Origin of the sequence: Tenacibaculum sp. Mcav3-52, from assembly GCF_022347665.1 — a bacterium.
Classification (GTDB): domain Bacteria; phylum Bacteroidota; class Bacteroidia; order Flavobacteriales; family Flavobacteriaceae; genus Polaribacter; species Polaribacter mesophilus.
Window position 1 is genome coordinate 1 of sequence record NZ_JAKRGE010000001.1, and the last position, 115,343, is coordinate 115,343.

The following is a 115,343-nucleotide window of genomic DNA, read 5'->3' on the forward strand; positions in this document are numbered from 1 at the left end:
ATACCACAGCTCCTACCCTTTCTATTGTTATTGATGACATCACTCCAGACAATATCATTGATGCAGTAGAAGCTGGAACTAACATCCCTGTGACTGGAACTGTAACTGGTGACTTTAATACGGGTGATACTGTAACCTTAATAATCAATGGGAATACCTATACAGGAACGGTAGACGCCAGTGGAAACTACAGTATAAATGTACCAGGATCAGACTTAGCAGCTGATACAGATACGACTGTAGAAGCAAGTGTTACTACTACTGATACTGCTGGAAATACTGCTTCTGCTACTGATACTCACCTGTATAATGTAGATACCACAGCTCCTACCCTTTCTATTGTTATTGATGACATCACTCCAGACAATATCATTGATGCAGTAGAAGCTGGAACTAACATCCCTGTGACTGGAACTGTAACTGGTGACTTTAATACGGGTGACACTGTAACCTTGATAATCAATGGAAATACCTATACAGGAACGGTAGACGCTAGTGGAAACTACAGCATAAATGTTTCAGGCTCAGACTTAGCAGCTGACTCAGACATGACTGTAGAAGCAAGCGTTACTACTACTGATACTGCTGGAAATACTGCTTCTGCTACTGATACTCATTCATACAGTTTACTAGACTCTGATAATGATGGAATTCCTGATATTACCGACATTGATGATGACAATGATGGAATTTTAGATACCGATGAAGGAGATGGCAACATAGATACTGATGAAGACAGTATACCTGATAGTCTTGATACTGATAGTGATAATGATGGAGTTCCAGATGTTATTGAAGGAAATGACGATAATAGTGATGGGATACCTGATAGCCTTCCTTCTGGAAATGACTCAGATGGAGATGGTTTGGATGATACTTATGACACAGATAACGGAGGTACCCCTGTAGACATTCCTGATAATGATGGAGATGGTATTCCAGATTTTCAAGATATTGATGATGACAACGATGGTATTAATACTTCAGATGAAAATCCTGGTGACTCTGACCCAACAACCAACGATGCTCTTGATACCGATGACAATGGTATTCCTGACTATCTGGACCCTAACACAAAACCATGTGGTACTCCCTATAACATCATGACTCCTGGTAGTGATGGTGATAATGATATTTTCTTCATCTCTTGTATAGACAGACCTGAATATAGTAATAATACTGTTGAGATTTTCAACAGATGGGGTAACACTGTATACAAAGCCTCTGGCTATAACAATAAAGACGTTGTTTTTAACGGAACTTCTAATGGAAGAACAACAATTAATGTTGATGAAAAATTACCTTCAGGCACCTATTTCTATGTTATCGATTTAGGTGATGGATCAAAACCAAAAGTAGGCTGGTTATACATTAATAGATAAAAAAAATAATATGAAATTAAAACACCTATACACATTAATATTCTTAATACAAATATTAATAAATGTAAATGCTCAACAAGACCCGCAATATACTCAATATATGTATAACACTATGAGTGTGAACCCTGCATATGCTGGATCAAGCGGACACACTATAGTAAATGCTCTTGCAAGAACTCAATGGGTTGGTATTGAAGGTGCTCCTGACACTCAAACGCTAAGTTTCGATACTCCTCTAGGCTTTAGCGGCGTTGGGTTAGGTATTAACCTTACTAACGATAGAATAGGCCCCGCCAATGAGATTTTTCTGGATATCAATGCTTCTTATACAGTTCGTACCAGTGATGAGGGAAATTTAGCTTTTGGGTTGAAACTTGGAGCAAGACATTTAAACGTTGATTGGAACAAAGGTATTGTTAAGGATCGAGACGATAAAAGTCTAACTGGAAACATTAATAGATTTTTACCAACTATTGGAGCTGGTATTTATTACTATACTTCTAACTGGTATTTGGGAGCAGCTATTCCTAATTTTATTAACACAGATCATTATGATGACTCTAATAATGGAGGTGATGTCGCAAAAGAACGAATACACTTGTTTTTAATTGGTGGATATGTATTTGATTTAAACGAAAGTATTAAGTTTAAGCCCGCATTTTTAACAAAAGTTGTAAATGGTGCACCTTTATCCCTAGATGTATCAGCTAATTTCCTTTTCAATGAAAAATTTACAGCAGGTATAGCTTGGAGGTGGGATGATTCTATTAGTGCTTTGATAGGACTTCAAGCTTCTAGAAATTTACACATAGGGTTAGCCTACGATCTCACTACCTCTAATTACAGCAACTACAATTCTGGAACCTATGAATTAATGATTAAATGGGAAATATTCAAAGAGCTAGCAATGAAGTCTCCTAGATTCTTTTAAATTATAAATAAAATGAAAAAAGCAATACATTTTTTACTTATAATAGTATTTATACCAATAACCATTAATAGCCAACGAAAGTATGCTGCTAATAGATATTTTGAAGAGTTTTCTTATAAAAAATCTGCTGAATTATATCAATCCATATACAACAAAGGAGATAATTCTTATACTGTATTAAGTAGATTAGGAGATTCTTACTACTTTAATTTTAAATATGTTATGGCAGAAAAAAACTATCAAGAGTTAATGAAACTATACGAAAATTCTGCTAAACCTAAACATATATTTAGATATGCCCAAGTTTTAAAAACTAATGGTAAAATAAAAGAATCTGACAAGTGGCTATTAAAATTAAACAAAAACGATAGTCGTGTGAAGGCTTTAGAAGAAAACACTAATTATTTTGTTGAATACTCTAATCGAGAAAAGACATATATAAACATCCACAACCTATCTAGCAACACTTCTTATTCAGACTTTGGTGGATACATTTATGATAATCATTTATATTTTTCTTCTACCCAACCCAAAACAGAAAAAGGTAAAAAACTCTATCGATGGAATAAGCAACCATATTTAAACATTTATAAAGCAAAACAAAATAACGATTCTATTAAAGTTTTGGATGTGGGTAAACCTATCATTCTTGAAGAATTAAGCTCTAAATATCACGAATCAAATATTGTTGTTTCTAAAGATGGAAAAACAGCTTACTTCACCAGAGATAACTTTGATGGCAAGCGATTAATAGGAGATAAAAATAATATTTCTCACCTTAAAATTTATAAAGCTACTAAAAAAGGAAACTTTTGGGGAGATATAAAAGAACTACCTTTTAATAGTAATAGTTTTTCTTGCGGACATCCTGCCCTTAGTCCTGACGAAAAAATACTTTATTTTGTTTCTGATATGCCAAATGGCTACGGAGATACCGATATTTATAAAATAGCAATTTTAGAAAACGATATCTATGGAAAACCTGAAAATCTGGGCAAAACTATTAATACAGAAAGCAAAGAAATGTTTCCTTTTATAGGGAATGATAATGTTTTATATTTTTCTTCTGATGGACATATTGGCTTAGGAGGTTTAGATGTTTTTGAGGCAAAAATCACTAGTAACTCTTATACAAAACCAGTAAATTTAGGAAGTCCTGTTAATGGTCCTTTTGATGATTTTGCTTTCATTATTAACGACAAGCATACTCAAGGCTACTTTTCTTCCAACAGAAAAGAAGGTAAGGGAAATGATGATATTTATAGTTTTAAAATATACGATTGTAAAGAAAATATTAAAGGAGTTATTTCAGACTCAAAAACAGGAAACCCTATTCCCAATGCTACCGTTCAGCTTATAAACAAACAAGGAGAACCCATTTTTACTAAAACAACTAATAAAGATGGTAGTTATTTATTTGAAAAAATAGATTGTGAAAAGAATTTTGTAGTCGTTGCTTCAAAAAAAGATTATAGAAACTCTCAAAAAAACACAAAAACACTAGACATTAACAAAAGATTAATTACTGAGAACATCCAACTTGAATCTTTAATAAAAGATGATCAAATCATTATAAACCCTATTTACTTTGATTTTGATTTATATAATATTCGTGAAGATGCCGAATACGAGTTAGAACATATCGTTTCTGTCTTAAAAGACAACCCTGATATAAGTTTAAGAATTGAGTCTCATACCGATAGTAGAGGATCGCGAACATATAACAAATTATTATCAGACAAAAGAGCCAAATCTACAAGAGACTATATATTATCAAGAGATATTTCTCCAAAAAGGATTAAAAGTGCTGTTGGTTACGGAGAAGAACAGTTATTAAACAATTGTAATGATATAAATCAAAATAAGTGCACCGAACAAGAACATCAACAAAACAGAAGGTCTTATTTTTATATAGAAAAAAAATAATCTATTATTCTAATAAAAAGCAAAGGCTTTCAATTAAATTGAAAGCCTTTGCTTAGTAGCGGGAACAGGACTCGAACCTGTGACCTTCGGGTTATGAGCCCGACGAGCTACCTACTGCTCTATCCCGCGATTTGGGATTGCAAATATACATTTTATTCTCTGTTTTATCCAAATAAAAGTTAATAATTCTTGATTTTAATCTTTTTAACGCCGTAAAGAGTCATTTATGACTAGATTACTTATAAACCAAAGATGAAAATATTAATATAATAATTACAAAAACGTTTTATAAACTCGTTTATAAAACGTTTTTGTATGTATTCAAATAATCTAAAAAGTTAACTCTATCCTTATTAAATCAACCTTCATTTTTTTTAGCTTTATATCCTTAATTCATAATACTAACTATTGAATTTAGAATCTTATTAAAACTTGAACTTAAATACAAATTCATGTGAACCATTACTGTAGGTTGATATATCGTTAATAGCATGTTCATAAGCATATCCTAGTTTAAATTCTTTAATAAACTTAAATAGTAATAGTCCGCTAAACGATTCTTTTAATCTATGTGACACACCAAACTCTACTTTATCAAAAAGGCCAATCATTGCAGTAGCATCAAACGACAAAGGTACACCTGATACGTAACGCATCATAAATGATGGAGTAATAGTTAGTTTAGAGTCATTTTCTAAACTGAATGTATAACCTCCTGCTAAGTATATGTGTGGCTTATCGGAAGCACTAGTTACAACATTCCCCTCTTTCTCATAACGCTTACTTTGTAATAATACAGGCACCGATAAACTTGCGTAATAGTTCTTACCCTTTAAATAAGCTCCAGCACCAAAATTCGGATTAAATCTACTTATATTTTCATTAAAAAGAGGGTCATTAATATTCAACGATTGTAAATCTACATTAATAAATGTTCCACCTCCTTTTAAGCCCAAGAATAAATCCATCGATTCTGATATTTGTAACTTGTACGAAAAATCGATATACACATCTGTCTCTTTGGCTACTGAAAACTTATCATTTACCAAAGACAATCCTGAACCTAAATTCTTACCTAAAGGTGAGGAAATAGATAAAGTTTGGGTTGAGGGTGCATCTTTAATACCAACCCATTGACCACGTATTAACATAGTTGCGTCTAACACATTTTGTGAACCCGCGAAAGCAGGGTTTATAATATTCATATTTAATTGATACATCGTAAAAGATGGATCTTGCTGTGCCTTAGCATTTAGTGATAGAACAAAAATAAGGCTAGTAATTATATATTTTATATGAGTGAATTTCATTTCTTTAATTTTCAAATTAATATTTTCTTTTTCAATTATTAATAATTAATATATAGCCATCCTTGTACTGGTGGGTAGTCCGAATCATTCAAATTAATGATATAATAGTAAGCACCTACAGGTAGTTTTGTACTACTCCCTCCTCTTTGATTTGAAGTAGCACTCCAGTTGTTTTGATAGCCCTTTGATTCATATACACGTTCTCCCCAACGGTTAAAAACTTGTATATTACTATTAGGAAACTTCTCAATGTTTTCAATTACCCAAGTATCGTTTTGTCCATCTCCGTTTGGTGAGAAGCCTTTTGGTGAGACCACCTGCCTTGTATCACAAGCGTCTGATATACCGTCATTATCTTCGTCTGGCGCTGTAAAAGTTACTCTAGCTGTTCCCGTAGCTGTGTTTCCGCTGTTGTCAATTACAGTTAAGGTAACTGTTGTTGGAGTTGATAAATCTGGGCATTGAAATGTTGTGGTGTCTAACGACATATTTGCAACTCCACTACATGCATCACTACTACCATTATCTACTTGTTGAGCTGTAATAGTCGCCTCCCCGTTGGCGTCTAATGCTACTGTAATATCTCGTGTTACTACTGTTGGCGCATCCGTTTCTACAACCGTTACCGTAGCCGTACCTGTTGATGTATTACCCTGGTCATCAGTTACTGTTAAGGTTACTGTGTTCGTTCCTAAATTTGAACAATCAAAAGTTGTCTTGTCTAAACCTATAGAGGCTATTGAACAGTTATCGGTACTGTTATCATTAACATCTGATATTGTAATTGAACCTTGACCGTTACTTAAAGTTACCGTTACATCTTTAGTATTTACTGTTGGCACCATGATATCTTCTACAGTTACTATTGCCATTGCTGTTTCACTAGCACCACCATCGGTTGCTGTTAAGGTCACCGTGTTGGTTCCGATGTTTGAACAATCAAAAGTTGTCTTATCTAAACTTAAGGTCGGATTAGAATTACACCCACTTCCTGAACCGTTATCTACATCACTTGGTTGAATCGTTACACTTCCGCTAGCGTCTAATTGTACAGTAATGTTTTGTGTTACTACCGCTAATGGGGCACTTGGATTTGCTGTAACCGTTACTTGAGCTGTTGCAGTTGCACTATTACCTGATGCATCTGTTACCGTTAATGTAACAGTATTATTACCTACTTCTGAACAACTAAATGTTGTTACGTCTAAACTGTAAGTCAAATCAGTAGCACTAGTACAGTTATCTGAAGAACCATTGTTAATCTGTGTTGGGGCAATACTTACTTGATTATTTGCACCCAACTGAACTGATATGTCTTGTGTTACTACTGTGGGTACAATAGTATCCTCTACTGTTACTGTTGCAGCTGCTGTACTTGTATTGTTGTTTACATCTACCACTGTTAATAGAACTTGGTTTACTCCTATGTTTGAACAATCGAATGTTGTTTTGTCTAAACTCATTGATGCGATTGAACAATTATCAGTACTGCCGTTGTCAATTTGCTGTGGGGTAATCGTTCCATTACCTCTAGCGTCTAATTGTACTGTTAAATTTTGAGTTGTTACTGTTGGTAAAATATTATCTTCTACAGTTACTACAGCACTTACTGTTGCGGTGTTTATTCCATCTGTTGCTGTTAATACTACATTGTTTGTTCCTACGTTTGAACAATTAAAACTTGTAATATCTAAACTTAATGTGGGGTTTGAATTACATCCACTTCCTGAACCATTATCTACATCTTGTGGCGTAATTGTTGCACTTCCGTCTGTTGCTAAATATACAGTAATATTTTTTGCAACTGCTTGTAATGTAGCATTTGGATTTGCGTTTACTGTTACAACGGCTGATTCATTAGTTGTATTTCCAATAGCATCTCTTACTTGCACATTAATTGTATTTGTTCCTAAATTACTACAATCAAACGTTGTTTTACTTAAAACTGTTGTTAAGTTTGTTGATGATGTACAGTTATCAATTGCTGTATCTAAAACATCTGATGCTGTTATTGTTGCTTGATTATTCGCATCTAAATTAATGGTAACATTTTTAGTTGCTACTACTGGTGCGATGTTATCTTGAACTATTACAGTTGCTGTTGCAGTATTGGTATTCCCTGCAGTATCCTCTACTGTTAAGGTCACCGTATTTGGTGTTGCCGTATCATTACAATCAAACGTTGTTTTATCTAAACTCATTGATGCTATTGAACAGTTATCGGTACTTCCGTTATCAATTTGCTGTGGAGTAATACTTGCATTTCCGTTAGCATCTAACTGAACCGTTAAGTTTTGTGTTTTTACCGTTGGCTTTACGTTTTCTTTTACAGTAATTGTTTTTAATGCTGATGCCGTATTTCCTACACTAGAATTATTAACATCAAAAGCTACATTTTCAGGAACTTTTAATGTAATTGGTGTTCCTACGCATGTATTTGTTGGTGTTACTTTAAATGTGTATTCATTTGCATTTACTGTCGTAAAATTACTTAATGTTGCTCCTGTTGCCTGAATATCATTTAAAGTAAAGCCTGTAACTCCTCTTTGTGAGTTAAATTCTACTGTTGCAGAAAAATCTCCAGCAGTTGTGTTTCCTTGTGGAAGTCCTGTAATATAAGGTGTTGGACGTGGAATTACACTAAAATTAGCCGTTACATTAGTGTCTGCATTTAACACCACTGTAGCCGTTGTTCCGTTTGGAGCTGTAGCAGGACTTGGTGATATTACCCAATTATCAAACTGATAACCCGAATTTGGTGTAGCTGTTAAAGTTACACTTGTTCCGTCTAAATACATGCCGTTTGCTGAAGGTTGAGGATTTGCTGTTACTGTACCATTAGTAGAAGTAATTGTTAAATCTCTATACACTGGTGCCGTTGCCCCGTATTCATAACATCCCATATCCACAATTGTATTATGAATTCTTGAATTTCCAAGTAAATCAATTGTAACTCCTGTTGGAATTTTAGAGTTATCTCCTGTGTTAAGAGCTGGTGAAAATTGAGATGATATTGTAAAATCATTTATCATACTTGTAAAATAAGGGTCACTATTTTGAACATTTGTTGTTGCTGTAATACTACTATCAGAAAAATCTCCAATAGAATTAAAAACATTAAGTGAGGTTACAGGGTTTTGGTAAAAGTCTGTAACCGCTCTTGTAGTATTTCCTCCTGATGTTTCGTTAGCCCAAAAAATACAATTTGACACCTTGGCTCTCATAATTCCTGTTGCTCCAGTGTTTTGTGAAATTCCTACAACACCGTGTGTAGTCGCATTAAGGTTTTGACCTGTTCCTAAATCTTCATTATTCGCAAAAGTATTGTTTACAATATCTAAATTACAATCTGTAGTATTTCCAACCATTCTAAACCAAGCAGCACTACCGCTTAATCCTTGAAGAGAAGAGGCTAAATCTCCTGTTATATTGTTGACAAATAAATTATTAACAAATACAATATCTACATTAGTATTATCTCTTATCATACTATATGCTCCTGCTCCCCAACGAGCCATATTGTTTTTAAATTGGCAATTTTCAACAGTTAATCTTCCTCGAGACGAAGCGTTTCTGTTGTTTAAATTCATCTCTGCAAAAAGACCCGCCGCTTCTTTTCTTGAAACATTATCTTCTATAATACAATTTTTTAAGGTAAATTTTGCTACGGTTTTTTCTTTTATAATTGCTCCACCGGGTTCTGTAGCATTTCTATTAGTATGTGCATCACTAATGGTTAATCCGTCTAAAACTACATCGTTAGCCGTTGCTTCAATTTTTACGATATGATAACTGTTGTCATTTTTTCTTGTTGAGTTATTGTAATTATCAATATAAGTTGCTTGGTTAGTATCATTCCCTTGTAAATCTCCTGATAAAACAGTTGTGTTTTGCCCTAAAACACGTTGACCTATAAGGTTTTCTGTTCCTGCAAAACCTCCGTAAATTTTAGTTCCTGTTTTTGTAATTCTAAAAGTAGCATCTCTGTTAGAAGCGTGGGGTTTATATATTCCACCTGCTACCCAAATCTGCTCGTTGTCGTTGGTATATCTTATAGCATCTTGCAAATCGGTATAGGCATTTACCCAAGATGAACCGCTGTTATCTCCTGTTGCATTGTCTTTTACATAAATTCTCCCTCGTGTTCTAAATCGTTTTCTAAGTGACCAACCTGAAATACTTGAAGCACTACAATTTTTTCTGATATAAACATCATAATTTTGCGAAGGGTCTAAACCTGAAAGTGTATGTGCTGTGGTAACTCCTTGTACAATTGTTGCTGATGAAAAAGAGTCAGACGATTTGTGATACGCAATATCGCAAAGACCATTACCGATTGTATTGGTAATTTCTGCGGAAGTATTGCTTATTGAACTTGTATTTATGGTAAAATCATTAAGGGTAGGTGAAAAACAAAAACCTTGTAATAAACCTTGTATTTCAGCTACGGTTAACCATCTGTTATAAATATAGATATCATCAATAATATCATTATATTTATAGATGTTTGCTACCGAATTATTTCTATTATTCCCAATAGCAAATTGTCCGCCTGTATTTAATCCTGTAACTGAACCTGTTGTAGAAAGATTTCTATCATCGTTATCAACCATAACACCATCAATCCATAATCTTGCTTCTGAAAATTTATTCGATTGCCCTTGCTTTCTTCCTGTTCTAAACATAGCCACAACGTGATGCCAATTACCATCTGCAATAAAGCCACTTACAGCTGTTCTATACTCGGTTGTTCCTCCTATAACTCTTGATTGTGCTACTATTTTACCTCTTTGCAACATAATGGTAACTCCTGTTTCATAAGCGTTAGCGTAGTTATGAGGTGTTGCTGTTGTGTTTTTACTATCATCTATAATAACTTTAAAATTAGTATCATTGGTAGTTGTTTTTACCCAAAACGCAAAAGTAGGATATCCAGTATTGATATCTGCCCCTACTAAATGACTTGTGTTTAATTGAATGGCATCATTTGCCCCTGAACTATTAAACCTATCGGCAATTACTACTGAAGTTGTTCCTACTGGGGTTAGGTTGTTTGTTCCACCTATATCGGTTGTATTACCGTCGGTAAAATTGTAGCCTACCAATAAACCATTAGTCGGTACCGTTTGTGAAAAAGCTACTGTTACTACTAGCAATAAGAGCCAAAGTAATTTTTGTTTCATAATTCATATATTTTAATTTATAAAACAAAAAAAATGTTTAATCTTCAGATGCTACAAATGATTTTATGAATATCAAATCGGTTTTGTAGATGGAGTTATCAGTTAAATTTTAACTAGTGATGTAACCTAATTAAATCTCGGTTAAACTAGTAAAATCTAAAATATCTGATACCATTTATATTTTATCTTGTAATTTTTATCGAAAATAGAAGGAGTATCTGTAATAGTTCTGAATTATCTTCGTAAGATTTAAATTTGTAATAGCCTACGTGGGGACTTCTTTTTCGTTATTTTAAAGAACCACTCGCAGTCTTTTATTTTAATAGATATATTTATTCTTGCTTTGATTAATAATTACTTTTTACTTAAATTTTTTGCATTATGGAATAAATAATATACAAAAAAAGGTTTTCAATTAAATTGAAAACCTTTGCTTAGTAGCGGGAACAGGACTCGAACCTGTGACCTTCGGGTTATGAGCCCGACGAGCTACCTACTGCTCTATCCCGCGATTTGCGGTTGCAAATATACATCCTTTTTCTTGTTATCACCAAATAAAAAAGCATTTATTTTCCATATAAATATATTTCTCTAAATAACAAGCATCTAAAAAAATAAATACTTCTTACACAAAACAACCTATCTTTGCATCATGACACATAAAGCAGGATTTGTAAATATTATTGGAAACCCAAATGTTGGGAAATCTACCTTGATGAACACACTAGTTGGTGAAAAACTATCTATCATCACTTCAAAAGCGCAAACTACTAGACATCGTATTTTGGGGATTGTTAATGGAGACGATTATCAAATTGTTTTTTCGGATACACCAGGAATCATAAAACCAGCATATGAGTTGCAAGAATCTATGATGGATTTTGTAAAATCTGCCTTTGAAGATGCCGATGTTCTTATTTACATGGTAGAAGTCGGTGAAACAGCTCTTAAGAACGAAGCTTTTTTCAACAAAATAATCAACAGCAAAATTCCAGTAATTTTGCTGTTAAACAAAGTTGATAAATCAACTCAAGAAGAGGTTGAAGCTAAAATTGAATACTGGAAAAAGAAGGTTCCAAATTCTTTTGTGTATGTAATTTCTGCTCTTGAAAACTTTAATGTAGATACCGTTTTTTATAAAATTATTGAGCTTTTACCAGATTCTCCTCCTTTTTACCCAAAAGATCAGTTAACCGATAGACCTGAACGCTTTTTTGTGAATGAAAAAATTCGTGAAAAAATTCTTCAACATTATAAAAAGGAAATCCCTTATTCTGTAGAAGTTGAAACTGAAAGCTTTGTTGAAGAAGATAATATTATAAAGATCCGTTCTGTTATTATGGTAGAACGTGAAACACAAAAAGGAATTATCATCGGACACAAAGGAAGTGCAATCAAACGTGTTGGAACTGAAGCCCGCAAAGACCTTCAGCAATTTTTTGATAAAAAGGTTTTTTTAGATTTACATGTAAAAATCAATAAAAACTGGCGCTCTAACGAACGTCAATTAAAACGATTTGGATACAAAGACTAGCCTCTTTTTATTGTTCGTAATAACTGTTTCGTATACTCTTTCAATTCATCCATTTGTTTTTTTCCTGTTGATTTCCCTAGGCTTCCTAACAAGTATAAAGCAACCCATACAATAGGCAAAACAACCAGCATTACTATAGGCAGCATCGTTATTTTTTTTAATGACCAATTGCTGTAAGCTATAATGGCAAAAATCACAAAAGCTGTTCCCACCAAAAAGTGTAAAAACATGAAAAAAGTCCACACTTGAGGTTTGGGACCAAACAAACCTTTTATATTTGATGAAGTTTCTGAAACCTCTTCTATTTCAATATGCAATTGCGGTGACCATAAATGCGATTCCTTCTCAGGTACATCAATAACCACATGATTATCTACAACCTTCATTTTGTACTTAGAAACATCGTTTAAATGCTTCTTTATTTCTTCTAACAAAACCTGAGAATTTATTTCATACTCTAATTGAAAACGAGGTTTTAAAAAAATCTGGTTGTATAATTTATCATCCATTAAATAAAATATTAGGTGCCAACAATATAGCAAAAACTATATACTATCTAAAAAACATTACAAATCATATACTAAATTGTATCTTTGCACAAATTTTTTGCAAAATGAGTATTATTGCGATTGTAGGAAGACCAAATGTAGGTAAATCCACTTTATTTAACCGATTAGTAAAACGTCGTGAAGCTATTGTTGATTCTGTTAGTGGAGTTACAAGAGATCGTCACTACGGAAAATCTGAATGGAACGGAAAAGAATTTTCTGTAATTGATACTGGTGGTTATATTGTTGGATCTGATGATATTTTTGAAGGAGAAATACGTAAACAAGTTCAGTTAGCTATTGATGAAGCTGATATTATTGTTTTTGTAGTTGATGTTGAACAAGGTATTACCCCTATGGATGCTGAGGTTGCCAAAATTTTACGTCAGGTTGAAAAACCATTATTTATGGCTGTAAACAAAGTTGACAATGCAATGCGTGATGCTGATGCTGTTGAGTTTTACAACCTTGGATTAGGAGACTATTACACTATTTCTTCCATTAACGGAAGCGGAACAGGAGAGTTATTGGACGCTATTGCAGAAGAAATTCCTGAACCTGAAGAAGATGAAGAAAAACAAGACGAATTGCCTCGTTTTGCTGTAGTTGGACGTCCAAACGCAGGAAAATCATCGTTTATTAATGCTTTAATTGGAGAAGACAGAAATATTGTAACCAATATTGCAGGAACCACACGAGATTCTATTGATACAAAATACAATCGTTTTGGATTTGAATTCAACTTAGTCGATACCGCTGGAATTAGAAAAAAATCGAAAGTAAAAGAAGACTTAGAATTCTATTCAGTAATGCGTGCTGTACGTGCTGTTGAGCATTGTGATGTTGCGGTATTGGTTATTGATGCAACTCGTGGATTTGAAGGACAAGATGAAAAGATTTTTTGGTTAGCAGAGAAAAACAGAAAAGGTATTGTTATTTTAGTAAATAAATGGGATTTAGTTGAAAAAGAAACCAATACTATGCGTGATTTTGAAGCTAAAGTTCGTCAGGCAATTGCTCCTTTTACAGATGTTCCTATTGTCTTTATTTCTGCATTAACCAAGCAACGTATTTTTAAAGCTATTGAAACTGCTGTTGAAGTTTTTGAAAATAGAAAACGTCGCATTCAAACAAGTAAGTTAAACGAAACGATGTTAGAGATTATGGAGCATAATCCTCCTCCAGCAACGAAAGGTAAATTCATAAAAATAAAGTACTGTATGCAGTTGCCAACACACACTCCTCAGTTTGCTTTCTTTGCTAATTTACCTCAATATATTAGAGATCCTTACAAGCGTTATATTGAAAATCAGTTACGCGAACATTATAACTTTAATGGAGTACCTATTAGTATTTATTTCAGACAGAAATAAGTTTAACAATATTTAACTCTTAGAAAGTAGTTTTTTCTTTTTATTTGTAGCTCTTTGAAAATCATTTTGCTATAAACAATGAAAAAACTACTTTTTATTTTTACCTTATTACTTACCAGTTCAATTTTTGCTCAATCTTATCCGTTTAAAATTACTGGTACTATTAACTCTGAAAAAGATAAAACTGCTATTGAGGCAGCAACAATTCATCTTGAGAGAGCTAAAGACAGCTCAATTATTACTTACACCATTTCTAATGAAAAAGGAAAATTCTCTTTAGAAGGAAAATCTTTTAGTAAGGGTGTAAAACTCTTTATTTCTTACGTTGGTATGGATAGTTACTCTAAATTTATAGAGCTAGACAAAACCTCTAATCTCAATTTAGATACAATTTTTTTAAAAGAAGAAAGTAATGTTCTTAGTGAAGTAGTTATACAATCACGAGCTCCAATTACTGTTAAAAAAGACACTTTAGAATTTAATGTTAAATCTTTTAAAACTAAAAAAGATGCCAATGTTGAAGATCTTTTAAAGAAACTTCCTGGTGTTGAAGTAGATGAAAATGGAAAAATTACTGTAAACGGGAAAGAAGTCAATAAAATTTTGGTTAATGGTAAACCTTTCTTTGGAAATGATCCTAGTATTACCACTAAAAATTTAACAAAAGATATTATTGAAAAAGTTCAAATAACAGATACCAAATCTAAATCTGAAGCTTTTACTGGTGAAAAAGGAAATGCAAATAACAAAACTATAAACCTTACCATAAAAAAAGAAAATAATAAAGGTTGGTTTGGTAGAGTATCTGGTGGCGCTGGAACCGACAAACGCTTTGAAGGAGCTGCGATGGTAAACCGTTTTGATAACAATCAACGATTTAGCATATTAGCCAGCACAAACAATATCAATTCTCCAGGTTTTAGCTTTGGAGAAATTCAAAAAATGTTTGGAGGAGGTGGTAATATTTGGATAGGTGGAAATGGTAGTTTTAATGTTAATGGAAGAAGTTTTGGAGGCGGTAGCGGTATTATAAAATCAAAAACTGCTGGTGCAACCTATGCTGATGAATTTGGTAAAGGTTTAGATGTAAACGCAAACTATTTTTACTCAGGAAGTAATTCAAACAACGAATCGAAAAGTAATAGAGAGTACACACTTCCTGATAGGAAGTATTTTTCCAACTCTACTACTACTTCTGACGATGAAAATCACAATCATAGTTTTGATACAGAGTTTGACATTGAAATAGATTCTACTCTTTTAATTAATATTAGACCTAACTTCGTTTTTAATAAGCGTGAAGGTAGTAGCCGTAGACAAGAACAATCTTTAGACGAAGGTAATACACTTACGAATAGCTACGTGAGTTCAGCCTATTCTAAAGCAACAGCAAACAATTTTCAAAACAGATTAGATATTACTAAAAAAATTGGAGCTAAAGGTTCCTTTATTAAAGCCTCTATAACTAACAGTATTGATAAAACAGATACCGAAGAATTTAACAAGTCTATAATTGAAACTTTCGGAAATAATGCTAGCACAGAAAATAGAGACCAAAAAAGCATTATTGAAAATAACTTAACAGGACTTTCCTCACGTCTAACCTATCGTTTTCCTCTAATTGCTAAGAAATTATTTTTAGATACTAAGTATAGTTATCAACGTGATGAACGAAAAAACCAAGAAAACACTTTTGATTTTAACTCAACAACACAACAGTACAGTGACTTTAATACTGAATTGAGTTCTGACTTTACATATAATGATATTACTAAAACCCCTTCAGTAGATTTAGTGTATAGATCTAAAAAGTGGCGTTTAAATTTTGGTACTGGTTTTGTTAACAGAACCTTAGAAAACAATGATAAATTGCGCCCTGAATTAAGCTTAAAAAAAGAATACAATAATTTAGATTTAGATGCTGGTTTCAGATATAGATTTGACTCCAAAGCCTCTATTTACTTTGATTATCGTTTAAACAATAATGCTCCCAGCATTAATCAAGTTCAACCTTTTTCTGATGTGACCAACCCTTCCAATATTGTTACCGGTAATCCAAATTTAAAACCAGCTCAAAATCACAGAGCATATATTAATTTTAACAAGTTTAACTGGCAAGCTCGTACTGGTTTTTGGTTTTATATAAGTGGTACTCTTTATGAAAATCAAGTAATAACAAACACCTCTATTGACGATAATTTGGTCAGAAAAACCTCTTATGAAAACAATGATGGGGGTTATGATTTATGGGGTGGTGGTAGCTATACAAAAAAAATAAAACTAGACTCCATTTCTAGTATTAAATTTAAAGCTGGTGGAAACATTGGTTCCAATAAAAACTTTAATATCTTAAATAACATAAAAGAAGGAGCTAAAACAACTTCGTTAACCCCTAATTTTGGAATCACATTAGAGTGGGACAAACTGGCTTCTATAGAAACACAGTATCGTATTTCTTTTTCAAATACTAAATACGACGTTAACACTGATCAAAATCAAGACTTCACTAGACATTCTGTTAATATAAGAACAAAAACAAACATCCCAAAAAAGTTAGAATGGTTAAATGACATTCGTTACACATACAACCCTAACGTAATTGGATTTAATAAAGCTGCTTGGTTTTGGAATGCTACATTAGCTTATTCTATTTTAAAAGATCAAGGTACTATTAGCTTAAAAGCATATGATTTATTAAATCAAAACACCAACGCTCAACGTAGAGCAACCTCAAACTACATAGAAGATTCCGAAAGCACCGTATTGCAACAATATTTTATGCTTGGGTTTAGTTGGAAATTTAATAGTTTAGGTAAAAAAGGTAAAATACAAAACTACGATTTCCGTTTTTAAATCTCCATTCAAAAGAACTATAAATCCCTTATCAAAAACTGGTCAGGGATTTTTTATTTTTTACTCCCATACCTAAGCATTATATTTAACATATAATTTAACTTTTCACGCCATTTATATCGTTTCCTTTTTTTGTTAATTTATCCCAATATTTACTTAAATAAAATTAAAAATTAGCTATACAATGCCCAAATACAATTTATATAAATTAATAGTTATAATCCTACTCTTTACATCTTGCTCTAAATCAGAAGAAAACCAACTACCTGCTTCTACTCTACTAACTGTAAAAATTAGTTCAACTAATCCGTTAAACAGCAAAATAGAATGGACTAATACTGATAATTCACAAAACAAAACCACCTATTACGACCTTTACTTAGGCGATGAACTAATAGCTGAATATATTGACGGTAACACTTTCGAATTTGAAGAGCTTAAAGGCTTAACTGAATACCAAGGTAAAGTAATCGTCAAGGACATAAATAACAAAACTATTACTTCTACTGAATACAAATTTTTTACTGATAAAAAACAATTTGAAGGTAATATAGAGTTAAAAAGTCAAGAAGATATTGATAACTTTACCTCTAAAGGGTACAATGCTATCAAAGGAAATCTAATTATAAATGGTAAAACTTCCTCTGTAAAAAATCTTTCTAATTTTAATGACCTTAGTCAAATACATGGAGACTTGTTTATTATAAATACCTCTCTTAAAAACTTAAGTGGTTTTGAAGGTGTAACATTAACTTCTAATGAAGCTAGACTCGTTATTATTAACAACAATGAGCTTACCAATGTTGAAGCTTTATCAACAATTACGGCTTTGGGTTCTCTTCGTATTCTAAACAATAAGTCGTTACAAAACTTAAGCGGATTTCATAAACTAAAAACTATTCGACAAGAGTTATCAATCAGTTTGAATCCTTCTATAAATAATCTAACTGCTTTACAGAATCTTAGTAAGCTTCATAAAGTTAATATTATTGGAAATGATTCTTTAGAAAACTTAAACGGTTTAGAACAAATAACAGAAGTCAACGCTGTTGTAATTAAAAATAATACTTCTTTAAAAACTATGGAAGGTTTACAGAACTTAACATCTTGTGAACTTTACTTTACTATTGAAAACAATACTAAACTTACTAAGTTAAATGGTCTTTCTAGTTTAAAGAGTGTTGGCGCTATTAAAATTATTAACAATGCTTCTTTAGCAAGTATTTCTAACTTATCATCTTTAACGTCTGTTAGTTATTTAATAGAAGTAAAAGATAATTCTAATTTAACTTCTCTTAATGGAATACAAAATATAGTTTACGATAACAGCCTCACAAATAAGGAACTTTTTATTCAAAACAATCCTAAAATTACAACCTTAGATGCTCTTTCAAACTATACTTTCGAAAGAGGTGTTATAGACATTTCAAATAATAAAAAACTTGTTAATTTTTGTGGATTAAAAAAGCTACTAACCGAAATTAAGCATAAAGATTTTGATGAAAACAACTTTATTTATAACAATGCGTATAACCCCAGTATAAATGATATTTTAGGTAAAAAATGTAATTTATCATTATAATTTTACAAAATGCACCTCATAAAAAAACACGCTGTATTTTCTTATACAGCGTGTTTTTTATTGCTTTGTTTAAAAATTATTTTACTTTTTTCATCCAAAAAATAAGTATACCTATTGTTGTTACTCCCCATAAAACAATAAAACAAACTATGGGAGCGGGTGTTTTAGGTAAACTACCGTTAACTCCATAGCGAGTTATTTCTTCAACTCCTCCCCAAAAAGACAACCCTAAAATTATCACAGTAATACTGTATGCTATAATTATTGATATTCTATATTTTTTCACCCCTGACTTCAGCTTTTGCCGCTTTGCTTGTAAGTATGCTCCTGTTAAACACAGCACAGACAATGAAAGTCCGAAAATAAAATACAACCATTTAGACCACAATCCTGCAAAATTGCCAAAATGTAAGACATCTACAGTTTCCCACCATCTATGATACATGGTTAACTCCTCAGGTTTTTGAATCTTAATTACATCTCCTGTTAAAGTATTCAGAGTAATATGTGCTGTTCTTTTTCTTACAAGTAATGCTCCATTATCACCTTCAAATGATAAAAGTCCTTTATTGTAATTGTAAAAAAACAAACGCTGAATTTCCAATTCAGGAAACTCTTTTTCTGCTTTTTCTACCAGTTCATTGATACTTAAATACTTTTCCTTATTTTTTTGTGTAATTTGTGAAGTATCAATATGTGGCGGCTCTGGAAGCCACCATTCCAACAAATACCAAGTTCCCGTAAGTCCTATTAATAAACCAAACCATAATGACCATAATCCGATTAACTTATGAGTATCTGACCAAAGCCTTCTAGCTCCTTTTTTAATATTTAACTTAAAAAAACCTGATCTCCATTTTTTGTAAAATGAAAAACCTGTGAGAGTTGAAAGAACTAAAACAAACCCTAAACATCCCACTATGAAGTACCCAAAATTTACTCCAAAAATACGTGATACATCTGGATCAAAAAGAGACATATGGAAACTTCTAAAAAAGCGTTGTACATTAAAATATGTTGTTTCTTCTTGTATATTATAAGATGAAGGGTTCATATAAAAACGAAAAAGTTCACCACTTTGCTTCCTTCCCCACCCATGCAATGTATAACCACTTTTTTCTGCTTCAGCTAACTCTCCTAATTCAGATTTTGGATATTTTATATGAAAAGAATTATATGCTTTTTGCCAATTAACTTCTTTTTTATCGTTTTTTATGTAATCACTTTGAAGTTTAGAATTTAGTAACCAGTCTATTTCATGAGAAAAAACGGCAATACTGCCAGACCAACATATAACAAATAGTAAAAGTCCGGCAGTAATACCTATCCAAGAATGAATAGTAAAAAAAGTTTTTTGCTTAATTTTTAAAGCCATTTTTTAGTTAATGTAATTTGAAAAAGACGCCTATCTCCTACTCCAATTTGATCGGATCCTCTTAAAATATTGTCTTGTGCCGAGGTATAATAAGTTGTATCAAAAACATTAAACACATTATAACGTATTTGTAAATTGTTTTTAAATGTGTAACCTAAAGCAAAATCCATACGAGTATACCCTGGTAGTTGATATTGATTTCCACTGTTAGCTTCACGTTTTCCTTGATGTACTACACCCAAACCAATATCTAACCCTAATAAACCTATACTTTTTCCATTATAATTAGAAAACCCACTAAATTGAAACTCTGGAATGTTTGCAAACTTGTTTCCTATAATATCTTGATCACTTTCTGTTATTTCAGAGTTTTGGAAACTCATACCTCCCATAAAAGATAAATCTCTAGTTAACTTTCCTGTTAATTCAAACTCTATTCCTTTTATTTCTGCGCTTCCTAACGGTAACATAAAACGTTCTTCAGGCGTATTGCTTGGATCTGAAATAGCTATGTTTTTTCTTTCTAAAAAGTAAGCAGATGCTGTTGCTAAAGCTTTTCCGTTAAACAGTTGCCATTTTAAACCTCCTTCAAAAGAGTTTGCTCTAATAGGTTTAATTCCATTTCCTTTACGAGTTACTCCATTTTGTGGTTGTGCTGATGATGAATAACCTACAAAACCTGTTAATGTTGATGTTACGTCATATGATGATCCTAACCTAAATGAAAATAAATCATCATTATAATTACGGTTAATTAAGTTAATTGGATTAGGTGCAGATTGTGCTTCTAATTTTGCTAATACTTCTGGGCTAATACCATTTAAGTTTTGTTCTGTTATCTTTTTTACATCATCATATCTCATACCTACAACTGTTCTAAACTTAGGTGTCCATTTACCCAGCCATTGCCCAAAAACTGCATTAATTTTATCTCCAACTCTAAAATTTGGGCGTATACTTTCTCCTACAACATTAGGCTCTTGATTATTATCTGGATTAAAAACATCTAAAGTATTTTCAAAACTTCTATACACAAAGTCTCTATCAGCATCAGTATAAGTAGCATCACTAATTGCAGTGCTTCCTCCAAAATTAAAAGCATGTCCAACACCTTCTTCATTTGTAAAGTCTCCGTTAAAATTTACCTGTACCGTTTCTGTACCAATGTCAGCTCCAACTTCAGCAAAAAATATTGGTACTACTGAATTTCCTGAAAAAGTGACTCCATCTTCTTTAAAAAGAGGCCCCCAACCACCTTCTGCATCAGCATTTCTAAATGAATGTTCTTCTGATTTTTGAGAAAAATTATGATATTGTACCGTTGCTGAAATTTTATCGTTGAATTTATGATTTAACGTTATATCAAACCTATTAGAGCCTATTTTATAATCGTCCTTTTCTCCATGAAAAGTAAAATTTCTAGGTAAAAAATTATTTTTCAATCCAGCTCCTTCAATATAAATAGTTCCTCTATCTAAAGGATCATTAGCCCAATTATATTCATATTCTACAATAAGGTTTGTTTTATCTGTTATTTTCCAATCAAACGATGGGGCAATAGTTACATACGGCCTATCATCCTGTCCATTTCTCCAAAATTGCCTTTTTTGATAACCTGCAATTAAACGACCATTTAATTTTCCTTCAACTAAAGGGCCTGTAACATCTCCAACTACACGCATAAAATTATGATCTCCTCCTCCTAAAATTACTTCAGCAGCAAAAGTGTCTTTTGGTTTTTTTGTGATAATATTCATAAAACCTCCTGAAGAAGTTAATGACGCCTCAACACCAGAGGGTCCTTTTAATATTTGAACTCTTTCTATCGTTTCTATAGCTCTAACTCCTTCTGGAGCTCTTTGTTGTCGAATACCATTTATATAAGATTCTGATTGTGGAAAACCTCTAATTATCACATTTTCTACTTGTCCTCCACCATTATCGGCATTACTAACACCTGGCACAAATGTTATAATTGTGCTTAAATTTCTAGCTCCAATATCCTCTAAAAAATTGTCACTTAAAACAGCTATTGAAGCTGGAGCTTTTAGTGTTTTTATTGGTGTTTTTAATGCATTAGTTAACGGAACAATATACCCTTGATTTCTTGTTCCTGTTATCACAATTTCATTTAAACTTTCAGCAGTTTCAGTTAAATAAAAATCTAATATATTCTTTTGATTTGCTAAAATTGTTACTGTTTTTTGTTCATTACCAAATCCTACTGAAGACGCTATAGCAATGTAATTTCCTTCTGGTGCATAAAAACTATACCTCCCATCTTTATCAGAAGATGCCCCAAAACTAGTTCCTTTTAATACTATTGATGCATAAGGTAAAGGAAGTCCTTTATCATCTAAAACAGTTCCTGTTATTACACCTTTTTCTGCTTGATTTTGTATTAAAATAGTGTTTCCTCTTACCTTATAATAAATATGATATTTAACTAATACTTCATTAAGTATTTCTCGTAATGTTACTTTTTTATACTCTTTGGTAATAACGTTTTTCTTCTTTTCATCGATGGACTCAAAAGCGAATTTACAACTTGCTTTTTCTTCTATTTTTCTTAAAGCAGTTGGTATCGTATTATTTATAAAGTTTATTGAAATTTTTTTATCTAATATAGATTCTTGTGCAAATGAACTTTGAACTGTAATGCAAAAAACTATTATTAGTATACTTTTTACAGTTCTATGAATAGCTGTATAATTTATTTTATTCATATATTTATAGTTTGTGATTTAATCGTGTTTTTGGTTGAATTACTTTTAACCAGTATGAAGTTTTGCCGACAGAATACTGGTTTTTTATTTTGTTTTCTATGTCATTTGTATTTATTTTTTTTAAAAAATTATTATTCTATCCCCTGTCTTTTTGAAATTAAAATTCAACACAAAACCAATATCTTTCATTACTGTGTCTATTGATTCTTTTGTATGAATTCCGTTATATTTTCTCCTTTTTAACTCTTCTTTTTTTATCTCTATGCTACAATTATAAAATCGTTCTAACACTTTTATTACACTACTTAAGGTTTCATCTTTAAAAATTAATTTTTGTTGCATCCATGCCGTATGGTCATTTTCTTTAAAAACCTTCTTTACCAACCTTTCTTTAACAAGTATTGCTTTCTCTTTTGGATTTAGTGTCACTCCTTTTTCTTTTCCTTCTTTTTTTGAGAAAAAAAACACTTTTCCTTCATCTAAAAATATAACGTTATTCTCTCCTGTATAAGCAGATAAATTAAATTTAGTTCCTAAAACTTTTGTTACTGTTTTTTCTGTTTTAATTACAAATGGAAGTTGAGCGTTCTTTTCTACTTTGAAGTAACCTTCTCCTTTCAATATTACATTTCTATGTGTTTTTCCATACTCTCTTGATACTTCAAGAGATGATAATGCATTTAAGGTAATTCTCGTACTGTCTTTAAGTACTATTGTTCTTACTTCACCTGCCTGTGTTGTATATATTATTGGTTTGTTAACAACAAAAAAGGCTGACACTAATAAAAAAACAGTAAATGTTGCTGCTACACTCCATCTAAAAAAGAAGTTTCTTTTTGTTGACTTTATTGTATCTTTTGCAATGGCATTCCAAAGTTTCTCTTCAATATGTGATGATGTCTCAATATTGGTTTCAGGAAATTTGATCTCGTTTTCGGTGGTATTCACCCATTCCTCTATTCTTTTTCTTTCAGTTTCTGTACACTTTCCTTCTGCATATCGTGTTAAAAGTTCAGGTGTTATTTCCATATAAACTACTTTGGTTTATATATAGGAACGGATATAGTTTGACAGAGTCCTAAGCGATAATCAAATTTTAAATAATTTTTAAGTTTTCATGAATAAAAGCCAAAGCTTTAGTAAGGTGATTCTTTACCGTTTTTGGTGATATCTCTAACTGAATAGCTATTTCTGCTGTAGAAAGTTGTTGCTCTCTACTTAATCGATATACTTCTTGGCATCTATTTGGTAATCGATTAACAACTAATTGTAAATCATTCTCTAAAAAATTGGTCACTGCCAGATTATGCTCTATTGACTTTGTTTCTTTTAAAACACGATCTGATGTTATTTCCTCCAATTTTTTTTTATTCTTATAAGAATTTTTAGAGCGATAGTAGTCTACAATTTTATTGCGAGCAGATTTTAATAAGTAATTTTGAGTTTGACTAGTAAATTCTATTTTATCAACCCTTTTCCATAAAGAAATAAATACATCTTGAACAATCTCTTCTGCTGCCTCTTTACTATTGGTTTTAGAATAACATAAGAGGTATAAGCTCTTCCAATGAGTTCTATAAAGTTTTTCAAAACTTTTCTCTTTTGTAAGCCTATATGTTTTTATTCTTTTAATGGGAAAACTTCAGTTAAATTAACTCAGCAAATATAACAATCATTACTTATTTAGATTTATTAAAAATAAATTTTATTTGAATTTATAATCCTATTTGTAAAAACATTACTTCTACTCTAAAACATAATTGTATGAAAAATAATTTTAAAGCTTTTAAAGTTATTGTTTTTGAAAGGGAGTAGTAATAAAAACGACTGATTACTTACAATTTTGTAAATTTGTATTGATTATTTTTTTATTACTCTATGAACATAAGACGAACAAAAGACATTCAAAATCTAGAACTTCCTTTTAAACTAAAAATAAGTTTTGAAAAGGTAGTCGCTTTATTTCAAAAATATGCTTCTAAAGAGTATGAAAAACATCCTTATCATCAATCATCAATAAACATAGTTCGAGAGGCAAAAAAAGCTCCTGAATTGATTAATGGGTTTTCTGATGAATCAATATTAGAAAAACATAAAGAAGCTATTGATTTATTGCTTGAACCTTTGTTTCCTGAATTATTATTAGAAAATGAAATTAAAGCAGTAAGCATTCCATTTACATTTACTTCTTTCAAGTTTACAACTCGATTTGAAAAAATTTTACAAAATGCTGGAAATGATTATGAATTAAAAGTTCGAAACTTTGAAAGTGATTTAATGTACATTTATGCATGTAGTTTAATTTTAGCTAGTGTTTACGATTATCCTATTGATTTAAAACGACCTTTTTTCTTTGATATCCCTGATAAAACAATTAATACTATAAAAAAATATCGCGCAGCTTTTAATGCTGATTTTATGGAAATTTTTCCCGCAGAGGGCACTCCTAAAATCACTGAAGAGGATATAAAAATATTACTTGATAATTTTGAAGATATAAATATTTGGAAAGAAAAATTCCCTCCTAAATCTTATATTTTTAAAGGTTTTGGGATTATGAACTTGTTTGACGTTACAACAGATGAAATTATTTCAGAAATAAGAACTAGCCTTATAAAAAAAGACGATAATTTAGTTCATACCTTAGAAGGCATCTTTCAAAGGTTTTTTGGAATTCCAGACCTCTCTTTAGGGTTTTCTATTTTTGAAACAGATTCTAATAACTTTTCCTCTTCACACATAAATAAAGAAGAAAGTTTAGTATTAAATTACGATAAAGATGTTTCTTGTGATTGCATTTTTTGTAATTACACTTTAGAAAAACTTTTCATAAACAATGAAACTCTTGCTATTTCTGATGTAGAAAAGTATGGAAATCAAGCTGAAAATAAAAACCTTTATCAACGTTTAAAAGACAAAAATATTGGCAGTATAATTTTGGTTCCTATACAAGCATCAACAAAAAACAGTATAGCTATTATTGAGTTTGCTTCTCCTAGACCTTTTGAACTAAACTCTATTAATCAAAATAAATTACAAGACTTAATTCCACTGTTTAAAATTGCGGTTGATCGTTTCTCTGAAGAACATAAAAATATCTTAGAGGCTACAATTCAAGAAAATTATACATCTATTCATCCTACTGTAAAATGGCGTTTTTATGAAGCCGCTGAAAGGTTTCATAGAGAATCATATGAAGCAAAGGAAAAAGTTAAAATTGAGGATATTATTTTTCCTGACGTACACCCTTTATATGGACAGTCTGATATTAAAGGTTCATCGGTAGCTAGAAACGCTGCTATTAAAGAAGACTTAATAACCCAACTTTCTCTGGCTATTTCAGTATTATTAGAAGCCTGTAAAGTTGAGAGCCTCCCTATTTACAAAGAGTTACAATTTAGAGTTCAAGAATATTTATCAGATGTAAAAGAAGGTTTAAAAGCTGGTGATGAAATTGCTATTTTAGATTTTTTAAAACGTGAAATTTATCCTGTTTTTAACCACATAAAGGAAGTAAACAATGATTTAAGCATATTAGTAAAATCTTATATCAATCGTTTAGATCCTGATTTGCAGGTTGTATATGAGAAAAGAAAATCTTATGAAGATAGTGTTACTTTATTAAACGATAAACTAGCTTCTTTTATAGATATTAGGCAAGAAGAAGCGCAAAAGATGTTTCCTCATTATTTTGAACGTTATAAAACAGATGGTGTTGAGTATAATATGTACATAGGACAATCTTTAACAAAAGAAAAAAAATATGACGACTTATATTTATACAACCTTAGGTTATGGCAACTACAGGTGATGTGTGAAATGGAAAATATAGCTTTAAAAGCTGCTGAAAAAATGGAACATAAACTTAGAGTAGCTTCTTTAATTTTAGTTCACAGCAATCCTTTAGCTATAAAATTTAGAATGGATGAAAAACAGTTTGACGTTGATGGTGCTTATAATATTCGTTACGAAATTATTAAGAAACGTATTGATAAGGCTCACATTAAAGGAACTGAAGAACGATTAACAGTCCCTGGTAAGATAGCAATTGTGTACTCTCAAGACAAAGATGCAGATGAGTATTACAAATATATCAAGTACTTACAATCTAAAAAATTACTAGGTAATATAGAAAAATTAGATATTGAAGATTTGCAAGGTGTTTCTGGATTAAAAGCCTTACGTGTAGAGGTTATTTACAACAAAGACTTTGATACTCAAAAAACAATGACTATTGACGAACTTATTCAGGAGTTTAAATAGCACACATTACAGAAACAGTTTCTCCTAACTTTGTTGCTTGTTCTTGTTGATAAAAAGCAAATACAAAAGCAACAACACTTACCAAAATACCAATCATAAAAACTGTGTATGTAATACGCAACAACTTATACTTTCTATTTAACACTAATCCTAAGAAGTATAAGTCTTTAGTAAGTGATCCATATAAATAATCACGATCCTTCATCATTTCGCTCATTGCCCAATCAAAATCAGGCAATTGCATTTGATGAAAATTCCCAAAAAACAAAAGATTTACTTTTTTATTAGCTACATCTTCTTTTGTGAATTTCCCTTCAGTAACATTGGGTCTTGTTGCTAAAACCGATAACACAATAGATATTACCGTAAAAATTGAAAAAATTAACGTAGGTATTATTAGGTAGTAATTAGATGGATTATCTAATTTAGGGATTAACGTTGACAATGTCATCGAAATAATAATTGCATTTACGGATAGTAAAATATTTGCCTTTGTATCTGCAATATCACTTAACGTAATATGATTACGGAGTGCTACACGAAACATAGTTTCAATACCCCTCTCTGGTAATTCAATCTTATTTTTTTTATATGCTAACTCTTCTTTTTTCTGTTTAAGTTTAGCGGCTTCTTGCAACTCTTTTTGTTTTCTCTTTAAAAGTTGAGCTATATTTTTACTTTTTTGTTTTTCCCAAAGCTTAGAAGCTTTGCTTGTATAAAAACGATGTTTTGTTAAAAACTCAAGATTAGCGTCATCCCATTCAACAGTTTTAATTTTTCTCTTACATACTAGTTCTCTTTCCTTTCGTAATAATTCATTAAAGTCTGTATAATTTTTACTTCCAACATGAGAACAATCTGCATCTCTTAAAACCTTCTCTAATTGTTTTTTAGGTTTTGCTCCCATTTTAGTTGAAGCTATTAATTTAGATACTTCATCTATAACACTTCCTAATACTTTTTTACTCTTTAAAAACTCTGTTGCTATTTTTATACCTTCCTCTTCATGATTTTCAGGATTAACTGTATATCCAACATCATGAAACCATGCTGCTAATGTTAAAATTTGTTGCTGCTCTTCTGAGAAATTTTCTCCTTCAATTAATTCGAGTGACTTCTCAACCACTCGTTGAGTATGGGCAATATTGTGATATACAAAGTTTTTATCTAAATTTTCATTTAATAAATCAATTACAAATTGCTCTGTTTCTTGTATCAAACTGTTCATGAAAAAGGTTTTTGCTAAAATAATAAATTATTAACCAGTATTAATTTTTAATAAAGTGATAAAAAAGCGTACTTTTAAAAGAGTATTTTTACACGAAATGACACACGAATTTAAAGAAATAATACAACAAGCCTCTATAAATCAACAACAAGGCATACAAAATATTTTAGCAACGGTTGTAGATTTAGATGGCTCTTCTTACAGAAAACCAGGAGTTAGAATGTTACTATCTTCTAATGGAAAAATAATCGGTGCTATTAGCGGTGGTTGTGTTGAAAAAGAAATACAACGTAGAGCACAATCTGTTTTTGAAAACAACAAACCAAAAATAGTGACCTATGATGGTCGTTACCGTTTAGGTTGTGAGGGAATATTGTATGTTCTTTTAGAACCCTTTTATCTTTCAACTGAATTTATTGATGCTTTTTCTAAAAATAGCAAAGAAAGAAGACCATATGATATTATATCTTTTTTTCAAAAAGAAGATGAAGCACACGGAGATTTCGGTTCCATAATTCAGTTTAACAATCAACAAATATTTACTTTCAACAAAGAGTTTAATACTGAAAAAACAGGTCAGTTAGCTAATTTTAAACAAACATTACAACCACTATTTCGTTTGCTTATTATTGGCGGAGAGCACGATGCTGTAAAACTATGTACACTAGCCACTCAGTTAGGCTGGGAAGTTGATGTAATTACCTCTATAAAAGATCCAAAAGAATTAATCGATTTTCCCGGAGCTAAATCGGTAGTTGCACAAACTCCAGAATTAATTCAACTTTCTCAAGTAAATAACAATACTGCTATTGTTATTATGAATCATAATTTCACTTACGATTTACGTTGGCTTATTAAATTACAAGAACAAAATCCTATTTATATAGGTATTTTAGGTGCTGCTAAACGACGAGAAAAACTATTTAACGAACTGTTTGAATTTTCACCCGGTATTACTGATGAATTTTTAGATAAAATTCATACTCCCGCTGGATTAAATATTGGAGCAGAAACTCCAGAAGAAATTGCTTTATCAATCTTAGCAGAAATACTATCCGTAATTCGTAACAAAGAAGTTTTTTCTCTAAAAAAGATTACTGGACGAATCCATGAATAAATAGATGCAAAAAACAGCAATTCTCATATTAGCTGCTGGAAGTGCTTCTCGAATGGGAAAAATAAAGCAACTGCTTCCTTATAAAAACACTACGTTACTGGAATGGACTATTGAACAAGCTCAAAAATCAGTAATAAAAAATGTGTTTTGCGTATTGGGGGCTAATAAAGACGCCATTGAAAAGAAACTTACAACAAATGCTATTATAACAATATATAATCCAAAACACCAAGATGGTTTAAGTACTAGCATTATAAAGGGTATTGAGTTTTTACAAGAACATAACTTTGATAATGCTCTAATAATGCTAGCCGATCAGCCTCATGTTACTTCAGAGTATTTAAACTCCTTAATTAAAGTTTCAAAAAGAAATCCTTCTAAAATAATTACTTCCAATTATCAAGGAAGTGTTGGAGTTCCTGCCGTATTTCCAAAAGAATATTTTAATAAGTTACTAAACTTAAAAGGTGATAAAGGAGCTAAAAATTTTCTATTACAACATGACGATAATATTTTCAAAGTGAACTCCTCTTTAAACTTACTAGATATTGATACTCCTGAAGATTATCAGTATTTATTAAAACAGTAATTTTACTCTAAAAAGCCTTATTTTTACATAACTAAAAAATAAGACATGAACTTTACCAAGTTTTGCATGTATCTAACTATAATTGTTGTAGTTAGTGCTTGTGCATCCTATAAAGCTAAGTACGCAGATAAGACTTCACCAAAAACAATTCAAATAAATAAAGAATTGTTACACTCCTTTTATTTAATTGGAGACGCTGGTAATGCCGAAATGGGACAAACAACTCCTACCTTAACTTATTTTCAAAAAGAATTAACCAAAGCTCCTAAAAAATCAACTACGTTATTTTTAGGAGATAACATTTACCCTTACGGAATACCAAGTAAAGAACACAAAGATAGAGCCTTGGCAGAGCATCGTTTACAAACACAAATTGACGCTCTGAAAGACTTTAAAGGAAATACAATTTTTATTCCTGGAAATCACGACTGGTATAATGGTGTTGATGGCTTAAAAGAGCAGGAGCGATTGGTTGAAAAAGCTTTAGGTAAAAACTCCTTTTTACCTGAAGGTGGTTGTGGACTAGACAAAGTAAAAATTAACGATGACCTTACTTTAATTCTTATTGATAGTCGTTGGTTTATTATGAACTGGGACAAAGAGCCAAAAATGAACGATAACTGCGACATTAAAACTCGTGAACACTTTATTCAAGAGCTTTCTAGTTTATTTAAAAAAAATAGATATAAAAATGTTGTAGTAGCTGTACACCATCCTTTATATAGTAATGGTCCACATGGAGGAAGTTTTTCTGTAAAAGATCACATGAGTCCACTACCTGTTCTAGGTACTTTAAAAAATGCGTTACGTTCACACGTAGGTATACAAACCGATATTTTTAATAAAAGTTATAGTGACTTTGTTACTCAAATACAAACAGTATCTAATGATTTCACAGACAATGTTGTATTTGTTTCTGGTCACGATCACAACTTACAATATATAGAACAAGACGGGTTTAAACAAGTAATTAGTGGCTCGGGTTCAAAGCAATCAGCTGCTTTGGTTGGTTATGGAGCTCAATTTACCTATGGTAATCATGGATATGCTAAATTAAATTACTACAAAGATGGTTCAGCTGTTATTGAATACTATGCTGCCAATACCACAGATGGTCACAAACTTTTATTCAGTAAAGAAATTGTAAAACCAAAACAAACAAAAAAATATACTAGCTTTCCTGAATACGAAGAGCATAAGAAATTTGTAGAAACCTCAATTTATCCTCCAGAATCCACAGAGGTTAGTGGTTTTCATAAATTTATGTGGGGAGATTTAAACAGAGATAAGTACGGAAAAACAGTAAGAGTTCCTGTTTTGGAGTTAGAGAATGTCTATGGAGGCTTAACTCCTATCAGAAGAGGTGGTGGTAACCAAACCAATTCGTTACGATTAGAAAACCCTGATGGTAAACAATACGTGTTACGCTCAATGGTTAAAGATGGAAGTCGTATTATGGGTGGTATTCTAAAAGGAACATTTTTAGTTGATGTAGTTCAAGATATTTTTACCATGTCGCACCCATATGCTGCTTTTGTTCTTCCTGGTATGGCAGAATCCGTAAATATTTACCATACCAACCCCAAATTATACTACATGCCTAAGCAACCCGCTTTAGGTAAGCATAACGACATCTTTGGCGGACAGTTATACTTGTTAGAAGAACGACCTGCTGATGACCGTAGTGAATTAGACAACTTTGGAAATTCAGACGATATTATTAGCACATTTGATGTGTTAGAAAAAATTAGAAAAAACGGTAAGCACTCTATCGACCAAGAATGGGTAATTCGCTCTCGCTTATTTGATATGGTTATTGGTGACTGGGATAGACATGAAGATCAATGGCGATGGGCTTCTTTTAAAACCAAAGATGGTAAAAAGTATTATCGCCCAATTCCAAGAGATAGAGACCAACCTTTTTCTAAGTTTGATGGAGTTATGATTCCGCTTTTTCAACAGTTTGCACCCTTAGTAAGAAATATGCAAACTTTTGACAACGATATCAAAAACATGAAATGGTACAACAATTATGCTCGCTTTTTTGATACTGCTTTTTTAAATGAATTAACACTCGATGAATGGAATAAACAAGCTGAGTACATTCAACAACATTTAACTGATGAAGTAATTGAAAAATCAATCCAACAATTACCAAAGGTTATTTATGATATTGATGGAAAAGAAACCATTGCTAAAATTAAAGCTCGAAGAGATAAATTAAAAGAAATTGCTAAACGTTATTATACCAAACTAAACAAAGTTGTACATGTAGTTGGTACAGATAAAGACGATAAATTCATTATTAAACGTTTAAATGATGAAGAAACTAGCGTTGTTGTTTTTAGAAAAGATAATGAAATTTATAACCGTGTTTTCAAAACAAAAGAAACCGAAGAAATACAACTTTATGGTTTAAATGGAGATGATGAGTTTTTAATTTCTGGTGATGTACATGATGGTATTTTACTACGAATTATAGGGGGACAGAATCACGATGTATACACTGATAAATCATCTGTTTCAGGTTGGGGAAAGAAGACTAAAATCTACGATTTTAAATCAAAGAAAAATACAATAAACCCTAGTTCTGAAACTGCGGATTTACGTTCAAATAGTTACTTCAAAAACACCTATGATGCGCATGACATTAACAACAACACTACTGTTGTTTATCCGAGCTTAGGTAGCAATCCAGATGACGGTTTCTTTTTTGGTGCTTCGGTTACACATACACAACAAGGCTTTAAAAAACAACCCTTCGCTAGCCAACACACATTAGCGGCAAACTACTATTCTTCAACTAGTGGCTACGATTTAGAATACAATGGTGAATTTACAGAGTTAATTGGCAATTGGAGCTTACACTTACGTGCCAAAGCTACTAGCGATAACTATTCCTTTAATTTCTTTGGATGGGGAAATGAAAGTATTTACGACCAAAGTTTCAATTTGGATCATTATCGTGTTAAAAAAGAAGAAATTAGTTTTTCTCCTTCTTTATTAAAGCGCTTACGAGGTGGAAGTATCTTTAAAATTTCAGGTCTTTTTGAGGCTATTGAGATTGAAGATACACCTGGTAGATTTATTAATAATTTTGACAATCAACCTACAGCTATTTTTGATACTAATTATTTTTGGGGAGGTGAATTAAACTTTAATCACAACCGAGTAGACAATAGTAGTTTTCCTACCAAAGGTATGAACTTCGATTTAGCTGTTGGAGCTAAAGCCAACTTAGAAGATTTCGACAGACGCTTTGGTTACATTAAAAGTTCTTTGGCTATGTATCAAAACCTAGTATTCAACCGCTCATTAGTTTTTGCTTCTGAAGTTGGAACTCAAATTAATGTAGGGAATCGTTTTGAAATTTACCAAGCGGCTACTTTAGGCGGTGACCGTAATTTACGTGGTTTTAACAGAGAACGTTTTTCTGGAACCGAAAATTTTTATCATAGTAACGATTTACGTTTACGTTTTGGACGTATTCATACAGGAGTTATTCCTATAAAAGTTGGTATTACTGGTGGTTTTGATTACGGTCGAGTATGGTCTCCATATTCACCTAATTCAACGAAATGGCATACTAGTTATGGTGGTTCTTTTTGGCTAAGCGGAATCGACTTATTCACAGCTAATATTTCATACTTTAGAGGAACTTCTCAAGAAGACAGGGTAGCTTTTAGTATTGGTTTTTCTTTTTAATTGTTAAAAAACATGACACAACAAATTGTATTAATTACAGGAGCTTTATTTGGTATGCTTGCTGTAATATTTGGAGCTTTTGGAGCACATGCTTTAAAGAAAATTTTAAATGAAGAGCAATTAAAATCATTTGAAACAGGTGTAAAATATCAAATGTATCATGCACTCGTTTTATTATTCGTTGGAAGTTATTTTGACGCACCTAGCTCAGCAGTATATTACGCTTTTCTAATTGGAATTATACTGTTTTCCTTTAGCATTTATGGTTTAGTATTATCTGACGCTAAAGGTAAAAAAATGACCTTTTTAGGTCCTATTACTCCTTTAGGAGGTCTACTACTTATTGTTGGATGGGTTCTTTTAATATATAACATAAGCCAAACCATACACAGTTAAATATATATAGTTTGGCTAGCATGGTAAACAAAAATTATGTTATTAATCAACGCCTTGTGCGTCACTGATAATTCTATCAATAAATTCAGTTTTTATATATAGTTGCTTTGCTAAGTTATATAGCACCTCAACTTCTGAAGCATCTATGCTTCCATCAGCATAAGAAATAATAGATAAATCTCTTAGAATATTTAATTTTTGCATCACAGAAATTACGATATCTAATTCTTTAGCCAAAGCTATAATTTCATCAATAATATCTTGCTCTGTTAATCCTTTAATAGTTAACATACACTGAGCAAAAACCGATGGAGACACCACACTACTCAACGCCTGTATTTCAGAATCATCCACAACGCCATCTGCCTTTGAAATCATATAACCACCTAAGAACATAAAACGTTGAATTTTTTCTGAATGTTCAGTTTCATTTCCTAAGTCTTCTGGCTCCATTAACGACATAATTCGTTGTATTTCTAGCTCCATCGCTTCCTCTGTTATTTCTCCATTAATTTCAGGATTAAATAACTCGTACGTTTTACTCTTATTAAACAGCTCTAAAGCTTTAATACGAAGTGGGCTAAACGGGTGACTGCTATACCAATCTGACGGATCGTGTGTGTCATCATTTAAAACTTCTTCTAAATCTGAAAACTGATTGATATACTCGTTTAGTTTAAAATCTAAAGAATCAGAAGTTACTCCAGACGATAGCTTAAAGAATGTTCTTGCAGCTGCTTCAAAGCTCTTACAACATAATAAACCAGCTCTATCGGCACTAATTTCAGCATTACGATTCCACGCATATAACTTCATCGCGTGAATTGGCGCTAAGTCGTTTGCACCTTCATCTAAAATATGTTTTACTGGATAATTAAAGTGTTCAAACAATACATGCCCTATTTCATGACCAATAACAAAAGCTAGTTCGTCTTTTGTAAAACGTTCTAAAATTCCTGAAGTTAAAATAATATACAGTTTATCTTCATCTGGCGGATAACATGACGCATTGAATTTATCGTTCTGATACACAAAAAACTCAATATCAGCTTTCAATTTTAAAACCTCTTTACAATGTTCTCCAATTTCGTGAAGCACTGGAGCTAACATTTTTGTTAATCGTAAACTTGATTTCAACAAATGTCTTCTCGATTTAAAAACTGGATTGTTTTCTTTTATTCTTTCTAAGGTTTTTTGAATTAACTCATCTTCTTGAAACTCTAAAACATAATCTCGATCACCGTCATATACCAATGCGTTTAAGTCAATATCTGCTCTAGAATTATCATACACCTCTTGAATGTTTTCTGTTACATTTTTAAGGTTTAACTCATTAATTTCTTCAATACGTTTAGTGTATTGTTCTGCTAATTCTTTAGCTACGTTTTGAAAATGAACACTTGCTTGGTGAATTAAATCGTTATCACCGTTCTGTTGTGCAAGATTCAAATCTTCCATCATCTTATTTTGCGCCTGAGTTAATGCGTCTTGATGCTCTTTTTCTAATTCTGATAGTGTGGTAGATTGATACATACTTTTTCTTTTTTTAAGCTCCTACAGGAACTGTTGAGTTAGACAACTTTAATAATCTTCCTTTTAGGTCAAAAATTCCTAAAATTTGATCTTCTCCTTTTTTAGCAACGATATTATTTCCTGATACCTCAACTTCATATCCTTTTTGAACTAAATAGCAAAACAATGCATGCTTATGTTCAAAATCCATACGAGTAGTTGTTTTTGAGAAGTGTGAACAAATTAAAGCAGGAATGTTTATCTCTTTTTCATCAACTATATCCGTATATAATAATACATACACAGTAAGCCCTTTAAAAGGTAATGGTGCATAACAACTTGCCTGATTTACTCCTGTTGCTACGAATGAGAAATAATGTCCTGGATCGTGTTCTGTTTCTATTTTTGAGGAAAGTAAGTCTTCTATTCCATGGCGTTCTCCTAGAGCTTTCATTTGTAATGAAGCTTCTAAAAATTGTTCTGGAATACCGCTTTGTTTATTTGCCCAAGCCCATAACCATGATTTTTCATTGTGAGAGTAGGTTCCTAATACCTGCATTTTAAAAGTTAAATCACCGTAGGTTACCGTTCCCTGAAGCATATCACAAGTCCAAGGTAAATCCTCAACAATATCTGCTAAATTATCTTGCTTTTCAAAAGCTAAAGCTACATATTGATTGTGCAACTGAGGTAAGCTCAACTTTATAGTGTTATCTACCTTCCCTCCTACAATATTATTTGGGTTTTCTGTACTTTCAACACTAGCTTCACTTCCTGCAAATTCTTCTAAATGAGTTTCTAAAAGGTGTACAATTCTTTCTGTTTTTTCTTCCACCTTATCTGCATTCATAATTGGGCTGTGATTAATGGTTAACACCCCATCTACAAAAGTGATTGCTCTTTCTAAATTGTGCTCGTTATTTTCATTAACAATTTTTACTTCTTTTAATCCATTTTTTAGCAATTCTCCCCCAATTTCATCAATGTTTACAGCTTTGATTGCTTCAATTAACGGTTGAAAATATATTTTTGGAAACGTATCATTGTAAAGGTGAGAAAACTTATCTTCTACCAACGTATCCCATGCTATGTTTAATGATACATTAAATCCTGCTTTATTGTTTATTTCCGCTTCTAATGCTGGAAATGATTCGTTTTTAAATGTTTGAACTGCTCTTTTTTCTTTAAGACCCATTTTTTAATAATTTTAGTATTCTACAATATTTCTTCTATCTTTTCAACAAAAAGATGCTCTAACTCTTTTGGTAGAGCTTTGGTAATTTCAATACCAATTTTTAATACATTTCCTTCTTTACTTACCTGCAATTTTTCTGTATTAGTAATAGCTACAGTTTTTATTTCTTTCCATGCAGCTAATCCCATTTCATCCTCTATTATTAATTGTTTTGCTTTTAACAAACTTGCAATAACATCTTTACTATTTAATCGAGCGTTTGCTTCTTGCAATACTGATTTTTCTAACGATAAGTTGATTGTTGCATCTAGCAACGATTCTTGCTCTACAATCCATCTTTTTAATTGTAAAGTACTTATGGGCTCCTCTCCTAACGGGCGACTGATACTTCCTTTAGATAAAGAAACAGCTATTTTTTTAGGGTGTTTAATTCGTAAAACGGATACTTCTTGGAGGTCGAAAAACAATACTTCTTGTTCTTCGGTTTTCATACACACAAATGTTTGGTATTCTTCCTTAGCAACATCAACCACAAAACCTTCTATATAAACTCCATTTTTTAATGACAAAGCAACTTTTAGTTGTTTCTTTTCATTAAACATATCTTGAATTATAGCCGCTGGCGATTGCGCTTTAAATTGATTGATATAATCTGTTTCCATAGCAATTTTTATTTTTTGTTATATCTTATTAGACTATAAGTTGTTTTCTAATAAATCAACAAGTGCATCTGTTCTGTCTTGAACTTTATCTGCGTTTAAAATTGGGCTATGGTTTACTTGTAAAACTCCTTCTTCAAAAGTATAAGCATGCGTTGGGTTGTGGTGATCGTCTTTGTTGGTAATAACCACTTTCTTTAACGATTCTGCTAATGCTTCTTTTCCCATATCATCAGTTGCTATGGCTGAAAAAGCATCAATAAGTGGTTGGAAGTAAATTTTAGGGTAACTATCATCATATAAGTGTAAAAACTTATCTTCAAACATAGTGTCCCACTCTACATCTATTGTTACATCAAAACCTGCTGCATTGTTTATTTGTTCTTTTAATGCAGGATATTTTTCTTCTTGAAAAGCTTTTGTAAATCTTTTTTCTTTAAGTCCCATATGATTGTTTTTTTAAGGTTACTTTCTATTATTTACCTCAAAATTACAGGGAACTTTAGTACTCTTTTAATGAGTTTTATATGTGTTACTTTCTATTTTGTATTCGTATTAAAGTTCTCTAAAAACTGCTTTAAATACGTCTTCTTTCTTGATGATAAAGGAACGTTTTCACCACTTGATAATTTAACTGTATTGGCACTTACCGAAGCTAAATATTTTATATTGATTAAGTGAGATTGGTGTACCCTAGCAAAGGCGTGCGTGCTTAAAATATTTTCATAATACTTTAAGTTTCTAGCACTCATTATTTTTTTATCTGTAGTATAAAAAACGGTATAACTTCCATCAGATTGGCAACGTACAATATCATCTACATGCAAAAAATGTTGCTCTTCAGTAGTTTTAATAAGCAATGTTTTTTGAGCTTCTTTTTTATCTAATTCACTTATTTTATGTAGTGCTTGTGTATATTTTTTATCTTTTTCAAATTCAGTTCTAAAACGACCTATACAAGCATTTAACTCATCAGAATCTATAGGCTTTAATAAATAATCTACCGTATCAAACTTAATTGCTTTTATCGCAAACTCATCGTAAGCTGTGGTAAAAATCATTTTAAAGTTTATGGTTTCTAAAGCTTCTAATATTTGAAAAGCATTTCCACCAATCAACTCAATATCTATAAAAACCAAGTCTAGATTGTTGTTACTTAAAAAATCTATAGCTTCATCTACATTATCAATTTTAGCGACAATTTCTATATCTTTTTGCGTGTATTGCAACAGCTTTGTTAAAGTGTTTAGCGCATTAAACTCATCTTCTATTATAGCAGCCTTTATCATTTTATAACTTTAATTTAAATACAACTTTTGTTCCTGATGGGTTTCCATCATTATCGTGTAAATCTTCTATTGTAAAAGATTTTTCTTCCCCTTTATTTCTTATCTGTAGTCTTTCAATAAAAATATCGGTAGCGTGTAAATCTTTTGCTATTTTTTCTTGACTCTTTTTTTGTTCTCTTCCTACTCCGTTATCTTCTATTTCAAAAAACAGCTCTTGTGCTGTTTTTCGAATATTGAGACTCAATATTCCTCCTGATTTCTTTTCTTTCAAACCATATTCAATAGCATTTTCTACAAAAGGTTGTAATAGCATTGGAGGTACTTTTACTTGTTTTGTATCACAGTTTTCAGAAATATGTATGTGATAACTAAAACTATTGTTAAAGCGTAATTGCTGTGTATCTATATAGTTAGAAATCATAGCTAGTTCTTCTTCTAAACTAATTTCTTCTTTTCGAACATAATCAAAATTTTGTCGAATGAGTTTTGAAAACTTAGCTATATAGTTTGAAGATTTTACTGGGTTTCCTTCTAACGTTATGTTTTGTATCGCCGCTAAGGTGTTGAATATAAAGTGTGGATTCATTTGGGCTCTAAGCAATCGCTGTTCTAATTTAGATGCTTTATTGGCTGCTCTTAATTTATTATTATATCCAATAAACAATGCTATAATTAAAATAAGTACCAACGAAACAATTACACTAATTCCTAACCACCAATTTTGTTTATTTATTTCTTTTTGATGTGTTAACGCTATTTCTTTTTCTTTTATTTTATAGTTTACATTGGCAAAATGAAGTAGTTTTTTATTTTGTTTTTTATTTTTTACCACCTCAATACTATCTCGTATAATTTGATGGTTAAGTGCTACTTCATACTGTTTTTTAAGTATGGCTATTGATATTAATTTATCTCGTATTTCTACTTCTTCTGAAAGGTTGTTTTTACTTTTGTAGATTGACATTGCCTTATTATAATTTACTGCTGCCGAATCTAACCTATTCGTTACCAAAAAAAGGGTTCCTAATCCTTTATACGGAGCTCCGTTAATTGTTTTAATTTTTTGGTTAAGTTTTACTGCTCCTCGTAAGAACTTCTCCGATTCTTCAAAACGTTTTGCTTCCAAATACGTATATCCAATATTATTAAGAACACTTACAATCGTCTTAGGGTCTTTTGCAGACTCACCCAAAGCCAATGCCTCTGAAAATTGTTCTAGGGCTTTGTTATATTGCTTTAACATTAAATAGACACCTGCAATATTACTTTTAATTGCTATAATTGAATTAGGATCATTTGGATCGGTAAATAATTCTTCAGACCTTTTTATGTAAAACAATGCCTGTTCGTAGTCTTTTAATATAAAATGAAGATTGAATAGCTGATTATTTGCCTTGGCTTGTAACCTTGTATTTTTTATTTTTTTTCCTATTTCTAAAGCTTCTAATGCGTACTTCTGAGCCTCCTCTAGCTCATTTAATTTCATACAAGTAGCACTTAATGTTATTAAGCTCCTACCTTTATTATAATCGTCTTTTAGTTTTGTAAATAACCTATACGTTTCTAAATGAATATTTTTAGCCTCTACTAATTTATCGTTTAAGTAAAATAATTCTCCTTTACTAAATAATAATAGCGCTTCGTTTTTAGAATTTTGTTTCTTTTCTAATAAACTATCAATTTTTCTTAACCCTTCATTGGGTTTTTGCTGAGAAATGCTATCAATAGTATATAAATATTCTTGTAGTTTTTTATCTACTTTATTTTTCGTACAAGCTGCAAAAAAAACACAAATACTAATAGCGTATAAAAAGTTGGTTCTGGTTACCAAAAACATTTTCTGTAAAAAATTAAGCAACTAAAGTAGTTATATATTTTTATTCTGCCTTCATCTCATTCACTTTAACAAAGCACTTATAAAATTAACATCTACGCATACAAAACATTTATAAAACAAAAATCTATTTTCTAAGATATTTGACTAAAATAAAATGATAAAAATGAGTACAGTTGAAACTATAGAAGAAGTTATTAAAACAGGATCTTGTGATTTAACAAGTTTTGAAAAGATTGAAGAGATTTCTAAACCTAAAGTTAGTATTGATGGAGCCTACTTATTAATTTATAATTGGCCAGATGATCCTAGTGGTGCTAATACTACTATTCACGTTGATCTTACTTATTTGTTTATACATAACAACCAGGAATACAAAGCTATTACAAGAACTAAATTTTATGATTTTGATGTTGCTAAGTTTGAAAACTTACCTAAAAAATACTTTATAACCGAATATCATAAATTGGTAGAGCAGGCTTTAATGTTATCTAAACAAACAATAGAAGAGAAGCTTGAAGAACCTTTAAGCTCTGTTATTCCGTTTAGTTTTAGTCGAGAAGACTCCATTTTATTGGCTATAAATGCGGGTTATTCTAGGCAAATAGATTACGTGTAAGTATTTAAAAAAATACAATTCCCCTCCCCTTTTTCAGTTATCATTGCACATAGCTTTGGTAACTGTTTTTTTTAATCTTTTATTACAAATTCATATAGCTTGCTGTTTCCTCCTTTAGCGGCTTCATCAGTTATGTAAAGCGTTGTATTATTTTTAAAAGTAACCCCTTCTTTTTGAGAAACATGGTTAAATGAATACTCTTTTACATCTCCGCTAAAAAAATCATCTTCTTTAAAATTGGCATATACTAATACGGATTGATGTGTTAACAAAACTACTTTTTGTTTATCAGGAGATATTGCTGCTGCTGTAATTGCACAATGTAAAGCATCGCAGTTTGTATACTCGGAAATATATTTAGCAGTATACTCTCCTTTTGTTGCCGGAACTTTATACAACATTGTTTTACCTTGCTTATTTTTAACCCTACTTTTGGTAAAAATATACAGAAACCCATCTTTATAAATTAACGATTCTGCATCAAAAAAACGGTCTTTCTTTTTGGGCGGAAACTTAGTTTGATTGGGATATGAAAATTGTATTTTTTCTACCTCAACATTGTCTCCTTTTAGCAATTCTTCTTCCTTAATTTTTAGAATTACTAAGTTCTTTCTTTTGTTATTATTGTTACCAAAATCGGCGATGTATATGTTTCCATTGGTATCAGAAGTTATGTCTTCCCAATCGTGATTTTTTACTGCTAATGCTCTTTTTTGTAAAATTTTCCCTTGCGTACTAACTTTAAATAATTCCGCTGCATTACCACTGTCGTTATGCATCCATAGTACATTTAAGTCGTTACTTTTCTCTACTCCAGAAACTTCTTTTAAATCTTCCGATAAGTACGATACTAGCTTCAGTTGCCCATAATTGGTACAGCTGGTAATTAATAAAATGGTTAATAATAAAAGAACTAGCTTTTTCATATCATAAGTTTTGTAGCTGTAAAAATAAAAAGATTTATGTTAAAATTCTTTCTTCCGTCCGAAACACCTCATCTCTTTATAACACATGAATTCCTTTAACAAAAACAACATTATTTATAAAAAAACAAACTTTTTTTGATTAATAAACTTTCTATCTATACATTTGAAACATCAAAAGAGTACTTATTTAAAAAATTGCTAGCGTGCTTTTTTGAAAAATTGTAATCCAAAAAAAATATTCTCCCCCTGTGCTATGCTGTAGCTATTATTGCTATGGTCATGTTTTTGCTATGCAAAAAACATGAAAAAAAAAAGAAAATAATAAATTATGAAAGAAAACATTGCATTAGAAAAAACGCAACAAAAAGACTCCTGTCAAAAAATTACTACCTACAGTTTTACTGCTCATTACAATGAAATTAGCAGTAAAGAACAACCCTCAATTATAACGGAACCACAAGGTGTTAGATTACACTTTTTACGTTTTGGCTTGTTTGACTATAATGTAGACCATAAAACATCTACCTATCATTCACCTGACACACAAGAGTTTTATAATAGTATCTTTTTAGATCAAAATAAAAAACCGGCAATTGGTAAAGTAGTTAAAGAAAAAGAAACTAACAATACTACAAAAAACCACAATACTCAAAAAGTTACAATTCCTTTAGGTGAGGTAGTTCTTGAAAACACAATTAAACTCCCCAAACTTGAGAATTTTTATATAGCTAGAACCCCATTACGTTCAGGGTATGTATATATGATTAATGAGAAGAACCCAAAAGATGATTTTAAAGAATTTAAAGTTGATGAGTTTGGGATGTTTGAAGAAATTGAATGGGAAAGAAATAAAGAAGATGGAAAATATCTAGATATTCGTAAAGCTACAGGAAAAAAGTTAATGTATAAAATACTCCAATCTAACGAGCAAACATATTGTTTAGCTTATTCACCTGTACAATGGAGTGTTAAATACGTTAATGAAATTTTAACCAGTGCCGAAAAAAGAGCCGAACAATGTACCACTAAATTTGTGTGCAAAGGACTGCCCAAAAACAAAGAATCGAAAGATGCAGCTGTAACACATTATAAAGAAACCAGTATTGTTGTGCCTAATAGTCATCCTATGGCTCACAAATACAAAGATATTTTATACAGTATTGCAGCAGATGAAAAGCAACAAGAAAAAAGTGGAGATAACGAGTTACTTGAAGACCTCTTTATTACCTTAACTGACCCCATTGGTTGTGTCAATGATATTTGTTTTGGGGTACAAAGAGAAGTAACTAGACTCAAATCTATTGTTGCTGCATTAGAAACAGGAAACACAACAGAAAACGTTTTTAATCACTTATATTATAAGAAGAGTTTAACCAAACATTCAGAAAAACACATAAAGCAACATGTGTATTTACATCGTTTAGCACAAGCAACATATGATTTTGTATATAATGATAAAAAAAATATAGAAACATACGATTCTACTGATATTCCACTTTATGGTATTCCTTCATTAGGTAGAATTTTGCAAAAAATATCAACCGATAAAGAAGGTGTTAAGCGAGAGAAAGTAGAAAAAATATTAGCCGTTAAAGAACGTAAAGAACAACGAGAGATAATAAATAATTATCGAAACGATTTAGGTAATGTAATGCTTGCTGATTCTTATCAAAAAGCTAAAAAAAACTATTCTAATAGTATTGTTGATGTAATTGAAGATGGTAAAGAATTAACATTAGACCATTTTATTGTTTTAGGTGAATACCCTAATATTTATGACAATCATTTAGATTTGAATACAGTATTTAAACCTAACAAAGACAAATGGTTAAACTATATTAATAAAACGCTAGAAGATAAACCCGAAGTTTTTAAAAGCTCTGTAGAGTTACTCGAAAAAACAATTGATATTCATAACATGGCAAGGTTAAGCCTCGTAGGTAAAACATCAAGTGTTATGCGTAAAATGTTTAAAGCTTATGCTAAACACGGAGATTTTGAGCCTGGTTATGTTTCAAAAAAAATAAGTGGTAGAATTTCTTATTTTAGAAACAAAGGTGTACCAACATTTGTATTTAAACCTATTGCACAGTTTGACGAATTTCTTGTAAAAGAAGGTAAAGAACTTGCAAACAAACTCAATGGAGTAGATGTTAATCTTAAAAGGCACAAAAATAGTTGGCATTTAGAGTATGAACAGCGAATGAACCTTAAAACTACCGAACAATTTATAAAAGACGGTAAAGTAACCATAAACCTTAAAAACTTACCTAAACGCTTTGAAGCAGAAGCGATACGATTTAATGAATCAGGGGCACTAGCAGGTGTTATTTTAGTGGTAGAAAGTTTCTTTTTAATGGAAGCCATTAATAAATGGAGACAAGATAAAAGTGATGCTAATTTCAATAAACTAATTTTGTCAAGTGTTAAACTATCTGCTGCTTTAGGACGCCTTGCTAAAGATACTAAAGTATATGAAAAGGTATTAATTGGAAGAGAAGCTAAAATATTTAAAGTAACCGTAAGTGGCTTAACCATAGTAAGTTCATTTATCAGTGTTTTTAAAGGTTCTGCAAAAACTTATAATTCGTTTGTAAATCGTGATTATGATGCAATGCTTGTTAACTCGGGTATTGTAGGGCTTTCAGGAGTGTTTTTAGCGGCAGATATTTCTGCGGCTGTTGTAGAACTTGGCTTTTCAGGTTTTTTCGCTTTAGGTTTTGTGCCGGCACTTTTAATTGGTGGAGGAATTTTATTATTAGTGTATCTAAATCAAAAATATTTTACCGATACACAATTAGAGGCCTATTTTAAAAACTTTCCGTTAAGCGATTACACGCTGTTGCCAAAATACAATGAACTTTCTTATGATTACAAGCAACGCCTATTGGGTAATATTGAAAATGCTATTACGGGTGACCCTAATAAATACCAACAATTTAAAGACCTTGAAGTTGCTTTTGTAGAGTTAAGCGATTTATTTTTTGGTATGGTTATTCAGCGAGAAGCATTAGTATCACATGAAGAAGTAGAACGTATTATAAACAGACATTATAACTCAAAAGCAGATATCTTTAGTATTTTTTGCAATACTTTTAAAGCCAATATTTTTACAACAAGCGTTGTACAAAGCCCTGATGATTTAGATGTTAAAGCTTGGTATTATCCTTATGGTATTAAGGCTAATGGCAAGCGTGTTGAAATTGATACATTTCTCTTCGATTTTCCTAAACCTGACCCTTACAACTTTAGAAAAAACCAACCCATACCCAAATGTACTATCGAATTTCAAGTACCACAGGCATATCGTTATTACCCAAATAATAATAGTTATTTTTATTTTGGTGGGCATGAATATGCCAATGCAGAAATTTTATTAGCAGTTCGTGTAATAAACGATGTAGCAACGAATGATTATAGTCCTGCACCACTTAAAAACAAAGCACGTTATAAATTTATACATTTTACTATTGCGCAACAAGATATGGCTATTATGGTCAATACCTATAAATGGCTAAGTTATAAAACACACTTTGCACCCCATAAAAATAATAATACAAGCGTTAAACCGAATATACTAACTCACGAACAAGTTGCACATAAAAATACTATTTTTGAATTAGAATATTTACATCATATACATACTTACACCCCTAAAAATGAGTAAACATCACCAACCTTTTAAAATTTTAACTCAACCTACTTTGGTAAATGTAGAAAGAGTATATCCTAGTAGAAAATATGTTATTAAAGAAGCTAACGATAAGTTTTATAGAACAGATGAAATGACGTTACCAAAAGTATATGGTTTTTTTGGGTTACTTGGTATATTTATAGGTTCTTTTGGTTTAACTCTTAAAACTATTAGCTTTGGAAGCTATATTGCATATTATTCTCTAATTTTAATAGGTTCCTTTTTATTTATTTATCGTCTTACAGTTAAAAGCAAACATAAAGAATTGGTATTAGACAGATTAAATGGTACTGTTAGTTACCCCGATTCGTTTTATGGAAAACCTTTACAAGGTAAGTTTTCAGAACTAAAAGCTGTAATCTCTATTAGTGGAGATATTGATGGTGCTCCAGGTGATGAAAAACTAAAGTTTGTAAATACCTTTAGACCTCGAAAAATAGATATTTTACGTACTATTAGTTACGATGACCCTTACCAAGAATGGAGCTTGTATGTCTGGTATATGGATAAAAACCGCCCCTTGCCACCGGGTACTGCTTTTGACCCATACAGACAACAAGACTTTGAGCGCAGAAAAGCATTAGGCTTTCCAAGACCTTTGTATAAAAGTACCATACCAACACCCGAATTTACGAAAGAACAACAAGCAGAGCGTAGGCGCATTGCAGGATGGTAAATAGTTGTAAAAAATGAGTAAACACCACCAACCTTTTAAAATTTTAACTCAAGCTACTTTGGTAAATGTAGAAGATGTTTACCCAAACAAAGGAGTGTTAGTTAAAGAAGCTACTGATAAGTTTTATAAAATAAATCAAATGGGACTACCAAAAGTATATGGTTTTTTTGGGTTACTTATACTAGGTTTTGGGTTAGTCCTTTTAAGATATGAACATACTGGATTTTGGGAATATTTTCAAACATATTCCTTAATTTTAATAGGTTCCTTTTTATTTATTTATCGTCTTACAGTTAAAAGCAAACATAAAGAGTTGGTATTAGACAGGTTAAATGGTACGGTTAGTTATCCTGATTTTTTTTATAGCAAACCTTTACAAGGTAAGTTTTCAGAACTAAAAGCTGTAATCTCTATTAGTGGAGATATTGATGGTGCTCCAGGTGATGAAAAACTAAAGTTTGTAAATACCTTTAGACCTCGAAAAATAGATATTTTACGTACTATTAGTTACGATGCCCCTTACCAAGAATGGAGCTTGTATGTCTGGTATATGGATAAAAACCGCCCCTTGCCACCGGGTACTGCTTTTGACCCATACAGACAGCAAGATTTTGAGCGCAGAAAAGCATTAGGCTTTCCAAGACCATTGTATAAAAGTACCATACCAACACCTGAATTTACGAAAGAACAACAAGCGGAGCGTAGGCGCATTGCAGGATGGTAGTTTTTTTTACAAGAATATACTCTCGAAAACTTGTATTACATATTGAAGCGCATACAACACTTTCAGAAAATGAAGCCTACCCAACCTTACTTAATGAGATTGATGTGTTGGCTAAGCAATATAATTTGGTAGTAGATAACAGGTCTAAATCTAGTACTCCAACTACCGAAGAAGTATAACATTAGTTGATTTTGTATTTCTTTTATAGCATACAAAAGGCTCCTGAATAACTCAGGAGCCTTTTAATGTATTGGTAATGCTATGTAAACGTTGTACATTTTGAGTAAAATTTGTCAATTCGAGTGAATTTTGCGGGTAAAAACCCGTAAAATTAGTATCGAGAATAAAACTTTACAACTTAGATTGTTGTTCTCGATACGATTTTCTATCGAAAATCACTCGAACAGACATTCTTTCGGCTAAAAACTTCAAAAATGCACAACAGGTTATGTAATTATAAGGTTACTGTTTTTCCTATACTATTTGAATAGGTTTTGTTGGTAACAGTATCAACAAAGTTCCAGTCTGTTTGTATACCTGCTGCTGTTACTGTAAGTTTCATATAGCCTCTTTGAGAGAAATTACTGTATTGTAAATCGTCTATTAACAAGCCTAAAGCGCCTTCTAATTCTGTTGCAGATGCTCCTAAGTAAGTTTCTAATCCTGGTGATGATACTGAACTTGTAGCTACCTCTACGGCTACTTTTTCTCCAGAATTATCTTTTAAATCGCTATACCACGCATTGTGAGTGTCTCCTGCCAGCACTACTACATTTTTACTTTTAAAGCTCGCTAAAATGCGTTCTCTCTCCATAAAATAGCCATCCCAAGCATCTAAGTTATATGGTAATACGGTTTGTACTCTTGCTTTTTCTTCTGCTGTTAACGTAGGGTCGTTTTGTAAAACTCTTGTTTTAATCGTTACTAATTCTGTTATCGTTTTTTTAAATTGATTAAAAGTTGCTTCACTTGCCCCACCTGTTGCCGATGCTTCTGCCACCACTGTTGCTAACAGTGTTAATAATTCAGCAGGAACTAACATTTTTCCCATTAAAACTTGCTGTCCTATTAGTTGCCATGTACTATTGCTTGCTGCTAATTCACTTTCTAACCATCCTAATTGGGTAGTTCCTAAAAGGGTACGTTGTGGGTTTAACCATGCTTGCTGAAAAGCTGTTGCATCAAACGCTCCTTTTTCATCATAATACGCTGAATATTCTAGCTGCTTATCTCTACCAACAATACGCGTATCTAACATAATTAAATCTATCAAACTTCCAATTTTCAAGTTTCTGTAAATAATTGAATTATCTACCAAATTCGTCATGTTAGGTAAGTATTCGCTATACGCTTTTAAGGCACTTTGTTTTCTTGAACTAAAGCTTCCTTCATTTTCTTGATGGTTTTCCGCTCCGTCTTTATACGCATCGTTAGTTACCTCATGGTCATCCCAAACACAAATAAAAGGTTTGGTTCTGTGCAATTCTTTTAATTGCTCGTCTGAACGGTATTGGCGGTAACGGGTGCGATAATCGTCTAACAAAATAATTTCTCCTTTTGGCTCTGGTGTTCTAAACGAACCGTAAGTGTTCTCTCCGTATTCGTATATGTAGTCTCCTAGGTGGATGACAACATCTGCATCCGATTTTTTTATTTCTTCATATACGTTAAAGTAACCGTAGGCAAAGTTTGCACAAGATGCTACTGCTAGTTTTACTTCACTAATTGATTCGCTAAATGTTAGGGTTTCTCCTATTGGTGATGTTGCTTTATCGTCAACACTTACAAAACGGTAGTATAGTTTTTGTCCTGCATCTAAGTCTTTAATTTCAACAGCTACGGTAAAATCTCTTGAAGCGTCGGTAGTTACTTCTGCTTGACGAACAATGTTTTTAAAATTTTTGTCTTTTGCGAGTTGCCAAACTAAGGCTACTGAAGCGTTTTGCGTGGTGTAACGAGTCCAGATAATAACTTGCGAGTTTGTGGGGTCAAAACTAGCAACTCCTTGCTCAAAGTTTTTTTCTGCTAAGTTATCTGGAATAGGTAGCTCATCAATATCATCATCTTTACAACTAATAAAGTTAGGGACTAAAAGTAGTCCTCCAGTTGCTAATAATGAGTTTTTTAAAAAGCTTCTTCTTTTAATGTTAGTCTTCATACATAGGGGTCTTTTAATTTCCCTGCATAAGTACTATTTCAACGTTGCTTTAACGTTAACTAACCTTTACCAAATAAATGAAGTTACTACCAGCCTCCTGTGGCTCCACCACCACCAAAGCCTCCGCCTCCGAAACCTCCGCCGAAGCCACCTCCGCCACCAAAGCCTCCTGAAGATCCTCCACCGAAGTTTCCTCCGCCAAAACCGCCTCTACCTGCGTTGCTTAAAATAATGGTTTCTAAAATACCTCTTGCTACATGCGATTTTCTGTAGCCTCTTCCTCCACCTCCACGGTTTCCTTTACTTCCGCTTGAGATAATGATAAAGAATACTACCAGAATAATGATAAAAATTATGAAGCTAAAATCTGTTTTTTTAGATTGTTTTCTAGCCCCTTTGTATTCACCACTCATTACTTTAAAAACTGCATCTACTCCACTGTTTAACCCAGCGTAATAGTCTCCTTGTTTAAAATAAGGTATAATGTCGTACTCTATAATTTGTCTAGAAACGTAATCGGTTAATAGGTGCTCGGTTCCATAACCTGTTCGTATCGTTACTTTACGATCATCTTTTGCCAGTAACATGAACACTCCATTGTCTTGCTCTTTGCTTCCTCCTATTCCCCATTCATGTGCCCAATTGGTAGCTAAATACCCTATTTCTTCTCCTTCAGTAGATTTTATAATTGCTACTACTACTTGTGTTGAAGTAGTGTCGGCATATTTAATTAACTTATTTTCTAAGCTTGCTTTTTGACTGGGTGATAAAAGATTTACATAATCGTAAACACTCGTTTGCTCTTTAGGTGTCTCAGGAATTTGAAACCCTTGTGAGAAAAGAGTGTGTCCGCATAAAAATGCAATAAAAAAAAGAACAACTTTTACGTTTTGTAACTTACTTGTTCTTTTATATGATGACGTTATATTTTTTATCATATTTCTTCCTTCTATGAAGGTTTTAGCCTTTTGATATTTCGTTACTTAACTCATCTTCATCATCGGTAGTCCATGGAAAGTGAGCTTGTAATTCTTTTCCTGCTTTTAGCACACCATCTATAATTCCTTGTTTAAAGTTTCCTTGTTTAAATTGGTTTTGGATGGCTTCTTTGGTTGTTTCCCAAAAGTTATCGGGAACTACGTTGTTAATACCTTCATCGCCAAAAATTACAAATTTATGATCGTCAACAGCGATGTACAATAACACACCATTTCGTTGTTGGGTATTAAACATTTTTAGCATTTGAAATACTTCTAGTGCTCGGTCGTAGTGAGAACCTTCCGTAGTTCTCTCTATATGTACACGAATTTCACCAGAAGTATTTCGCTCTGCTTGTCGAATAGCCTGAACGATTTCCTCTTCTTCTTTGGCAGTAAGAAAATCTTCTACGTTAGACATATTGTTAGAATTTAAAATCTACATCAGGCGCATTCTCTGAACCTGCATCAGCCTTGTAACGTGCCATTTCAGTTAAGTTAAACATCCCCGCTAGCAAGTTACCGGGAAACATTTTAATATGCTTGTTATATTTATTAACGCTTTCGTTATAACGATCACGTGCTACGTTAATTCTGTTTTCTGTTCCTTCTAACTGACTTTGTAATTCTAAAAAGTTTTTATTTGCTTTGATATCTGGATAACGCTCTACAGATACTAATAACTTAGATAAAGCTCCGCTTAACCCTGTTTGTGCTTGTTGAAATTGTGCCATTTTCTCTGGCGTTAAATCTCCTGCATTTATATTTACTGAGGTTGCTTTTGCTCTTGCGTTAATTACGTCTGTTAACGTGCTTTTCTCAAAATCGGCAGCTCCTTTTACCGTTTTTACTAAGTTGCCGATTAAGTCGTTTCTTCGTTGGTAAGAACTCTCTACATTAGACCATGTAGTTTTGGCGTCTTCTTGGTATGTTACTGCTGTATTATAAAATCCTTTTGCCCATGAATAAATTCCAAATACTAGAACTCCTATAATAATTAAAGGCACTAACCATTTTTTCATAATTCTTGATTTTTTGTAATTATAATTGATTTTTAATTTTAATTAATTCTGCTTTTACAGTTTCTAATCTACTAATAATTTCCTGATTATTTAAGACTCCTTCTGGGTTTTTCTTTAGCTTTTGTTTTGCGCCATCTAAGGTAAAACCTCTTTCTTTTACAAGGTTGTAAATAATTTTAAAGTTTTTTACGTCTTCTTGTGTAAACAATCGATCGCCTTTGGCATTTTTTTTAGGATTGATAATTTCAAACTCTTTATCCCAAAATCGTATAAGTGAACTATTCACCCCAAAAGCTTTAGCAACTTCTCCTATTTTATAATACCGTTTATCGGGTAAGTCTACATACATTTTTCACAGCTTGTTACGTGTTTAGTCATACGACTGACCTTTTTGTTGCGAAGCTTTTTGCATGGCTACAAATTCTTCTGGAGTTAAATCTCCGTAGTAATAGTAAATAGGATTTACAGGTCTACCATTTTTATGTACTTCGTAGTGTAAATGTGGTGCTGCAGAACGTCCTGTATTTCCTACATACCCTATTAAATCACCACGTTTTACTTTTTGTCCTTTCTTGGCAAGTATTTTACTCATGTGAGCATAGACAGTTTCGTAACCATATCCATGGTTTATGTAAACTACTTTACCAAAAGTAGAGCTTCTATGTGCTTTTTTTACAATACCGTTTCCTGATGCAAAAATTGGTGTACCCGTAGGTGCTGTAAAATCCATTCCATTATGCATACGCCACGACTTTAATATAGGGTGCAAACGCATACCATAACCTGATGCCATTCTTTTTAAATCTTGATTTTTTACTGGCTGAATAGCAGGTATTGAAGCCAACATTTTTTCTTTTTCTTTAGCTAGCTCAACAATTTCATCTAACGATTTAGATTGTACTACCATTTGCTTTGATAAAATATCTAACTCTTTTGTTACCTTTTTTACCATTGAGCTATTATCAAAACCATCTAAGTGTTTATACCTATTTACACCACCAAAACCTGCTTTTCGTTGCTCTTCTGGTATTGGACTTGCCTCAAAGTATGTTCTGTAAATATTGTTATCTCTTTCTTGTAAATCGGTTAAGATTTGAGCACTTTCTTCCATTTTTTTAGAAAGCAACTCGTAATGTAATTTTAAGTTTTCTAATTCTCTCTTTTGAGCACGCTCTTTTGGAGACATTAAAAACTGGCTAAAACCTATAAAACCGAAAAAAGCAATTAATAAAAAACTAAGTAGTCCCAAGATAGTTTTCTTATATTTTTCACTTCTTTTAACCTCTATCTTTCTATATGATAAAGTGTCTGGGTCATAATAATATTTTACTTTTGCCATAATGCTAAATGTACTATTTTTGTGCTTTTTAAATGAAGCATCCTAAGGGGATGTACAATTTGAAAACTCACAAATTTACAAAATCTTTTAAAACTTCTTTTTACAAGAGGTTTTTTAAATATATTTTAACAAAACACAGATACCCAGAGTTGTATGAAATCTCAAGATATTAGAGCTAAATTTTTAGATTTTTTTAAATCAAAACAACACGAAATAGTTCCTTCAGCACCTATGGTGTTAAAGAACGATCCTACTTTAATGTTTACCAACGCTGGTATGGTGCCATTTAAAGAGTTTTTCTTAGGAAACTCAACTTCTAAAAATGGTAGAGTTTCTGATAGCCAAAAATGTTTACGTGTTTCTGGTAAACACAACGATTTGGAAGAGGTTGGTTACGATACTTACCACCACACCATGTTTGAGATGCTAGGTAACTGGAGTTTTGGTGATTATTTTAAGAAAGAAGCTATTGCTTGGGCTTGGGAATTATTAACTGAAGTTTACAAAGTAGATAAAGACATTTTGTATGTAACTGTTTTTGAAGGTGACGAGAGTGACGGTACAAAAATGGATCAAGAGGCTTACGATATTTGGAAACAGTACATTGCTGAAGATCGCATCTTAATGGGTAACAAAAAAGATAACTTCTGGGAAATGGGTGAACAAGGTCCTTGTGGTCCGTGTTCTGAGATTCATGTTGATATTCGTTCTGCTGAAGAAAAAGCTAAGGTTGATGGAAAATCGTTAGTAAACGAAGATCATCCTCAGGTTGTTGAAATCTGGAACTTGGTATTCATGCAATACAATCGTAAAGCAGATGGTTCTCTAGTAGAGCTTCCTGCGAAACATATCGATACTGGTATGGGATTTGAACGTTTATGTATGGTGTTACAAGGTGTTCAATCGAACTACGATACTGATGTATTTACTCCTTTAATTCGTGAGATAGAAACAATTACTGGTACTAAGTACGGAAAAGATGAAAAAATTGATATTGCTATTCGTGTAGTTGCTGATCACGTTCGTGCTGTTGCTTTTGCGATTGCAGATGGTCAGTTACCTAGTAATAACGGTGCAGGTTATGTAATACGTAGAATTTTACGTCGTGCTATTCGTTACGGATTTACTTTCTTAAACCAAAAAGAGCCTTTTATTTATAAGTTAGTAGAAACCTTAGCACATCAAATGGGAAGTGCATTCCCTGAAATTAGAAAACAAAATACTTTGGTACACAATGTAATTAAAGAAGAAGAAACTTCTTTCTTGCGTACATTAGATCAAGGATTATTATTATTAGATCAAGTTATTGCAACTACTAATGGTAAAACTGTATCTGGTAAACGTGCTTTTGAATTATATGATACTTACGGATTCCCTCTTGATTTAACGCAGTTAATCGCTCGTGAAAAGGGGTATGAAATTAATGAAGAGGAATTTAATGCTGGTATGAAAGCTCAAAAAGAGCGTTCTCGTGCAGCTTCTGCTAGTGAAACGGGTGATTGGGTTACTTTATTAGATGATGATGTTGAAGAGTTTATCGGGTACGACATATTAACTACTAATGTAAAACTAACTCGCTACAGAAAAGTTAGTACCAAAAAAGGCGGTGACCAATATCAACTGGTATTCAACATGACTCCTTTTTATCCAGAAGGTGGTGGACAAGTTGGTGACAAAGGATATATTGAATCTCCTAATGGTGATATTATTTATGTGCTTGACACCAAAAAAGAGAACAATGTTATCATTCATTTTGCTAAAAATTTACCTAAAAACTTACACGAAACTTTTAAAGCTGTTGTAAATAAAGAACATAGAAGTTTAGCTGCTAGTAATCACTCAGCTACTCACTTATTACACCAAGCGTTACGTACTATTTTAGGAGACCATGTAGAACAAAAAGGTTCATTGGTGAGTCCTGATTATTTACGTTTTGACTTTTCTCACTTTTCTAAAGTAGACAATGATCAACTAGAAGCTGTTGAAGAGTTTGTAAACGCTCGTATTCGTGAAAATCTTCCATTACAAGAGCAAAGAAATATACCAATGCAACAAGCTATTGATGAAGGTGCTGTAGCTTTATTTGGAGAAAAGTATGGAGATAGTGTTCGTACCATCCGTTTTGGACAATCTATGGAATTATGTGGAGGTACGCACGTACAACAAACTAGTGATATTTGGTATTTCAAAATAAAATCGGAAGGTGCTGTTGCTGCAGGAATTAGAAGGATTGAAGCAATTACCAATGTTGCTGTTGGTGATTATTTTGAAGATGTTGAGCGTAACTACGATGCTGTAAAACAATTATTGAAAAACCCTAAAGACGTTGCTAAATCGGTAAGTAGTTTACAAGATGAAAATGCTGCTTTAAAAAAGCAAGTTGAGCAACTATTAAAAGATAAAGCTAAAAACATGAAAGGCGAACTTAAAAACCAATTACAAGAGGTAAATGGAGTTCAGTTTTTAGCAACTAAAGTAGATTTAGACCCAAATAGTATTAAAAACTTATTATTTGAGTTAGGTGGAGAAATTAACAATTTATTTGTAGTTTTTGCTACTGCTCCTTCTGCTGAAAAGGCAATGTTAACTTGTTATATTTCTAAAGAGTTAGCTAATGAAAAAGGCTATGATGCTGGAAAGGTAGTTAGAGAATTAGGAAAACTAATCCACGGTGGTGGTGGTGGACAAAATTTCTTCGCAACCGCTGGTGGTAAAAACCCTGGAGGAATTCCAAAGGCATTAGAGAGAGCAAAAGATTATATCGCTTAATACATACTAAAAAAGGTTCAGAAAATTCTGAACCTTTTTTTATTGTAGTGCTTTTTTATAGGTATTGATCGCTCGTTCTCTCGCAAACTTGTGTTCTACCATAGGTTGTGGGTAAGTTAATTCATCAAAGTCTTTCACCCATTTTCTAACATATTGTAAATCTTTATCAAACTTTTTTAACTGTGATTCTGGGTTAAACACTCTAAAATACGGAGCTGCATCGCAACCCGTACCTGCTGCCCATTGCCAATTCCCGTTATTTGCTGAAAGATCGTAATCCAACAGCTTTTCTGCAAAGTACGCTTCTCCCCAACGCCAATCTATTAATAAATGCTTACATAAAAACCCAGCAGTAATCATACGCACTCTGTTGTGCATGTATCCTGTTTTATTTAACTCCCGCATGCCTGCATCAACCATGGGATACCCTGTTTTACCTTCACACCATTTTTTAAATTCTTCTTCATTATTTCTCCAAGGAACAGCGTCATACTTTTGTTTGAAGTTTTGAGTAACTACTTTCGGAAAATGATATAAAATCTGCATGAAAAACTCACGCCAGATTAGCTCACTTAAAAAAGTTTGGTTGGTTTTTAAAGCAAATCGAACCATTTTTCGAGTACTTACCAATCCGAAACGTAAATAAGGTGATAAATACGAGGTTTTGTCTTGCGAGGGAAAGTCTCTCACCTCATCATACGAATCCAAACTAGATAGGCTGTATGGTTTTACTTTAATCGTACTTTCTTCAAAACCTATGAAAGCTAATGATGGAAATTCAGATAAAAACTGATAAAAATTAGCAAAGTCTATCGTGAAGTCTTGCGTATCTTTCTTTTCTGAGAAGTTTTGTAACCACTTGTTTTTATAAGGTGTGAAAACTGTATACGGAGTTCCATCGTTCTTTACAACTTCGTTTTCTTCAAAAATTACTTGATCTTTAAAAGCATTAAATATTATTCCTTTTGACACTAAAAAGTCTTCTACTTCCTTATCTCTTTTAGTCGCGTAAGGTTCGTAATCTTTATTTGTGTAAACTGCTTCAATTATAAATTCTTCAGTTAGTTTTTTCCAAATTGCTAATGGTTTTCCTTTTTTAACTATTAGAGAAGATTGATGCTTTTTCAGCTCTTCATCTAAGTTTTGCAAGGTTTCGTAAATAAAAGTTACTCGAGCATCATTTTTAGGAAGGCTTTCTAAAATATCTTCATCAAAAACAAATAACGGAATTACCTTGTTTCCTGATTGCAGTGCTTCATGTAAACCTTTATTATCTTCTAAACGTAAGTCTCGACGAAACCAAAAAATAGATGCTTTATTTTCCATTAAATAATTTTTCTAACGTACTATAGCGATGTTCAAAAATTTCTTTTAACTGCCTTTTTATAAAGGTTGATTGGGCAATATGTCCTAAAAAACCAAAAGGTATCTTGTATGAAATTTTGTCTTTCATTAACGTTTTTCCATTTGGCAACTCTTCAAACCAGTGCTCGTGATGCCACATGCTATAAGGACCAAATCGCTGTTCATCTATAAAAAATTGTTGTTCTTTTACTTGTGTAATTTCAGTAACCCAACTAGACTTAATACCTGGTAAAATTCCTACTTTGTAGGTAATTATTTGTCCTGCATAGGCTTTTTTATCAACCTCTGAAGTAATTTGAAACCCCATATGTGAAGGGGTTATTTTTTGCAAATTTCCTGGAGCACTGAAAAATTCCCATGCTTTTTCTAACCGAACGTTTAATATTTGTTCAGTAGATAAGGTATAAATACCCGAATGCTTTTTAAATAGTACCATTGTTTATTTTACTTTTTTCCAGACTTTGTCTGAGTTAAGTTGAAAACTACCAACAAAATTGAAACCACATTCATTAGGGCTTAATATTGATAAAAATAACGTGTTTTTTTCTTTTCTATACAAATGATAGACCTTACCTACAATTGGCTCAAAGTTAAATTTAGCACTATAAATAAGCTCATTATATTGATACTCTTTTACAAGATTGTTGTATTGTTGTTTTATTTCTTCAAAAGATGCTAAAAATTGAGCGTTTGCCTGGTAAATGTTTTGTTTTTTCCAGCTTATTGAATTACTTTCTTTAATAACTGGTGCTGTAAAATTAGTTGCATATGGTTTTAAATACGCATCATATTCATTTGTTTCCTCATTAAAAACTACATTATCTGGTTTTTTCTTCATTTTTTATATTAATTTGGTAATTTTCTTACTCATTGGTTTGGTTATTGAGTAAAAAACATCAATTAACTTTCCTTCTTCATCTACCAAGTATTTTTGAAAATTCCATTTTACTGAAGAACTCATTTTTCCATTTTTATCTTTTTGTGTTAACCATTGATATAACGGGTGTTGATTTTCTCCTTTAACTTCAATTTTTTCTGTCATAGGAAAATCTACTCCATAGGTTACACTACAAAACGATTGAATTTCTTTTATTGTTCCTGGTTCTTGGCCTCCAAATTGATTACAAGGTAATCCTATGATTACTAATTTATCTTTGTGTTTTGAATACAGTTCTTGCAAACCTTCATACTGATTGGTAAAACCACATTTTGATGCTACATTTACAAATAATATTTTTTTCCCTTTAAACTTGTTAAGGTCTAAGTTTTTTCCATTAATACCTTCAATATTTATGTCGTATAACGATTCTTTAGGAGTTACTGTTTGCGCTTTACCTGATAAACTAAATAGTGCCATGATTAAGAATATTTTTACTGTGTTCATTTTATTGAATTGCTATTTTTATGATTTCTAACGAAAAATCTTCGTCTTTTTTATTTCCTATTAAAATTGCTACCTCTTCTATTTGATTATCAGAGAAATTACCAAAATTTAACTTTCTACCCCTAAAGGTAGGATAAAATCCTGTTAATGGTAATGTAATTTCTTGTTCTTGTGTATTTGTTCTAAATACTTGTACGTATGAGTAACGTTGAGACTCATTTGATTTTAATCGTAGTTGATATTGTTTACCATCTCCTTTTACTTTTAATACAATTTTTGAATGTTGTTTGTTTAAACCTATGGCTATTGGCATTCTCGTCATCGAAAATCCACCATTATTTTCAGTAGATACTTTCCCCGAAAAGATTAAGTTTCCCTTATCATTAATTTTTACAGCTGATGTAGAAATTCCTCCCATCACAGTATCATTAACAACATACCAATTTTGGGTGTTATTATCTTTATCAAAAATTATAATTTCATCATTTAAACACATAAGAAAACTTAAAATTAAAAGCCATTTCATTATTTACTTTTTAAATTTTTATACTTACAATTCCTGCATCTACAGGAATTACTTGTCCAGTAATTGCTGATGCTTCGTCAGACAATAAATAGGTAGCTAAACTAGCTACTTCTTCTGCTTTTAGGTATTTTTTTAATGGGTGTCTGTTCTGCATACTCTCTTGTTGTTTTTCATTTCGTAATAAGCGAGCTGCTAAAGGTGTATCAGTAACCGTAGGAGCAATTGCATTGAATCTAACTTTCGTAGCGTATTCTGCTGCCAACGATTTGGTTAACCCTTCTACTGCTGATTTACTAGTTGCTATGCTTGCATGATAAGGCATTCCTAAAAATGACGCTACCGTACTAAATAACACTACACTTCCATTGTTTTGAGTTAGCAAACTTTCATAAGATTTTAGCGTTTTAATTGCTCCAAGAACGTTAATATCTAAATCAGATTGAAAGTCTTCTAATTTTAATCTTGAAAAGGATTTTAGATTAATGCTTCCGGGACAATAAACTAATCCATGAACTTTTTCTAATTCTGGAAGTTCGTCTTTGGTAACATCGCATGCATAATGTTTTATATTTTCAATATTAGACGGTGCTGTTCTACTAATGTTAATTATTTTATGTGTGTGTTTTAATTTGGTTATTATCGCCTTACCAATACCACTACTACCACCAACTACAACAATTGTTTTCATAATCGTCCTTTTAATCGTTTTTCTACTTTTTGTTTAACAGTTGTTATGCGTTTCATAACATCCATCAACTTTTTATCTTTACTCTTTTTATACACTTCATTAATTGATAAAATAATTTCTTTAGCTTTCCTTGATGCTAAAATTTTTTCATTTCTTGTTTTAAAAGATTTGTAATTTTTCTCAAATTCTAAAGCTTCTTGAAGTAAGTTTATTGTACTCATTTTAAATAATTTTGAAGTTCAACAATTTTTTCTGAGGTATTAAAAATGCCTCCATAAAAACAGGTAACTGTTGATGACGAATCATCTTTAACTCCTCTAGAAGAAACACATAAATGCTTTGCATCTATAATTACAGCTACGTCTTCTGTTTGTAATATCTCTTGTAAATCTCTGGCTATTTGATTAGTTAAGCGTTCTTGTACTTGGGGTCTTTTAGCATAAAACTGAACAATTCTGTTTAATTTTGATAAGCCTATAACTTTTCCTGATGAAACATAAGCCACATGTGCTTTTCCTATTATTGGTACAAAATGATGTTCGCAATTAGAATAAAACTGTATGTCTTTTTCTACCAACATTTGGTTATATTGGTACCTATTTTCAAACAATGCTATTTTAGGCTTATTGGCTGGATTTAAACCTGAAAAAATTTCATCTATATACATTTTAGCTACTCTTTGTGGAGTACCTTTAAGAGAGTCATTATTTAAATCAAGCCCAATAGTTTGCATTATTTCTGAAAATAATTGTGCTATTTTTTCTTTTTTTTCCTCATCAGAAATTAAAAAAGCATCTTCTACCATAGGCGTTTCAATTCCTGTATAAATATGATCATCTCCAATTTCTTCAACCGATAAGTTCTTTATATTATCGCTAACAGGGGTATTCAACAAAGTTTCTAGGTGTTTCATAAAGTTTTATTTTAATTTCTAAATGATTATTTATCACTAACCTTAGTTTGTTATAAATTACAATTGCTATATTTTCTACTGTTGGATTGAGTGTTTTAAATTCTTCTACTTCTTTATTTAAGTTTTTATGATCTAAACAATCTATTATTTCTTTTTGTATATGGTTAGATAAAACTTTTGTATCAATTACATATCCTGTGTTTTCATCTACTTCTCCTACAATAGTTACTTCTAACTCATAATTATGGCCATGAAAATTTGGATTATTACATTTGCCAAAAACTTCTTTGTTTTTTGCTTCAGACCATTTCGTATTATGCAACCTGTGGGCTGCATTAAAATGTTCTTTTCTCGTAATAGCCACTTTTGCTTGCTTCATTTATCGTTTTGCTATTTTATTATTACTTATACTTCTTTGTCTGGTACATTTAAACCTTCCTTTATTAAATATTCTTTTTGCTTGATGTTTTGTTCTTTTACCCTGTACTCTTTTCCTCCATAATTTAAAACTTGATGGTTTTAATTCTCTTCGCATTAAATTAATTACTTCTTGTTCTTTTAAGTCAAATTGAAGTTTTATAGCGTCAAAAGTTGTTCGATCTTCCCAAGCCATTTCAATAACTCTATCTATCTCTCTTAATGTCATAAAAAATAACTTTGTGTTGATGTCATTTTCAAATCCATCATTTTTTTTATAAATTTTTTATTCTGATTATATTTATTATCTTTTCTAAACCTAATAAAGTGGTTATCGGAATGAATACTAAAGAATTCATGATTAAAAACCACTATTTTATAAAAAGGTATTACCCAGCAAAAGCGTTGTAATTTATTAATTATGTAAACTATAATTCCTTTAGGACGTATTTCTATACTTCCATAATTTAAATCGCTAATTGTTGTTAAAATACTTTTAAAGCTTTCACTTACTCCTTCAACAATCATTCTACTTGAACCAACTCCTTTAATTTTTAAAGATTGTAAAAAAGACATAGGCTCTCCTACTAATTCATTGATTTTTAATACACTTTCTTTATTATTGTATGTTATATCAAACAACATTTTTTTATTTAACTACATGTTTGTTTAAAATTCTATAGCTTTCTTTTATCACCTCTGGATCTTTACGCATTTTCCAAATAGTATCTGAGGCACTTTTTCTAGTTACACCTATATCTACTATTGGTTTTGGGTAATCATTACCAAGAGTAAACCCATACATTTTTTGTTCTAAAGCTGTCATTTTGTATGGTTCGTGCTTAAACGCTAATGGTAATCCTTTAAGTTCTGGTATCCATTTTGAAATAAAAACTGCTTCAGGATCGTGCTCTAAACCATTTTTTACTGGGTTATAAATTCTAATCGTATTAATTCCAGTTTCTCCTGCCTGCATTTGCAACTGAGGAAAGTGAATTCCTGGTTCAAAATCTAAAAACAATTTTGATAAATATTTTGATGCTTCTTGCCATGGTTGCCAAAGATTATGTGTAAAAAAAGACACTAACATAGCTCGCATTCTAAAATTCAAATATCCTGTATGAATTAAACAACGCATACACGCATCAATAAATGGAATACCTGTTTTTCCGTTTCTCCATGCATATATGTATTTTTTAGTAATATTTTTCTTTAACTTATGAAACCCTTTATTGATACTTTCTTGCTCCATTATACATTCCATTTCGAATTTCTGGATGAAATGTGCCTGCCATTTAAGTCTTGAAATGAAAGCATCTATTGCTCTTTTATTTCTTGAACTAGAACGAATACTTATTGCTAACTGATACACCTCTCTTACTGAGATATTCCCCCAAGCAATATAAGGTGACAGCCTGCTGCAGCTCTCTCTTGCTTCTGTTGGCTTTGAAATATTTTTTGCATACCCCTCATACCTTTTGTTAAAAAAACTATGTAAATACTTAAGAGCCGTAGCTCGTCCTCCTTTTTGAAATAGCTTTTCTTCTTCTGTATCTAAATTTACAATTATCAAGTTTTTTGCTATTTCTTTTATTTCTGTTATTGTTACAAAAGAAACATTTGTTGAATCAAATATTATCTGACTTGATTTCATGTAGTTTTCCCAATCCTCTTTCCAACCTTCTCTGTTTTCTCGCCCCCTAAATACTCCATTATGAATATTTTCTTTCCATTCTATTACATTATTCTTACAAAACCTTTTAAAGGTTTTATCTCTATTATAAGTTGCAAGAATACCTGTTTCTATATGAGAGTAGACATCAGTAACATTTGACACCGACATTAAATACCTAAAAAAAGAAAGTACCTCTGAGTTTACTGTTAAAACCTGTGTATTATACAGCAACAACTCTTGGTTTATATCTCGTATAGATTCTTTAACAAAATCCCAATGTCTTTTAGAATAATGTTCGTCTTGTATAATGCTTTCTTCAAAAATATAAACAAATAATATTTTCTTACCTGAAGTTATTGCATTAAAAACAGCCTCGTTATCCTGCAACCGAAGATCTCTTTTAAACCAAACTACTGCTATTTCTCCTGTTATTTTCAATCCAATGTGCGCTTTGAATCAAAAATACAATTTTTGTTTAATTAATGAAAGAAATAATTAAACAAAAAGTTAATAGCTATTAATTTTTTGTTTAATTGTTTTTGCTTTTTCTAGAATTTCTGAGAAGTCTTTTGATATTTCCATTTTTTGCAATAAAGTATACATCATACGCATTCGGTGGTTATTTTTCAACTTCTCTTTATTTTTGTAAAGAAACTCCCAATACAAAGTATTATACGGGCACGAATCTTCTTCTGTTTTTGTTTTGTAATTATAAAAGCATTCTTTACAATAATTACTCATTTTATTAATATAACTTGCGCTAGATACATAAGGTTTTGTGGCCACTATCCCACCATCCGCGTACTGACTCATCCCTCTTGTATTTGGTAATTGCACCCACTCTACAGCATCTATATATACTCCTAAATACCAAGCATCTACCTCATCTGGATGAACCTCTAACAATAACGCTAGGTTACCTAAAATCATAAGACGCTGTATATGATGCGCGTATGCATTATTTAACGAGTTTTTTAACGATTGCTTCACACAATTCATTTTTGTTTTTCCTGTCCAAAAAAAATCTGGTAATGAAACTTTATTATTAAAAAAATTCTTTTTTTTAAAATCTTCTCCTAATTGCCAATAAACACCTCTCATATACTCTCTCCATCCTAATACTTGACGAATAAAGCCCTCTGCCTGAGAAACGGCTATTGAAGGTTTCTTATAAAACACATCAACAACCTTCTCTACAACTTCTCTCGGGGTTACTAATTTTAAATTAAGAGCAAATGATAATCGAGAATGAAACAGAAAATCTTGTGATGAATGCATTGCATCTTGATAATCTCCAAAAAACTCTAACAAATTGTCACAAAAAAAATCTAGTTGCTTTATTGCTTGTTCTCTATTTATTGGATAAGTAAAAGTTAATGTTTCTTCTCCAAATGTAACCACTTCTGCTTCATTAAGCTCTTTTAATAATGCTTTACAGTCAATATTAGTCTCATAAGGCAAAGGAACTAATTCATCTTGATTCCATTTTTTTCTGTTAGATGCATCATAATTCCATTTACCACCAACTGGTTCATTATTTTCTACAAGTATCTTATGCTTTTTCCTCATATAGCGATAAAAATCTTCCATAACTGTTTTCTTTCTACCTTCAGAAAACTCTTTTAACTCATTCCTTGTAGTGTAAAAATGTTCTGTATCATACGATTTAACTGGTATCTGTAAGCTCTTGAGTTCATTTTTAAATTGCACATCTAAACGAAACTCGTCAGGCAACTGATATTCAATTTTTGTAATTGAGTGTTTTTTTTGTAATACTTTAATATTTTTTATAAGATTGTGCGTGTTATGCGAATCTGATATTTTAAAATACTCTACTGCGTGACCTTTCTCTTCTAGTTTTTTAGCAAAACTCCTCATTGCTAAGAAAAACCCTACAACTTTTTGTATATGATGTTTTACATACTCCGTTTCTTGCTTCATTTCAAACATAGCATACACTACTTTTTTGTTTTTTTGCTTAAACCAGCTATGAGATTCGTTTAACTGATCACCTAAAAGCACTCTAAGTATTACGTCCATTACTTATCAATCCATTTAGCTCTAAATTCCCCATACTTATCATATGTATTAGCTTGCCATTCTATATCAAACTTTTTACTCTCAGAACTATTTCCTACTCCTGCTATATACATCCAGTTACCATAATTACTGTGCGGATCATAATCTACTAACAAAGATTCAAAGTAGGCTGCCCCAATCCTCCAATCTTGCTGTAAGTTATGTACAAAATAAGATGCTACGTTTTGCCTTCCTCTATTACTCATCCAACCTGTTTTTCTTAACTCTATCATATTAGCGTTTACAAAATCGGATGTAGTATTACCTAAAACCCAATTTTTTATCACCTTATTATCATGAATACTTAGTATCGTTTTTTTCTGAATACCCCCTAATTTGAAGAAGTTATTTTTGTGATAACGAACTGCATGTTTAAAGAACTCTCTCCATAACAACTCAAAATACACCCAATATGTTGATGAATTTGCCTCATATTCGTCTTCAAATCTCTTTAGTTCTTTATAAATTGTTTTTACACTAATAGATCCATTAGATAACCAAGGTGAAAATTTTGTACTACAATTTATTCCTAATAAATTATTTCGTGTTTTCTTGTAGTCAATCACTTTTTTTGTTTCAAAAAAATAACTTTTCAACCTTACTAATGCTTGCTTTTCTCCTCCTTTAAAAGGAAAAGAATTTCCTAAAAATTTTTCTGCACGAGAACAGTTTGGTATTTCAAAAAATGCCTGAGAATATATATCCTGATAGGGTAAATGATAATTTAACTCTGTGTCTATATCTAATTTTTTTTCAACTTTATTTCTAAAAGATGAAAAAGACAACGGGTATTTTTTGTTAAATAACGTATCTATTTGATGTGGCTCATACAAATATTGATTTGTTACCCTTATCTTTTTTACCTTACTACCAACTACTTTTCTTACTCTCTTTTCTATATCTTTTTCATCACTAGTTTCATCTTCTTGATAAACTAGCGTAGTAATTAAGAAATCGTTTTGAATCTCTCTAACAACGGTTTCTGTTTTTTTTAACCCTACATAAAAAGGTATATTATATTTAGCTAAACTCTCCTTTAATTCTTTTAATGTTTCAATTAAAAAACAAAGACGGAATTTTCCTGTTCTCTCAAAAGAATATTGACGTTTAAAAAACACAGGATCAAACGCATAAAAAGCCACCAAATAACGTTTAGTCGCTATTGCTTCTTTTAACAGTTTGTTATCAAAAACTCTTAAATCATTTCTAAACCAAATTAAGGTGCATTCTTGTTTTTGTTTTTCCTGCATTTTTTACTACAGTATTTTACTTCACTCCAACTAGCTTCCCATTTCTTCCTCCATGAAAAAGAAAGCCCACAAACTTTACAAATTTTGGTTGGTAAGTGCTGTTTTTTCAATTTTAAACAAATTATTTTGACAAAAAATTAATGAGTTGCTTAAATATAAGTCCATGAAACGGTAAAACAGCAAACCAATAAACTCTACCCCATATTCCTTTAGGTCTGAATACTGCTTTTTGATAAAGTAAGCCGTCTTTAATAACATACTCTAACCATGCCTCTCCTGGTAGTTTCATTTCTGCAAAGAGCAATAAACGTTTATTATCTTTATCCGCTAATAACACACGCCAAAAGTCAAGCGCATCTCCTGGCTCTAACTCAGTCGGATCTCTTCTACCTCTACGCAGCCCAACACCTCCAAAAACTTGATCTATAAAACCTCTTACTTTCCATAAAAAAGTAAATTTATACCAACCTCGCTTACCTCCTATTTCCCATATTTTCTTAAGTGTTATGTTTTCATCTGAAACTTTTCTGATTCTTTCATCAATAAAGCACCCATACTTGGGAAGGTTTATGTATTGAAAATATTCTTTTCTAAAAACACCACTTACCTTAGCATCTTTCCAACTTGATATAACGGAATTTTGCGCTATTTTAACAAAAGCTTTTTTTACCGCCTGTTTATAAGTAATAGGTGTTACTTCAATTATTTCATTAATATTGCTTTTACTCCCTATAACCTCAACGGTCATACTATCTACGAGTGATTTTGCCAAATTAAACGAAGTTGAGGTAACAAAGTACAACCAATAAGATGATAGCTTTGGTGATAAAAATGGCACTGTGAATATAATTCTATTTAACTTTCTTACCTCAGCAAACTGTAATAACATTTCTTTATATGTGAGAATTTCTGGACCATAGATATCAAATGATTTATCGTACACTCTCTCTTCTAATAACGATTTTGTTAAGTATGTTAAAACATCTCTTATTGCAATAGGCTGTGTTTTTGTATACAACCATTTTGGAGTTACCATTACAGGAAGTTTTTCTACAAGGTCTCTTATAATTTCAAATGACGCACTACCACTTCCTACTATTATTCCTGCTCTAAAAGTTGTTACTGCATACGTTTTTGATTGTAGTATTTTTTCTACCTCATATCTCGATTTTAAATGCTTTGACAATGAATTATCGTTTACAATACCACTCAAATACACAACCTGCTTACACATAGTTTTTTCTAATAGACTCTTAAAATTATTTGCACAATCCGATTCTAACTTAGAGAAGTCACTACTACTTGTAGACATAGAGTGTATCAAATAATAAGCTGCATCAATATTTTTAGGCAGCTCTTTTTTAGGCTTTAAGAAATCTATTTCTAGAAAAGATATTTGTGTATTATCTTTAAATTCTAATGGAATTCTACGTACATCTCTAACACAGCATACAAGTTCATGCTGTTCTGATAACAGCATAGGTATTAATCTTTTACCTATATAACCCGTTGTTCCTGTGATTAGAATCCTCATTATTATTTTGGTCTTTGATAAGACAGTCTTTTATAATTCTCTGCTACCATATAGGTATCCAACCCATTAATTGCAGCTACTTTTTCTTTTGATAAGTTTAAAAAACCATCTTCTGAAAGCATAGAGTCCTTAAAATACAAATCAGTAACTTCTCCTAACACTAAAATAGTTCCATTAACTTTTATATAATGCTCTTCTAAAAACTTCATTCCTATTTGTAAGGGTGATTCCGCAACAAAAGGAGCATAAAAACCATTCTTAAACTCTTCTGACAATGTTGTTTTATCAAATTCTGAAATCTCTGACGGGTATTTAGCAGAAGTATGATGTGCCTCCTCAATCATTACTTCATTAATAGCATTAATAGTATAATACCCTGTTTCTTTTATATTGTTATACGTATTCCTAACAACGGTTGTGGGACGTAATACAAACCCTAAAATTGCTGGACTTGAACCATAATGCACCACCGAACTAAAAACTGCAACATTGGTTATATTATCAGTTGATTTTGTTGCAATAAGGTTTGCTGGTTTATAACCAGAAATACTGTTCATCAAGTTTATTTTATACAGATGAGGAAACTCGTCTATTTGCTGACGTGTAATATGCATTATATCGTATTAAAATTATTAATTTTTACCTTGTTTGCTTTTAAATCGTGCATTAGGTTATATAAACCAAAAAATGTTCGATTAATGTAAATGAAGTGTTTTGATCCTCTATTTCCGTTCATCTTTTTAAGCTCGGTACTCTTGGCATATTTCTGACCTAAATCTGCTATTTTCCCGAAGAACTCCTCATCTGAAAAATCAAATTCTTCTTGCTGAAAAGGTTGTGTAAAGAGTGATAACATTTCATAAAACAATGCTTTAAAAAAGGTTATTTCTTCTGGTGTATCATCTTTTCTCAAGATTTCTAACTCATAGAGTTTACTTTCAAAAAAAGCTGGATTATCTATATTTTCTCTTTTTGCTAGTTCGAAATAAGGCAAATAAAAACTTTCAGGAACTTCTTTCATACATCCAAAATCGATAACAATCAATTCATTTGATTTAGACACTAAAAAATTCCCTGGATGCGGATCTGCATGTACCTTTTTTAGCTTGTGCATTTGATACATGTAAAAGTCCCACAAAGCTTGCCCTAGTTTATTTGCAACATCTTCTGGTTGCTCATTTTTAGTAAACTCTGACAGGTGAACTCCATCCATCCAATCCATCGTTAAAATTCTATCTGATGACAAATCTGGATAGTATTTTGGAAATTTTAAGTTTGGAATATGTTTACAGGCATGAGCAATTTCATTACTCTGCGCAAGTTCTAATTCGTAATTAGTTTCTTCCAAGAGCTTTTCTTCAACTTCTTTAAAATATTCATCTGAACCTTCTCCTTTAATGTTAAACATTTTCATCGCAATAGGTTTCACCAATGCTAAATCGGTTGAAATACTATCAGCAACCCCTGGATATTGAATTTTTACAGCTAGTTCTTTTCCATCTTTAGTGGCTTTATGAACTTGTCCTATACTTGCTGCATTTACTGATTCTGCTGTAAACGTATCAAAAACTTCGTTTGGTGTTTTACTGAAGTATTTTTTAAACGTTTTGATTACTAAAGGTCCTGATAATGGTGGAACTGAAAATTGTGATAATGAAAATTTTTCTACGTAAGCATTGGGCAAAATATTTTTTTCCATGCTTAGCATTTGTGCTACTTTTAATGCTGACCCTTTTAGTTCTTTTAATCCATCGTAAATATCAGCAGCATTATCTTCATTAAGTTGCTTTTTAGCTTCCTCTTCTGATTTAGTGATTTTATTGCCGTAGTACTTGGCATAATTTACACCAACTTTCACTCCTGTTGAAACCAACTTGGTAGCTCGTTCTATTTTTGACGTAGGTATTCTGTTTAAGGTTTTCATGTCATTGGTGATTTTTCCTTCCACAAAAATTTCGCTAAATCAATCACACTTTTTACAGGTGCTATTTGTTGAATATCAAAACTTGCCTTTACTGATTTTTCTATAAATAAATCTGTTTTCTCAAAGTTTGATGACTCATCTTCTATCCAAAACTTTAAAATAAGCAATAGCTGCATCCAATACCCCTCTGCAATAGTTTTATCTTGAATTTTGTTGATTTTATCATTTTTAAAATCAATTTTTTCAAGGCTTATTTCATTTACAAAATGAATAAACTCTGTACGCAGTTCTTGCAATACTTTTAATTTCGAAAAATCTGTTTTTATCCTTTTTAACTGCGCCAATACATACGATCTATTTATTGTTAATAATTCAAAAAAGGTAAAATAGAAACTCAATAGTTTATCTTTTGGCAAATAGTCTTTATAAGCTTCTGTTTTGTGTAGTAAATGAATGGTTTCTTTAGCGAAAATTCCGAAAACAGCTTTTTCTAAGCTTTCAAAGCTTGAAAAGTGTTTATAAAATTCCGCTTCTTCAAAGTTATTTTCTTTCGCAAAAGAAAATATTGAATTCGGTTGACCTGATAATAGTACCGTATTCATATACCATTCTATTATTTTTTCTTGTGTTATGTTCTTTTTTTTGGCCATAGTTTAATTATTTAATACAATATATGCGTTGAGACTAGTTGCAATCGTCATCCATATTAAATATGGAAGTATAAATAGAGTATACCACCTTACTTTTTTTAAATACTCAAAAGTGAAATACCCAATAAGTAGCCATAATAAAGCGATTACAACCAAGCCTAATTTTGTTAAATGTTGATTAAAGAAAATATAGTTCCAGCTTACGTTTAAAATCCACTGATCTACATATAAAATGAGTACCTTTTTGTTTAAAAATTCATGCTGAAAACTCACTTTTGTCATGTATAAAGAAAACAATACCATAATGATTGTCCAAGCTACTCCAAAAACCCAGCCTGCTGGTGTCCATGGAGCTTTATTTAAAGACAAGTACCAATCTGTTCTTGGTCCTTCATTCATTAACCAAACACCAATACCTAAGGCTGAAAGGTTAGCTATTAAGAATATTAAAAAACGTATGTATTTATTTTCTTTCAAGTTTTCTGTTTTTTAAGAAATTAAAAATTAACTGTACTGAAAATAACATTGTAAATGCATAAAAAGCATCTTCTATAGGTATCGTAAAAATTCTAAAATCTAAATTCTCTGCGTTATTGTACCAAACTACCGGTTCTTCTATAAAGCTTCCTGTTAAAATTCCATTGACTAGTAGAAAAGGAATTAATATTACCAAGAAGCTAGGGTAGTATTCTTGCAATGTATTTAAATGATTCTTTAGCGCATAACCTAACAAAAGTAAAAACAGCACAAAATTTACTGTGGTATACCACTTTCCGAAGTTAAAAATCAACAATAAACTCACTAAAACAATGAGGAAAAAGCTTATGATTACTGTCGCAGATTTTGACATTTTAAACTTTGGAAATAAAAACTTCAACGCTTCATGTGTAAACAAACATGCATAGGGTATACAGAAAAAAAACATCCATTCTTCTATTGGCATATTCAGCAGTTTTAGCGATAAATGATAATCTGGATTAAATCCCCATACTCCCATTTGCGTAAACCAACTGTCCCAGATTAAAAAAAACAAGGCGACTAACAAAATACTAAGCGCTGCTTGTTTGAAATATTGTATAAAGTGTAGTTTTTTTTCAAAAACACTATACAATAGCGGAATACTTAAACTGCCTAGATTTAATATTAGATATAAATACTGACTCACTGTCTTTTATTAAAATATTTAAAGGGCACAAACAACATACCGAAACATTCTCCGTCGTGTTTCCCCAAATGTTTATGATGAATTTTATGTGCTTTTCGCAATCCTTTTAAGTATTGATTGTTTGTTTTGTCGAACCACTTGAACCTTCTGTGAATTAACACATCATGCACCAAGAAATAAGCAATACCATAAAATAATATTCCCAGACCTATGAAAAACAAAAAGTTTAACTCTGGTCGAATTCCGAAGTAAAATAATAACATACTAGGTATTGCAAAGACAACAAAAAAAGCATCGTTTTTTTCAAAAACATGCGGATACCCTGGTTGATGATGATCTTCATGTAAGTACCAACCAAACCCATGCATCACATATTTATGCGTGCACCAAGTAACCCCCTCCATAACAATAAACGTTAGTGTAGTTACTGCTATGTAAATTACTATATTCATAATGATGTATTGTTAATTATATATGTATGTAAATAACTTACACTGTCTTTTTTTTGAAGCACTTCTTTTAAAAACTGCTTGTCTTTTTTAATAGAAGATGTATATCCTAAAACACTTGGTGTATTTTCTTGTATTATTAACCTTAGATACCTTAGGTGAACATTATTAGGATTCTTTAAAATCAACTCTTCTAATTTGTTTTTATTTATGTTAAAAACTTTTAGTTTACTCCAAGGCATTATTTTATATTTTGCCTGTTTCATTTCAAGAGAAATTATATAGCCTTGAATACTCACTTCTTTACTATTTTTATAATTGGCTATATAGGCTAACTCAGCTTCTTTTGTAACTAATTCATGGTATTTTTTAACATGATTAGGTGCATTATTGAAGCTTATTATCGACATAAATAACAGTACTCCTAAGATACCACTTTTTATCATAAAAAGTTTAATTTATACCTTACATAACTTCTTGCTAGAAGATTAATTTTCATCGGGTTTGAAATTCGAATCCTTGTGTCCATGATTTTTGTTGAAGGTGTGTTTTTTAGCTTTTTTAATAGTTTTTTGTAATACCTGTATGCCATATATACTCCAAATTTTGCTTCAACAGGCAACTTTAAAATTCCGTTTTTATAAGCAACATCAAAATCATCTTCTATTTCTTTAATAATTGCATTTTTTCCTTCTGTACTTAAATCTCCAAAATTGATATTTGGAAAGTAAGACCTATTCAATTCGTTAAAATCTTCTTTTAAGTCTCTTAAAAAATTTACTTTTTGAAACGCTGACCCTAAACGCATTGCAGGCTCTTTTAGCTCCTCATATTTTTGCTGATTCCCATTTACAAAAACCTTTAAACACATTAACCCTACAACATCAGCAGAACCATATATATATTCATTATACTCTTCTGTAGTTGTATATGCTGTTTTATACAAATCTGCTTTCATACTTTTTAAAAAAGCCTGAACCTGCTCATCAGAAATTTTGTACTTATTTACAGTATGTATAAACGAGTTTAAAATAGGGTTTAAACTAATTCCTCTATTTTTAGATTCGTAATAATCTCTTTCGAACTTTAATAATAATTGTTTCTTATCGTACTGATGAAAAGAATCTACTATTTCATCCGCAAAGCGTACAAAACCATAAATATTATAAATATCTGTACGTATTTTTGGTGATAACATCTTCGTAGCTAACGAAAATGAGGTGCTGTATTTTTGAGTTACTAACTTACTACATGCATAAGAAACCTCATCAAATAATTGTTTCATCTTTATACGTTTTTAAAATTAAATCTGAAGCTATTTTTCCTGAAATTAAAGACGGAGGAACTCCTGGTCCTGGTACCGTTAATTGTCCTGTAAAAAATAAATTCTCTACTTTTTTACTTTTTATTTTTGGTCTTAAAAATGCTGTTTGTGTTAAAATATTTGCCAAACCGTAGGCATTTCCTTTATACGAATTATATTCCTTAATAAAATCATTTACACAAAAGCTTTCTTTAAACAACACATGTTTTTTTACTGATTGATTTGTTAGTCTTTCTAGCCTCTCTATTATAATATTAAAATAACGTTCTCTTAGCTCCGGAGTATCTTCTATACCAGGCGCCAATGGAATTAAAAAAGTAGCAGCCTCTTTTCCTTTAGGCGCAAAAGAACCATCTGTAATTGAGGGAAAGCTAGCATAAAACAATGGTTCTTTTGGCCAACAAGGAACATCATATATTGTTTTCGCATGCGCATCAAAATCTGTATCAAAAAACAAGGTATGATGACATACATTTTTTAACTTCTTGTCAAACCCTACATAAAAAAGCAAAGATGAAGGCGCAAATGTTTTTTTATCCCAATAACTTTCTGAATATTGCCTTAAATATTTAGGCAGTAAAGTTTCAGTATGATGATAATCTGCTCCACTTAACACTACATCAGATTTCATTAATTTTCCATCTACCGCAACCCCAACTGCTTCACCTTTATCGTTTACTACAATTTCTTCAACATTTACATTGGTTTGAAATTTCACACCTAAGCTCGATGCTAGTGTAGTCATAGCCTCAATTACTTTATACATCCCTCCTTTTGGGTGCCATGTACCTAAGCCAAAATCAGCATAATTCATAAAATTATAAAACGCTGGAGTGTTACTTGGTTTTGCCCCCAGAAACAACACTGGAAATTCTAAAATTTGAATTAGTTTTTTACTTTTAATTTTCTTTCTTACCTCATGTCTGATAGTAGAAAAAAACTGAAATATCTTCCCCATAGTAACTGGAGTTACCAATTCTAAGGGAGAAACTCCTGGCTTATAAACTAAATCATTTATAGAAACATCATAATTATATTTTGCTGATTTTAAAAAAGACTTCAGGTGTTTTGAACTTCCTTTTTCTTCTTTTTCAAAAACCTCATAAATCTCCTCTAATGTTCCTGGAATTACTATTGAATCTTTTTCTCCAAAGTATACTTCATAAGCAGGGTTTAATCTTTCTAACTCATAGTAATCTGAAGGTTTCTTTTCAAAGTCTGCAAAAAACTTTTCAAAAACATCTGGCATCCAATACCATGTAGGCCCTATATCAAAAGTAAAACCTTCTCTTAATAACTGCCTTGCTCTACCACCAATTGTGGCATTTTTTTCCAAGATTACCACTTTATATCCAGCTTTTGCTAAATAGCAAGAAGCTGATAAAGAAGAGAAACCTGAGCCTATTATATATACTTTTTTTTTCAAATTATTTCTTATAAAGATAATTAAAATTAATTGCGAACAAAAAAATCGCTCGCAATCAATACATTAAATTAAGTTTATGGTAAAAGAACACTATCTACTACATGAACCACACCATTTGTTCCTTGTACATCTGTCAATGAAATTACAACAGATTGTCCTGAACTTGTTTCTAATTTTGCTCCATTTGATAAATCAACAGTCACTATACTTCCATCAAACATTGTGATTTCTTGATTATCACTTAATTCATCTGATTGCACATTTCCTCCAGCAAATACATGATATTTTAACACTGCCTCTAATGTTGCGATTGGAATATCTGCTAACGAGTTCCAAGAATCGTTACTATCTAATAACGCTTGAAATGCATCATTTGTTGGAGCGAATATTGTATAAGGTCCTTCTTGACTTAACAAAGAAACAAAATCAGTAGTATGACGGCCATCTGTTAAAGCTGCAACCAAAGAGGTAAAACTACTATTATTCAACGCTAAGGTTACTACATTAGCTGGCAACATTACCTTATCAATTGTGTGTATAACTCCATTTGAAGCCATAATATCTGTAGCAATTGGCTTTGAATCTCCATTAAACTCTACTGCTCCATCAACTTCCACTTGCAATGACAACATTTCATCGTTTGGACCTGTTGACAATGTATTTACGTAGGTATTGGATAAATCAGCTGCCTTTACTTCTCCACTTATTACATGAAACAACAATACTGACTTTAGTGTTTCTACCGGAATATCATCTAAAGTACTCCACGAATCATTGCTATCCAATAAGTTTTGAAATGCTGTATTTGTAGGTGCTAGAACCGTAAAAGCTCCATCAACTTCCAAAGCCGATACTAAATCTGCTTTTTGTAAAGCAGACACAAGAATACTTAAATTTGCATCTGCAACTGCTGTATCAACTATATTTTTCTGCTTTTCTACCACAGGATCATCATCACTACATGACGTCAAAAGATTAAAACTTAAAAAAAGTCCTAAAAAAAATACCAATGTTAATTTTTTTGATTTCATAATTACACTCTTTAGATTAATTGCATACTCTTTTATTTTTTTAAGTCTGTTTTTCAGCTACCGCAGACTTTGTTTATCTTAAAACAAAAAACATTAAACAAAAATAGTTTTTGCCAAAAAAATGTGCTTTAATTTTAAAACACACTTCAAAGTTACTTATTTTGTTTAACAAAAACAAAAAAAAGCTAAACACAATATTAAAACCGCTCTAATAACGCCACCAAAGAAGGATACATGGTTACTTTCGCTTTAAAATCAATATGACTAACCGTCATCGCTTTATTTCCTATTGCTATTAGCTCATGATTAGTATTTTCTAACATTTTGTCTATTTCAAAAAAATATTCTTCTACTTTATCTTCATATGGCTGAACAGTCATGGAAGTAATAAAACAAATTTTTGTTTCATTTTTAAAAAAGTAGTTTAAGTTATCCAAGGGTAAACTTTGCCCTAGATAAATAGTATTATACCCCCTTAATATAAGCTCATAATTTAAATACATAAGCCCTAATTCATGAATTTCATTTTCTGGAAGAAACAACACATAACTTGTATCTGAGTTATTACTAACGTACTCTAACTTCTCTATGTTAATCTGAATTTTTTGTATGATTAAATTAGATATGAAGTGTTCATGTGCTGGCAATAAGGTATCTGTTTGCCATAATAACCCTACATGATTTAAAAAAGGAATAAAAACATCTTTAAAAACCTCTCTAAAAGTCTTTGTTTTCAACAATCTATTGTAAGCATTGTTAAATAATATTTTATCGAATTGAAACATTGCTAACTTAAAAGAATTAACAGCTTCATCGTTTACTGCCATTTTAAAAGCTAACTCTCTTGCTTTTAAAACAATAGTATCATCAGACATTTCTGCTATTTTAGAAATCTTTATACTATTTTTATTCAACAAGACAACATTTAGTAATTTCTGTAAATTTTCTGAAGAGTAATAACGAATATTGGTATCGGTTCTCTCTGGCGATAACAGATTGTAGCGTTTTTCCCAAATTCTAATTGTATGAGCTTTTATTCCTGAAATATTTTCAAGATCTTTAATTGTAAAAACTGATTTTATATTGTTCAATGTATTCTTAATTCTTTTGAACAAAGATACAAATTTTAACGAATTACAAACCTACACCACTTCTTATGAAGATTTTATACTTATTTTTGATTGTTATTTTTCTTTAAATTTATGAATCTTCAAACGCGAATACCACTTACGAAGCAAAAGCATAATCAAATTAATTATCAGTCAAAACTACTTTTACTTGGTTCTTGTTTTTCTGAAAATATTGGCGACAAACTTAACTACTACAAGTTTCAATCAAAACAAAACCCTTTTGGTATTTTATTCCACCCTAAGGCTATTGAAAACTTAATTACAAAAGCATTAAACAAAGAAGAATATACCGACAAAGATGTTTTTTTTCACAATGAACGATGGCACTCTTTTGAAGCACATTCAAGTTTAAGCGCTATAAATAAAAATGGATTATTAAACAGCTTAAATTTATCCATACAACAAACTTTTGAGCAACTACAAAACACCACACACCTTATCATTACACTAGGTACAGCATGGGTATATAGAGAAATTTCCTCGGATAATTTTGTAGCCAATTGCCACAAAGTTCCTCAGAAAAAATTTTTAAAGGAATTATTAAGCGTTCATGAAATTTCTGAAAGCTTAGAAGCTATTAACTCTCTTGTTAAGTCAGTAAATAAAAACATTTCAGTTATTTATACGTTATCTCCTGTACGACATTTAAAAGATGGTTTTAAAGAAAACCAACGTAGTAAAGCACACTTACTTTCAGCTATTCATGAAGTAGCGGAACCGAGAAATGCTATTTACTACTTTCCTTCATATGAAATTATGATGGATGAATTACGTGATTATCGTTTTTATAATGAGGATATGATTCACCCAAATAAAACTGCTGTGAATTACATATGGGAAAAATTTAAACAGGTTTGGATTACAGAAGATTCATGCAAAACGATGCAGCAAGTCGAAACCATTCAAAGAGGAATAAACCACAAACCTTTTAACTCAGAATCTGAAGCTCATCAGTTATTTTTGAAAAAACTACAACAAAAAAAGGAAACACTTTTACAAGCATTTCCTTTTATGAATTTTTAATCTTCTTATTTTATTTCACTAAATATTGATCAACATTTTGCCAAGGCCCTCCGTTAATTACATCAATCCCATGGTTTTGTAAAAACTCTGCTGCTTGCCCGCTTCTACCACCACTTCTACATACTGCAATTACTGGCTTATCCCACGATTTAATTTCCTCTACATTTGTAGGAATCGTAGCTAAAACAATATGCTTAGCTCCTTCACTATGCCCTTCATTCCATTCCGCTAAAGTCCTTACATCTAAAACAACTGCTCCTTTAGCTAAATATTCCTGTATTTCGTTACTCATATTCTTCTTTCTAAATAAATTAAATAATCCCATTTTATACTTCTTGGTAATTTTCCAACAAAAGTAAACCGTTTTCTATTAACGTAGTGTAACTCTTGTTACTTTTCATTTCTTCAAGATATTCACGTAACGCTCCTTTTATTGAAAAATTGTTTAGTGTTGCCAATTCTAACAGCTCTAACGACAACAACCAATCATTTTTATAATTTGATTTTACTTCTGTAAAAATTCCCTCAATGTCTTCCTCAGAAACCGTGCCACCTTCCCTTAGTTCTCTTACTCTGTCATATAAACTATATAACTTTCTATCTGAATCAGAATATTGAATTTTGTGCGTTTTGGTTTCCGATACTTTTCCTACATCCCCAAATGAAGCCACATCTGCAGAACCTGCAAAAGCAGATACCACCTCTACACCCACAGCCATATCGTATACTCCCCAATCTGGGTGAAATAACAACGTGTCTCCATGAGTTACTGTACAGTTTTTAAAAGAAATTAGTAAAATCCTACCTCTTAAATCCCTTGTTCCTGTAATTACTTCTCCTACTACTTTTACTCCACCTTCAAACTCTAAGGTAACCTGCTCTCCTTCATAAATACCATAAGCTTTCAAATCTCGCGGACTCATATTCTCTATTGGAATATTAATCCCTTTTAACTTTCCTATTGGACTTCCAAAACCTTCTGCATGATAATTTGTTCCGTGACCTATTAATTCTTTATCTCTATTTGCTAACGCAGTAGGACCAGTTGTTTGTACATAAATGGCTTTATTATTCTCATCAGTTATTACATTGGTAAAAATCCCTGACACTTGAATACCTGTACTCAACTCGATAGTTCCTAAATTTTTAGAATCTATCAATTTTTCTATTCCTTTTAATCCACCAGTTCGTATTGCCATTTTATTAGCAAACTGCTCCAACACTAAACTTAAATGAGCAAAATCTGGAGTAACAAACAACTGAGGTTGAGGTTTTGTAATATCAAAACTCACATTTGCAGCATCTAAAGAATAAGGAACCTTTTCTACTTCATCTTTCATACACCATTTACTCTCTCCAATAGAAGACAATAACCCTGCGCCATAAATTTTTGGATTTTCAAGGGTTCCTATCAATCCATACTCCACTGTCCACCAGTGTAAATTTCTAATTTGAGCCATTTCTGAAAGTTCACCCATATTATCTTGTAACCACTCTACTTTTTCTTGTGCTTCATCAATATCTTTTTGAGTAGAATTAGGATCTTCTTTTAAGATAGACAACAAACGAATAGCTTCATACATTTCGTAATCTTTTGCTGAAGAAATCGCTTTTGCTCCAATTTCTCCAAAACGACGTAAATATTCAGCATATTCTGGATTTGCTATAATTGGCGCATGACCTGCCGCTTCATGAATAATATCAGGAGCTGGCGTGTATTCAATATGATCTATCGTACGCATGTCAGACGCAATCACTAACACATTGTACGCTTGAAATTCCATAAAAGCATTCGGTGGTATAAATCCATCAACAGATACTGCCGCCCAACCTATTTCTTTTAAAATACGATTCATTCCTTGCATGTGAGGAATTTTCTCAACGGAAATGCCTGTCTTTTTCAATCCATCTAAGTACGAAGCATGCGCTACTTTCCCTAAATAATCTACATTCATACGCATTACATAACGCCATACAGCTTGGTTTTGAGCCGTATATTCATCATACGGTTGTTTTACCACGAACTTATGTAAATGCTTGGGTAACTTCTTAGTAACTTCGTTTAACTCAAAGTGAGGCTCCATAATGTTGTTTGTTTTGCTGTGTAAATTTAAGTTTTTTATAGTTCACAAAAAATTGATATTCGTTAAATTATATATTTTGTACTTTTACTTTCGGGACTAATAAAATAACTTATTGATGAAAATTAAAGGAGGTTTAAAAACTCGTTTGCTTGTAGGTATAACTATTGTTGCTTTTGCTTATCTACGTAAATGCAGTCAACAAGAGGTAAACCCTTATACAGGGAAAACACAAGCAGTTAGTTTATCACCAGAACAAGAAATTGCTATTGGACTACAACAAGCTCCTATGATGACTCAGCAACACGGAGGCTTGTATCCTAATGAAAATGCTCAAGTACTTGTAGATAAAGTAGGTGCAAAGCTCGTAAACAACACGGTAGCTAAAAAATCAGGTTACCAATTCGATTTTCATTTATTAAGAGATGAAAAAACAATCAATGCTTTTGCCTTACCTGGAGGGCAAATTTTTATAACTCATGCTTTATTCACTCAATTAAAAAACGAAGATCAACTAGCAGGTGTACTAGGTCATGAAATAGGACATGTCTTAGGAAAACATTCTAACGAACGAATTACCGATGCCAATTTTTGGAAACTTTTAACCATGGGAGCTTCTGTCGGCGCTGATTTAGGAGAACTGGCGAATAGTATTGGACAGCAAACTTTATTAAAAAACGGTCGTGGTGATGAATTAGAAAGTGATGAGTTAGGTGTTAAATTAATGATTGATGCAGGTTATAACCCTGAAAACTTGATTGGCGTAATGGAAATTTTAAAAGCTGCAGCTGGTCCAAATAGAGTTCCTGAATTTCAAAGCACCCACCCTGACCCTGAAAATAGAATTGAAAAAATTAAAGAAGCTATACGTAAATATAAAAAGTAATGTTGTTACTGTAACATTTAATTAATCGAGTATTCTAATAATTATATATTTAAATTAGTTGCTATGAGTTTCAGTGGGTCAGTATCGTCAATGATTACGAGTTTAAAAAACAATAAAAGAAAAAGAACTAGCGCTTTTGAAAAGTTAGAACGTTTTCAAAAAGAAAAAAACGACAAATTATTTTTTAAAAAAACTGCTAATGAAAAGCAGCTTAAAAACATTCGTTTAAAGATAAAAAGACAACAACAAGTTAATTTTATAAAAAACATTCTGGCTTTGATAGCCACCTTTTTAACATTACTTTATATTATCTCATTAGTTTAATCAATATAAAAAGGTTGAATTTTATAAAAAATCCAACCTTGTGTTAATAACAGATCCCCTATCTTCTTGTTACTTACCTTGAATAATATTGTAATTTATTCCAACACCTACAGAAGAAGGAGAAATACCATCAGACGAAACCCCTTGGTAATACCCGAAAATATTCCACTCGTCGTTGTGATACCCTATTTCTGGCCTGTAATAAAACCCACCAGTTTCACTTCCTTCAGTAAAAAAAGCATACCCTAAATCCGTTCCTAAAAAGAAGTTTTTTGTTGGGTAAAACCTAAACAATCCTGCTACAGGGATTAGTCCTGAATCAGAGAATTCAATAACACCTTCTTCTTTCCCAAAATAATGAGTATACCCTGTCGAAGCTCCTATAGCAAAACTTTCTGCATTTAAAAACTGATATTTCAAATCAACCCCCAAAACAAAAGAAGAAACATCAGAAGCATCACCAACAGGAGCACCTCCATGGATTCCTAATTTCAACCAATTTGTACCTTCTCCCACTTGAGCATTCGCAACTGAAAAACTCGTTATCGCTATTACTAATAAAATTATTTTATTCATATTATTGTTTTTTTTAGTTACGCAGCAAAACTACCTCAATAACTTTTTCAATTTTACCTCTTTTGACATAATTATTAACCCAAAAGATTTTACTTTTAATACAAAGAAGTAAATTTGTAACATGAACAAGAAAGTAATTTTAATGATTTTGGATGGATGGGGGATTACCCAAGACCCAAAAGTATCGGCTATATACAACGCAAAAACTCCATTTATAAATTCGTTATACAATAAATTTCCACATGCACAATTAAGAACCGATGGAGAACATGTTGGTTTACCAGTAGGACAAATGGGAAATTCTGAAGTTGGACATATGAATTTAGGTGCTGGTAGAATTGTATATCAGAATTTAGCCAAAATTAACAAAGCTGTAAAAGAAGGAACTTTAGCACAAGAAAAGGAACTTCTAAACGCTTTTGAATACGCTAAAACAAACAATAAAAATATCCATTTTTTAGGATTGGTTTCTAATGGAGGAATTCATTCTCATATTAATCACCTAAAAGGTTTGCTATCTGCAGCTAACAATTTTGGTTTAGATAATGTATACCTACACGCTTTTACTGACGGTCGTGATTGTGATCCTAAATCAGGAAAGTATTTCATCAACGATATTCAAGAACACATGCAAGAAACTACGGGTGAATTGGCAACAATTACTGGTCGTTACTATGCAATGGATCGTGATAATCGTTGGGAACGTGTGCAACTTGCTTACGAAGCTTTAGTAAACGGAAAAGGAACTTTTTCTTCGGATGCTCCAGCTAGTATTCAACAAAGTTATGATGCAGATGTTACTGATGAGTTTATCAAACCAATAGTAATGGTTGATGAAAGTCAACAACCAAAAACTGTAATTAAGGAAGATGACGTTGTTATTTTCTTCAATTTTAGAACAGATAGGGGTCGTCAATTAACAGAAGCTTTGAGCCAAAAAGATTTTCCTGAATTCAACATAAAAAAACTACCTTTATATTTTGTTACCATGACAAGCTATGACGATACTTTTAAAAACATCCATGTTATTTACGATGGAAAGAACATTCAAAACACTTTGGGTGAAGTATTAGAGTCAGCTGGAAAAAGTCAAATTAGGATTGCTGAGACAGAAAAATATCCACACGTTACTTTCTTTTTCTCTGGTGGAAGAGAAGATGAATTTACAGGAGAAAAACGTTTGCTTTGTCCATCTCCTAAAGTAGCTACCTATGATTTAAAACCTGAAATGAGTGCTTATGAAATTCGCGACGCTATTGTTCCTGAACTACAAAGCGGTAATGTTGATTTTGTATGTTTAAACTTTGCTAATGGTGATATGGTTGGTCATACAGGTGTTTTTGAAGCTGCTGTTAAAGCTTGTGAAGCAGTTGACAATTGTGTTGAAGACGTAGTAACAACTGCGTTAAATAATGACTATACCACTATTTTAATTGCTGATCATGGAAACTGTGAAACAATGATTAACCCAGATGGAACACCACATACAGCACACACCACAAACCCTGTTCCTATGATTTTAATTGACAAGGAGTTAAAATCAATAAAAAGTGGTATTTTAGGCGACGTTGCTCCAACCATTTTAAAATTAATGGGTATTGAGCAACCTAAAGAAATGACACAACATTCGCTTATTTAAAAATATATTTCATGAAAAAAATCGTATACCTTTTTATAGCCTTACTTATTATTTCTTGTGCATCGACACCAAAGAACCTAGCAACAAAAAATGAAAATGGAAATTTAGTTGGTATTGCCACTAAAAAAGACTTCCAACAAGAGCCATACGGAAGTGAGTGGTTTAACGATTTTTATTCATATTACGAAACAGATAAAGCTACCGTAGAAAAACTAAAACCATATTTAAAAGACATAAAAATAAAAGGTTTTATGGGAACTTGGTGTGGAGACAGTAAAAGAGAGATTCCTAATTTTTATAAAATCTTAGACGAAGCCGAATTCGATTATAAAAACCTTGAATTAGTTACAGTGAACCGTCAGAAAAAAGCCAATGGTTTAGAAGAAGGTTTCAATGTAATTCGAGTTCCAACCTTCATTTTTTATAAAGACGGAAAAGAAGTTGGTCGTTTTGTAGAACACGCTGTTGAAGATAGCTCAGTTGAAGAAGATTTCTTAAAAATACTATCTGGTCAAGAATACAAACATCCATATCAAAAATAACTGTAAATTTGCGCCTCAATATTTTTACCATGATTAAACCAAAAACTAGAGAAGAAATTGAATTAATGCGCGAAAGTGCTTTAGTAGTATCAAAAACCTTAGGTATGCTTGCCAAAGAAGTAAAACCTGGTGTTACTACATTGCAACTTGATAAACTTGCTGAAGATTTTATTCGTGAGCAAGGAGCTATTCCTGGTTTTTTAGGTCTATATGATTTCCCTAATACGCTTTGTATGAGCCCAAACTCACAAGTGGTTCATGGAATTCCAAATAACACACCTTTACAAGAAGGTGACATCATCTCTATTGATTGTGGTGCTATAAAAAATGATTTTTACGGAGATCACGCTTACACGTTTGCTGTAGGTGAAATTACTCCTGAAACTCAAAAACTACTTGATATCACTAAAGAAAGTTTATATGTAGGCATTCGTGAACTTAAAGTAGGAAATCGTGTTGGTGATGTAGGTTTTGCTATTCAAAACTTTACTGAAAAACATGGTTATGGTGTTGTTCGTGAACTGGTAGGACACGGATTGGGACGCAAAATGCACGAAGACCCAGAAATGCCTAACTATGGACGCAGAGGTCGTGGTAAAAAGTTTATTGAAGGTATGGTAGTTGCTATTGAACCTATGACCAATATGGGAACTCATAAAATCCGTCAACACAGTGATGGATGGACAATTACCACTTTAGATGGTAAACCATCAGCACACTTTGAACATGATGTAGCCATAGTTGATGGTAAACCAGAGTTACTATCTACCTTTAAGTATATATATGATGCTTTAGGTATTGAAAGTAATGAAGAAGACGAATTTAGACAACAACCATTAGTTATATAATTTGTGTCTTTATTTAAAGCAATACTTAACACTATTCCTAGACCTATATTAATCAAAGCCAGTTATTGGGCTCGTCCCATTATTACCTGGTGGTTAAAAGGGGATAACTTTACAGATCCGATTGACGGAAAATCATTCAAGAAATTTTTACCTTACGGATATGGAATTCAACGTAAAAATGCACTTTCTCCTTCCACCCTTTCACTAGAAAGACATCGTTTAATGTGGCTTTTTTTACAACAGGAAAGCAACTTCTTTACTTCCGATAAAAAGTTAAAAGTATTACATATCGCCCCTGAGCAATGTTTTTTAGATCTTTTTAGAAAACAGCAAAATTTAGAGTATACAACATCCGATTTAGAATCACCTATAGCAGATGTAAAAGCAGATATTTGCGACCTTCCTTTTGAAGACAACTCTTTTGATGTAGTGTTTTGTAATCATGTATTAGAACATATCCCTAACGACACAAAGGCGATGCAAGAATTGTATCGAGTAATGAAAGTTGGTGGATTTGGTATTTTTCAAATTCCGCAGGATTTATCAAGAGAAGTTACTTTTGAAGATAATTCTATTACCGACCCTAAAGAACGTGCAAAAATATTTGGTCAGTACGACCATGTACGTGTGTACGGTCGTGATTATTTTGATAAACTACGTTCTGTAGGATTTAAAGTTGATGAAGTAGACTACACAAAAAAAATCGCTCCAGAAAAACTAGAACGATTTGCTTTAATGAAAGGCGAAATTTTGCCTGTATGTTATAAAAACTAGTTTACAAATTCTGCTAGTTCTCCTGCTTCATTATGATATAACAACACTACTTTAAGCGTCGGGTGTTCTTTTAGAAACTCTTTTGTTTTCTCTAAGCCCATTGCTAAAAAAGCCGTTGCATAAGCATCTACATCAGCACAGTCTCCTTTTAATCGAACTGACACACTTAGCAAATTACTTTCTTCTGCTAGTCCTGTTTTGGCATTTACCGTGTGTACTATCTTTTTCCCTTCAGCATTCACCTTGTACTTTCTATAATTCCCTGAAGTTGCCATAGATTCATTATTCAGCTCAATTATTTTTTGAACAGAACGTGTTCCATCAGCATTTGGCTTTTCAATCGCTACTTTCCAAAGCTTTCCGTCTTTTGTTCCTCTAGCTCTAATCTCTCCTCCTATCTCTACTATGTAATCATGAATGTTTTTCGACTCTAAAAACCTCCCAACAACATCTACTCCATAACCTTTAGCAAAAGCATTAACATTAAACTCTATATTTTCACTATCTCTATAAACTTTTCTGTTTTTTAACACAACTTTATCAAATCCTACATTCTCCATCAAAGCCGCTATTTCTTCAGAGGTCAAATCTTTCTTTTCTTTTCCTGAGCCAAAGCCGTAAGCATCTATCAATCTACCAATAGTCGGATCAAAATAACCATCAGTTTCCTTGTAAATTCTTTTAGCCTTTTCAAAAACTTCTACAAACATATCATCAACTATTACAGTGGTGTCTCCTTGGTTAATTTTTGAAATATCAGAAGTAGGCATGTATGTAGACAATGATTTGTTTACCAAATTAAACAAACTATCAATAGGTTTTTGACAATCAACCTTATTCAAATAGGTTATATGATATGTAGTCCCAAAAACAGCTCCTTGTAATTTAGTTATCTTTTCTTTTTTTTCTTCCTTACAAGCTATTACTAACAATAATGAAACTACTAAAAACGTTATCCTTTTAATCATCTTTAAAAAATTTAGTCACAAAAATAATGTATTCACACTTCATAAAAGATTGTTAATTCTCTTTTTTGTGTCTTCATTTTTATAAATTTGCTCAACGTTTAATATATCTAAAAAATAGAATAAAATGAGAAAAATATTTTTATTCCTTACTGCTTCAATCTTATTAGCATCTTGTGCTTCAACGAAAGAATTAGAAGCTATAAAAGCTAAACACGAACAAACTAAAGAAGAATTACTAGCTGTAAAAGCTAACTTGACCAAATGTTTAGTTGAAAAAGAAAACTGTGAAGAAAAGGCATTTTCTTTAGAGTCTAGAGTTACAGAATTAAAGAGAGATAAAGAAAACACTTTACAACAAGTTGAAAACTTAACAGTTTTAACTAAAGGCGCTAATGATAACATTAAAGAGACATTATCTCAATTAAGCAAGAAAGATAAGTACATCAACAAAATTAGAGAAGCTGCTTCTAAAAAAGATTCTTTAAACTTAGTAGTTGCTTTTCACTTAAAAAGAGAATTACAAGACGGTATTGATGACGAAGATATTGAAGTAAATGTTGAAAAAACAGTTGTATTCATTTCAATTTCCGACAAGTTATTATTTAAAAGTGGAAGTTACACTATTAACGACAAAGCTTCTAAAGTGTTAGAAAAAGTTGCTACTGTAGTTAACGGACAGCCTCAAATGGATGTAATGGTTGAAGGACATACTGATAACACTCCTGTAAGTGCTGGTTCGGCATTAAAAGACAACTGGGGATTAAGTGTTTTACGTTCTACTGCTATTGTTCGTGAATTGCAAGGAAAGTATAATGTAGCTCCTGAAAGATTAATTGCAGCTGGTAGAAGTAGCTATGTTCCTTTAGTAGAGAATAACAGCCCTGCTAACAAAGCCAAAAATAGACGTACAAAAATTATCATTTTACCAAGATTAAATCAGTTCTTTGATTTATTAGATCAAAAAGTGGAGTAATTTTTAAACACATAATTCAAAAAAAGCATGCTAAAAGCATGCTTTTTTTATACTCTTTACTCAGTTAAAATAAGTAATAGAAAAATTAAACTAACACGCTATTTGTCAATCAAATAATTAATCGTACATTTGCAGACCTTTTTAAAGGATAAAATTTAATTATTAATAAACAAAAACTAATCGTGTAATTATGAACACATTAAGTTACAAAACAGTATCAGCTAATAAAGCTACCGTAAACAAAGAGTGGGTTTTAGTTGATGCGGACGGGCAAACATTGGGTCGTCTAGCTTCTAAAGTTGCAAAACTTATTAGAGGTAAGTACAAACCAAATTATACTCCTCACGTAGATTGTGGAGATAACGTTGTTATTATCAACGCTGAAAAAATCAACTTAACTGGTAACAAGTGGGCAGACAAGTCTTATATCCGTCACACAGGTTATCCAGGAGGTCAAAGATCATTAACTGCTACAGAGATGTTCGAAAAAGATCCTACAAGATTAATCGAAAAAGCAGTAAAAGGTATGTTACCTAAAAATCGTTTAGGTAGCGCGTTATTCAAAAATTTATATGTTTACGCAGGTACAGAGCATGGTCAAGAAGCTCAAAAACCTAAAACTATTAACCTTAACGATCTTAAATAATTATGGAAACTGTACACAAAATAGGTAGAAGAAAAACAGCTGTTGCTCGTGTTTATGTTTCTCAAGGAAGTGGAAACATCACTATCAACAAAAGAGAGTTTAAAAACTATTTCACTACACCAACTTTACAATACAAAGTTCAACAACCTTTAATGTTAACTGAAAACTTAGAGGCTTACGATGTAAAAGTAAACGTATACGGTGGTGGTGTTACTGGTCAAGCTGAAGCTATTCGTTTAGCAATTACTAGAGCATTAGTTGCTATCAATGAAGAAAATAAAGCTGTATTAAAGCCAGAAGGATTATTAACTCGTGATCCAAGAATGGTTGAACGTAAGAAATTCGGTCAGAAGAAAGCACGTAAGAAATTCCAGTTCTCTAAACGTTAATATTTTACTGAACTTGTTTCAGTATTTAAATGTTTCGAGACTGTTATTTATAAATCAATTTTTAACAGTTTAGTATCTAAATATTTCAGACTTAATAACTACTGAAATATTGCGAAAACAGAACGTAAACACATTTATTAAAATGGCAAACATTCAAGAATTATTAGAAAGTGGTGTTCACTTTGGACACTTAACTAGAAAGTGGAACCCTAACATGGCTCCATACATTTATACAGAGCGTAATGGTGTTCACATCATCGATTTGTACAAAACTTCAGCTAAAATTGACGAGGCTTCTGCTGCGTTACAAAAAATAGCTAACTCAGGACGTAAAATCTTATTCGTTGCTACTAAAAAGCAAGCTAAAGATATCGTTGCAGAAAAAGCTAAAGCTGTAAACATGCCTTACATTACTGAGCGTTGGCCAGGTGGTATGTTAACAAACTTCGTTACTATCCGTAAAGCCGTTAAGAAAATGACTTCTATTGATAGAATGAAGACTGATGGTTCTTTTGATGCATTATCTAAAAGAGAAAAATTACAAATTACTCGTCAACGTGAAAAATTAGAAAAGAACTTAGGTTCAATTTCTGATATGACTCGTTTACCAGGAGCTTTATTTGTAATTGATGTAAAGAAAGAACACATTGCTGTTGCTGAAGCACAAAAATTAAACATTCCAATCTTTGCAATGGTTGATACAAACTCGGACCCAAGACCAATCGATTTTGTAATCCCTGCAAATGATGATGCTTCTAAATCTATCGATAAAGTATTATCGTATGTAACTGATGCAATTGCTGAAGGCTTAACAGAAAGAAAAGCTGATAAGGAAAAAGCTAAAGCTGAAAAAACAGCTGACGCTCCAGCAAAAGAAGAAGCAAAATAATTTTTTAATTTAAAGGTTTCATTACATTGGAACCTTTAAATTTTTACAACTTTGTACAACAATATATTTACAACTAAAAAATAACGATAGAAATGTCAGTAAAAATTAGCGCTGCAGACGTAAAGAAATTAAGAGAAACTACCGGAGCTGGTATGATGGATTGTAAAAAAGCATTAGTAGAAGCTGAAGGTGATTTTGATAAAGCTATTGAAATTTTACGTAAAAAAGGACAAAAGATTGCTGCTAAAAGAGCAGATCGTGAGTCTACTGAAGGTGTGGCAATCACTAAAATTAGCGATGACAACACATATGGTGTTGCTATCGTATTAGCATGTGAAACAGATTTCGTAGCTAAAAACGATTCATTCAAAGCATTAGCGCAAGAATTTGTTGACATCGCTTTTAACCACAAAACAAAAGAAGAGTTCTTAGCTGCTGATTTTGGTGGTGTAACTGTTGCTGAAAAATTAATCGAGCAAACAGGAGTTATCGGTGAAAAAATCGATATCACTGCTTTCGAAAGAATTGAAGCACCATACGTAGGAGCTTACACTCACGTTGGTAAAATTGCTGCAATGGTAGGTTTAACTGCTGCTGTAGATAATGCTGCTGAGTTAACTAAAGACTTAGCTATGCAAGCTGCTTCAATGGGAGCAACTTCTTTATCTTACAAAGATTTTGATCCTGCTTATGTAGCTTCTGAAACTGAAGCTAGAATTGCTGCGATTAAAAAAGACAACGAAGAATTAGTACGTTTAGGTAAAACTTTAAAGAACGTTCCTCAATTTGTTTCTCGTTTACAATTAACTGATGAAGCTTTAGCGAAAGCTGAAGAAGAAGCTAAAGAGCAATTAAAAGCTGAAGGTAAACCAGAACAAATCTGGGACAAAATCTTACCAGGTAAAATGGAAAGATTTATCTCTGACAATACAACTTTAGATCAAGAACAATGTTTATTAGATCAAAAGTTTATTAAAGACGAAAAGAAAACTGTTGCAGAATATGTTTCTTCTTACGGTAATGTTGAAGTTAAAAACTTCGTAAGGGTTACTTTAGGATAATTCTCAACAACAATTTTATATGAAACCATCCATTTTTGGATGGTTTTTTTTTATGTGTTAAAATTAGAATAAAAAAAATATGTAGCTTTGCACAACTTTCAACAAAACAAATGCAATACAAAAGAATTCTTTTAAAATTAAGTGGTGAGGCACTAATGGGTGAACGTCAATATGGAATTGACCCAAACAGACTTAAAGAGTATGCCCAAGAAATAAAACAAGTTATAGATAAAGGTGTAGAAGTAGCCATTGTTATAGGTGGAGGAAATATTTTTAGAGGAGTTGCTGGTGCTAGCCAAGGTATGGACCGTGTACAAGGTGACCATATGGGAATGTTAGCTACTTGTATTAATGGCTTAGCTTTACAAAGTGCCTTAGAAGACCAAGGAATTCACACTCGTTTACAAACTGCTATTGAAATTAAAGAAATTGCAGAACCATATATTAAACGTCGAGCTAATCGTCACTTAGAGAAAGGACGCGTAGTAATTTTTGGTGGAGGAACAGGAAATCCGTATTTTACAACCGACACTGCAGCTGTTTTAAGGGCTATTGAAATAAATGCAGACGCCATTTTAAAAGGTACACGTGTTGATGGTATTTATACAGCAGATCCAGAAAAAGATAAAGATGCTGTTAAGTATGAAAACATTACATTTAAAGATGTTATTGAAAAAGGCTTAAAAGTAATGGATATGACAGCCTTTACCTTGAGCGAAGAAAACAAATTACCAATTATTGTTTTTGACATGAACACACAAGGAAATCTTCTAAAACTTGTTTCTGGAGAAAATATTGGAACAATAGTTGACAACGAATAAACCGAAAAATTACCCTCAACCTATTTGAGGTTTTAAATACGAACAAAATGAACGAAGAGATTGATTTTATTTTAGATTCGACTAAAGAGGCAATGGATAAAGCTATTAGCCACTTAGAAAAAGAATTAGCAGGTATTAGAGCAGGTAGAGCTACTCCTGCTATGTTAAGTACGATTATGGTAGATTACTACGGTTCTCAGACACCATTATCACAAGTGGCAAACGTAAACACTCCTGATGCTAGAACCATATCAGTTCAACCATGGGAAAAAAACATGTTACAAGAAATCGAAAAAGCAATAATGCTTGCTAACATCGGTTTTAACCCAATGAATAATGGAGAAAATATTATAATTAATGTTCCACCATTAACAGAAGAGCGTCGTAAAGGATTAGCTAAACAAGCAAAAGCAGAGGCTGAACACGCTAAAGTAGGTGTTCGTAATGCTCGTAAAGACGCAAACAATGAAATTAAAAAAGTTGATATTTCTGACGATATGAAGAAAAATGCTGAAGCTGATGTTCAGAAATTAACTGACGATTACGTAAAAATAATCGACGAAAAGTATACTGTTAAAGAAAAAGAAATTATGACTGTATAATTTCTTTTAAGAAATAGTTAAAAAAGAGCATCATATGATGCTCTTTTTTTCGTTTAATTAATTCATTTAGCATAACTTTGCTGAAATTTTTTTTGGATGACTTTTTGGACTAAAATCGCAGGCTTCTTATTGCGAAATCGTTACTTAGTTTTAATTACTATTGCTATAATTACAGGGCTTTTAGTCACTCAAATGAAATATATGCGCTTCTCCTATACAGAAGCCAATTTACTTCCTACAGACCATGAGGTTAATATAGAATACAATAAGTTTTTAGAAATTTTTGGAGAAGAAGGCAACCTCATTATATTAGGAGTAAAAGATTCTACAATATTTACTCCTCAAAAATTCAATGCTTGGAATAAACTTGTTAAAGATTTAGATAGTTTAACACAAGTGGATTTTACTGTTTCTATTGCTGATGTTCAGCAGTTAAAAGCAGATAGAAAACGAAGAAAATTTGTTGTTGAACCACTTTTTGAACAAGCTCCTTCGACTGATGAAGAAATAAAAAATATAAAAAAACAACTTTTTGAGAAGCTACCTTTTTATAACAACCTATTATATAACGACAAAGGTACTTTACAAACAGCAATTTATTTAAACAAAGATATTGTAAACACCCCTATTCGTAGAGATTTTGTGTTCGACATTCTAATTCCAACTATAAACTCTTTTGAAAAAGATCATAATATTGATGTTCGTGTTTCTGGTATGCCCTACATTAGAACCTTAAACTCTCAGAATATAACTGACGAAATGGGAATTTTTGTAATTGGTGCATTATTAATAACAGCCATTATCTTTTTCTTCTTTTTTCGTTCATTTAGAGCCACTTTTATTACACTACTTGTAGTTAGCATTGGAGTAACATGGGCTTTTGGGTTTATGGGATTATTCCGCTATGAGATTACAGTATTATCTGCTCTAATTCCACCATTAATTATTGTAATTGGTGTACCCAATGCAGTTTTTCTAATTAATAAATATCAACAAGAAGTAAAAAAACACGGAAATCAGGCTAAATCTTTACAACGTGTAATTTCAAAAGTTGGAAATGCTACATTAATGACCAATATTACTACCGCTTCTGGTTTTGCCACTTTTATATTTGTTAAAAGTAGACTAATGCGAGAGTTTGGTGTTTTAGCCTCTGTAAACATCATCAGTATTTTTATTCTAGCATTATTAATCATTCCAATTATATATAGTTTTATGCCTCTTCCAGAGCAGAAACATTTGAACCATTTAGAAAAAAAATGGATGGGAAATGTTGTTTCTTGGATGGAACGTATGGTAAAAAAACAACGAATTGCCATTTATATCACTACTGTTTCCATAATAATTTTAAGTATGATTGGCCTTTACATGATTCGTGTATCAGGTAGTTTGATTGAAGATATGCCTAAAGGAAAACAGTTTTATAAAGATATTAAGTTTTTTGAATATGAGTTTGGGGGAATTATGCCTCTTGAAATTTTAATTGACACCAAGAAAGAAAAAGGTGTTATGAAGCTTTCTACTTTAAAAAAGATGGAAAAACTCAATGAAACTATTGAAACTTTCCCTGAATTATCCAAGCCTATATCTATAACCAATCTTGTAAAATACTCTAAGCAAGCCTACTATAACGGAAATCCTAAATACTATCAACTTCCAACAAGTCAAGAAAAAAGCTACATTTTTTCGTACACTAAAAACTCAGATAGTAACTCTGGAATGCTAAAAAATTTTGTGGATAGTACTGGTCGTTATGCACGTATTACCACTTTTATGAAAGATATTGGTACTGATAAAATGGATATTATCCAAGAACGACTACAAGCTGTAATCAATAAGCAATTTCCTGATGAAAAATTTGATGTTTCATTAACAGGGAAAGCATTAGTATTTTTAAAAGGAACCAACTATTTAATTAAAAACTTAGTTATTTCACTATCATTAGCTATTATATTAATATCTATTTTTATGGCGTGGATGTTCCGTTCACCTCAAATGATATTAATATCATTAATTCCTAACATGCTTCCTTTATTAATTACTGGTGGATTGATGGGATTCTTTGATATACCTATTAAACCTTCAACAATTTTAGTTTTTAGTATTGCTTTCGGTATTTCAGTAGATGATACTATTCACTTCTTAGCTAAATATAGACAAGAGTTGCTGGCCAATAACTGGAAAATAAAACCTGCTGTTTATTCAGCATTAAGAGAAACTGGAGTAAGTATGTTCTATACTTCAATAGTCCTTTTCTTCGGTTTTTTAGTATTTACTGTTTCAAGTTTTGGAGGTACTATTGCATTAGGAGGTCTAGTTTCAATTACATTATTATTAGCTATGGTTTCAAACTTACTATTATTACCTTCTCTTCTACTTTCTTTTGAGAAAAGAATAGCTAATAAGAAAGTTTTAAAAGAAACTAAATTTAAAATACTACCTCCAAAAGAAGACAAGTAAATATTCAAAAACAACCATTTTAAATAAATATGGTTGTTTTTTTATTAAAGCTAACTTATAAAAGTTAACTCTTTATTCTTGGGTCTCTTTGTTGCTAATTAACAGCAAAAAAGTATCTTTGCTTGATTTTATTGAAGATATAAAGACATGAAAAGAAGTAGCGTTAAAGATTTATTACAATCTGACAAATTTTTACAAGAAGTACACGTAAAAGGGTGGGTAAGAACTTTTAGAAGCAATCGTTTTATTGCTTTAAATGATGGTTCTACTATTAATAATATTCAGTGTGTTGTAGATTTTGAAAATACCGACGAAACTTTATTAAAAAGAATAAATACTGGAGCAGCTGTAAGCATTCAAGGTACTTTGGTTGAAAGTCAAGGTAAAGGACAAACAGTAGAAATTCAGGTAAACAATTTGGAAATCTTAGGAGATTCAAATCCTGATGAATATCCAATTCAGCCCAAAAAACACAGTTTAGAGTTTTTACGTGAAAATGCTCATTTACGCGTAAGAACTAACACTTTTAGTGCTGTAATGCGTTTACGTTCTGCATTATCATTTGCAGTGCATCAGTACTTCCAACAAAACGGGTTTTACTATGTAAATACTCCAATTATTACAGGTTCTGATGCTGAAGGCGCTGGAGAAATGTTTAAAGTAACTCAGTTTGAAGCAAACAAAGCTCCTGTAAACGAAGAAGGTGAAATTGATTATTCTAAAGATTTCTTTGGAAAAGAAACTAACCTAACAGTTTCTGGTCAATTAGAAGGTGAAACCTATGCGATGGCATTAGGTAAAATATATACTTTCGGGCCTACTTTTAGAGCTGAGAACTCTAATACTACACGTCATTTAGCAGAATTTTGGATGATTGAACCAGAGGTAGCTTTTAACGATTTAGATGCTAACATGGACCTTTCTGAAGACTTTATTAAATATGTATTACAATATGTATTAGACAACTGTAAAGATGATTTGGCTTTCTTAGATAATCGCTTAGCACAAGAGGAAAAAACGAAACCTCAAGCACAACGTAGTGAAATGGGCTTAATTGAAAAATTAAAATTTGTTGTAGATAATAACTTTAAGCGTGTAAGCTATACAGAAGCAATAGATATTTTAAGAAATTCTAAGCCTAACAAGAAGAAAAAATTTCAATTTCCTGTTAACGAGTGGGGTGTTGATTTACAATCAGAACATGAGCGTTATTTAGTTGAAAAGCACTTTAAATGTCCTGTGATTTTATTCGATTATCCAGCAAATATAAAAGCATTTTACATGCGTTTAAATGAAGATGGTAAAACGGTACGTGCTATGGATGTTTTATTCCCTGGAATTGGAGAAATGGTAGGGGGTTCTGAAAGAGAAGAACGCTTAGACGTTTTAAAAGAAAAAATGGCTGAACTAAATATTCCTGAAGAAGAATTATGGTGGTACTTAGACACTCGTAAATTTGGTACAGCTGTACACTCTGGATTTGGTTTAGGTTTTGAACGTTTAGTTTTATTTGCAACTGGAATGAGCAATATTCGTGACGTTATTCCTTTTCCAAGAACACCACAAAACGCTGAGTTTTAAAAAAATCATAAAACTTATAAATATCAATCGTCATTCCTTTACGAATGGCGATTTTTTTTGTCCTATTTCATATCTTTGTATATATGCTAAAACAAAGTTTACATCAAAAATTACTTCAAAAATTATCTCCACAACAAATACAGTTGATGAAGTTAATTCAATTGCCTACGCAAGCTTTTGAAGAGCGTTTGAAACAAGAAATTGAAGAAAATCCCGCATTAGATACTGGTAAAGATGAACCTGAAAATTTTGAGGATAGTTTAGCCAATGATGTTGATTATGACGATTCAGGTAATGAAAAAATAGATGCTGAAGATATAAACATTGATGAGTATTTAAGTGATGATGAATACCCTAGTTATAAAACGCAAACTAACAACTATTCTTCAGATGATGAAGACAAGCAAATTCCTTATGCAGCAGGTACTAGCTTTCATCAATCTTTAAAAAATCAATTAAATACATTTAGAATTGATGAAGAAGAAAGGGCCATTGCCGAATTTTTAGTGGGTAGTATTGATGATAGCGGTTATATACGTAGAGATATTATAGATCTAGTTGACGACTTAGCTTTTACCCAAAATGTTTTTACTACTGAGGAAAAAGTACATAATGTTTTGGTAAATGTTGTTCAAAAATTAGACCCTACTGGTGTAGGTGCTTTAAATTTAAAAGAATGTTTAATCATTCAATTAAAAGCTAAATCTGAAAATGAAAGCAGAGCATTAGCGATAAGAATTTTAGAAGAAGCTTTTGATCATTTTGTTAAAAAGCACTACAAGAAGCTTTTAGAAAAATTCAATATTTCTGAAGAACAATTAAAGGAGATTATTAGCGAAATAAGCAAACTAAACCCAAAACCTGGAAGTTCTTACGCTGGAAATAATAAAATAGCAGAGCAAATAGTTCCCGATTTTTCAATTAAAATTATTGATGGGAACTTAGATTTAACTTTGAACTCTCGTAACGCTCCAGAATTACATGTTTCTAGAGAATATAACAATATGTTAAAAGGGTATCAGGACGCTAAAGAGAAAACTAAATCTCAAAAAGATGCTGTACTCTTTATAAAGCAAAAATTAGATGCTGCAAAGTGGTTTATTGATGCTATAAAACAACGTCAGCAGACCCTTTTAGTAACAATGAATGCGATTATGCATCGTCAGTCAGCATATTTTTTAACAGGTGATGAGCGTAAGTTAAAACCTATGATTTTAAAAGATATTGCTGATGAAATTGGCATGGACGTCTCAACTGTTTCTCGTGTTGCTAGTAGTAAGTATGTTTCTACACCTTACGGTACAAAATTGATTAAGGAATTCTTTTCTGAATCAATGAAGAACGACCAAGGAGAAGATGTTTCAACTAGAGAAATTAAGAAAATTTTAGAAACTGTAATTACAGAGGAAGACAAACGAAAGCCCCTTACCGATGAGAAATTATCTAAAATTTTAAAAGAAAAAGGATATCCTATTGCTAGAAGAACAGTTGCTAAATATCGTGAACAATTAGACATTCCTGTCGCGAGGTTACGCAAAGAAATTTAATGCGATGGCATAAATTCATATCAACCATTCTTCACCCTATTGTAATGCCTACTATAGGAGTTATATTGTATTTCCTACTTTCTCCAATAAGCTTAAATAAACAACAACAATATACTATATTGGCAATAGTATTTGTAGCTACATACATTATACCTATGCTTCTGCTAGTTTTCTTAAAGTCTATTGGTCACATAAAATCTTTTCGCGTATATAGTATAAACGAACGAAAATTTCCAATTTTCTTTATGATGACTTTATTTTTAATTCTAGGAAAAATGTTTGCTAGTATGAGTATTTTAAAAGACGTTAGCTACCTCTTTTACGGAACTGTATTTGGTTTAGGCTTTATTTACTTGCTATTTCCTTTTAAAATTAAAGGAAGCCTCCATTTGTTGTCTATGGGAGTTGCAGTTGGATATTTCTTATTGTTTCAACAAATACAAGCTGTTTATGTACTCCCTATAATTATATCATTTATTTTTTTAGCTGGCCTTCTTGCAAGCTCAAGATTACATTTAAAAGCTCATAAGGTAAGAGAAGTATACTTAGGTTTTTTTATTGGCTTATTAAGTCCTTTTATTGCCTATTGTGTATTATAGTAAATAAAAGCTTAGGCCTAATTTAACTATTTTACTATCTATTGATTTTCCATTCAGAGTTACATTTTTAAACATAGGTGACAATCCGTAATATACATGGAAATTAAATGTACCATAACCTGCAGACAAAGTTAATCCTGCTTGCCATTTATTGTATTTTTCAACATTTGAAAAACTAACTCTTCCTGTTGGTGAATCGTATCGAAAGCTATTACTTATGTTATAAGAAACTTTAAAACCCGCATAAAAACGCCAAAATGAATACGTATTTGCATCTGAAGATCGCCATCTAAACTGAATAGGCATTTCTAAATTGTGAAGTTTTATTTTGTTGGATGAAATGTCAGGGTCAGTTTCATACTCTTTTACATTTCCTTCTAGCACTTTTAACCCATGACTGAATGAGTCATAATTATACCCTAAACCTATAGCCATTGCTGTTCTACCATTTATATTAAAGGGTATATCCTTCATGTAACCGACACCTAGACCATAAGAGAAACCTGTCTTCCCGATTCCATCTGGTTGATCTTGTAATAAGTTATATGTTATATCAATGTATAACTGATCTTCCCAATACTTATCTCCTAACTGTAAAGAATCTTTCTGACAAAAAGTAGTTAATGACAGAAAAAACACGAAAAAACTTACTATATACTTCATAGATAATTAACTAACGATAAAGATACTTTTTTTGTATAAAAAAAGAGCAATCAATAGATTGCTCTTTTTGTTTTATTTAAAAGTAATTACTTCTTAATAACATCTCCCTTGTGAGTAGATAAACTTAATTTAAGAGCGTTAACATCTCTTAATTTCTCACGAATGTCAGCTAATGTACCTACACTCGATTCTCTATCTGCTTTTATAGAAGTTGTCATAAAAGGTACTTCTGCTTCAGAAACATTATCTCTTTCAAGATAGATAAAAGAAGGAACTTCATCTGGAGTCGCTATTTTATCATTTAACTGTATTCTATTGTACCCTGTTCCATACTTTGGGTCTTTAGCTTTACCAACATAAATTGTACTCACCAAACTTTTACGCTCAAGCTTCTTTACCTCACTGGCACTTGGTAAACGAGGTGAATCTATTTGTAAATCTGTTTCTCTCATGGTAGTAGTTACCATGAAGAAGAATAATAACATGAAAACAATATCTGGTAAAGACGCCGTGGATAATGCTGGCAATCCTTTTTTCTTCTTTTTAAATTTAGACATATTCTATTGTTTTACTATTATTGAACATTTGTTGGGTCTGTATCAGAAATAATTTGAGGATAACTCGCCTTAATATCTTCAACCTTCTTTCTTAATGACTCATCTTTTCTTGCACTGTCTTTAAAAGCTTGTTCTAACTCTGTAAAGCTCATACCATATTTTTCTTGGCATAACCTGTTACGTAACTCTGTATAAGCTCTTAACAACTCATTTTGCACAGCCACATACGTACCATACTCAGTACCTCTATCACTCTCAACAGAGATTACTGCTTTTGTTGGATGATCTGACGACTCAGGGTCTTTATCACCTTTACAGTAATTACAAGTAGTTCCTGCTTCCATTCCTGGCATTGGGTTACCAATACCCCCACCATTATCAATAAATTTAATAGCAGCATCTTTTAAGTCTTTCAACTCCATTGCCTGATCTTCAACTAAAAGTTGATTGTTTCGGTTAATGCTTACTTGAAAAATATTTTTTTCTTTAATAATTGGTGGCTTTACATCAGTCTTTTCAGCTAACTTTTTAGGGATACCTGAATCAACATCCATAGTAGTTGTTACAAGGAAAAAGATAAGTAGCAAGAAGGCAATATCTGCCATCGAACCTGCATTAATTTCTGGGTTTTCTCTTCTTGCCATATTAACTTATGATTTAACTATTCCTTTTAATAAATCCCAAACAAAGAATGCACCAGCTATTGCCCCTAAGATAATACTGTATGTAATCCCTGTTCCTACCCATTTAGATGTACTTCCTTGTGCTGCTAATTCTGCTCCATCTGCTCCAATCACTTGTGCATCTGAAGATAAGAAATAAGACACTGCAAAAAGAACTGCTAATGCTAAAACACCTAATAATACCTTTTTTAATGCTGCAGGATTTTTAAACATCCCCCACATTGAAGCTGCAACTGCTGTTACTACTACTGCAATCAATAACCAATAAGAATAAGTTACTAAAGGAGAAACAGCACTTGATACTGCCTCTAAATCTTCTTTATCTATTCTTGCTACATTTAAAAATAATGCAGCACCGATAAGTGAAATTGCAGCTACTAGTAATGTTAATATTTTACTATTCATATTGATTGATTATTTTTTATACTTAGCTAATAAATCGATTAAAGAGATAGATGCATCTTCCATGTTGTTAACGATACTATCAATTTTCGAAATAATGTAGTTATAGAAAATTTGTAAAATAATCGCTACGATAAGACCAAATACTGTTGTTAATAATGCAATCTTAATACCACCTGCTACTACCGCTGGAGAGATATCGTTTGCTACAGCAATTCTATCAAAAGCATCAATCATACCAATTACAGTCCCCATAAACCCTAACATCGGTGCTAATGCGATAAATAAAGATAACCAAGAAACATTTTTCTCTAATAATCCCATTTGTACTCCACCGTATCCTACTACAGCTTTTTCAGCAGCTTCTAACCCTTCATCAGCTCTTTCTAAACCTTGGTAAAAGATAGAGGCAACAGGACCCTTTGTATTTCTACATACTTCTTTAGCAGCTTCTACACCTCCTGAACTTAATGCTTCGTCAACGCTTGCTACTAATTTTTTAGTATTTGTTGTAGCCATATTTAAATAAATAATTCTTTCAATTGCAATAGCTAAACCTAAAATTAAGGCTACCAATACAATTCCCATAAACTTAGGGTCTCCTTCAATAAAACGTTGCTTTAACTCTTGGTGAAAAGTTTTCTCAGCTTCTTGAGCATAAGTTGATTGAATAGCTCCTAAAAACATAAATCCTGTAACAGTTAGGATATTTACTACTTTTTTCATTTTGTTATAATTAATTTTAAATAGTTAACGGGTTAAAAATACAAATTTTACTATGAATATCTTATTTTTTTACAAAATAAGTAATTCTTCACTTGTACTTATTACGCTTTTAATTTTACAGAGTGGCAAGTAACAAAAAAATGTTGGTACATTAAAAAAAAACTATAGTATTTCTATTAATCTACCCCTTTTTAACTCTTTTCTATAGTATTTCAAGCAGTTACATACACAAAATTAACGATTTATTTACAAACTAAACCATTTCTCCTCTAAGAGGTATTTGAAAATAATGCGTAAATTCTTCTTTTGAAAGCTTTTCTCCCAACAAATACATCATTTTAGCAATGGCTGTTTCGGTTGTAATATCCTTACCGTCAACGATACCAATACGTTTTAATTCTGAACTTGTTTCGTAGTGCCCTAAAATTACACTTCCTCCTTTGCATTGCGTTACATTAACAATGTAAATCCCTTTATTTACTGATTCTTCTAATAAATCAACAAACCATTTTTCAGTTGGTGCATTTCCCGATCCATAGGTTTCTAAAATAATTCCTTTCAAATCTGGAATATTCATAAAACTTCTCACTACAGACTCTGTTATACCAGGGAATAACTTTAAAATAGCTACATGATTATCTAAATTCTTTCTTACTATTAATTCTTTTTGATCTCCCCGAGGTTTGAGTAATAATGGGTAATTAAAATTTAAATGCACACCACTTTCTGCTAAGGGAGGATAGTTCATAGAAGCAAATGCTTCGAATTGTTCAGCATTTATTTTTGTAGTTCTGTTTGCTCTATATAATTTATATTCAAAATATAATCCTACTTCTTGAATTACTGGTTTGCCATTTTCATAGGCTGATGCTACTTGTATAGATGTAATTAAATTTTCTTTAGCATCTGTACGTAAATCTCCAATAGGCAATTGTGATCCCGTAAAAATCACAGGCTTTTGTAAATTTTCAAACATAAAGCTTATTGTAGACGATGTATACGACATGGTGTCTGAGCCCGTTAGCACTACAAATCCGTCAAACTTGTCATAATTATCGGAGATTATATCTGCTATTTGTATATAATAATGTACACTCATGTTTGATGAATCAATTGGTTCATCAAACGATATTGTATTAATTTCGCAATTAAGCTGCTGTAATTCTGGAATTTTACTTGAGATTTGACTAAAATCAAATGCTTTTAACGCTCCCGTATTATAGTCTTTAACCATACCAATAGTTCCGCCTGTGTAAACTATTAAAATTTTAGGTTGATTTGCCATTTTGACATTTTTTTATACCGTTAATAATTTGGAATAATTTATGTTGTAAATTTAACCAACAAAAATGATACAAAATTTTAAAACTATATAGATTATGATAGGATTTTATATTCTAATTGGTATTATATCTCTTTTCAGTTGGTTAGTGAGTAATACGTTAAAAAGAAAGTTTAAAAAATACTCTCAAGTTCATTTACGAAACGGTATGAGTGGTGCTGAAATTGCACAAAAAATGCTAGCTGATCACGGTATTTACGATGTTCAGGTAATTTCTACACCAGGTATGTTAACCGATCATTACAACCCTCAAAACAAAACTGTAAACTTGAGTGAAGCTGTGTACAACCAACGAAATGCTGCCGCAGCTGCTGTAGCTGCTCACGAGGTAGGGCATGCTGTACAGCATGCTAGAGCTTATCAATATTTACAAATGCGATCTAAACTAGTACCCATGGTAAGTATTACTTCTCGTTTTTCTCAATGGATGGTAATTGGTGGTATTGCTTTTGGTGCTGCTTCTGGTAGTACAGGTATTGGTTTTTATATTGCTTTAGCTGGTTTAGCATTTATGGCTTTAGGTACTGTTTTTAGCTTTGTTACCTTACCTGTTGAGTATGATGCGAGTAATAGAGCCTTAGCTTGGTTAGAAAATAAAAACATGGTTACTCGTGAAGAACTAGCTGGATCTAAAGACGCTTTAAAATGGGCTGCAAGAACGTATTTAGTAGCTGCTCTAGGTTCTTTAGCAATGCTATTGTATTGGGCTTTGCAAGTTTTAGGAAATAGGGATTAAAATTTAATGTAACAATTTGGAAATTTGATAATCTAATATAAAAACCCCGTTTTGATTTCATCAAAACGGGGTTTTTATATGTTCTTGTTTATCTATTCTAATTTCAAAAAAACTAGTCATTCAACTTCAACACTGCCATAAACGCTTGCTGTGGAATTTCTACATTTCCTACTTGACGCATACGTTTTTTACCTTTTTTCTGCTTCTCTAATAATTTACGTTTACGAGAAATATCTCCTCCATAACATTTTGCAGTTACATCTTTACGTAAAGCTTTTACAGTTTCACGAGCAATAATTTTTGCTCCAATTGCTGCTTGAATAGGAATATCAAATTGTTGTCTTGGAATCAGTTCTTTTAACTTTTCACAAATACGTTTTCCTATTGAATACGCATTACTATCGTGTAATAGAGCTGAAAGCGCATCAACTATTTGTCCATTAAGTAGCATATCTACACGAACTAACTTTGACTTTTGCATTCCTATTGGATGATAATCGAACGACGCATATCCTTTAGATACTGTTTTTAATCTATCGTAAAAATCAAAAACGATTTCTGCCAACGGCATATCAAAAATTAACTCCACTCGCTCTGGAGTTAAATAAGTTTGATTTACAATTTGTCCGCGTTTTTCAATACAAAGCGACATTACTTGTCCTACAAAATCGGCCTTTGTAATAATTGAAGCTTTGATAAATGGTTCTTCTACCCTATCTAACTTTGATGGATCTGGTAAATCTGATGGGTTATTCACTATAATAACCTCATCAGGATTTTTCTTCGTGAATGCATGGTAACTTACGTTAGGAACCGTAGTAATTACCGTCATATTAAATTCACGTTCTAGACGCTCTTGAATAATTTCCATGTGTAACATTCCTAAGAATCCACATCGGAAACCAAAACCAAGTGCTGCTGAACTTTCTGGTTGAAAAACTAAGGAAGCATCATTTAATTGTAGCTTTTCCATTGAAGCACGTAGTTCCTCGTAATCTTCAGTATCTACAGGGTAAATTCCTGCGAATACCATTGGTTTCACATCTTCAAATCCTTCAATTCTATCTGTAGTTGGATTGGCAAAATCGGTAATAGTATCTCCTACTTTTACTTCCTTTGCTGCTTTAATTCCTGTAATTAAATAACCTACATCTCCAGTTTTAATTTCGTTTTTTACAACTTGACTTAGTTTTAAAGTTCCTACCTCATCGGCTCCATACTGTCTACCTGTAGCCATGAACTTTATTTGTTGATTCTTTTTAATAGAACCATCAATTACTCTAAAGTAGGTTTCAATTCCACGATACGAATTGTATACTGAATCGAAAATCAATGCTTTTAAAGGTGCATCGGGATTTCCACTCGGTGCAGGAATTTTTTCAATAATTGCCTTTAAAATATTATCTACTCCAAAACCTGTTTTTCCACTTGCGTGAATTACATCTTCTGGCTCACACCCTAATAAATCAACAATATCATCTGTTACTTCCTCTGGGTTTGCTGAAGGTAAATCTACTTTATTTAATACTGGAATAATTTCCAAATCATTTTCTAACGCTAGGTATAAGTTAGAAATAGTTTGTGCTTGTATACTTTGTGCCGCATCTACAATTAGCAATGCTCCTTCACATGCTGCAATAGAACGAGAAACTTCATAAGAAAAATCTACGTGACCTGGAGTGTCAATTAGGTTTAATATATAATCTTCACCTTCATAAACATAATCCATCTGAATAGCGTGTGATTTAATGGTAATTCCACGTTCACGTTCTAAATCCATGTTATCAAGTAACTGATTTTGTTTTTCACGCTCAGTAACCGACCCAGTATAATCTAATAATCTATCTGCAAGGGTACTTTTACCATGATCAATATGTGCAATTATGCAAAAATTTCTAATGTTCTTCATTCAATGTAAAGTTTCTCAAGCCATTTCTAAACATGTAACATAAACTTTTATTAGCTCAATATCTAGAATGGATTCATTCGTCGTAATTCTAACTACTTGTAATTTGCAAAGATACTTTATTTGCAGGCTACTACAAACAAAATAAATAGCGAAAATTATACTCTTATTTAGGTAAGCATACTACCACATATACCTAATCCGATTATCAGATACAAAACAGCTAGTATATAAAATATTTTTGAAGCTGTTTTACTTTTTTTTCTAATAGCTGCTCCAATAACAGCTAGTAACACGGGTGGACCAAACATAATTAAACCTATAATTACGAATAAACCTGAAAGATCGCCTACTTCTAAAAATACCATATCCTTTTTCTTATATTTCTTGTCTTAACTTTTCTAAATATTCTTTTTTATCATCTCTATAAAAGAGATTCATTGTCTCAAAAGGAATAATTTTATTGTCTTTGTCTACTATATGCACGCATGATTTTTTTACCGCTCGTACATCAAAATTATAAGCATCAATAAACTGCATAATTATAACTCTAAATAAATTATCGTACCCTAGCTCTGGTGCATCAATATTTGGTAAACAACACATGATTGATTTTAAATTTTCTTCTGCCACTTCAACAGAATTCCCCGTACTAAATAACTCTATCATTTTTCCGTGTAGCGCTTCATCTTGCTCATAAATAATGGTGTTTTTACTATTATCTAACAAATCATTGGGATTAATATACCTAGTTAACGGAAACACTTCTCCTCCCAATTTTAGAGCATATCCCATTACCAAAGCATCAGGATTACAAGGTACTGGAATTAAATCGTCAGCGTTGAAAACATCTGTTTGTTCCATTATTTTTCTTCTAACTTCAGTAAGCGTCATTCTATCCGTTTCTGGATTAAAGCCTTCTAACCTTCCAGCTATTTGTGTTGGTTGAAACGTAACCCCTCTCACACACTTTTGCTGCAAGGCATAATCAATTACTTTACCTATTTCGTGATCATTTAATCCTTTTTGAAGCGTAACTACTAAAGTTGTTGATAGATTTAACTTATTCAAGTTTTCGATTGCTTGTCTGCGAATTTCATTCAAGTCTGCTCCTCTCAACTCTCTCAACACACTATCTTCAAAGGAATCAAACTGTAAGTAAATTTCAAAATCAGGTGTATAGGTTTTCAATCGTTCAGCAAAAGCAACGTCTTTCGCTATTTTAATCCCGTTAGTATTCAACATTAAATGTCGGATAGGAAGTGATTTTGCATAGTCTAAAATTTCCCAAAATTGAGGGTGTATCGTTGGCTCTCCTCCACTGATTTGTACTACATCAGGTTCTTTTTCATTTTTCACCACAGCATCTAACATCGCTTTTACTTCTTCTAGTGTTCGATGGCGTCCATACGTAGGTGATGAACCTGCATAACAAGTAGGGCAAGTTAAATTACATCTATCGGTAACCTCAACAACGGTTAAACATGAATGCTGTTCATGATCTGGACATAATCCGCAATCATAAGGACATCCATAATCTGTTTTTGTATTAAACGTATAGGGCATTTCACTAGGTTTGTTATAGTTTCTGATATTTTTATAATATTCAACATCATCTGCTATTAACACTTTTGAACTTCCATGTTCTCTACAACGCTTAAGCATATAAACCTTGTCGTCTTCAAATACAATTTTGGCATCTACTCTTTTTAAACATTCAGGACATAAACTCAATGTAAAATCGTAGTAGTTATATTTTCTTTCTGGCATTTTTTATTTTTAGAATTATAAATTTTGTGTAATATACATAACAAACTATACATAGTATTTGAATAGTGCTTAAACCAAAAATTAAAAAAGTATTGGGTTTTAAAAACTCTATACAAAAGCGAAAACCAAAATAAGCTAACATAAAAAACTTAAAAAGTTCTCCTGATTGTAAAATGTATTCTTTCTTTAGGTATTTTAAACTGATGAATAACCCTACTAAAAACACCAGTTCATATAATGCAACTGGGTGCCTTAATACTCCATCCCCTAAATCCATACCTAAGAAAGAAGCAGTTTCTCTCCCATAAGTAAATTCATTAATTCCAGAAAGAAAACATCCTATCCTTCCTATAAAAATTCCTACAATTATTGGGAGCACAAACAAATCACCCGACGATTTTGTTTCTCCTATTATTTTTTTCGCAATTTCAACACCTAATAAGCCACCAAACAAGCCTCCCATAATTGTTTTTGTATTCAAAATTTGAATTATGTTTTCTGTAGAAAAAGTGACTAAAGGATTTTCTAACACTCCCACCAATCGAGAACCAATTAAAGCTCCAGCTGCAGCTCCTAAAATAATTGACAACCTATTCTGAGAAGAAATATCGTCTTCTTTTTTCTTACCCAAGAAAACATAATAACGAAAAGCTAAAAAAAATGCTAAATATTCTAAAACAAGATGAATATTAATCGTGTAACCGAACAAAATAGGCTCAAAAGGAAGTTTCAATAAAAAAGTTTGTGAGTTAAAAAGCGAAATATACATAATTACTCAAAAAAAAGTAACTTTGCAGCATGATAAAAATAGGTAACATAGAACTTCCTGATTTCCCGCTGTTATTAGCGCCAATGGAAGATGTGAGTGATCCACCGTTTAGAGCTTTATGTAAAGAAAACGGTGCTGATGTGGTGTATACTGAATTTATTTCTTCGGAAGGATTGATTCGCGATGCAGCAAAGAGTGTAATGAAGCTAGATATTTACGAAAAGGAGCGCCCTGTGGGGATTCAAATTTTTGGCGCAAATTTAGATTCTATGTTACGTTCAGTTGAGATTGTTGAAAAAACGAATCCAGATATTATTGATATCAATTTCGGTTGCCCAGTAAAAAAAGTAGTTTCTAAAGGAGCTGGGGCTGGAATTTTAAAGGATATTGACTTGATGGTAAAACTTACCGAAGCAATGGTTAAACACACCAACTTACCTATTACTGTAAAAACTCGTTTGGGTTGGGACCATGATTCTATTCGAATTGTTGAAGTTGCCGAACGTTTGCAAGATGTTGGCTGTAAAGCAATCTCTATTCATGGGCGTACGCGTGCTCAAATGTACAAGGGTAATGCTGACTGGGCTCCAATTGCTGAAGTAAAAAACAACCCAAGAATGCATATTCCTGTGTTTGGAAATGGGGATGTTGATTCTCCTGAAAAAGCCATGGAAATGCGTGACAAATACGGATTAGATGGCTGTATGATTGGTCGTGCTTCTATTGGATACCCTTGGTTTTTTAATGAGGTAAAACATTATTTTAAAACTGGCGAACATTTATCTAAACCAACAATTTCTGAACGTGTTGACATGGCTCGTCGTCATTTAGAAATGTCTATTGACTGGAAAGGTGAACATTTAGGTGTTGTAGAAACAAGAAGACACTATACAAACTATTTTAAGGGAATTCCACATTTTAAAGAACACAGAATGAAAATGGTTACTTCTGACGATCCTAAAGATGTTTTTGCAGCTTTTGACGAAGTACAAGCTAAGTTTGGAAATGCAACGATTCCTGAAATAGGGTAAATAAAAACTTATCGTTCAATAAAACTTTTTGAAATCCTTGAACTTGCAATTTTTGCTGCTAAATATCCTAAAGCTGAAATTGTAACAACCACTACCAATAAGTTTATCCACTTAAACTCTACTGGGTATGCTAGATTTTGTGTAATCATTAGCAACTCAAAACGTTGTTGTATTATTACAATGATAACACCTAAAGCAATTCCTATTGTCATTCCTACAAGTGTTAGTAAGAAACCTTGCAGTACGAATATCTTTTTTATATCGTTTATACTACTTCCTAAATTAAACAGCGTTTTTAGGTTTTGACGTTTATCGATAATCATCATGATAATTGACCCTATCACATTAAACAAAGCTATAGCAACAATTAACGTAAAGATTAAATACGAAATGAAGTTTTCGGTATTAATCACTTTATAATATAACGTATTTAACTGTGCGCGGGTTTGCACTTTTAATTCATCTCCTAAAACATTTTGTAAGTTATTTTGGAATGTATCAAGATTTACCCCTTCTTTTAAGCGAAGTTCAACACCCGTAATTTGATTATCGTCGTATCCTAACAATTCTTGAGCAAGTGAAGTTTCAGTAAACACATATTTGTTCTGAAATTCTTCCGCACCTGTATATACTCCTACTATTTGTGTAGAAACAGATCGAAAAGCATTATTAGCATTGATAAATCCTTTTCCTGGTTTAGGCACTAAAATTTGAAGTGCTTCCCCAAAATTAAAAATACCCAGTGATAGTTTATACGATATTCCATACCCAACTACCGCCGTATTTTTATACTCTTCGTCAATCCAAGTACCTACTGTCAGCAAAGAATCAGTCGGAATAATTCTTGGATAATTAGAATCTACTCCTTTAATTTGAGCTATGTGCTCTTTGTTTTTATACTTTAAAAAAACACGTTCTTCCACTACTTTTGATGCAGCTTCTATCTCTTTGTTTTGCTGTAAAATACTATCTATTTTTTGAGAGTACAGGAAAGTCTTTCCTTTAGATGCGGTAATTTTTATATCGGGATCAGAAGCATTAAGTAATGAATCACTAAACGTTTTTAATCCTGAGAAACCAGATAATACAACAAACAAAGCCAAGGTACCAACTACAACACCAAAAACAGCTATTGCTGTGATTATATTTATTGCATTAGTACTTGTTTTAGAAAATAAGTATCTCTTAGCTATGTATAAAGGAAAGTTCAAGCATTCATAAATTTAGCTAGCCAAAGTAACAAAAATTATTAACGTTTTTGACGACGAGGCAGAACATCTGGATTTTTTATTGGGTCTACATCTTCTCCTTTTAAAGACTTATCAATATCCTCAATATAATCCAAACTATCATCTCCAAAGAACAACAATTCTGGCATTCTTCGTAATTGATTTTTTGTTCGTTGTGCTAATTCATGACGAATTAAGGGTGTATTAGATTTTACTCCTTCAATAATTTCGTCTCTTTTTTCTGAAGGGAAAACACTTAAATATACTTTTGCCACTCCCAAGTCGGCAGTAACCGAAACTTTAGAAACCGATATAATCACTCCCTTCATTCCATCTTGAGCAGCACGTTGTAAAACGTCTACCAAATCCTGTTGCAACACTCCTGCTATTTTTCGCTGTCTATTTGTTTCTTCCATGCTGCAAATTTAAGCATAAAATTACGGAGTGTAAATTTTATTTTTTATGGCATACATAACCAAGCCCACTCTATTTCTTACATTTAACTTTGTAAATAGACTATCTCGATAACCGTCTATAGTTTTTGGACTTAAAAACATTTTTTCAGCAATCTCTTTGTATGTTAATTCCGAGCATGCTAGCTTCATAAAAGTTATTTCATTATCCTTAAACGCTAGGTTATTTCGTGAGTTCTTTCCTGAAACGGAATCTAACAATAACGTGGTAACATTTCTGGTATGATAAAATCCGTTGTCCATCATTTCTAACAACGCTTTCTCTAAAATTTCTTTCTTAGTATCTTTTAGCAAGTACCCTACAGCACCAGCTTTTAACATTTTTAAAATAGTGCCGTCAGCGTCCTCTACAGACAATGCCATAACATGTACTTGTGGGTAGTTATTCACTATCCACTCTGTAGTTTCAATACCGTTCATCACAGGCATATTAACATCCACTAAAACTAAATCTGGTATATTTTTAGGTGATGCCAAAAACTTTTCTTCAACTTCTTTACCATTTTTGCAAGTGTAAAGCACCTTGAATTTATCAAAAGTATTTACCATACCTTCAATAGCTTGTGATAATAACGTATGATCATCTACAACAACAACTGAGTATTTCATAATTTTTGTGGGTTATATTTCGTTATTAGTTGTTGGGGAAATACACTAAAGTTCTTTAAATATAGTAATTTATTATTAAACCTGTACCTTTTTGGGGCTCTGACATAAACTTTGTTTCCGCATTAATTAGTTTTGCTCTTGCTTTTATATTCTGCAATCCTAAGCCTTTAAATCTAGCTCTTTCCATATCAAAGCCTACTCCATTATCTTGAGCTTTTACCTCTATTGAATCTTCTTTATAACTCAAAAACACATCTAATTTAGATGCTTTAGAATGCTTTATAGTATTAGAAAAAAACTCTTGAAGGATTCTAAAAATTACTATTCCATGCTTTTGATTTATTTCTATTTCTTCTCCTATTACTCTTAAACTTGCTTCGATATAATTCAATCTATTGAATCGTTCAATCTCTAATTCTAAAGCTTTTCTTAATTTTATATTATTAATAAAATCAGGATTAATTATTTTTGATAAGGCTCTTACTTCTGTTAAACTTTTTGCTATAATTTCTGAGATTTCTCCCATATTGTCAGGAGAGGCATGTTGTAATTGTATTTTTGCTAAAGTTAGGAGTTGACCTATATTATCATGCAACTCCCAACTAATATTTCTTAAAGTCTCTTCTCTTATTTCTATCTGAGTTTCAGCAATTTCACGTTCATAACGTTTTTTGTTTTTATCTCTTTCTTGCAACAGTTTATTTTTACGGCGTTGAAAAATTGTAAACAGTACAATTAAAAAAACAATAACAATTATTATAATTAATGTCGAAATAATTAATATCTCTCCTTCTTGTTGCTGCATAATAATCCATAAATTATAAGTAATCCCATTAAAATTGTTAAAACATCTAATACAAAAAATAATTTTCTATTTTGCATATACTCAAGAATTATAAAAAAAGGGATTGATGGAAGATAGAAAACCATAAAACCTATTGAAATCCAAAAAGACAGGGATTTTTTATAACTAAGAATTTTATCAGATAGCAGTAAATTTCTTAAAAAAAGTAAAACATAAACACCAATTACTATTGATTCTACTAACAAACAATATCTGAAAAAATCACGATTTATCCATACAATAAGCCATGATATTAAAAAAAACAGAAAAAATAACTTATGAATCTTAATTGTCTTGTTATCTGTTGCTAAATTTATGTACATCAAAGTAATTAAGCTACATTCGACTAATGTAAATACGTAATAATATATAAAATTTGATGTTCCATTTTTAACGTGATAATCTCCAATCACCTCTACAACCACTGTACTAAAACATAAGATAGTCAAAAGCATTAAAAAAATCGTGTTATACTTCTTTAACATAACTAAAGAGACAATCAGAGTAATTACTTGGATAACCAATGAGAAATAAGAAATCATAAATATTCTAAAAATTAATCGTGTGGTGGTGCTATTTTTGTCTTATTCCCTACTCCACTTTCTGAATCTTCAAGAGTTATTTCAGTACGCATCATCATAGTTTTAGTTTCATGTTTCTGTGTCTCTTTTTTCTTTCTTGAGTCATAACGCCACTCATAACCGTTATGTTCTAAGACTTCTTTTAAAGTAACTATTTTTCCTTTTTTTGACTTTAAAACATCTATAGCAACTTCAACACCATCAACAATTGCTGTTGGAGTATATAGTAAGTTTTCGTAACCTTCATATTTATCAATATGTGTGTTTTCTTTATTATAAACACCTTTAATAAAGCTAATACCCTTTAATTGAATTCCTTTTTTATTAGCTATCTTTTCTACATAGTCTAAGTAGTTCTTTAACTCTTGAAACCCAAATGTATTAACCCTAGTATCTTCAAAACCTAACTCATTAGTTAAAATTTTTAAACGTGTTTCATCATACTCTGAAAGCATCAATACGATTTCTTTATACGTGAGTAATGTTTTTGGTTTGGATGGCTCTTGTGGTTTTGGGCATATAAGCCCTAAAATACTTTGTAAAATTTTTCTCATAATTCTTAAATTTCGCTAATTTTATTATATTTCAAAAATACTTACATTTTTTTAACTAGATTAAAACATTTACTTCTACAAACAACAAATCAGACAGTTAACAACATAAATACAGGAAAAACCCCTTATACCTATAAATGTTTTAACTATTACTTTTTCATGACATAGACTCTTGTTTTTTTCTTTCTTTTTAAAATATATCTTATTTTTTACTCCTCAAAGCCTACAAGGAGAAAAACCTTCTTAAAAACCTAGGTTTATTACAATGTTTTTACCGTGATACTCCTCAAAACTAAACTCTAAATTTCATTCAATTTTGCCATCAGTTATTTCGAAATACTGGGCGACAACCGAAAAGCCTAATTATAAACAGAGTAGGTACACAAAATAAAAAATATGCCAAATTTAGTTCCAGAATTAAACAGTTTGGATTTCAATGTATATGTTGGAGGTCCTTTACAAGCTGCGATACAAGCACAAACAGCAGCTTCGATGGCTACTGTAAACTTTATTAAAGAAGTAGGTTTTGAAAAAAGCAATGACCCTGCCAATCCAGACTCTTTACGTTACGTTGATTTTCAGTATGAAAAATCAGTACCTAATCCTGATTATGATCCTGACAAGGCTGTTGATGCTAACAATCCAAAGTTTATAAAAAGTGAAATTGAAATCAAAGTACCATTTCTAACAATGCTTACCATTCCATCAATCCGTATTGATGAAGTAAACATTGATTTTAATGCTCGTTTAAGCTCTACTGAAACGAGCAACGTATCATCTGAGTTTGCAGCTAGTGCAGAATTAGGAATCAATTACAAAATTGTAAACTTTAAAGCTTCAGCATCTTACAAAAGAAACACATCTCAAGGTGTTAAGGTAGATAAGACATATAACCTAGGTGTAAAAGTTCGTGCTGTAAACGACGAGTTACCAGAAGGGTTAAGTAGAATCTTAAATATGTTAGAGGATAGTATTGCTGCTGTAGCTTAACATTTATAACGGGGTTGTACCGTACCAAACCGTACAACCTCTTTTTTAAAATTTTTATTATGGTAAATTTAAATGAATATTTAGGTGGAATTGCCACCAGCATTGCAGAAGCACGTTTAATGTCTGATTTGAAATCTTTAGAGATTGCTGAGAAGTTTTCACGTCATGAGCTCTTAAAACACTTTTCTATTCCTCGTTTTAAAGCACAAAATATTGAACTCACCATTCCTGTAGCCATTGGAGAATTAGAAGAGACTTATGAAGCCGATTACGAACCTATTGATAATGTTGCTTTCAATTCACAAGCCTATACAATTTTAAAAGATGCTTCAAAAATTACTTCTTTTGATAGAAAGACATCTACTATGCTTCGCTCAATAATAGCACAAAGAACAGATGAACTTGAAAAAAACATAAAAGCAACTGGTGAAGTTGACCCTGTGTTATCAAGGTTTTCACAACAATTATCTAAAGAGTTTATCTCTATTTATAGTGAAAAGGTGAGTTACGACGTATTAGTTAAAAAGCTTAATTCAGAATTAAGACCATCTATTAAAAGTAGACAAATAACACAAAAAAACACGAAAGTTATTGTAGAAGCTCATAAACTAAACGAAATCAAACCTGAAAATATAGTTCAGATTAAAATGACTTTAAATGAAGAAGGCATGGAGTGGTATACTTCAGAAAATGAAGATGGTGTAAGAGAAACCAAACTATTACCAGAATAGTTATGAGAAAATCAATTACAAAAATAACCAATCAACTCAAAACTCAATTGAACGAAATACATGAGTTAGCGAATCAAATTGAGAAAAAAAATACACAAAGCGCTAAAAATATTCGCAATTGGTTGTTAGCTACAGAAGAAGTATTGAAAGCACTTAATTTACCAGATTCATCAAAATTTGCAGTTAAAAGAGCCATGTTAAGTTCATTCATCCCAAATAGTAGAAATAAGAAAAAAGAGACTCTACAATTAGGAGCTTCAACATTAACAGAAGCTCAACAAGACTTATGGGAAGTATACACTCCCTATGCTACCATTTTAGATAATTCAACAACCTTGATAGAGCAACTTTTAGCAGTAATTTACCAAACCAAGCAGTTTAAATACGACACAAATGAAGATTTTACGCAATTCCTAGAACAAATTTGGAGGTTTTGTTGTAATCATGAACAACTTAAAGGAATTAGCTCACAAATACTTTCAATGATAAATCAATCAGATGTACTTATTATTATAGCTGAAAAAATAGCAATAGAAAGTTTATAGATAGTTCTCTATATTTTTTACTTTTACGTTATGAACAAAATTGAACATATTGGTATAGCCGTTAAAGATTTAGAAAAATCTAACTCATTATTTGCTTCTCTTTTTGGAGAAGCACATTATAAAATTGAAGAAGTTGCTAGCGAAGGTGTAAAAACTTCATTTTTTAAATCTGGTCCTAATAAAATTGAATTATTAGAAGCTACGAAACCTGACAGCCCTATAGCCAAGTTTATAGAAAAAAAAGGAGAAGGAATTCATCACATTGCTTTTGCTGTTGATAACATAAAAGAAGAAATTAAACGTTTACAAGGTGAAGGTTTTACAGTTTTGAATGAAACTCCTAAAAAAGGAGCCGATAATAAACTAGTAGCTTTTTTACATCCTAAAACTACCAATGGTGTACTTATTGAGTTATGCCAGGAGATAGAAGAATAGGAAGTATTTAAAAATTAAATATTTGTATCTTGCAACGCCTTAAAATCAGTATTTACTAATGACAACCTCTTTTGATTCTTTTCAAAAACGCCGATTACAATCTTCATACATATCTGTAGTAGTAAGTATTGCACTTGTACTTTTTATGATTGGTGTTTTAGGCTTAGTTCTTTTAAAATCAACAAAAGTTGCAA

Annotated in this window: 108 protein-coding genes, 2 tRNA genes and 1 pseudogene (1 of these 111 running past the window's edge); 42 read left to right on the forward strand and 69 right to left on the reverse strand. The window is 31.8% G+C overall.

Translation table 11 applies throughout. The annotated features are described in order from the left end of the window. The 3 genes from MHM83_RS00005 to MHM83_RS00015 all read left to right on the forward strand — a co-directional run. Positions 1-1,382: Ig-like domain-containing protein (locus MHM83_RS00005; RefSeq protein ID WP_239178075.1), on the forward strand; the 1,382-nt coding region annotated here is incomplete at its 5' end. Positions 1,383-1,392: 10 nt separating this feature from the next. Continuing rightward, positions 1,393-2,313 (forward strand): PorP/SprF family type IX secretion system membrane protein, encoded by a 921-nt coding sequence (locus MHM83_RS00010; protein WP_159617101.1) that lies wholly within the window; start codon positions 1,393-1,395, stop codon positions 2,311-2,313. A gap of 12 nt (positions 2,314-2,325) precedes the next feature. Next, positions 2,326-4,239 carry an OmpA family protein gene (locus MHM83_RS00015; RefSeq protein WP_239178076.1) on the forward strand — a complete coding sequence of 638 codons (1,914 nt, stop codon included), beginning with the start codon at positions 2,326-2,328 and terminating at the stop codon, positions 4,237-4,239. Between the two features lie 56 nt (positions 4,240-4,295). Here the strand turns inward: MHM83_RS00015 and MHM83_RS00020 are convergent. From MHM83_RS00020 to MHM83_RS00035, 4 genes are all read right to left on the reverse strand, one after another. After that, positions 4,296-4,368 (reverse strand) — tRNA-Met (locus tag MHM83_RS00020). Positions 4,369-4,664: 296 nt separating this feature from the next. After that, positions 4,665-5,549, reverse strand: a complete 885-nt coding sequence (locus MHM83_RS00025; RefSeq protein ID WP_159617069.1) for a PorP/SprF family type IX secretion system membrane protein — start codon at positions 5,547-5,549, stop codon at positions 4,665-4,667. 38 nt (positions 5,550-5,587) lie between these two features. Then, entirely contained in the window at positions 5,588-10,732 is a 5,145-nt protein-coding gene (locus MHM83_RS00030) for a gliding motility-associated C-terminal domain-containing protein (protein WP_239178077.1), read from the reverse strand. A 438-nt stretch (positions 10,733-11,170) separates the two neighbouring features. Continuing rightward, positions 11,171-11,243 (reverse strand) — tRNA-Met (locus MHM83_RS00035). Positions 11,244-11,375: 132 nt separating this feature from the next. On the opposite strand from MHM83_RS00035, the pseudogene era reads away from it, so the two are divergent. Next, positions 11,376-12,266: pseudogene (gene era, locus MHM83_RS00040) on the forward strand (GTPase Era); the annotation flags it as partial. Here the strand turns inward: era and MHM83_RS00045 are convergent. Next, on the reverse strand, positions 12,263-12,775 hold the full coding sequence (locus MHM83_RS00045; protein WP_159616506.1) for an ABC transporter ATP-binding protein: 513 nt from the start codon (positions 12,773-12,775) through the stop codon (positions 12,263-12,265). The pseudogene era and the gene MHM83_RS00045 overlap by 4 nt on opposite strands. A 104-nt stretch (positions 12,776-12,879) precedes the next feature. Here MHM83_RS00045 and der point away from each other — a divergent pair, with 104 nt between their 5' ends. The 3 genes from der (at position 12,880) to MHM83_RS00060 (ending at position 18,622) form a co-directional block, all read left to right on the forward strand. Then, a complete protein-coding gene (gene der, locus MHM83_RS00050) occupies positions 12,880-14,187 on the forward strand; it encodes a ribosome biogenesis GTPase Der (RefSeq protein ID WP_073181950.1) in 1,308 nt (435 codons plus the stop codon). A 78-nt stretch (positions 14,188-14,265) separates the two neighbouring features. Next, positions 14,266-17,040: an outer membrane beta-barrel protein gene (locus MHM83_RS00055; RefSeq protein ID WP_239178079.1), complete on the forward strand. Its 2,775-nt coding sequence runs from the start codon at positions 14,266-14,268 to the stop codon at positions 17,038-17,040. Between the two features lie 184 nt (positions 17,041-17,224). Beyond that, on the forward strand, positions 17,225-18,622 hold the full coding sequence (locus MHM83_RS00060) for a hypothetical protein (RefSeq protein WP_239178080.1): 1,398 nt from the start codon (positions 17,225-17,227) through the stop codon (positions 18,620-18,622). A gap of 76 nt (positions 18,623-18,698) precedes the next feature. Here the strand turns inward: MHM83_RS00060 and MHM83_RS00065 are convergent, their stop codons facing one another. The 4 genes from MHM83_RS00065 to MHM83_RS00080 all read right to left on the reverse strand — a co-directional run bounded on the left by MHM83_RS00065 (position 18,699) and on the right by MHM83_RS00080 (position 24,356). Continuing rightward, a complete protein-coding gene (locus tag MHM83_RS00065; RefSeq protein ID WP_239178081.1) occupies positions 18,699-19,997 on the reverse strand; it encodes a PepSY-associated TM helix domain-containing protein in 1,299 nt (432 codons plus the stop codon). Next, positions 19,988-22,723: a TonB-dependent receptor gene (locus MHM83_RS00070; RefSeq protein ID WP_239178082.1), complete on the reverse strand. Its 2,736-nt coding sequence runs from the start codon at positions 22,721-22,723 to the stop codon at positions 19,988-19,990. Before MHM83_RS00070 ends, MHM83_RS00065 begins: the two co-directional genes overlap by 10 nt. A gap of 120 nt (positions 22,724-22,843) precedes the next feature. Further along, on the reverse strand, positions 22,844-23,752 hold the full coding sequence (locus tag MHM83_RS00075) for a FecR family protein (RefSeq protein ID WP_239178083.1): 909 nt from the start codon (positions 23,750-23,752) through the stop codon (positions 22,844-22,846). A 67-nt stretch (positions 23,753-23,819) separates the two neighbouring features. Beyond that, positions 23,820-24,356 carry an RNA polymerase sigma-70 factor gene (locus MHM83_RS00080; RefSeq protein WP_159616536.1) on the reverse strand — a complete coding sequence of 179 codons (537 nt, stop codon included), beginning with the start codon at positions 24,354-24,356 and terminating at the stop codon, positions 23,820-23,822. Between the two features lie 245 nt (positions 24,357-24,601). Between MHM83_RS00080 and MHM83_RS00085 the strand changes: the two genes are divergently transcribed. Next, positions 24,602-26,986, forward strand: a complete 2,385-nt coding sequence (locus tag MHM83_RS00085) for a hypothetical protein (protein WP_047790726.1) — start codon at positions 24,602-24,604, stop codon at positions 26,984-26,986. Here MHM83_RS00085 and MHM83_RS00090 read toward each other — a convergent pair. Further along, positions 26,979-28,214: a Pycsar system effector family protein gene (locus MHM83_RS00090; protein WP_167713056.1), complete on the reverse strand. Its 1,236-nt coding sequence runs from the start codon at positions 28,212-28,214 to the stop codon at positions 26,979-26,981. The two genes, MHM83_RS00085 and MHM83_RS00090, sit on opposite strands and share 8 nt — an antisense overlap. A gap of 97 nt (positions 28,215-28,311) precedes the next feature. Here MHM83_RS00090 and MHM83_RS00095 point away from each other — a divergent pair, with 97 nt between their 5' ends. Genes MHM83_RS00095 through MHM83_RS00110 form a run of 4 tightly spaced genes read left to right on the forward strand, consistent with a single transcriptional unit; the run spans position 28,312 to position 34,021 of the window. Further along, a complete protein-coding gene (locus MHM83_RS00095) occupies positions 28,312-29,331 on the forward strand; it encodes an XdhC family protein (protein ID WP_167713055.1) in 1,020 nt (339 codons plus the stop codon). A 4-nt stretch (positions 29,332-29,335) separates the two neighbouring features. Then, a complete protein-coding gene (locus tag MHM83_RS00100; protein WP_159493273.1) occupies positions 29,336-29,920 on the forward strand; it encodes a nucleotidyltransferase family protein in 585 nt (194 codons plus the stop codon). Positions 29,921-29,965: 45 nt separating this feature from the next. Further along, positions 29,966-33,625: a ShlB/FhaC/HecB family hemolysin secretion/activation protein gene (locus tag MHM83_RS00105; protein WP_239178084.1), complete on the forward strand. Its 3,660-nt coding sequence runs from the start codon at positions 29,966-29,968 to the stop codon at positions 33,623-33,625. Between the two features lie 12 nt (positions 33,626-33,637). Continuing rightward, the gene (locus MHM83_RS00110; RefSeq protein ID WP_125343326.1) at positions 33,638-34,021 is read left to right on the forward strand and encodes a DUF423 domain-containing protein; all 384 of its coding nucleotides are present in this window, start codon (positions 33,638-33,640) and stop codon (positions 34,019-34,021) included. Between the two features lie 42 nt (positions 34,022-34,063). Here the strand turns inward: MHM83_RS00110 and MHM83_RS00115 are convergent, their stop codons facing one another. From MHM83_RS00115 to MHM83_RS00140, 6 genes are all read right to left on the reverse strand, one after another. Further along, entirely contained in the window at positions 34,064-35,554 is a 1,491-nt protein-coding gene (locus MHM83_RS00115) for a M48 family metallopeptidase (RefSeq protein ID WP_125343325.1), read from the reverse strand. 13 nt (positions 35,555-35,567) lie between these two features. Next, positions 35,568-36,728, reverse strand: coding sequence for a DUF6882 domain-containing protein (locus MHM83_RS00120; protein ID WP_196781605.1), 1,161 nt, complete (start codon positions 36,726-36,728; stop codon positions 35,568-35,570). A gap of 20 nt (positions 36,729-36,748) precedes the next feature. Then, positions 36,749-37,390: a hypothetical protein gene (locus MHM83_RS00125; protein ID WP_159616530.1), complete on the reverse strand. Its 642-nt coding sequence runs from the start codon at positions 37,388-37,390 to the stop codon at positions 36,749-36,751. A gap of 33 nt (positions 37,391-37,423) precedes the next feature. Continuing rightward, the gene (locus MHM83_RS00130; RefSeq protein WP_073181980.1) at positions 37,424-37,834 is read right to left on the reverse strand and encodes a hypothetical protein; all 411 of its coding nucleotides are present in this window, start codon (positions 37,832-37,834) and stop codon (positions 37,424-37,426) included. A gap of 92 nt (positions 37,835-37,926) precedes the next feature. Continuing rightward, entirely contained in the window at positions 37,927-38,676 is a 750-nt protein-coding gene (locus MHM83_RS00135; protein ID WP_047790718.1) for a LytR/AlgR family response regulator transcription factor, read from the reverse strand. Between the two features lies 1 nt (position 38,677). Next, positions 38,678-40,513 (reverse strand): tetratricopeptide repeat-containing sensor histidine kinase, encoded by a 1,836-nt coding sequence (locus tag MHM83_RS00140; RefSeq protein ID WP_167713042.1) that lies wholly within the window; start codon positions 40,511-40,513, stop codon positions 38,678-38,680. A gap of 163 nt (positions 40,514-40,676) precedes the next feature. On the opposite strand from MHM83_RS00140, the gene MHM83_RS00145 reads away from it, so the two are divergent. Beyond that, entirely contained in the window at positions 40,677-41,129 is a 453-nt protein-coding gene (locus tag MHM83_RS00145) for a hypothetical protein (RefSeq protein ID WP_167713041.1), read from the forward strand. Between the two features lie 71 nt (positions 41,130-41,200). Here MHM83_RS00145 and MHM83_RS00150 read toward each other — a convergent pair whose 3' ends face one another. Then, positions 41,201-42,055, reverse strand: coding sequence for an SdiA-regulated domain-containing protein (locus MHM83_RS00150; protein WP_167713039.1), 855 nt, complete (start codon positions 42,053-42,055; stop codon positions 41,201-41,203). A gap of 328 nt (positions 42,056-42,383) precedes the next feature. Here MHM83_RS00150 and MHM83_RS00155 point away from each other — a divergent pair, with 328 nt between their 5' ends. Genes MHM83_RS00155 through MHM83_RS00170 form a run of 4 tightly spaced genes read left to right on the forward strand, consistent with a single transcriptional unit; the run spans position 42,384 to position 47,328 of the window. Then, positions 42,384-45,722 (forward strand): toxin VasX, encoded by a 3,339-nt coding sequence (locus tag MHM83_RS00155; RefSeq protein ID WP_167713037.1) that lies wholly within the window; start codon positions 42,384-42,386, stop codon positions 45,720-45,722. Next, a complete protein-coding gene (locus MHM83_RS00160; protein ID WP_167712333.1) occupies positions 45,715-46,425 on the forward strand; it encodes a hypothetical protein in 711 nt (236 codons plus the stop codon). Before MHM83_RS00155 ends, MHM83_RS00160 begins: the two co-directional genes overlap by 8 nt. A gap of 13 nt (positions 46,426-46,438) precedes the next feature. Further along, the gene (locus tag MHM83_RS00165) at positions 46,439-47,149 is read left to right on the forward strand and encodes a hypothetical protein (protein WP_239178085.1); all 711 of its coding nucleotides are present in this window, start codon (positions 46,439-46,441) and stop codon (positions 47,147-47,149) included. Beyond that, on the forward strand, positions 47,143-47,328 hold the full coding sequence (locus MHM83_RS00170) for a hypothetical protein (protein ID WP_167713035.1): 186 nt from the start codon (positions 47,143-47,145) through the stop codon (positions 47,326-47,328). The genes MHM83_RS00165 and MHM83_RS00170 overlap by 7 nt, the downstream gene beginning before the upstream one ends. A 275-nt stretch (positions 47,329-47,603) precedes the next feature. On the opposite strand, the gene MHM83_RS00175 is transcribed toward MHM83_RS00170, so the two are convergent. From MHM83_RS00175 to MHM83_RS00200, 6 genes are all read right to left on the reverse strand, one after another. Then, a complete protein-coding gene (locus MHM83_RS00175; RefSeq protein WP_239178086.1) occupies positions 47,604-49,307 on the reverse strand; it encodes an alkaline phosphatase D family protein in 1,704 nt (567 codons plus the stop codon). A gap of 86 nt (positions 49,308-49,393) precedes the next feature. After that, positions 49,394-50,245 (reverse strand): TPM domain-containing protein, encoded by an 852-nt coding sequence (locus MHM83_RS00180; protein WP_239178087.1) that lies wholly within the window; start codon positions 50,243-50,245, stop codon positions 49,394-49,396. Between the two features lie 22 nt (positions 50,246-50,267). Then, a complete protein-coding gene (locus MHM83_RS00185; RefSeq protein WP_073182014.1) occupies positions 50,268-50,705 on the reverse strand; it encodes a TPM domain-containing protein in 438 nt (145 codons plus the stop codon). Positions 50,706-50,709: 4 nt separating this feature from the next. Then, positions 50,710-51,306, reverse strand: a complete 597-nt coding sequence (locus MHM83_RS00190) for a LemA family protein (protein WP_239178088.1) — start codon at positions 51,304-51,306, stop codon at positions 50,710-50,712. A gap of 19 nt (positions 51,307-51,325) precedes the next feature. Next, on the reverse strand, positions 51,326-51,655 hold the full coding sequence (locus MHM83_RS00195; protein WP_047790038.1) for a MerR family transcriptional regulator: 330 nt from the start codon (positions 51,653-51,655) through the stop codon (positions 51,326-51,328). A gap of 21 nt (positions 51,656-51,676) precedes the next feature. Next, positions 51,677-52,645 carry a M23 family metallopeptidase gene (locus MHM83_RS00200; protein WP_047790037.1) on the reverse strand — a complete coding sequence of 323 codons (969 nt, stop codon included), beginning with the start codon at positions 52,643-52,645 and terminating at the stop codon, positions 51,677-51,679. A 153-nt stretch (positions 52,646-52,798) separates the two neighbouring features. On the opposite strand from MHM83_RS00200, the gene alaS reads away from it, so the two are divergent. Continuing rightward, positions 52,799-55,414 (forward strand): alanine--tRNA ligase, encoded by a 2,616-nt coding sequence (gene alaS, locus MHM83_RS00205; protein WP_239178089.1) that lies wholly within the window; start codon positions 52,799-52,801, stop codon positions 55,412-55,414. A gap of 39 nt (positions 55,415-55,453) precedes the next feature. On the opposite strand, the gene MHM83_RS00210 is transcribed toward alaS, so the two are convergent. From MHM83_RS00210 to MHM83_RS00340, 27 genes are all read right to left on the reverse strand, one after another. Continuing rightward, positions 55,454-56,740, reverse strand: coding sequence for a cryptochrome/photolyase family protein (locus MHM83_RS00210; RefSeq protein WP_239178090.1), 1,287 nt, complete (start codon positions 56,738-56,740; stop codon positions 55,454-55,456). Continuing rightward, the gene (locus MHM83_RS00215; protein ID WP_239178091.1) at positions 56,730-57,215 is read right to left on the reverse strand and encodes an SRPBCC family protein; all 486 of its coding nucleotides are present in this window, start codon (positions 57,213-57,215) and stop codon (positions 56,730-56,732) included. The genes MHM83_RS00210 and MHM83_RS00215 overlap by 11 nt, the downstream gene beginning before the upstream one ends. A gap of 3 nt (positions 57,216-57,218) precedes the next feature. Continuing rightward, a complete protein-coding gene (locus MHM83_RS00220) occupies positions 57,219-57,617 on the reverse strand; it encodes a DUF2452 domain-containing protein (RefSeq protein ID WP_047790033.1) in 399 nt (132 codons plus the stop codon). Positions 57,618-57,620: 3 nt separating this feature from the next. Next, positions 57,621-58,163, reverse strand: a complete 543-nt coding sequence (locus tag MHM83_RS00225; protein WP_239178092.1) for a glutathione peroxidase — start codon at positions 58,161-58,163, stop codon at positions 57,621-57,623. A gap of 1 nt (position 58,164) precedes the next feature. Next, positions 58,165-58,689, reverse strand: coding sequence for a CIA30 family protein (locus tag MHM83_RS00230; protein WP_083574769.1), 525 nt, complete (start codon positions 58,687-58,689; stop codon positions 58,165-58,167). Between the two features lie 10 nt (positions 58,690-58,699). Further along, on the reverse strand, positions 58,700-59,377 hold the full coding sequence (locus MHM83_RS00235; protein ID WP_167713020.1) for an SDR family NAD(P)-dependent oxidoreductase: 678 nt from the start codon (positions 59,375-59,377) through the stop codon (positions 58,700-58,702). Beyond that, positions 59,374-59,589 (reverse strand): hypothetical protein, encoded by a 216-nt coding sequence (locus tag MHM83_RS00240; protein ID WP_047790054.1) that lies wholly within the window; start codon positions 59,587-59,589, stop codon positions 59,374-59,376. The genes MHM83_RS00235 and MHM83_RS00240 overlap by 4 nt, the downstream gene beginning before the upstream one ends. Before the next feature lie 5 nt (positions 59,590-59,594). Continuing rightward, on the reverse strand, positions 59,595-60,290 hold the full coding sequence (folE, locus tag MHM83_RS00245; RefSeq protein ID WP_047790030.1) for a GTP cyclohydrolase I FolE: 696 nt from the start codon (positions 60,288-60,290) through the stop codon (positions 59,595-59,597). Then, a complete protein-coding gene (locus tag MHM83_RS00250) occupies positions 60,253-60,669 on the reverse strand; it encodes a 6-pyruvoyl trahydropterin synthase family protein (RefSeq protein WP_047790029.1) in 417 nt (138 codons plus the stop codon). Before MHM83_RS00250 ends, folE begins: the two co-directional genes overlap by 38 nt. Further along, positions 60,670-60,936: a TIGR03643 family protein gene (locus MHM83_RS00255; protein WP_159614246.1), complete on the reverse strand. Its 267-nt coding sequence runs from the start codon at positions 60,934-60,936 to the stop codon at positions 60,670-60,672. Further along, a complete protein-coding gene (locus MHM83_RS00260) occupies positions 60,933-61,352 on the reverse strand; it encodes a hypothetical protein (protein WP_239178093.1) in 420 nt (139 codons plus the stop codon). The genes MHM83_RS00255 and MHM83_RS00260 overlap by 4 nt, the downstream gene beginning before the upstream one ends. 4 nt (positions 61,353-61,356) lie before the next feature. Further along, positions 61,357-62,820: a cryptochrome/deoxyribodipyrimidine photo-lyase family protein gene (locus tag MHM83_RS00265; protein ID WP_239178094.1), complete on the reverse strand. Its 1,464-nt coding sequence runs from the start codon at positions 62,818-62,820 to the stop codon at positions 61,357-61,359. 69 nt (positions 62,821-62,889) lie between these two features. Then, complete coding sequence (locus tag MHM83_RS00270; protein ID WP_239178095.1) at positions 62,890-64,422, reverse strand: cryptochrome/photolyase family protein; 1,533 nt, start codon at positions 64,420-64,422, stop codon at positions 62,890-62,892. After that, a complete protein-coding gene (locus MHM83_RS00275) occupies positions 64,422-65,711 on the reverse strand; it encodes a DASH family cryptochrome (protein WP_173358843.1) in 1,290 nt (429 codons plus the stop codon). The genes MHM83_RS00270 and MHM83_RS00275 overlap by 1 nt, the downstream gene beginning before the upstream one ends. Beyond that, positions 65,678-65,821, reverse strand: coding sequence for a DUF2256 domain-containing protein (locus tag MHM83_RS00280; protein WP_073182036.1), 144 nt, complete (start codon positions 65,819-65,821; stop codon positions 65,678-65,680). Before MHM83_RS00280 ends, MHM83_RS00275 begins: the two co-directional genes overlap by 34 nt. Before the next feature lie 11 nt (positions 65,822-65,832). Next, positions 65,833-67,245 (reverse strand): SDR family oxidoreductase, encoded by a 1,413-nt coding sequence (locus MHM83_RS00285; RefSeq protein ID WP_047790023.1) that lies wholly within the window; start codon positions 67,243-67,245, stop codon positions 65,833-65,835. Positions 67,246-67,247: 2 nt separating this feature from the next. After that, entirely contained in the window at positions 67,248-67,802 is a 555-nt protein-coding gene (locus tag MHM83_RS00290) for a flavin reductase family protein (RefSeq protein WP_231128376.1), read from the reverse strand. 56 nt (positions 67,803-67,858) lie between these two features. Next, positions 67,859-69,169 (reverse strand): ABC1 kinase family protein, encoded by a 1,311-nt coding sequence (locus MHM83_RS00295; protein WP_239178096.1) that lies wholly within the window; start codon positions 69,167-69,169, stop codon positions 67,859-67,861. Further along, entirely contained in the window at positions 69,166-69,819 is a 654-nt protein-coding gene (locus MHM83_RS00300; RefSeq protein ID WP_047790020.1) for a TetR family transcriptional regulator C-terminal domain-containing protein, read from the reverse strand. The genes MHM83_RS00295 and MHM83_RS00300 overlap by 4 nt, the downstream gene beginning before the upstream one ends. 3 nt (positions 69,820-69,822) lie before the next feature. Continuing rightward, positions 69,823-70,296 carry a TspO/MBR family protein gene (locus MHM83_RS00305; RefSeq protein WP_173358848.1) on the reverse strand — a complete coding sequence of 158 codons (474 nt, stop codon included), beginning with the start codon at positions 70,294-70,296 and terminating at the stop codon, positions 69,823-69,825. Further along, complete coding sequence (locus MHM83_RS16195) at positions 70,283-70,984, reverse strand: lycopene cyclase domain-containing protein (protein ID WP_239178097.1); 702 nt, start codon at positions 70,982-70,984, stop codon at positions 70,283-70,285. The genes MHM83_RS00305 and MHM83_RS16195 overlap by 14 nt, the downstream gene beginning before the upstream one ends. After that, the gene (locus tag MHM83_RS00315) at positions 70,981-71,436 is read right to left on the reverse strand and encodes a sterol desaturase family protein (protein ID WP_172644857.1); all 456 of its coding nucleotides are present in this window, start codon (positions 71,434-71,436) and stop codon (positions 70,981-70,983) included. Before MHM83_RS00315 ends, MHM83_RS16195 begins: the two co-directional genes overlap by 4 nt. Continuing rightward, entirely contained in the window at positions 71,433-71,879 is a 447-nt protein-coding gene (locus tag MHM83_RS00320; RefSeq protein ID WP_239178098.1) for a hypothetical protein, read from the reverse strand. The genes MHM83_RS00315 and MHM83_RS00320 overlap by 4 nt, the downstream gene beginning before the upstream one ends. After that, positions 71,876-72,718, reverse strand: a complete 843-nt coding sequence (locus tag MHM83_RS00325; RefSeq protein WP_047790016.1) for a phytoene/squalene synthase family protein — start codon at positions 72,716-72,718, stop codon at positions 71,876-71,878. Before MHM83_RS00325 ends, MHM83_RS00320 begins: the two co-directional genes overlap by 4 nt. Further along, entirely contained in the window at positions 72,702-74,183 is a 1,482-nt protein-coding gene (locus MHM83_RS00330; protein WP_167713002.1) for a phytoene desaturase family protein, read from the reverse strand. The genes MHM83_RS00325 and MHM83_RS00330 overlap by 17 nt, the downstream gene beginning before the upstream one ends. Before the next feature lie 74 nt (positions 74,184-74,257). Then, on the reverse strand, positions 74,258-75,214 hold the full coding sequence (locus MHM83_RS00335; protein WP_047790014.1) for a fasciclin domain-containing protein: 957 nt from the start codon (positions 75,212-75,214) through the stop codon (positions 74,258-74,260). A gap of 197 nt (positions 75,215-75,411) precedes the next feature. Next, complete coding sequence (locus tag MHM83_RS00340; protein WP_370641902.1) at positions 75,412-76,305, reverse strand: MerR family transcriptional regulator; 894 nt, start codon at positions 76,303-76,305, stop codon at positions 75,412-75,414. 111 nt (positions 76,306-76,416) lie between these two features. On the opposite strand from MHM83_RS00340, the gene MHM83_RS00345 reads away from it, so the two are divergent. Beyond that, on the forward strand, positions 76,417-77,367 hold the full coding sequence (locus MHM83_RS00345) for a GSCFA domain-containing protein (RefSeq protein ID WP_239178100.1): 951 nt from the start codon (positions 76,417-76,419) through the stop codon (positions 77,365-77,367). A gap of 10 nt (positions 77,368-77,377) precedes the next feature. Here MHM83_RS00345 and MHM83_RS00350 read toward each other — a convergent pair whose 3' ends face one another. Further along, positions 77,378-77,659, reverse strand: a complete 282-nt coding sequence (locus MHM83_RS00350; protein ID WP_073182694.1) for a rhodanese-like domain-containing protein — start codon at positions 77,657-77,659, stop codon at positions 77,378-77,380. 34 nt (positions 77,660-77,693) lie between these two features. Next, positions 77,694-79,451: an aromatic amino acid hydroxylase gene (locus tag MHM83_RS00355; protein ID WP_239178101.1), complete on the reverse strand. Its 1,758-nt coding sequence runs from the start codon at positions 79,449-79,451 to the stop codon at positions 77,694-77,696. A gap of 115 nt (positions 79,452-79,566) precedes the next feature. On the opposite strand from MHM83_RS00355, the gene MHM83_RS00360 reads away from it, so the two are divergent. Continuing rightward, entirely contained in the window at positions 79,567-80,334 is a 768-nt protein-coding gene (locus MHM83_RS00360; protein WP_159614261.1) for a M48 family metalloprotease, read from the forward strand. A gap of 393 nt (positions 80,335-80,727) precedes the next feature. On the opposite strand, the gene MHM83_RS00365 is transcribed toward MHM83_RS00360, so the two are convergent. Continuing rightward, the gene (locus tag MHM83_RS00365; protein WP_239178102.1) at positions 80,728-81,234 is read right to left on the reverse strand and encodes a hypothetical protein; all 507 of its coding nucleotides are present in this window, start codon (positions 81,232-81,234) and stop codon (positions 80,728-80,730) included. A gap of 121 nt (positions 81,235-81,355) precedes the next feature. Between MHM83_RS00365 and gpmI the strand changes: the two genes are divergently transcribed. From gpmI to MHM83_RS00385, 4 genes are read left to right on the forward strand one after another with little or no spacing between them, the layout of a single operon-like run. Further along, positions 81,356-82,873, forward strand: coding sequence for a 2,3-bisphosphoglycerate-independent phosphoglycerate mutase (gene gpmI, locus MHM83_RS00370; protein WP_239178103.1), 1,518 nt, complete (start codon positions 81,356-81,358; stop codon positions 82,871-82,873). A gap of 11 nt (positions 82,874-82,884) precedes the next feature. Further along, positions 82,885-83,415, forward strand: a complete 531-nt coding sequence (locus tag MHM83_RS00375; RefSeq protein WP_239178104.1) for a thioredoxin family protein — start codon at positions 82,885-82,887, stop codon at positions 83,413-83,415. Between the two features lie 29 nt (positions 83,416-83,444). Further along, positions 83,445-84,263: a type I methionyl aminopeptidase gene (gene map, locus MHM83_RS00380; protein WP_125065923.1), complete on the forward strand. Its 819-nt coding sequence runs from the start codon at positions 83,445-83,447 to the stop codon at positions 84,261-84,263. Positions 84,264-84,266: 3 nt separating this feature from the next. After that, positions 84,267-85,037: a class I SAM-dependent methyltransferase gene (locus tag MHM83_RS00385; RefSeq protein ID WP_239178105.1), complete on the forward strand. Its 771-nt coding sequence runs from the start codon at positions 84,267-84,269 to the stop codon at positions 85,035-85,037. Here the strand turns inward: MHM83_RS00385 and MHM83_RS00390 are convergent. Then, positions 85,034-86,005, reverse strand: a complete 972-nt coding sequence (locus tag MHM83_RS00390; protein WP_239178106.1) for an FAD:protein FMN transferase — start codon at positions 86,003-86,005, stop codon at positions 85,034-85,036. The genes MHM83_RS00385 and MHM83_RS00390 overlap by 4 nt on opposite strands. Positions 86,006-86,129: 124 nt before the next feature. Here MHM83_RS00390 and MHM83_RS00395 point away from each other — a divergent pair, with 124 nt between their 5' ends. From MHM83_RS00395 to MHM83_RS00445, 11 genes are all read left to right on the forward strand, one after another. Then, entirely contained in the window at positions 86,130-86,978 is an 849-nt protein-coding gene (locus MHM83_RS00395; protein WP_159614269.1) for an OmpA/MotB family protein, read from the forward strand. 190 nt (positions 86,979-87,168) lie between these two features. After that, positions 87,169-87,624 carry a 50S ribosomal protein L13 gene (gene rplM / locus MHM83_RS00400; RefSeq protein WP_125065927.1) on the forward strand — a complete coding sequence of 152 codons (456 nt, stop codon included), beginning with the start codon at positions 87,169-87,171 and terminating at the stop codon, positions 87,622-87,624. Positions 87,625-87,626: 2 nt separating this feature from the next. Next, on the forward strand, positions 87,627-88,013 hold the full coding sequence (gene rpsI / locus MHM83_RS00405; RefSeq protein ID WP_047790000.1) for a 30S ribosomal protein S9: 387 nt from the start codon (positions 87,627-87,629) through the stop codon (positions 88,011-88,013). Between the two features lie 142 nt (positions 88,014-88,155). Further along, entirely contained in the window at positions 88,156-88,902 is a 747-nt protein-coding gene (rpsB, locus tag MHM83_RS00410; protein WP_125065928.1) for a 30S ribosomal protein S2, read from the forward strand. 92 nt (positions 88,903-88,994) lie between these two features. After that, positions 88,995-89,963, forward strand: a complete 969-nt coding sequence (gene tsf, locus MHM83_RS00415) for a translation elongation factor Ts (RefSeq protein WP_239178107.1) — start codon at positions 88,995-88,997, stop codon at positions 89,961-89,963. Between the two features lie 110 nt (positions 89,964-90,073). After that, complete coding sequence (pyrH, locus tag MHM83_RS00420; RefSeq protein WP_047789997.1) at positions 90,074-90,784, forward strand: UMP kinase; 711 nt, start codon at positions 90,074-90,076, stop codon at positions 90,782-90,784. Between the two features lie 47 nt (positions 90,785-90,831). Further along, on the forward strand, positions 90,832-91,386 hold the full coding sequence (gene frr, locus MHM83_RS00425; RefSeq protein ID WP_047789996.1) for a ribosome recycling factor: 555 nt from the start codon (positions 90,832-90,834) through the stop codon (positions 91,384-91,386). A 96-nt stretch (positions 91,387-91,482) separates the two neighbouring features. Beyond that, positions 91,483-93,846, forward strand: coding sequence for an efflux RND transporter permease subunit (locus MHM83_RS00430; RefSeq protein ID WP_239178108.1), 2,364 nt, complete (start codon positions 91,483-91,485; stop codon positions 93,844-93,846). Positions 93,847-93,993: 147 nt separating this feature from the next. After that, positions 93,994-95,427 (forward strand): asparagine--tRNA ligase, encoded by a 1,434-nt coding sequence (gene asnS / locus MHM83_RS00435; protein WP_159509355.1) that lies wholly within the window; start codon positions 93,994-93,996, stop codon positions 95,425-95,427. An 83-nt stretch (positions 95,428-95,510) separates the two neighbouring features. Then, positions 95,511-96,974, forward strand: coding sequence for an RNA polymerase factor sigma-54 (gene rpoN / locus MHM83_RS00440; protein WP_047789993.1), 1,464 nt, complete (start codon positions 95,511-95,513; stop codon positions 96,972-96,974). Further along, positions 96,974-97,573, forward strand: a complete 600-nt coding sequence (locus tag MHM83_RS00445; RefSeq protein ID WP_047789992.1) for a hypothetical protein — start codon at positions 96,974-96,976, stop codon at positions 97,571-97,573. Before rpoN ends, MHM83_RS00445 begins: the two co-directional genes overlap by 1 nt. On the opposite strand, the gene MHM83_RS00450 is transcribed toward MHM83_RS00445, so the two are convergent. The 6 genes from MHM83_RS00450 to MHM83_RS00475 all read right to left on the reverse strand — a co-directional run bounded on the left by MHM83_RS00450 (position 97,568) and on the right by MHM83_RS00475 (position 101,889). Next, positions 97,568-98,236, reverse strand: a complete 669-nt coding sequence (locus MHM83_RS00450; RefSeq protein ID WP_239178109.1) for a porin family protein — start codon at positions 98,234-98,236, stop codon at positions 97,568-97,570. The genes MHM83_RS00445 and MHM83_RS00450 overlap by 6 nt on opposite strands. Positions 98,237-98,322: 86 nt before the next feature. Beyond that, a complete protein-coding gene (locus tag MHM83_RS00455) occupies positions 98,323-98,793 on the reverse strand; it encodes an ExbD/TolR family protein (RefSeq protein ID WP_047789990.1) in 471 nt (156 codons plus the stop codon). A gap of 17 nt (positions 98,794-98,810) precedes the next feature. Next, complete coding sequence (locus tag MHM83_RS00460; protein WP_047789989.1) at positions 98,811-99,437, reverse strand: ExbD/TolR family protein; 627 nt, start codon at positions 99,435-99,437, stop codon at positions 98,811-98,813. Positions 99,438-99,443: 6 nt separating this feature from the next. Next, complete coding sequence (locus MHM83_RS00465) at positions 99,444-99,881, reverse strand: hypothetical protein (protein ID WP_047789988.1); 438 nt, start codon at positions 99,879-99,881, stop codon at positions 99,444-99,446. Between the two features lie 9 nt (positions 99,882-99,890). Next, a complete protein-coding gene (locus MHM83_RS00470) occupies positions 99,891-100,604 on the reverse strand; it encodes a MotA/TolQ/ExbB proton channel family protein (protein WP_047789987.1) in 714 nt (237 codons plus the stop codon). A gap of 253 nt (positions 100,605-100,857) precedes the next feature. Then, on the reverse strand, positions 100,858-101,889 hold the full coding sequence (locus MHM83_RS00475; RefSeq protein WP_173358864.1) for an asparaginase: 1,032 nt from the start codon (positions 101,887-101,889) through the stop codon (positions 100,858-100,860). A gap of 94 nt (positions 101,890-101,983) precedes the next feature. Here MHM83_RS00475 and MHM83_RS00480 point away from each other — a divergent pair, with 94 nt between their 5' ends. Then, the gene (locus MHM83_RS00480) at positions 101,984-102,682 is read left to right on the forward strand and encodes a zinc metallopeptidase (RefSeq protein ID WP_047789985.1); all 699 of its coding nucleotides are present in this window, start codon (positions 101,984-101,986) and stop codon (positions 102,680-102,682) included. Between the two features lie 112 nt (positions 102,683-102,794). On the opposite strand, the gene lepA is transcribed toward MHM83_RS00480, so the two are convergent. The 4 genes from lepA to MHM83_RS00500 all read right to left on the reverse strand — a co-directional run bounded on the left by lepA (position 102,795) and on the right by MHM83_RS00500 (position 107,091). Further along, positions 102,795-104,591, reverse strand: a complete 1,797-nt coding sequence (gene lepA / locus MHM83_RS00485; RefSeq protein ID WP_047789984.1) for a translation elongation factor 4 — start codon at positions 104,589-104,591, stop codon at positions 102,795-102,797. Between the two features lie 167 nt (positions 104,592-104,758). Beyond that, positions 104,759-104,956, reverse strand: a complete 198-nt coding sequence (locus tag MHM83_RS00490; protein WP_073182094.1) for a hypothetical protein — start codon at positions 104,954-104,956, stop codon at positions 104,759-104,761. A 10-nt stretch (positions 104,957-104,966) separates the two neighbouring features. Beyond that, positions 104,967-106,358 (reverse strand): radical SAM protein, encoded by a 1,392-nt coding sequence (locus MHM83_RS00495; RefSeq protein WP_239178110.1) that lies wholly within the window; start codon positions 106,356-106,358, stop codon positions 104,967-104,969. Next, entirely contained in the window at positions 106,339-107,091 is a 753-nt protein-coding gene (locus MHM83_RS00500; protein ID WP_167712977.1) for a prolipoprotein diacylglyceryl transferase, read from the reverse strand. The genes MHM83_RS00495 and MHM83_RS00500 overlap by 20 nt, the downstream gene beginning before the upstream one ends. Positions 107,092-107,156: 65 nt before the next feature. On the opposite strand from MHM83_RS00500, the gene dusB reads away from it, so the two are divergent. Beyond that, complete coding sequence (gene dusB, locus MHM83_RS00505; RefSeq protein WP_047789981.1) at positions 107,157-108,158, forward strand: tRNA dihydrouridine synthase DusB; 1,002 nt, start codon at positions 107,157-107,159, stop codon at positions 108,156-108,158. An 8-nt stretch (positions 108,159-108,166) separates the two neighbouring features. Here the strand turns inward: dusB and MHM83_RS00510 are convergent, their stop codons facing one another. The 5 genes from MHM83_RS00510 to MHM83_RS00530 all read right to left on the reverse strand — a co-directional run bounded on the left by MHM83_RS00510 (position 108,167) and on the right by MHM83_RS00530 (position 112,448). Further along, positions 108,167-109,369: an ABC transporter permease gene (locus MHM83_RS00510; RefSeq protein WP_073182098.1), complete on the reverse strand. Its 1,203-nt coding sequence runs from the start codon at positions 109,367-109,369 to the stop codon at positions 108,167-108,169. A gap of 38 nt (positions 109,370-109,407) precedes the next feature. After that, positions 109,408-109,803: a 30S ribosome-binding factor RbfA gene (rbfA, locus tag MHM83_RS00515; protein WP_047789979.1), complete on the reverse strand. Its 396-nt coding sequence runs from the start codon at positions 109,801-109,803 to the stop codon at positions 109,408-109,410. Between the two features lie 21 nt (positions 109,804-109,824). Beyond that, positions 109,825-110,472, reverse strand: coding sequence for a response regulator transcription factor (locus MHM83_RS00520; protein ID WP_082118668.1), 648 nt, complete (start codon positions 110,470-110,472; stop codon positions 109,825-109,827). A 52-nt stretch (positions 110,473-110,524) separates the two neighbouring features. Continuing rightward, positions 110,525-111,274 carry a sensor histidine kinase gene (locus MHM83_RS00525; protein ID WP_159509440.1) on the reverse strand — a complete coding sequence of 250 codons (750 nt, stop codon included), beginning with the start codon at positions 111,272-111,274 and terminating at the stop codon, positions 110,525-110,527. A gap of 595 nt (positions 111,275-111,869) precedes the next feature. Beyond that, positions 111,870-112,448, reverse strand: coding sequence for a hypothetical protein (locus MHM83_RS00530; RefSeq protein WP_047789975.1), 579 nt, complete (start codon positions 112,446-112,448; stop codon positions 111,870-111,872). A 396-nt stretch (positions 112,449-112,844) separates the two neighbouring features. On the opposite strand from MHM83_RS00530, the gene MHM83_RS00535 reads away from it, so the two are divergent. The 5 genes in view from MHM83_RS00535 to MHM83_RS00555 are tightly spaced (at most 59 nt apart) and all read left to right on the forward strand, a layout consistent with a single transcriptional unit that may run on beyond the window. Beyond that, positions 112,845-113,438, forward strand: coding sequence for a DUF2589 domain-containing protein (locus tag MHM83_RS00535; RefSeq protein WP_047789974.1), 594 nt, complete (start codon positions 112,845-112,847; stop codon positions 113,436-113,438). 59 nt (positions 113,439-113,497) lie between these two features. After that, positions 113,498-114,169: a hypothetical protein gene (locus MHM83_RS00540; protein WP_047789973.1), complete on the forward strand. Its 672-nt coding sequence runs from the start codon at positions 113,498-113,500 to the stop codon at positions 114,167-114,169. 2 nt (positions 114,170-114,171) lie between these two features. Then, positions 114,172-114,714 (forward strand): hypothetical protein, encoded by a 543-nt coding sequence (locus MHM83_RS00545; protein ID WP_239178111.1) that lies wholly within the window; start codon positions 114,172-114,174, stop codon positions 114,712-114,714. Positions 114,715-114,744: 30 nt separating this feature from the next. Beyond that, on the forward strand, positions 114,745-115,149 hold the full coding sequence (gene mce / locus MHM83_RS00550) for a methylmalonyl-CoA epimerase (RefSeq protein ID WP_047789971.1): 405 nt from the start codon (positions 114,745-114,747) through the stop codon (positions 115,147-115,149). 58 nt (positions 115,150-115,207) lie between these two features. Further along, positions 115,208-115,343 carry the 5' portion of a cell division protein FtsX gene (locus tag MHM83_RS00555; protein WP_073182105.1) on the forward strand. Its footprint extends 743 nt past the window's final position, so 136 of the gene's 879 nt are visible here — the first part of the coding sequence; it begins with the start codon at positions 115,208-115,210; its stop codon lies beyond the right edge, outside the window.

Bases quoted from the DNA above. Each gene is read 5' to 3' on its own strand.
- rpsB (WP_125065928.1), top strand. From the start codon at position 88,156: ATGGCAAACATTCAAGAATTATTAGAAAGTGGTGTTCACTTTGGACAC.
- rpoN (WP_047789993.1), top strand. From the start codon at position 95,511: ATGCTAAAACAAAGTTTACATCAAAAATTACTTCAAAAATTATCTCCA.
- MHM83_RS00060 (WP_239178080.1), top strand. From the start codon at position 17,225: ATGCCCAAATACAATTTATATAAATTAATAGTTATAATCCTACTCTTT.
- MHM83_RS00075 (WP_239178083.1), bottom strand. From the start codon at position 23,752: ATGGAAATAACACCTGAACTTTTAACACGATATGCAGAAGGAAAGTGT.
- rpsI (WP_047790000.1), top strand. From the start codon at position 87,627: ATGGAAACTGTACACAAAATAGGTAGAAGAAAAACAGCTGTTGCTCGT.
- MHM83_RS00545 (WP_239178111.1), top strand. From the start codon at position 114,172: ATGAGAAAATCAATTACAAAAATAACCAATCAACTCAAAACTCAATTG.
- MHM83_RS00210 (WP_239178090.1), bottom strand. From the start codon at position 56,740: ATGGAAAATAAAGCATCTATTTTTTGGTTTCGTCGAGACTTACGTTTA.
- MHM83_RS00235 (WP_167713020.1), bottom strand. From the start codon at position 59,377: ATGAAAACAATTGTTGTAGTTGGTGGTAGTAGTGGTATTGGTAAGGCG.
- asnS (WP_159509355.1), top strand. From the start codon at position 93,994: ATGAAAAGAAGTAGCGTTAAAGATTTATTACAATCTGACAAATTTTTA.
- der (WP_073181950.1), top strand. From the start codon at position 12,880: ATGAGTATTATTGCGATTGTAGGAAGACCAAATGTAGGTAAATCCACT.
- MHM83_RS00125 (WP_159616530.1), bottom strand. From the start codon at position 37,390: ATGGAAACAGATTATATCAATCAATTTAAAGCGCAATCGCCAGCGGCT.
- MHM83_RS00030 (WP_239178077.1), bottom strand. From the start codon at position 10,732: ATGAAACAAAAATTACTTTGGCTCTTATTGCTAGTAGTAACAGTAGCT.
- dusB (WP_047789981.1), top strand. From the start codon at position 107,157: ATGATAAAAATAGGTAACATAGAACTTCCTGATTTCCCGCTGTTATTA.
- rbfA (WP_047789979.1), bottom strand. From the start codon at position 109,803: ATGGAAGAAACAAATAGACAGCGAAAAATAGCAGGAGTGTTGCAACAG.
- MHM83_RS00480 (WP_047789985.1), top strand. From the start codon at position 101,984: ATGATAGGATTTTATATTCTAATTGGTATTATATCTCTTTTCAGTTGG.
- MHM83_RS00145 (WP_167713041.1), top strand. From the start codon at position 40,677: ATGAGTACAGTTGAAACTATAGAAGAAGTTATTAAAACAGGATCTTGT.
- MHM83_RS00130 (WP_073181980.1), bottom strand. From the start codon at position 37,834: ATGGGACTTAAAGAAAAAAGATTTACAAAAGCTTTTCAAGAAGAAAAA.
- MHM83_RS00315 (WP_172644857.1), bottom strand. From the start codon at position 71,436: ATGAATATAGTAATTTACATAGCAGTAACTACACTAACGTTTATTGTT.
- MHM83_RS00525 (WP_159509440.1), bottom strand. From the start codon at position 111,274: ATGCAGCAACAAGAAGGAGAGATATTAATTATTTCGACATTAATTATA.
- MHM83_RS00395 (WP_159614269.1), top strand. From the start codon at position 86,130: ATGAGAAAAATATTTTTATTCCTTACTGCTTCAATCTTATTAGCATCT.
- MHM83_RS00350 (WP_073182694.1), bottom strand. From the start codon at position 77,659: ATGAGTAACGAAATACAGGAATATTTAGCTAAAGGAGCAGTTGTTTTA.
- MHM83_RS00475 (WP_173358864.1), bottom strand. From the start codon at position 101,889: ATGGCAAATCAACCTAAAATTTTAATAGTTTACACAGGCGGAACTATT.
- MHM83_RS00165 (WP_239178085.1), top strand. From the start codon at position 46,439: ATGAGTAAACACCACCAACCTTTTAAAATTTTAACTCAAGCTACTTTG.
- MHM83_RS00295 (WP_239178096.1), bottom strand. From the start codon at position 69,169: ATGAAAACCTTAAACAGAATACCTACGTCAAAAATAGAACGAGCTACC.
- MHM83_RS00170 (WP_167713035.1), top strand. From the start codon at position 47,143: ATGGTAGTTTTTTTTACAAGAATATACTCTCGAAAACTTGTATTACAT.
- MHM83_RS00100 (WP_159493273.1), top strand. From the start codon at position 29,336: ATGCAAAAAACAGCAATTCTCATATTAGCTGCTGGAAGTGCTTCTCGA.
- MHM83_RS00115 (WP_125343325.1), bottom strand. From the start codon at position 35,554: ATGTATCAATCTACCACACTATCAGAATTAGAAAAAGAGCATCAAGAC.
- MHM83_RS00335 (WP_047790014.1), bottom strand. From the start codon at position 75,214: ATGAAATCAAAAAAATTAACATTGGTATTTTTTTTAGGACTTTTTTTA.
- MHM83_RS00325 (WP_047790016.1), bottom strand. From the start codon at position 72,718: ATGAAACAATTATTTGATGAGGTTTCTTATGCATGTAGTAAGTTAGTA.
- frr (WP_047789996.1), top strand. From the start codon at position 90,832: ATGAACGAAGAGATTGATTTTATTTTAGATTCGACTAAAGAGGCAATG.
- alaS (WP_239178089.1), top strand. From the start codon at position 52,799: ATGAAATCTCAAGATATTAGAGCTAAATTTTTAGATTTTTTTAAATCA.
- MHM83_RS00110 (WP_125343326.1), top strand. From the start codon at position 33,638: ATGACACAACAAATTGTATTAATTACAGGAGCTTTATTTGGTATGCTT.
- mce (WP_047789971.1), top strand. From the start codon at position 114,745: ATGAACAAAATTGAACATATTGGTATAGCCGTTAAAGATTTAGAAAAA.
- MHM83_RS00465 (WP_047789988.1), bottom strand. From the start codon at position 99,881: ATGAATAGTAAAATATTAACATTACTAGTAGCTGCAATTTCACTTATC.
- MHM83_RS00180 (WP_239178087.1), bottom strand. From the start codon at position 50,245: ATGATAAAAAATATAACGTCATCATATAAAAGAACAAGTAAGTTACAA.
- MHM83_RS00090 (WP_167713056.1), bottom strand. From the start codon at position 28,214: ATGAACAGTTTGATACAAGAAACAGAGCAATTTGTAATTGATTTATTA.
- MHM83_RS00450 (WP_239178109.1), bottom strand. From the start codon at position 98,236: ATGAAGTATATAGTAAGTTTTTTCGTGTTTTTTCTGTCATTAACTACT.
- MHM83_RS00190 (WP_239178088.1), bottom strand. From the start codon at position 51,306: ATGAAAAAATGGTTAGTGCCTTTAATTATTATAGGAGTTCTAGTATTT.
- MHM83_RS00160 (WP_167712333.1), top strand. From the start codon at position 45,715: ATGAGTAAACATCACCAACCTTTTAAAATTTTAACTCAACCTACTTTG.
- gpmI (WP_239178103.1), top strand. From the start codon at position 81,356: ATGAACAAGAAAGTAATTTTAATGATTTTGGATGGATGGGGGATTACC.
- MHM83_RS00535 (WP_047789974.1), top strand. From the start codon at position 112,845: ATGCCAAATTTAGTTCCAGAATTAAACAGTTTGGATTTCAATGTATAT.
- MHM83_RS00225 (WP_239178092.1), bottom strand. From the start codon at position 58,163: ATGAACACAGTAAAAATATTCTTAATCATGGCACTATTTAGTTTATCA.
- MHM83_RS00140 (WP_167713042.1), bottom strand. From the start codon at position 40,513: ATGTTTTTGGTAACCAGAACCAACTTTTTATACGCTATTAGTATTTGT.
- tsf (WP_239178107.1), top strand. From the start codon at position 88,995: ATGTCAGTAAAAATTAGCGCTGCAGACGTAAAGAAATTAAGAGAAACT.
- MHM83_RS00250 (WP_047790029.1), bottom strand. From the start codon at position 60,669: ATGAAGCAAGCAAAAGTGGCTATTACGAGAAAAGAACATTTTAATGCA.
- MHM83_RS00530 (WP_047789975.1), bottom strand. From the start codon at position 112,448: ATGAGAAAAATTTTACAAAGTATTTTAGGGCTTATATGCCCAAAACCA.
- MHM83_RS00200 (WP_047790037.1), bottom strand. From the start codon at position 52,645: ATGGCAAAAGTAAAATATTATTATGACCCAGACACTTTATCATATAGA.
- pyrH (WP_047789997.1), top strand. From the start codon at position 90,074: ATGCAATACAAAAGAATTCTTTTAAAATTAAGTGGTGAGGCACTAATG.
- MHM83_RS00150 (WP_167713039.1), bottom strand. From the start codon at position 42,055: ATGAAAAAGCTAGTTCTTTTATTATTAACCATTTTATTAATTACCAGC.
- folE (WP_047790030.1), bottom strand. From the start codon at position 60,290: ATGAAACACCTAGAAACTTTGTTGAATACCCCTGTTAGCGATAATATA.
- MHM83_RS00495 (WP_239178110.1), bottom strand. From the start codon at position 106,358: ATGCCAGAAAGAAAATATAACTACTACGATTTTACATTGAGTTTATGT.
- map (WP_125065923.1), top strand. From the start codon at position 83,445: ATGATTAAACCAAAAACTAGAGAAGAAATTGAATTAATGCGCGAAAGT.
- MHM83_RS00460 (WP_047789989.1), bottom strand. From the start codon at position 99,437: ATGGCAAGAAGAGAAAACCCAGAAATTAATGCAGGTTCGATGGCAGAT.
- MHM83_RS00255 (WP_159614246.1), bottom strand. From the start codon at position 60,936: ATGACATTAAGAGAGATAGATAGAGTTATTGAAATGGCTTGGGAAGAT.
- rplM (WP_125065927.1), top strand. From the start codon at position 87,169: ATGAACACATTAAGTTACAAAACAGTATCAGCTAATAAAGCTACCGTA.
- MHM83_RS00065 (WP_239178081.1), bottom strand. From the start codon at position 19,997: ATGGCTTTAAAAATTAAGCAAAAAACTTTTTTTACTATTCATTCTTGG.
- MHM83_RS00010 (WP_159617101.1), top strand. From the start codon at position 1,393: ATGAAATTAAAACACCTATACACATTAATATTCTTAATACAAATATTA.
- MHM83_RS00345 (WP_239178100.1), top strand. From the start codon at position 76,417: ATGAATCTTCAAACGCGAATACCACTTACGAAGCAAAAGCATAATCAA.
- MHM83_RS00490 (WP_073182094.1), bottom strand. From the start codon at position 104,956: ATGGTATTTTTAGAAGTAGGCGATCTTTCAGGTTTATTCGTAATTATA.
- MHM83_RS00175 (WP_239178086.1), bottom strand. From the start codon at position 49,307: ATGAAGACTAACATTAAAAGAAGAAGCTTTTTAAAAAACTCATTATTA.
- MHM83_RS00445 (WP_047789992.1), top strand. From the start codon at position 96,974: ATGCGATGGCATAAATTCATATCAACCATTCTTCACCCTATTGTAATG.
- MHM83_RS00540 (WP_047789973.1), top strand. From the start codon at position 113,498: ATGGTAAATTTAAATGAATATTTAGGTGGAATTGCCACCAGCATTGCA.
- MHM83_RS00095 (WP_167713055.1), top strand. From the start codon at position 28,312: ATGACACACGAATTTAAAGAAATAATACAACAAGCCTCTATAAATCAA.
- MHM83_RS00135 (WP_047790718.1), bottom strand. From the start codon at position 38,676: ATGATAAAGGCTGCTATAATAGAAGATGAGTTTAATGCGCTAAACACT.
- MHM83_RS00215 (WP_239178091.1), bottom strand. From the start codon at position 57,215: ATGGTACTATTTAAAAAGCATTCGGGTATTTATACCTTATCTACTGAA.
- MHM83_RS00055 (WP_239178079.1), top strand. From the start codon at position 14,266: ATGAAAAAACTACTTTTTATTTTTACCTTATTACTTACCAGTTCAATT.
- MHM83_RS00365 (WP_239178102.1), bottom strand. From the start codon at position 81,234: ATGAATAAAATAATTTTATTAGTAATAGCGATAACGAGTTTTTCAGTT.
- MHM83_RS00375 (WP_239178104.1), top strand. From the start codon at position 82,885: ATGAAAAAAATCGTATACCTTTTTATAGCCTTACTTATTATTTCTTGT.
- MHM83_RS00300 (WP_047790020.1), bottom strand. From the start codon at position 69,819: ATGGCCAAAAAAAAGAACATAACACAAGAAAAAATAATAGAATGGTAT.
- MHM83_RS00185 (WP_073182014.1), bottom strand. From the start codon at position 50,705: ATGTCTAACGTAGAAGATTTTCTTACTGCCAAAGAAGAAGAGGAAATC.
- MHM83_RS00430 (WP_239178108.1), top strand. From the start codon at position 91,483: ATGACTTTTTGGACTAAAATCGCAGGCTTCTTATTGCGAAATCGTTAC.
- MHM83_RS00390 (WP_239178106.1), bottom strand. From the start codon at position 86,005: ATGATTAAAAGGATAACGTTTTTAGTAGTTTCATTATTGTTAGTAATA.
- MHM83_RS00360 (WP_159614261.1), top strand. From the start codon at position 79,567: ATGAAAATTAAAGGAGGTTTAAAAACTCGTTTGCTTGTAGGTATAACT.
- MHM83_RS00085 (WP_047790726.1), top strand. From the start codon at position 24,602: ATGAACATAAGACGAACAAAAGACATTCAAAATCTAGAACTTCCTTTT.
- MHM83_RS00220 (WP_047790033.1), bottom strand. From the start codon at position 57,617: ATGAAGAAAAAACCAGATAATGTAGTTTTTAATGAGGAAACAAATGAA.
- MHM83_RS00470 (WP_047789987.1), bottom strand. From the start codon at position 100,604: ATGAAAAAAGTAGTAAATATCCTAACTGTTACAGGATTTATGTTTTTA.
- MHM83_RS00195 (WP_047790038.1), bottom strand. From the start codon at position 51,655: ATGTATGTAGACTTACCCGATAAACGGTATTATAAAATAGGAGAAGTT.
- MHM83_RS00355 (WP_239178101.1), bottom strand. From the start codon at position 79,451: ATGGAGCCTCACTTTGAGTTAAACGAAGTTACTAAGAAGTTACCCAAG.
- MHM83_RS00455 (WP_047789990.1), bottom strand. From the start codon at position 98,793: ATGTCTAAATTTAAAAAGAAGAAAAAAGGATTGCCAGCATTATCCACG.
- MHM83_RS00105 (WP_239178084.1), top strand. From the start codon at position 29,966: ATGAACTTTACCAAGTTTTGCATGTATCTAACTATAATTGTTGTAGTT.
- MHM83_RS00025 (WP_159617069.1), bottom strand. From the start codon at position 5,549: ATGAAATTCACTCATATAAAATATATAATTACTAGCCTTATTTTTGTT.
- MHM83_RS00260 (WP_239178093.1), bottom strand. From the start codon at position 61,352: ATGTTGTTTGATATAACATACAATAATAAAGAAAGTGTATTAAAAATC.
- MHM83_RS00270 (WP_239178095.1), bottom strand. From the start codon at position 64,422: ATGGACGTAATACTTAGAGTGCTTTTAGGTGATCAGTTAAACGAATCT.
- MHM83_RS00045 (WP_159616506.1), bottom strand. From the start codon at position 12,775: ATGGATGATAAATTATACAACCAGATTTTTTTAAAACCTCGTTTTCAA.
- MHM83_RS00120 (WP_196781605.1), bottom strand. From the start codon at position 36,728: ATGGGTCTTAAAGAAAAAAGAGCAGTTCAAACATTTAAAAACGAATCA.
- MHM83_RS00230 (WP_083574769.1), bottom strand. From the start codon at position 58,689: ATGAAATGGCTTTTAATTTTAAGTTTTCTTATGTGTTTAAATGATGAA.
- MHM83_RS00015 (WP_239178076.1), top strand. From the start codon at position 2,326: ATGAAAAAAGCAATACATTTTTTACTTATAATAGTATTTATACCAATA.
- MHM83_RS00070 (WP_239178082.1), bottom strand. From the start codon at position 22,723: ATGAATAAAATAAATTATACAGCTATTCATAGAACTGTAAAAAGTATA.
- MHM83_RS00290 (WP_231128376.1), bottom strand. From the start codon at position 67,802: ATGAACAGTATTTCTGGTTATAAACCAGCAAACCTTATTGCAACAAAA.
- MHM83_RS00320 (WP_239178098.1), bottom strand. From the start codon at position 71,879: ATGATAAAAAGTGGTATCTTAGGAGTACTGTTATTTATGTCGATAATA.
- MHM83_RS00275 (WP_173358843.1), bottom strand. From the start codon at position 65,711: ATGCAGGAAAAACAAAAACAAGAATGCACCTTAATTTGGTTTAGAAAT.
- MHM83_RS00155 (WP_167713037.1), top strand. From the start codon at position 42,384: ATGAAAGAAAACATTGCATTAGAAAAAACGCAACAAAAAGACTCCTGT.
- lepA (WP_047789984.1), bottom strand. From the start codon at position 104,591: ATGAAGAACATTAGAAATTTTTGCATAATTGCACATATTGATCATGGT.
- MHM83_RS00285 (WP_047790023.1), bottom strand. From the start codon at position 67,245: ATGAGGATTCTAATCACAGGAACAACGGGTTATATAGGTAAAAGATTA.